The sequence below is a fragment of the Streptomyces sp. Inha503 genome (genome assembly GCF_047215865.1).
Classification (GTDB): Bacteria; Actinomycetota; Actinomycetes; order Streptomycetales; family Streptomycetaceae; genus Streptomyces; species Streptomyces lycopersici.
In genome coordinates, this window is sequence record NZ_CP178360.1 from 8,781,081 (window position 1) to 8,896,423 (window position 115,343).

At 72.5% G+C, this 115,343-nt stretch carries 86 protein-coding genes and 1 pseudogene (2 of these 87 cut by a window edge); 37 read left to right on the forward strand and 50 right to left on the reverse strand.

Translation table 11 applies throughout. The annotated features are described in order from the left end of the window. The 3 genes from ACJX2R_RS37295 to ACJX2R_RS37305 all read right to left on the reverse strand — a co-directional run. Positions 1 to 63: the start of an HRDC domain-containing protein gene (locus tag ACJX2R_RS37295; RefSeq protein WP_413103664.1), read on the reverse strand. Its footprint begins 1,215 nt before the window's first position; 63 of the gene's 1,278 nt are visible here — the first part of the coding sequence; its start codon is at positions 61 to 63; its stop codon lies beyond the left edge, outside the window. A gap of 114 nt (positions 64 to 177) precedes the next feature. Beyond that, positions 178 to 837, reverse strand: coding sequence for a response regulator transcription factor (locus ACJX2R_RS37300; RefSeq protein ID WP_014175686.1), 660 nt, complete (start codon positions 835 to 837; stop codon positions 178 to 180). A gap of 193 nt (positions 838 to 1,030) precedes the next feature. Next, entirely contained in the window at positions 1,031 to 1,762 is a 732-nt protein-coding gene (locus ACJX2R_RS37305; protein ID WP_262699349.1) for a DUF3000 domain-containing protein, read from the reverse strand. Between the two features lie 91 nt (positions 1,763 to 1,853). Here ACJX2R_RS37305 and hemE point away from each other — a divergent pair, with 91 nt between their 5' ends. Both hemE and ACJX2R_RS37315 read left to right on the forward strand, forming a co-directional pair. Continuing rightward, positions 1,854 to 2,960 carry a uroporphyrinogen decarboxylase gene (hemE, locus tag ACJX2R_RS37310; RefSeq protein WP_413103665.1) on the forward strand — a complete coding sequence of 369 codons (1,107 nt, stop codon included), beginning with the start codon at positions 1,854 to 1,856 and terminating at the stop codon, positions 2,958 to 2,960. Positions 2,961 to 3,003: 43 nt separating this feature from the next. Further along, positions 3,004 to 4,545 (forward strand): hypothetical protein, encoded by a 1,542-nt coding sequence (locus ACJX2R_RS37315; RefSeq protein WP_413103666.1) that lies wholly within the window; start codon positions 3,004 to 3,006, stop codon positions 4,543 to 4,545. 277 nt (positions 4,546 to 4,822) lie between these two features. Here the strand turns inward: ACJX2R_RS37315 and ACJX2R_RS37320 are convergent, their stop codons facing one another. From ACJX2R_RS37320 to ACJX2R_RS37335, 4 genes are all read right to left on the reverse strand, one after another. Further along, positions 4,823 to 6,214: an FAD-dependent oxidoreductase gene (locus tag ACJX2R_RS37320; RefSeq protein ID WP_413103667.1), complete on the reverse strand. Its 1,392-nt coding sequence runs from the start codon at positions 6,212 to 6,214 to the stop codon at positions 4,823 to 4,825. Positions 6,215 to 6,257: 43 nt separating this feature from the next. After that, positions 6,258 to 7,709 carry an MFS transporter gene (locus ACJX2R_RS37325; RefSeq protein ID WP_413103668.1) on the reverse strand — a complete coding sequence of 484 codons (1,452 nt, stop codon included), beginning with the start codon at positions 7,707 to 7,709 and terminating at the stop codon, positions 6,258 to 6,260. Positions 7,710 to 7,816: 107 nt separating this feature from the next. Continuing rightward, positions 7,817 to 8,656, reverse strand: a complete 840-nt coding sequence (locus ACJX2R_RS37330; RefSeq protein WP_413103669.1) for an IclR family transcriptional regulator — start codon at positions 8,654 to 8,656, stop codon at positions 7,817 to 7,819. Further along, a complete protein-coding gene (locus ACJX2R_RS37335; protein WP_413103670.1) occupies positions 8,653 to 9,834 on the reverse strand; it encodes a 4-hydroxybenzoate 3-monooxygenase in 1,182 nt (393 codons plus the stop codon). Before ACJX2R_RS37335 ends, ACJX2R_RS37330 begins: the two co-directional genes overlap by 4 nt. Before the next feature lie 127 nt (positions 9,835 to 9,961). Between ACJX2R_RS37335 and ACJX2R_RS37340 the strand changes: the two genes are divergently transcribed. From ACJX2R_RS37340 to hemQ, 3 genes are read left to right on the forward strand one after another with little or no spacing between them, the layout of a single operon-like run. Continuing rightward, positions 9,962 to 12,079, forward strand: coding sequence for an IclR family transcriptional regulator C-terminal domain-containing protein (locus ACJX2R_RS37340; protein WP_413106030.1), 2,118 nt, complete (start codon positions 9,962 to 9,964; stop codon positions 12,077 to 12,079). Then, positions 12,076 to 13,587, forward strand: coding sequence for a protoporphyrinogen oxidase (gene hemG, locus ACJX2R_RS37345; protein ID WP_413103671.1), 1,512 nt, complete (start codon positions 12,076 to 12,078; stop codon positions 13,585 to 13,587). Before ACJX2R_RS37340 ends, hemG begins: the two co-directional genes overlap by 4 nt. A gap of 4 nt (positions 13,588 to 13,591) precedes the next feature. Further along, entirely contained in the window at positions 13,592 to 14,308 is a 717-nt protein-coding gene (hemQ, locus tag ACJX2R_RS37350) for a hydrogen peroxide-dependent heme synthase (protein WP_198281541.1), read from the forward strand. Positions 14,309 to 14,668: 360 nt separating this feature from the next. On the opposite strand, the gene ACJX2R_RS37355 is transcribed toward hemQ, so the two are convergent. From ACJX2R_RS37355 to ACJX2R_RS37370, 4 genes are all read right to left on the reverse strand, one after another. Then, a complete protein-coding gene (locus ACJX2R_RS37355) occupies positions 14,669 to 16,510 on the reverse strand; it encodes an alpha/beta hydrolase (RefSeq protein ID WP_413103672.1) in 1,842 nt (613 codons plus the stop codon). 94 nt (positions 16,511 to 16,604) lie between these two features. After that, complete coding sequence (locus tag ACJX2R_RS37360; protein WP_413103673.1) at positions 16,605 to 17,411, reverse strand: TIGR04222 domain-containing membrane protein; 807 nt, start codon at positions 17,409 to 17,411, stop codon at positions 16,605 to 16,607. 622 nt (positions 17,412 to 18,033) lie between these two features. Beyond that, positions 18,034 to 19,029 (reverse strand): TIGR04222 domain-containing membrane protein, encoded by a 996-nt coding sequence (locus ACJX2R_RS37365; RefSeq protein ID WP_413103674.1) that lies wholly within the window; start codon positions 19,027 to 19,029, stop codon positions 18,034 to 18,036. A gap of 5 nt (positions 19,030 to 19,034) precedes the next feature. Further along, positions 19,035 to 20,384, reverse strand: a complete 1,350-nt coding sequence (locus ACJX2R_RS37370) for a DUF692 domain-containing protein (RefSeq protein ID WP_413103675.1) — start codon at positions 20,382 to 20,384, stop codon at positions 19,035 to 19,037. Positions 20,385 to 20,819: 435 nt separating this feature from the next. Between ACJX2R_RS37370 and ACJX2R_RS37375 the strand changes: the two genes are divergently transcribed. Then, complete coding sequence (locus tag ACJX2R_RS37375) at positions 20,820 to 22,799, forward strand: transglycosylase domain-containing protein (RefSeq protein WP_413106031.1); 1,980 nt, start codon at positions 20,820 to 20,822, stop codon at positions 22,797 to 22,799. Between the two features lie 36 nt (positions 22,800 to 22,835). On the opposite strand, the gene ACJX2R_RS37380 is transcribed toward ACJX2R_RS37375, so the two are convergent. Beyond that, a complete protein-coding gene (locus tag ACJX2R_RS37380) occupies positions 22,836 to 24,125 on the reverse strand; it encodes a hypothetical protein (RefSeq protein ID WP_413106032.1) in 1,290 nt (429 codons plus the stop codon). A gap of 110 nt (positions 24,126 to 24,235) precedes the next feature. Next, on the reverse strand, positions 24,236 to 25,714 hold the full coding sequence (locus ACJX2R_RS37385; protein ID WP_413103676.1) for a hypothetical protein: 1,479 nt from the start codon (positions 25,712 to 25,714) through the stop codon (positions 24,236 to 24,238). A gap of 153 nt (positions 25,715 to 25,867) precedes the next feature. Here ACJX2R_RS37385 and ACJX2R_RS37390 point away from each other — a divergent pair, with 153 nt between their 5' ends. Next, entirely contained in the window at positions 25,868 to 27,151 is a 1,284-nt protein-coding gene (locus ACJX2R_RS37390; RefSeq protein WP_413103677.1) for a molybdopterin-dependent oxidoreductase, read from the forward strand. Positions 27,152 to 27,177: 26 nt separating this feature from the next. After that, a complete protein-coding gene (locus ACJX2R_RS37395; RefSeq protein WP_413103678.1) occupies positions 27,178 to 27,678 on the forward strand; it encodes a hypothetical protein in 501 nt (166 codons plus the stop codon). 103 nt (positions 27,679 to 27,781) lie between these two features. On the opposite strand, the gene ACJX2R_RS37400 is transcribed toward ACJX2R_RS37395, so the two are convergent. From ACJX2R_RS37400 to ACJX2R_RS37410, 3 genes are all read right to left on the reverse strand, one after another. Further along, positions 27,782 to 28,498, reverse strand: a complete 717-nt coding sequence (locus ACJX2R_RS37400) for a methyltransferase domain-containing protein (RefSeq protein ID WP_413103679.1) — start codon at positions 28,496 to 28,498, stop codon at positions 27,782 to 27,784. 53 nt (positions 28,499 to 28,551) lie between these two features. Beyond that, the gene (locus ACJX2R_RS37405; RefSeq protein ID WP_262699618.1) at positions 28,552 to 29,178 is read right to left on the reverse strand and encodes a DUF2064 domain-containing protein; all 627 of its coding nucleotides are present in this window, start codon (positions 29,176 to 29,178) and stop codon (positions 28,552 to 28,554) included. A 164-nt stretch (positions 29,179 to 29,342) separates the two neighbouring features. Continuing rightward, entirely contained in the window at positions 29,343 to 30,053 is a 711-nt protein-coding gene (locus tag ACJX2R_RS37410; protein WP_413103680.1) for a glycosyltransferase family 2 protein, read from the reverse strand. A 127-nt stretch (positions 30,054 to 30,180) separates the two neighbouring features. Here ACJX2R_RS37410 and ACJX2R_RS37415 point away from each other — a divergent pair, with 127 nt between their 5' ends. Continuing rightward, positions 30,181 to 30,981: a response regulator transcription factor gene (locus tag ACJX2R_RS37415; RefSeq protein ID WP_413103681.1), complete on the forward strand. Its 801-nt coding sequence runs from the start codon at positions 30,181 to 30,183 to the stop codon at positions 30,979 to 30,981. After that, positions 30,974 to 32,089 carry a sensor histidine kinase gene (locus ACJX2R_RS37420; RefSeq protein WP_413103682.1) on the forward strand — a complete coding sequence of 372 codons (1,116 nt, stop codon included), beginning with the start codon at positions 30,974 to 30,976 and terminating at the stop codon, positions 32,087 to 32,089. Before ACJX2R_RS37415 ends, ACJX2R_RS37420 begins: the two co-directional genes overlap by 8 nt. A gap of 28 nt (positions 32,090 to 32,117) precedes the next feature. Here ACJX2R_RS37420 and ACJX2R_RS37425 read toward each other — a convergent pair whose 3' ends face one another. Further along, positions 32,118 to 33,200 (reverse strand): NAD-dependent epimerase/dehydratase family protein, encoded by a 1,083-nt coding sequence (locus tag ACJX2R_RS37425; RefSeq protein WP_413103683.1) that lies wholly within the window; start codon positions 33,198 to 33,200, stop codon positions 32,118 to 32,120. Positions 33,201 to 33,486: 286 nt separating this feature from the next. Here ACJX2R_RS37425 and ACJX2R_RS37430 point away from each other — a divergent pair, with 286 nt between their 5' ends. Then, a complete protein-coding gene (locus ACJX2R_RS37430) occupies positions 33,487 to 34,398 on the forward strand; it encodes a class I SAM-dependent methyltransferase (protein ID WP_413103684.1) in 912 nt (303 codons plus the stop codon). A gap of 150 nt (positions 34,399 to 34,548) precedes the next feature. Here the strand turns inward: ACJX2R_RS37430 and ACJX2R_RS37435 are convergent, their stop codons facing one another. Beyond that, a complete protein-coding gene (locus ACJX2R_RS37435; protein WP_413103685.1) occupies positions 34,549 to 35,415 on the reverse strand; it encodes a peptidyl-tRNA hydrolase in 867 nt (288 codons plus the stop codon). 147 nt (positions 35,416 to 35,562) lie between these two features. Here ACJX2R_RS37435 and ACJX2R_RS37440 point away from each other — a divergent pair, with 147 nt between their 5' ends. From ACJX2R_RS37440 to ACJX2R_RS37450, 3 genes are read left to right on the forward strand one after another with little or no spacing between them, the layout of a single operon-like run. Continuing rightward, on the forward strand, positions 35,563 to 36,513 hold the full coding sequence (locus ACJX2R_RS37440; protein WP_413103686.1) for an ATP-binding cassette domain-containing protein: 951 nt from the start codon (positions 35,563 to 35,565) through the stop codon (positions 36,511 to 36,513). Continuing rightward, on the forward strand, positions 36,510 to 37,178 hold the full coding sequence (locus tag ACJX2R_RS37445; protein ID WP_413103687.1) for an ABC transporter: 669 nt from the start codon (positions 36,510 to 36,512) through the stop codon (positions 37,176 to 37,178). The genes ACJX2R_RS37440 and ACJX2R_RS37445 overlap by 4 nt, the downstream gene beginning before the upstream one ends. Positions 37,179 to 37,188: 10 nt before the next feature. Further along, positions 37,189 to 37,341 carry a hypothetical protein gene (locus ACJX2R_RS37450; protein WP_262699375.1) on the forward strand — a complete coding sequence of 51 codons (153 nt, stop codon included), beginning with the start codon at positions 37,189 to 37,191 and terminating at the stop codon, positions 37,339 to 37,341. A 55-nt stretch (positions 37,342 to 37,396) separates the two neighbouring features. On the opposite strand, the gene ACJX2R_RS37455 is transcribed toward ACJX2R_RS37450, so the two are convergent. Next, positions 37,397 to 38,800 carry a PhoX family protein gene (locus ACJX2R_RS37455; protein WP_413103688.1) on the reverse strand — a complete coding sequence of 468 codons (1,404 nt, stop codon included), beginning with the start codon at positions 38,798 to 38,800 and terminating at the stop codon, positions 37,397 to 37,399. Positions 38,801 to 39,069: 269 nt separating this feature from the next. Further along, positions 39,070 to 40,185 carry a cell division protein ZapE gene (gene zapE / locus ACJX2R_RS37460; RefSeq protein WP_413103689.1) on the reverse strand — a complete coding sequence of 372 codons (1,116 nt, stop codon included), beginning with the start codon at positions 40,183 to 40,185 and terminating at the stop codon, positions 39,070 to 39,072. 67 nt (positions 40,186 to 40,252) lie between these two features. Here zapE and ACJX2R_RS37465 point away from each other — a divergent pair, with 67 nt between their 5' ends. The 4 genes from ACJX2R_RS37465 to msrB all read left to right on the forward strand — a co-directional run bounded on the left by ACJX2R_RS37465 (position 40,253) and on the right by msrB (position 43,580). After that, positions 40,253 to 41,086, forward strand: coding sequence for a pyrimidine reductase family protein (locus ACJX2R_RS37465; RefSeq protein WP_413103690.1), 834 nt, complete (start codon positions 40,253 to 40,255; stop codon positions 41,084 to 41,086). A gap of 75 nt (positions 41,087 to 41,161) precedes the next feature. Continuing rightward, positions 41,162 to 41,638, forward strand: a complete 477-nt coding sequence (locus tag ACJX2R_RS37470; RefSeq protein WP_262699378.1) for an indole-3-glycerol phosphate synthase — start codon at positions 41,162 to 41,164, stop codon at positions 41,636 to 41,638. A 99-nt stretch (positions 41,639 to 41,737) separates the two neighbouring features. Beyond that, positions 41,738 to 43,159, forward strand: coding sequence for a UDP-N-acetylmuramate--L-alanine ligase (gene murC / locus ACJX2R_RS37475; protein ID WP_413103691.1), 1,422 nt, complete (start codon positions 41,738 to 41,740; stop codon positions 43,157 to 43,159). A gap of 13 nt (positions 43,160 to 43,172) precedes the next feature. Continuing rightward, entirely contained in the window at positions 43,173 to 43,580 is a 408-nt protein-coding gene (msrB, locus tag ACJX2R_RS37480) for a peptide-methionine (R)-S-oxide reductase MsrB (protein ID WP_262699380.1), read from the forward strand. 85 nt (positions 43,581 to 43,665) lie between these two features. On the opposite strand, the gene treZ is transcribed toward msrB, so the two are convergent. From treZ to treY, 4 genes are all read right to left on the reverse strand, one after another. Next, the gene (treZ, locus tag ACJX2R_RS37485) at positions 43,666 to 45,423 is read right to left on the reverse strand and encodes a malto-oligosyltrehalose trehalohydrolase (protein WP_413103692.1); all 1,758 of its coding nucleotides are present in this window, start codon (positions 45,421 to 45,423) and stop codon (positions 43,666 to 43,668) included. Between the two features lie 83 nt (positions 45,424 to 45,506). Continuing rightward, on the reverse strand, positions 45,507 to 46,415 hold the full coding sequence (locus ACJX2R_RS37490) for a GNAT family N-acetyltransferase (protein ID WP_413103693.1): 909 nt from the start codon (positions 46,413 to 46,415) through the stop codon (positions 45,507 to 45,509). A gap of 337 nt (positions 46,416 to 46,752) precedes the next feature. Next, positions 46,753 to 47,868: a lytic polysaccharide monooxygenase gene (locus ACJX2R_RS37495; protein WP_413103694.1), complete on the reverse strand. Its 1,116-nt coding sequence runs from the start codon at positions 47,866 to 47,868 to the stop codon at positions 46,753 to 46,755. 257 nt (positions 47,869 to 48,125) lie between these two features. Then, on the reverse strand, positions 48,126 to 50,792 hold the full coding sequence (treY, locus tag ACJX2R_RS37500) for a malto-oligosyltrehalose synthase (RefSeq protein WP_413103695.1): 2,667 nt from the start codon (positions 50,790 to 50,792) through the stop codon (positions 48,126 to 48,128). Positions 50,793 to 50,993: 201 nt separating this feature from the next. Between treY and ACJX2R_RS37505 the strand changes: the two genes are divergently transcribed. The 3 genes from ACJX2R_RS37505 to ACJX2R_RS37515 all read left to right on the forward strand — a co-directional run bounded on the left by ACJX2R_RS37505 (position 50,994) and on the right by ACJX2R_RS37515 (position 53,283). Further along, a complete protein-coding gene (locus ACJX2R_RS37505; RefSeq protein ID WP_262699385.1) occupies positions 50,994 to 51,335 on the forward strand; it encodes a PadR family transcriptional regulator in 342 nt (113 codons plus the stop codon). After that, entirely contained in the window at positions 51,332 to 52,291 is a 960-nt protein-coding gene (locus tag ACJX2R_RS37510) for a hypothetical protein (protein ID WP_413103696.1), read from the forward strand. The genes ACJX2R_RS37505 and ACJX2R_RS37510 overlap by 4 nt, the downstream gene beginning before the upstream one ends. A gap of 149 nt (positions 52,292 to 52,440) precedes the next feature. Further along, positions 52,441 to 53,283, forward strand: a complete 843-nt coding sequence (locus tag ACJX2R_RS37515) for a phosphatase PAP2 family protein (protein ID WP_413103697.1) — start codon at positions 52,441 to 52,443, stop codon at positions 53,281 to 53,283. 14 nt (positions 53,284 to 53,297) lie between these two features. Here ACJX2R_RS37515 and glgX read toward each other — a convergent pair whose 3' ends face one another. Beyond that, entirely contained in the window at positions 53,298 to 55,442 is a 2,145-nt protein-coding gene (glgX, locus tag ACJX2R_RS37520) for a glycogen debranching protein GlgX (RefSeq protein WP_413103698.1), read from the reverse strand. 220 nt (positions 55,443 to 55,662) lie between these two features. Between glgX and ACJX2R_RS37525 the strand changes: the two genes are divergently transcribed. The 3 genes from ACJX2R_RS37525 to ACJX2R_RS37535 all read left to right on the forward strand — a co-directional run bounded on the left by ACJX2R_RS37525 (position 55,663) and on the right by ACJX2R_RS37535 (position 59,205). Beyond that, complete coding sequence (locus tag ACJX2R_RS37525) at positions 55,663 to 56,481, forward strand: Tat pathway signal sequence domain protein (protein ID WP_413103699.1); 819 nt, start codon at positions 55,663 to 55,665, stop codon at positions 56,479 to 56,481. A 55-nt stretch (positions 56,482 to 56,536) separates the two neighbouring features. Beyond that, positions 56,537 to 57,868: a copper amine oxidase gene (locus tag ACJX2R_RS37530; protein ID WP_262699390.1), complete on the forward strand. Its 1,332-nt coding sequence runs from the start codon at positions 56,537 to 56,539 to the stop codon at positions 57,866 to 57,868. An 89-nt stretch (positions 57,869 to 57,957) separates the two neighbouring features. Next, positions 57,958 to 59,205, forward strand: coding sequence for an SAV2148 family HEPN domain-containing protein (locus ACJX2R_RS37535; protein WP_413103700.1), 1,248 nt, complete (start codon positions 57,958 to 57,960; stop codon positions 59,203 to 59,205). Between the two features lie 7 nt (positions 59,206 to 59,212). Here the strand turns inward: ACJX2R_RS37535 and ACJX2R_RS37540 are convergent, their stop codons facing one another. Next, positions 59,213 to 60,031, reverse strand: a complete 819-nt coding sequence (locus ACJX2R_RS37540; protein WP_413103701.1) for an ABC transporter ATP-binding protein — start codon at positions 60,029 to 60,031, stop codon at positions 59,213 to 59,215. After that, positions 60,028 to 60,843 carry a FadR/GntR family transcriptional regulator gene (locus tag ACJX2R_RS37545; protein ID WP_413103702.1) on the reverse strand — a complete coding sequence of 272 codons (816 nt, stop codon included), beginning with the start codon at positions 60,841 to 60,843 and terminating at the stop codon, positions 60,028 to 60,030. The genes ACJX2R_RS37540 and ACJX2R_RS37545 overlap by 4 nt, the downstream gene beginning before the upstream one ends. 132 nt (positions 60,844 to 60,975) lie before the next feature. Between ACJX2R_RS37545 and ACJX2R_RS37550 the strand changes: the two genes are divergently transcribed. Together ACJX2R_RS37550 and ACJX2R_RS37555 are read left to right on the forward strand one after the other, a co-directional pair. Beyond that, a complete protein-coding gene (locus tag ACJX2R_RS37550) occupies positions 60,976 to 61,698 on the forward strand; it encodes an exonuclease domain-containing protein (RefSeq protein WP_262699394.1) in 723 nt (240 codons plus the stop codon). Positions 61,699 to 61,830: 132 nt separating this feature from the next. After that, the gene (locus ACJX2R_RS37555) at positions 61,831 to 62,424 is read left to right on the forward strand and encodes a TIGR03086 family metal-binding protein (protein WP_262699395.1); all 594 of its coding nucleotides are present in this window, start codon (positions 61,831 to 61,833) and stop codon (positions 62,422 to 62,424) included. A gap of 427 nt (positions 62,425 to 62,851) precedes the next feature. Here the strand turns inward: ACJX2R_RS37555 and ACJX2R_RS37560 are convergent, their stop codons facing one another. Then, complete coding sequence (locus ACJX2R_RS37560; RefSeq protein WP_413106033.1) at positions 62,852 to 63,766, reverse strand: phosphotransferase enzyme family protein; 915 nt, start codon at positions 63,764 to 63,766, stop codon at positions 62,852 to 62,854. Positions 63,767 to 64,051: 285 nt separating this feature from the next. Between ACJX2R_RS37560 and ACJX2R_RS37565 the strand changes: the two genes are divergently transcribed. From ACJX2R_RS37565 to ACJX2R_RS37580, 4 genes are all read left to right on the forward strand, one after another. Further along, positions 64,052 to 65,008, forward strand: coding sequence for a carbohydrate ABC transporter permease (locus tag ACJX2R_RS37565; protein WP_413103703.1), 957 nt, complete (start codon positions 64,052 to 64,054; stop codon positions 65,006 to 65,008). Continuing rightward, a complete protein-coding gene (locus ACJX2R_RS37570; RefSeq protein WP_413103704.1) occupies positions 65,005 to 65,934 on the forward strand; it encodes a carbohydrate ABC transporter permease in 930 nt (309 codons plus the stop codon). The genes ACJX2R_RS37565 and ACJX2R_RS37570 overlap by 4 nt, the downstream gene beginning before the upstream one ends. Next, positions 65,934 to 67,220, forward strand: coding sequence for an ABC transporter substrate-binding protein (locus ACJX2R_RS37575; protein WP_413103705.1), 1,287 nt, complete (start codon positions 65,934 to 65,936; stop codon positions 67,218 to 67,220). The genes ACJX2R_RS37570 and ACJX2R_RS37575 overlap by 1 nt, the downstream gene beginning before the upstream one ends. A 172-nt stretch (positions 67,221 to 67,392) precedes the next feature. Continuing rightward, a complete protein-coding gene (locus ACJX2R_RS37580) occupies positions 67,393 to 68,475 on the forward strand; it encodes a CDP-alcohol phosphatidyltransferase family protein (protein ID WP_413103706.1) in 1,083 nt (360 codons plus the stop codon). Here the strand turns inward: ACJX2R_RS37580 and erm are convergent. The 3 genes from erm to ACJX2R_RS37595 form a co-directional block, all read right to left on the reverse strand. Continuing rightward, positions 68,376 to 69,320, reverse strand: coding sequence for an ErmE/ErmH/ErmO/ErmR family 23S rRNA (adenine(2058)-N(6))-methyltransferase (gene erm, locus ACJX2R_RS37585; RefSeq protein WP_413103707.1), 945 nt, complete (start codon positions 69,318 to 69,320; stop codon positions 68,376 to 68,378). The two genes, ACJX2R_RS37580 and erm, sit on opposite strands and share 100 nt — an antisense overlap. Positions 69,321 to 69,528: 208 nt before the next feature. Beyond that, positions 69,529 to 69,687, reverse strand: coding sequence for a hypothetical protein (locus tag ACJX2R_RS37590; protein WP_413103708.1), 159 nt, complete (start codon positions 69,685 to 69,687; stop codon positions 69,529 to 69,531). 186 nt (positions 69,688 to 69,873) lie between these two features. Then, positions 69,874 to 72,198 (reverse strand): MMPL family transporter, encoded by a 2,325-nt coding sequence (locus ACJX2R_RS37595; RefSeq protein ID WP_413103709.1) that lies wholly within the window; start codon positions 72,196 to 72,198, stop codon positions 69,874 to 69,876. 383 nt (positions 72,199 to 72,581) lie between these two features. On the opposite strand from ACJX2R_RS37595, the gene ACJX2R_RS37600 reads away from it, so the two are divergent. Next, positions 72,582 to 73,802 (forward strand): S8 family peptidase, encoded by a 1,221-nt coding sequence (locus ACJX2R_RS37600; protein ID WP_413103710.1) that lies wholly within the window; start codon positions 72,582 to 72,584, stop codon positions 73,800 to 73,802. Between the two features lie 103 nt (positions 73,803 to 73,905). Then, positions 73,906 to 74,229, forward strand: coding sequence for a cupin domain-containing protein (locus ACJX2R_RS37605; protein WP_020867797.1), 324 nt, complete (start codon positions 73,906 to 73,908; stop codon positions 74,227 to 74,229). A gap of 9 nt (positions 74,230 to 74,238) precedes the next feature. Here the strand turns inward: ACJX2R_RS37605 and ACJX2R_RS37610 are convergent, their stop codons facing one another. Genes ACJX2R_RS37610 through ACJX2R_RS37620 form a run of 3 tightly spaced genes read right to left on the reverse strand, consistent with a single transcriptional unit; the run spans position 74,239 to position 75,067 of the window. Beyond that, on the reverse strand, positions 74,239 to 74,664 hold the full coding sequence (locus ACJX2R_RS37610; RefSeq protein ID WP_413106034.1) for a Uma2 family endonuclease: 426 nt from the start codon (positions 74,662 to 74,664) through the stop codon (positions 74,239 to 74,241). Continuing rightward, positions 74,594 to 74,776 (reverse strand): phosphodiester glycosidase family protein, encoded by a 183-nt coding sequence (locus ACJX2R_RS37615; RefSeq protein ID WP_413103711.1) that lies wholly within the window; start codon positions 74,774 to 74,776, stop codon positions 74,594 to 74,596. The genes ACJX2R_RS37610 and ACJX2R_RS37615 overlap by 71 nt, the downstream gene beginning before the upstream one ends. A 33-nt stretch (positions 74,777 to 74,809) precedes the next feature. After that, positions 74,810 to 75,067, reverse strand: a complete 258-nt coding sequence (locus ACJX2R_RS37620; protein ID WP_413103712.1) for a DUF397 domain-containing protein — start codon at positions 75,065 to 75,067, stop codon at positions 74,810 to 74,812. Here ACJX2R_RS37620 and ACJX2R_RS37625 point away from each other — a divergent pair. Then, complete coding sequence (locus tag ACJX2R_RS37625) at positions 75,026 to 75,118, forward strand: zinc-binding dehydrogenase (RefSeq protein ID WP_413106035.1); 93 nt, start codon at positions 75,026 to 75,028, stop codon at positions 75,116 to 75,118. The two genes, ACJX2R_RS37620 and ACJX2R_RS37625, sit on opposite strands and share 42 nt — an antisense overlap. A 103-nt stretch (positions 75,119 to 75,221) precedes the next feature. Here ACJX2R_RS37625 and ACJX2R_RS37630 read toward each other — a convergent pair whose 3' ends face one another. Then, entirely contained in the window at positions 75,222 to 76,127 is a 906-nt protein-coding gene (locus tag ACJX2R_RS37630) for a LysR family transcriptional regulator (protein WP_413103713.1), read from the reverse strand. Between the two features lie 89 nt (positions 76,128 to 76,216). On the opposite strand from ACJX2R_RS37630, the gene ACJX2R_RS37635 reads away from it, so the two are divergent. Beyond that, positions 76,217 to 76,951 carry an SDR family oxidoreductase gene (locus tag ACJX2R_RS37635; RefSeq protein ID WP_413103714.1) on the forward strand — a complete coding sequence of 245 codons (735 nt, stop codon included), beginning with the start codon at positions 76,217 to 76,219 and terminating at the stop codon, positions 76,949 to 76,951. Positions 76,952 to 76,970: 19 nt separating this feature from the next. Here ACJX2R_RS37635 and ACJX2R_RS37640 read toward each other — a convergent pair whose 3' ends face one another. The 12 genes from ACJX2R_RS37640 to ACJX2R_RS37695 form a co-directional block, all read right to left on the reverse strand. Next, positions 76,971 to 77,723: a sirohydrochlorin chelatase gene (locus tag ACJX2R_RS37640; protein WP_413103715.1), complete on the reverse strand. Its 753-nt coding sequence runs from the start codon at positions 77,721 to 77,723 to the stop codon at positions 76,971 to 76,973. Between the two features lie 44 nt (positions 77,724 to 77,767). Then, a complete protein-coding gene (locus tag ACJX2R_RS37645) occupies positions 77,768 to 78,742 on the reverse strand; it encodes an ABC transporter permease (protein ID WP_413103716.1) in 975 nt (324 codons plus the stop codon). Beyond that, positions 78,729 to 79,553 carry an ABC transporter ATP-binding protein gene (locus tag ACJX2R_RS37650; protein ID WP_262699410.1) on the reverse strand — a complete coding sequence of 275 codons (825 nt, stop codon included), beginning with the start codon at positions 79,551 to 79,553 and terminating at the stop codon, positions 78,729 to 78,731. The genes ACJX2R_RS37645 and ACJX2R_RS37650 overlap by 14 nt, the downstream gene beginning before the upstream one ends. Before the next feature lie 68 nt (positions 79,554 to 79,621). Beyond that, positions 79,622 to 80,779, reverse strand: coding sequence for an aliphatic sulfonate ABC transporter substrate-binding protein (locus ACJX2R_RS37655; protein ID WP_413103717.1), 1,158 nt, complete (start codon positions 80,777 to 80,779; stop codon positions 79,622 to 79,624). Positions 80,780 to 80,983: 204 nt separating this feature from the next. Further along, complete coding sequence (locus tag ACJX2R_RS37660) at positions 80,984 to 82,351, reverse strand: sulfate adenylyltransferase subunit 1 (protein WP_262699412.1); 1,368 nt, start codon at positions 82,349 to 82,351, stop codon at positions 80,984 to 80,986. A gap of 2 nt (positions 82,352 to 82,353) precedes the next feature. Continuing rightward, positions 82,354 to 83,292, reverse strand: coding sequence for a sulfate adenylyltransferase subunit CysD (gene cysD, locus ACJX2R_RS37665; RefSeq protein ID WP_262699413.1), 939 nt, complete (start codon positions 83,290 to 83,292; stop codon positions 82,354 to 82,356). A 127-nt stretch (positions 83,293 to 83,419) separates the two neighbouring features. Then, positions 83,420 to 84,010, reverse strand: a complete 591-nt coding sequence (cysC, locus tag ACJX2R_RS37670) for an adenylyl-sulfate kinase (protein ID WP_182471527.1) — start codon at positions 84,008 to 84,010, stop codon at positions 83,420 to 83,422. Continuing rightward, positions 83,992 to 84,693 carry a phosphoadenylyl-sulfate reductase gene (locus tag ACJX2R_RS37675; protein ID WP_413103718.1) on the reverse strand — a complete coding sequence of 234 codons (702 nt, stop codon included), beginning with the start codon at positions 84,691 to 84,693 and terminating at the stop codon, positions 83,992 to 83,994. Before ACJX2R_RS37675 ends, cysC begins: the two co-directional genes overlap by 19 nt. Continuing rightward, positions 84,690 to 84,875 (reverse strand): hypothetical protein, encoded by a 186-nt coding sequence (locus ACJX2R_RS37680; protein WP_210949678.1) that lies wholly within the window; start codon positions 84,873 to 84,875, stop codon positions 84,690 to 84,692. Before ACJX2R_RS37680 ends, ACJX2R_RS37675 begins: the two co-directional genes overlap by 4 nt. Continuing rightward, positions 84,872 to 86,566, reverse strand: coding sequence for a nitrite/sulfite reductase (locus ACJX2R_RS37685; protein WP_413103719.1), 1,695 nt, complete (start codon positions 86,564 to 86,566; stop codon positions 84,872 to 84,874). Before ACJX2R_RS37685 ends, ACJX2R_RS37680 begins: the two co-directional genes overlap by 4 nt. Positions 86,567 to 86,787: 221 nt before the next feature. Next, positions 86,788 to 86,871: a putative leader peptide gene (locus tag ACJX2R_RS37690; protein WP_309471194.1), complete on the reverse strand. Its 84-nt coding sequence runs from the start codon at positions 86,869 to 86,871 to the stop codon at positions 86,788 to 86,790. A 92-nt stretch (positions 86,872 to 86,963) separates the two neighbouring features. Further along, positions 86,964 to 87,497 (reverse strand): GNAT family N-acetyltransferase, encoded by a 534-nt coding sequence (locus ACJX2R_RS37695; RefSeq protein WP_413103720.1) that lies wholly within the window; start codon positions 87,495 to 87,497, stop codon positions 86,964 to 86,966. Positions 87,498 to 88,180: 683 nt separating this feature from the next. Between ACJX2R_RS37695 and ACJX2R_RS37700 the strand changes: the two genes are divergently transcribed. Then, positions 88,181 to 89,470 (forward strand): YhjD/YihY/BrkB family envelope integrity protein, encoded by a 1,290-nt coding sequence (locus ACJX2R_RS37700; RefSeq protein WP_413103721.1) that lies wholly within the window; start codon positions 88,181 to 88,183, stop codon positions 89,468 to 89,470. A 125-nt stretch (positions 89,471 to 89,595) separates the two neighbouring features. Here ACJX2R_RS37700 and ACJX2R_RS37705 read toward each other — a convergent pair. Beyond that, positions 89,596 to 100,887, reverse strand: a pseudogene (locus ACJX2R_RS37705) (SDR family NAD(P)-dependent oxidoreductase); the annotation flags it as partial. Positions 100,888 to 100,979: 92 nt separating this feature from the next. Continuing rightward, positions 100,980 to 112,145: a type I polyketide synthase gene (locus ACJX2R_RS37710; RefSeq protein WP_413103722.1), complete on the reverse strand. Its 11,166-nt coding sequence runs from the start codon at positions 112,143 to 112,145 to the stop codon at positions 100,980 to 100,982. A 402-nt stretch (positions 112,146 to 112,547) separates the two neighbouring features. Here ACJX2R_RS37710 and rsgA point away from each other — a divergent pair, with 402 nt between their 5' ends. Next, entirely contained in the window at positions 112,548 to 113,657 is a 1,110-nt protein-coding gene (gene rsgA, locus ACJX2R_RS37715; protein WP_413103723.1) for a ribosome small subunit-dependent GTPase A, read from the forward strand. A gap of 47 nt (positions 113,658 to 113,704) precedes the next feature. On the opposite strand, the gene ACJX2R_RS37720 is transcribed toward rsgA, so the two are convergent. Beyond that, on the reverse strand, positions 113,705 to 114,103 hold the full coding sequence (locus ACJX2R_RS37720) for a PPOX class F420-dependent oxidoreductase (RefSeq protein WP_262699423.1): 399 nt from the start codon (positions 114,101 to 114,103) through the stop codon (positions 113,705 to 113,707). A gap of 223 nt (positions 114,104 to 114,326) precedes the next feature. On the opposite strand from ACJX2R_RS37720, the gene ACJX2R_RS37725 reads away from it, so the two are divergent. Then, positions 114,327 to 115,343, forward strand: partial view of a dihydrolipoyl dehydrogenase family protein gene (locus tag ACJX2R_RS37725; RefSeq protein WP_413103724.1) — the 5' portion only. 435 nt of this gene lie beyond the right edge of the window; 1,017 of the gene's 1,452 nt are visible here — the first part of the coding sequence; its start codon is at positions 114,327 to 114,329; its stop codon lies off the right edge, out of view.

The following is a 115,343-nucleotide window of genomic DNA, read 5'->3' on the forward strand; positions in this document are numbered from 1 at the left end:
CGGAGGAGCGCCCCCGGTGGTTCGCAGTGTCGTCTCTGCTGCGGTCTCTTGGGCGTCGGTCACCTGTCAAGGGTAGCTGTGTGCGGGGAGTACGCAGGGCGCCCGTCGACGGAACGTTCCGTCGACGGGCGCGGGGGGTGGTGGGCGGCGGCGTGGCGGCCGGGCGGGCGGTACGGGTCAGTGGATGATTCCGGTCCGCAGTGCGACCGCGACCATTCCCGCCCGGTCTCCGGTGCCCAGCTTGCGGGCGATCCGGGCGAGGTGACTCTTGACGGTGAGCGCGGACAGGCCCATCGAGACGCCGATGGCCTTGTTGGACTGGCCCTCCGCAACCAGCCTCAGCACCTCGACCTCGCGGCCCGACAGCTCCCGGTAGCCGCCCGGGTGGCCGGGGGCGCCCGGCGGGCGGCGGTGCATCCGGGCGGCGGCGCCGAGCGGGGCGGCGCCGGGGCGGCCCGGGATGCCGAGGTTGGTGCGGGTGCCGGTGACGACATAGCCCTTGACGCCGCCGGCCAGTGCGTTCCGTACGGCGCCGATGTCATCGGCGGCGGACAGGGCCAGCCCGTTGGGCCAGCCCGCGGCGCGGGTCTCGGACAGCAGCGTGAGGCCGGAGCCGTCGGGGAGGTGGACATCGGCCACGCAGATGTCGCGTGGATTCCCGATGCGGGGACGGGCCTCCGCGATGGACGACGCCTCGATGACGTCGCGCACCCCGAGGGCCCAGAGGTGGCGGGTGACGGTGGAGCGAACGCGGGGGTCGGCAACGACCACCATGGCCGTCGGCTTGTTCGGGCGGTAGGCGACCAGGCTGGACGGTTGCTCGAGGAGAACAGACACCAGGTCCTCCTGGGGAAGTGGTGGGACGGGTCACCACGTCCTTCGGCACCGATACGGCCGGGCTTTAGAGAATGATCACGATTTGGTGAGTAACAATTCGGGCAATTAGGACGACTGATCGATCGCGATCGATCTTTTTCAGGACATCCGAACGCGCGGCGTCTTTTTCCGGGCAACCCGAACGTCCCGAAGCTCAGCGCGCCTGAGGGCCCCTCCGCTGCGGCAGCGAGACGACCCCCGCCTCCGCGGTGCCGGTCGGAGGCAGGCCCGCGATCTGGCACAGGAGGTCGCACCACGCAGCCAGGTGTCCCGCGGTGTCCGGCACGCCCAGCCGTTCGGCGCCGCCCTCTCCCGCCGGCTCCGGGCGGCGTGGGCCGGGGCGGGCCGGTTCAGGGGGCGGGTGGTCGGACGGGGTCCAGGAGGCGCGGATCTCGATCCGGGTGGACGGCTCCCGCTCGCCCATCGCGCCGAAGTAGTGCGAGCTCGCCCGGGTGACCGTGCCGCTGGGCTCCCCGTACGGCAGCCCGCGTGCCTCCAGCGCGCCGGTGAGCCAGGACCAGCACACCTCGGGCAGCAGCGGATCCGCCGCGATCTCCGGCTCCAGGTCCGCGTGGACCAGCGTGACCAGGCGGAAGGTGCCGCGCCAGGCCTCGTGCCCGGCCGGGTCGTGCAGCAGGATCAGCCGCCCCTCGGCCAACTCCTCGTCATCGCCCGCCGCGCCGGTGACCACCGCCTCCAGCGCGTACGAGTAGGGTGCGAGCCGACGCGGGGGTGGGGTCGGATCGAGCTCCACCTCGGGCCGCACCCGCACACCGCGCAGCGCGGTGACGGCATGCCGGAAGGCGGGAGGGGTGTCCTCACCGCCCGCGTCCGTGCCGTCAGGGCCGTCAGCACCGTTCGAGAGGTGTCCTTGAACCGCTGCCATGCCCGGAAGACTAGGCGCATCGAGGGCCCTAACCGGGGAGGAACACCCGGGTTGGCGGGTCACTCGTTCGGCCCGTGCGAAAATCTGGGGCATGAGCACCAACGAGCGGCCCCCGGGCCAGCAGCAGACCGGCCGTGCCGCGGCCAGTGCCGCAGCCGATTCGGCCTTTCTGCGGGCCTGCCGCCGGGAGCCGGTGCCCCATACACCCGTGTGGTTCATGCGGCAGGCGGGGCGCTCGCTTCCGGAGTACCGCAAGCTGCGCGAGGGCATCGCGATGCTCGACTCCTGTATGCGGCCCGACCTGGCCGCCGAGATCACGCTCCAGCCGGTGCGCCGCCACCGGGTGGACGCGGCCGTCTACTTCAGCGACATCGTCGTACCGCTCAAGGCCATCGGCATCGACCTCGACATCAAGCCCGGTGTCGGGCCGGTCGTCGAGCGGCCGATCCGCACCCGCGCCGATCTGGAGCGGCTGCGTCCGCTCGATCCGGACGATGTGAAGTACGTCACCGAGGCCATCGGGACGCTCGTCGGCGAGCTCGGCGCGACCCCGCTCGTCGGCTTCGCGGGCGCCCCCTTCACGCTCGCCAGCTATCTGATCGAGGGCGGCCCCTCGCGCAACCACGAGCACACCAAGGCGCTCATGTACGGCGACCCGGCGCTCTGGGCCGCGCTGCTGGACCGGCTCGCCGACATCACCACCGCCTTCCTCAAGGTCCAGATCGAGGCGGGCGCGTCGGCCGTCCAGCTCTTCGACTCCTGGGCGGGCGCCCTGGCCCCCGCCGACTACCGCCGCAGCGTGCTGCCCGCGTCCTCGAAGGTCTTCGCCGCCGTCGCCGGATATGGCGTGCCGCGCATCCACTACGGCGTGGGCACCGGTGAGTTGCTCGGGCTGCTCGGCGAGGCGGGCGCGGACGTCGTAGGCGTCGACTGGCGGGTGCCGCTGGACGAGGCCGCCCGGCGGGTCGGCCCCGGCAAGGCGCTCCAGGGCAATCTCGACCCCGCGGTGCTCTTCGCCCCGCGTACGGCCGTCGAGGCCAAGGCGGACGAGGTGCTGGAGGCGGCCCGGGGGCTGGAGGGACATATCTTCAACCTCGGCCACGGCGTGCTGCCCAGCACCGATCCGGACGCGCTCACCCGGCTCGTCGAGTATGTGCACGCCCAGAGCGCATCACGCGCACCTTCTGTGAAGGTCTGAACCAAGCGGGAACCCGCGTGCCTCCCGTGGCGTCGTGAGGGGCATGACCGACATGCCCGCCACCGCGCTGTCAGCCCCGCAGGAGTCGCCGGAGCCGGAGTGTGTCCACTTCGTCGACGACTGGGACGGCATCCTCCACGAGACCGACGGCGGGGACGCGGACCGGGTCGTCCTGGACTGTGCCAGGCGGCTGGCGGCCGACCCCGCGGGCGCGGAGGCGTACGCCTGGACGCTCGGGCTGGTCATGATGGCCGCGCACATCGGCCGGTTCTCCCGTAAGGACGTCGCGGCGGTGGCCCTGGAGGCGCTCCACGCCACGGACCGGCGGCTGCGCGAGGCCCCCTGCGCCCACCGGACGCATCCGTACGAGAGCGATCTGGACGACCGGATCGACCACTTCGTGGACGATCTGCCGCTGCTCACCAACGGGTTGGCCGAGGACCAGGACCCCGACTGGGAGGACGACGCCACCAAGGAGCAGTGGCTGTGCCCGCGCGACATCGCCGGGTACGCGCGGGTCGCCATCGACATCATCGCCCCCGGCAGCGTTGGCGGCATCCCGCCCCGGCTCCCGGTCCGCGACGCGCGCCGCGCCGAGGATCTGCGCTCGATCGTCTGGGACTACCCGAGCGCGGCGGTGGACCCCGCCCAGGAACTGTCCGCCTACGCCAGGAACCTGGTCGCCAACCCCCTGGGCTACCACCGCGCCGGGCTCGTGGTCGTCCTGCACGCCGCCTGCTGGTACGCGGCCAGCGGCCGGATCCGCGACCGGCGGGTCCTGGACACCATGGTGGACGCCCTGGAGGCGGTGCTGCCCGGCCTCGGCGGCTCCTCCTGCGCGCACGGTGAGGGCGAGCACCCCGAGGTCGGCCGGGACACCGCGGAGCAGGCCACCGTGGGCATCCATCTGCTCAGCCCCGGCGGCCGGGGCGTCTACCGCCACTGGCACCGCGAGGAGCTGGAGACGGCGCCGCTGGAGGCATGGCTGTGCCCCGCGTTCCTCGCCGCGATCGCCCGCGAGGCGCTGGACCATCTGCGCACCGGCCGTGAGCGGCTCTTCGGCCTCCGGGACACCGCCCATCTGGACGAGGCGCTGCTGCGCCCCGACGGACGGCTCGACATCGAACGGCTCACCCACGCCGTGCGGTTCCGCTGCCGGGACGGGCAGGCCGCGGAGGACGCCGGGCTGTGGGCCGCGCGGCGGTTCGCGTCCGGCCCGGCGGATCCGCGTGAGCGGCTGGTGCTGCTGCTGGTGGCCTGCTGGTCGGTGACCTCGGGCGGGGAGGCCCCGCCGGAGGCCGTCCACCGGGATCTGCGGGCGATCCTCGGCGCGGTGCGGGCCGACCTGGCGGTCGGGGCCTGCCCGCATGGGGACGCGCACCCCTGGGAGGTGCTGGCCGAGCTGGCGGGCCGCCGTCACTTCGGCTTCCACGAGGACCCTTACGGTGCCCATCTCAACCATCTGTACGCGCCGGGGGAGTACGGCGCGCCCGAGCCGTCCTTTGGCGCCGAGGTGTGGGGCTGTCCCCGGCATGTGGGCGAGCGGGTCGGGCAGGCGCTGCGGGTCATTGACGGCGCGCGCTGATCGGTTCCGCGGCTTGCCGCCTGCGGCGGGCTTTCCCCTACCCGCCCCTTCCCGAACCATGGGGCTCCGCCCCCCTGGACCCCGGACGCCCTTCGGGCGTGTCCTCAAGCGCCGGACGGGCTGATTTCAGCCCCTCCGGCGTTTGAGGAGCGGGGTCCGGGGCGGAGCCCCGGTTGTGGGAAGGGGCGGGTAGGGGAAGCCTCGATATGCGGCTCCGCCGCGTGGCCGCCGCAGGCGTCACGATCCGCCGGACACCCCGGAAGAGCGCACGGCGGGCTCAGCGGCGTTCCGCTGCCCTTACCGTCGCCGCCGCCTTGCGTGCCGCTACCAGTACCGGGTCCCACACCGGTGAGAACGGCGGGGCGTAGCCCAGGTCCAGTGCCGTCATCTGCTCCACCGTCATTCCGGCGGTCAGCGCCACCGCCGCGACGTCCACCCGCTTGCCCGCGCCCTCGCGGCCGACGATCTGCGTGCCGAGCAGCCGTCCCGTGCGTCGCTCGGCGAGCATCTTCACCGTCATCGGCCGGGTCTCCGGGTAGTACCCGGCGCGGCTGGTCGCCTCGATCGTGACCGACTCGAACTGGAGCCCCACGGCGGCCGCTTCGGCCTCCAGCAGCCCGGTGCGGGCGATCTCCAGATCGCAGACCTTGCTGACGGCCGTGCCGACGACGCCGGGGAAGGTCGCGTAGTCGCCGCCCACATTGGAGCCGATGACCTGCCCGTGCTTGTTGGCGTGGGTGCCCAGCGGAATGTGCCGGGTGCGGCCGGAGATCAGGTCGAGCACTTCGACGCAGTCGCCGCCCGCCCAGATGTTGTCGTAACCGCGCACCCGCATGGCCTGATCGGTCAGCAGCCCGCCGTACTCGCCCACCGGAAGCCCCGCCTCCTGGGCGAGTCCGGTCTCCGGGGCCACCCCGAGGCCCAGGACCACCAGATCGGCGGGGTATTCGCTCATCTTGGTGGCCACCGCCCGCACCCGGCCGTCCTCGCCCGTGACCACCTCGGCGACCTCCGCGCCGGTCACGGTGTCGATGCCGAGCCCGGACATCGCGTCGCGCACCAGCCGCCCCATGTCGGGGTCGAGCGTGGACATCGGCTGCTCACCGCGTTCCAGGACGGTCACCTGGGAGCCGCGCTGCATGAGCGCCTCGGCCATCTCCACCCCGATGTACCCGGCGCCGATCACCACCGCCCGCTCGACCGGGGTGGCCTCCAGGGACTCCAGCAGCGCCCGCCCGTCGTCCAGGGTCTGCACCCCGTGGACACCGGGGGCGTCGATCCCGGGCATCCCGGGGCGGCGCGGCCGGGCGCCGGTCGCGATGACCAGGTCGTCGAAGCCGTACCACTGCTCGCCCTCGCCGCGCGGATCGAGGTCCCGCGCCAGGACCCGCTGTCCGGCGAGGTCGATCTCGACGACCTCGGTGTGGGTCCGTACGTCGATCCCGCGGCCCCGGTGGGTCTCGGGCGTCCGGGCGACCAGCTCGTCGGGGCCGTTCACCAGCCCGCCGACCCAGTACGGGATGCCGCAGGCCGAGTACGAGGTGAACTGGCCGCGCTCGAAGGCGAGGATCTCCAGCTCGCCCCGGCTCCTGAGTCTGCGCGCCCGCGACGCGGCGGACATGCCCGCCGCGTCGCCTCCGATGACCACCATGCGTCGTGCCGCCGTCATGTATGCCCCTCCGCCACTGGATGTCCGGCTATGGGGCACCAAGTTAAGCGTGCGCGGTCCGCTCCCGGATCAGCACGTAGAGCACGGCGCTGACGAGCATCAGCGCGCCGTCGATGTAGACCGCGTTCGTCCAGCTGCCGTAGTGGTCGAAGAGGGTGCCGCTGAGCGCCGGGCTGACCACCGCGCCGATCTCCCCGACCAGGTTGAACAGCCCGAAGGCCGCGCCGCGTTCGGCCGCGTCCACCACGTCGTTCAGCAGCGCGTGCGCCATCGGCTGGAGCGCGTTGAAGAACAGGCTGGAGACGAAGAGCAGGATGGACATCACCCAGAGGGAGGGCTTCTCGTGGGTTTGCAGATACGCGGCGAACACCAGCACCAGCACCCCCTGGACCACGGTGAACGCGATCAGCAGCGGCCGCCGTCCCCACCCCCGGGCCTTCGCCCGGTCCGAGAGCATGCCCCCGGCCGGGAAGCCGAGGATGCCCGCGCCCGCGTTGAAGGTGGCCACCAGCGCGGCGTTCTGGAACGAGCTGTGGGCGGCGTCCGCGACGATCGACACCGACCAGAAGCTGAAGAACCACAGATTCCACATGACCGCGATGAAGGCGAAGCTGAGCAGCAGCACATTGCGGTTCCGCGAGACCGCGCCCAGCCGGCCGCTCCGCCGGGCGAAGATCGCCCCGATGAGCACGAACGCCAGTACGCACTCGAGGATGGCCACGCCCCAGCTCGGCATCCCCGCCCCGTCGGCGATCAGATAGACCGCCATGACCGCGGCGCACAGCACCGCCGAGATCCCCAGCAGCCGCAGCGTGGAGCCGGTGGCCTTGAGCGGGCCGCCGATGCGGCGCATATAGACCGCCGTGGCCCAGCCGAACGCGAGCGTCGCGGCGCCCAGCACCAGGAACGGCATCCGCCAGGCGTCCTCCTCGCCGAACACCTCCCCGCCCCAGTCGATCAGGTACGGCGCGCTGATGGTCGCGATCGTCAGCCCGATGGACAGCCCGGTGATGGCGACGCCCATGCCGAGACCGGCCTTCGCGGGCGGGGTGCGCTGGGCGATCAGCGAGCGGTCGTTGGAGTAGAAGACGCCCTCGCCGAGCCCGGTCAGCACCCGCAGCACCACGAAGGCGATCAGGCCGCTCATCAGGCCGCTGGCCAGCGTCGCGACCCCCGCCCACAGCAGCGAGACCGCGAGCATGGTGCGGTGCCCGAAGCGGTCGCCGAGATAGCCGCCGGGGAACTGGGTGAGCATGTAGCCCGCGAAGAAGAGGCTGCCGATCAGACCGCCGAGCGCATGCGGATGGCTGGCGGAGCCCAGCATGCCGTGGTCGTGTTCGATCAGCCAGGTGACGACGGGGCCGGTGATGGTGCGGTCGGCGTAACTGAAGAGCCAGCCGCCCAGCAGCATGGCCCACAGGGTGTGATACGGCTGCCAGCCGCCGCGGGGCGCCTCCCGGCCCTGCGCGGTGGGCTCTGCGGTCACTTCGGGCATGTCTCCATGTCCCCTCTCGGGCCTGGGCGTGTCGGCTCGGCGGCTCGGTTGGTGCCACACAGAATGTGGCCGGATACCGGGCGCGGCAAGGCGCGTTCGCGGGTCTTTCACCGACCGGAAGCCTCCGCGACGGGGTCTTGCCCCAGGGCGGCGGCGAGGGTACGGGAGATGCCGTGCGCGGCGACCCGTACGGCCGGGATCAGCCCCGGGGCCCGCCCCTCCGCGGCCGGGACCACCACCGAAAGCGAGGCCACCACCTCCCCGCCCGGCCCGCGCACCGGGGCGGCGATGGACAGCCCGTCCATGGTGATCTGCCGGTCGCTGACCGCGATCCCGGTGCGCCGCACCTCGGCCAGGGCGGCCCGCAGCCGGTGCGGGTCCTGGATCGTCATCTCGGTGTAGCGGCGCAGCGGGCGGGCGCATACCCGCTCGTACAGCCGTGGCGGCCCGTACGCGAGCAGCACGAGACCGACGCCGGTGGCGTGCAGCGGCCAGCGGCTGCCGACCCGGGTGCGCACCTGGACCGCCGAGTGACCCGAGATCAGCTCGACGTAGACCACCTCCAGGCCGTCCCGCACGGCGAGCTGGACGTTCTCGTGGGTGGCCTCGTACAGGTCCTCCATGAACGGCAGGGCCGCCTCGCGCACCCCGACCCCGCGCGGGGAGAGCGTCGCCACCTCCCACAGCCGCAGCCCGATGTGGTACGCGCCGGTGGCGTCGCGCTCCAGGGCGCCCCAGCGGGTGAGCGAGGCGACCAGCCGGTGCGCGGTGGCCAGCGGCAGCCCGGCGCGCCGGGCGAGGGCGGTGAGGGACAGCGAGCGGTGCGAGGCGTCGAACGCGTCGAGGACCGCCAGCATCCGGCCCGCGACCGAGCGGCCGCCGTCCCGGCCGTCGGGGGCGCGGGTGCCCGGTGGGCTGATGGGGGTGAGGGGGCCGGAGGCGGTCATGACAGCGGGAGGCCGACGTAGTTCTCGGCGAGCTCGGCGGAGGCGGTGGGGGAGGAGGCGATCCGCTCCAGCCGCGCGATCCGCTCCCGGTCCTCGAACGGGGTCTCGTCCGGGCGGCGGTGGAGCGTGTCCGTCATGAAGTACGAGAACCGCTCGGCCTGCCACACCCGGCGCAGACAGGTCCGCGAGTAGCCGTCCAGCAGCTCGGACGAGCCGGTCTCCTGGTGGTGGATCAGCGCCCGGGCCATCGTGATCACATCGGTGACCGCCAGATTGAGCCCCTTGGCGCCGGTGGGCGGCACAATGTGCGCCGCGTCGCCCGCCAGGAAGAGCCGGCCGTGGCGCATCGGCTCCTGGACGAAGCTGCGCATCGGGGTGACGGAGGTGGCGGTGATCGGGCCGCGCTCCAGTGTCCAGTCCCCGTCGAGCGCGAAGCGGGCCGACAGCTCGTCCCAGATCCGCTCATGGGACCAGTCGCCGGGGTCGGTGCGGTTGGGCACTTGGAGGTAGAGCCGGGACACATGGGGCGAGCGCATGCTGTGCAGGGCGAAGCCGCGCCGATGGCGGGCGTAGATCAGCTCCTCGCAGGACGGCGCCACATCGGCCAGCACTCCGAGCCAGGAGTAGGGGTAGGCGTGCTCGAAGGCGCGCACCCGGTCGGCCGGGATCGCGCGCCGGGCGATGCCGTGGAAGCCGTCGCAGCCCGCCACGTAGTCGCAGCTCAGGGCCTGTTCGCGGCCCTCGTGGCGGAAGCGGATGACGGGCGCTGCGGAGTCCGGCTTCTCGATGGCCAGCGCCTCGGCCCCGAACAGCAGCGGGGGACCGCCCGGCTCATCCAGCTGGAGCGCGATCAGATCCTTGACGATCTCGGTCTGGGCGTAGACCATCACCGACTTGCCGCCGGTGGCGGAGGGGAAGTCCACGCGGTGGCCGCGGCCCTCGAAGCGCAGCTCGATGCCCTGGTGCGGCAGACCCTCGCGGTCCAGCCGCCCGCCGGCGCCGCACTCCCGCAGCACATCCACGGTGCCCTGCTCCAGGATCCCGGCCCGCTGGCGCCGCTCGACATACGCCCGGTCCCGGCTCTCCAGCACCACGCAGTCGATCCCGGCGCGGTGCAGCAGCCGGGCGAGCAGCAGCCCGGCGGGCCCGCCGCCGATGATGCCGACGGTCGTGCGCATCACATCGTCCCCTTGCTGTGGTGGTCCCTGTGGCCGTGGTGGTCCATGTCGCCGTGGTGATCCATGCGGTCCGCTGCGCCTTCGCCACTTGTTCGCTGAGTGAAACTTCGTTCATAATCGGCTGGTGATGAGTTTCAGCCCGGTGCCACCACCTGTCAATGGCCCCGTCGGGCCTCTCGAGCGCGGCCTCGCCGTGCTGCGCGAGCTGACTCGGCTGGCCGCACACGAGGGACGGACCACCGTCCGGCCCGGTGATCTCGTGCGCGGCACGGGGCTCGCCCGGTCCGTGGTCGACCGCGTCGTGGGCACGCTCGAACAGCTCGGTTACGTCACCCTCGACGGCCGCGACATCGGCCTGGCGGTCCGGCTGATGGAGCTGGGCAACGCGTATCTGGCCGCGAGCGGACTGCCCGCCGCGCTCGGCCCGTTCGCCGAGCGGCTCGCGGACGGGCTCGACGAGTCGGTCTCGGTCGCCGTCCCCGACGGCGGCGGGGTGCGCTTCGTCGTCCAGGTCACCCGCCGCCGCACCATGTCCCTCGCCTTCCGGATCGGCGATCTGCTCCCCGCCGAGCGCTGCTCTCCCGGCGCGCTCTTCGCCGCCGAGTGGTCCGGGGCCGACTGGGCCGCCTGGCGCGCCCGCCGCGTCGAGGACCCCCTGGACACCGCGTTCCCGGCCGTCCCGCCCCGCCATCGCCCCGCCTGTGACGAGGACTTCGAGGCCCGCGTCAAGGAGGCCGCCCGGGACGGCTGGGCCCTCGACGACCAGCTGATCGAACCGGGCCTGGTGGCGGTTTCGGTTCCGGTGCGGGACGCCTCGGGCCGTATCGTCTGCGCGGTCAACGTGGTCAGCCACACCAGCCGCCATGACGTGGACTCGCTGCGGGCGGCGGTGCTGGGGCCGCTGGGTGCGGAAGTTCCCGCGATGGAGGCGGCTTTGGCGGCTCCGCGGCGACGCCTCGCCGCTTCGGCCGCTTCGGTCCCTCGGGCAGTAGGAGCGCTCGGCCCGTCCGGATCGTCTCCGAGCGCGCCGCGCGGGGGAGACGGCGGGAGTGGTGGCGCGGACGCGGCGGACACCACACCGCCTGGCCCGGCCGCCGGGGGCGCCGAGGGAGGGCCGCCCGTGGCGGGTGCCCACACGGAGCCGGCCCCGGGCGCTCCGTCACCGGGCCCGTCGGCCCGGGCCCCGGGCGGCGGCCCCGCCGCCGAGCGGGCCCGGGGCGGCGCGGGCGCGGCACCGATGGCCGTGGGCGAGGACCCCGCGCGGATGGCCAAGCGGGAGCTGGGAGCGGGCTTCCTCCAGTCCCTAGCGCGCGGACTGGCCGTGCTGCGGGCCCTCGGCGGGGCGGCCCCGGGCGGGCCGCAGGGCACGGGCGGCGCGCAGGCCCCGGGCGGTGCGCAGGGCACGGGCCAGGGCGAGGCCCGCGCGGTGGAGGACGCGGCGCGTGGTGCGTCCGGCGCCACCGGGGGCATGACGTACGGCCTCGTCGGCGCGGGGCCTGGCGGCGGCCGGGGCGGGGGGATGACGCTCAGCGCCGTCGCGGAGGCCACCGGGCTGGCGCGGGCCACCGCCCGGCGCTCGCTGCTCACCCTGGTCGAGCTGGGGTACGCGGAGGCCGACGGCCGGACCTTCCGGCCGCTGCCGCGCGTGCTGGAGCTCGGCTACGCCCCCCTGGCGGAGCTCGGCTTCGCCGACATCGCCCAGCCGCACATGCGCGAACTGGTCCGCACCGTCCATGAGTCGGCGTCCCTGGCCGTCCTCGACGGCGGCGACATCCGCTACATCGCGCGCGTCCCCACCGTCCGCATCATGAGCGTCAACATCACCATCGGCACCCGCTTCCCCGCCTACGCGACCTCCATGGGCCGGGTGCTGCTCGCGGGCCTGGACGCCGACGCCCGCGCCGCCCACCTCGCCGGGGTGCGGCCGGAGCCGCTGACCCGGCACACCGTGACCGACGTGGCCGAGCTGGCGCGCGTCGTGGAACGCGCGGCGGCGGACGGGCACGCACTGGTCGACCAGGAGCTGGAGGAGGGGCTGCGGTCGCTCGCCGTGCCCGTGAGGGACGCGCGCGGCCGTGTGGTGGCCGCGCTCAACGTGGCGACCCACGCCGGTCGCGGCACCGCCGAGAGCGCCCGCGCCGAACTCCTCCCGGCGCTGCGCGCCACCGCGGCCCGTATCGAGGCCGACCTGGCCACGGCCTCGGCGCAACACGCCCTGGGGGCTGGTGAGAGAGTGGGGGCATGAGAGCGGCGAACGCCCCGGGGGCGGGGCACACCGGCCATGTCGTGGTCATCGGCGGCGGAATCGCGGGCCTCGCGGCGGCTCACCGGCTGCTGGAGGGCGGGGCGCGGGTGACGGTCCTGGAGGCGTCGGGGCGGCTCGGCGGCAAGCTGCGCTCGGGCGAGATCGAGGGCGTACCGGTCGACCTGGGCGCCGAGTCGATGCTCGCCCGCCGCCCGGAGGCGGTCGAGCTGGCGCGCGCCGTGGGCCTCGGCGACCGGCTACAGCCGCCCGCGACCGCGACCGCCTCCCTCTGGACGCGCGGCGGGCTGCGCCCGATGCCCAAAGGCCATGTGATGGGCGTCCCCGGCGATCTGGAACCGCTGGCCGCGTCCGGCGTGATCTCGGAGGAGGGGCTGGCCCGGATCGCCCGCGACCGCGAGCTGCCGCCCACGCCGGTCGGCGAGGACGTGGCGCTCGGCGGGTATCTGGCGGAGCGGCTCGGCCGCGAGGTCGTGGACCGGCTGGTGGAACCGCTGTTGGGCGGGGTGTACGCGGGCGATGTGTACCGCACCTCGATGCGCGCGTCGGTCCCCACCCTCTTCGAGGTGGCACAGTCCGGCCGCCCGCTGACCGAAGGCGTCCGGGAACTGGCCGAGCGCGCCGCGCGACGGCAGGACGGCCCCGTGTTCATGGGCATCGACGGCGGGATCGGGCGGCTGCCGCTCGCGGTTGCCGACGCCGTACGGGCCGCGGGCGGCGAGATCCGCACCGGGGCGCCGGTACGGGAGCTGCGGCGCACGGCCGACGGCTGGGTCGTCACGGTGGGCGGTACGGGCGGTGTGGGTGGCACGAACGGCACCGGCGGCCCGGCGGCGGTGGCGGCCCAGACCACCGTGCTGGCGGCGGACGCCATTGTGCTGGCGGTGCCCGCGCCCGCCGCCGCCCGGCTGCTGGCCACCGGGGCCCCGGCCGCCTCCGCCGAGCTGGCCGCCGTGGACTACGCCTCGATGGCGCTGGTCACCATGGCCTTCCGGCGTACCGATGTGGCCTCGCTCGCCGAGGGCTCCGGCTTCCTGGTGCCGCCGGTCGACGGCCGGACGATCAAGGCGGCCACGTTCTCCAGCCGCAAGTGGGGCTGGCTGCGCGACGCCGGTCCCGATCTCTTCGTGCTGCGTACCTCGATCGGGCGGTTTGACGACGAGGCGGATCTGAAGCGGGACGACGCCGATCTGGTAAGGGTCTCGCTCGCCGATCTGGGCGAGGCCGTCGGCCTGGCGGCGAAGCCCGTCGCGAGCCGAGTGGACCGCTGGGACGGCGGACTGCCCCAGTACCCGGTGGGCCATCTCGACCGGGTCGCCCGCATCCGCGCCGAGGTCGCCAAGGTGCCGGGGCTGGCGGTGTGCGGCGCCCTCTACGACGGGGTGGGCATCCCCGCGTGCGTCGGCAGCGCCCGTAAGGCGGCCGATGAGCTGCTGGGCGCCCTGACGGGCCCCCTGGGGCCGGGCGCCGGAGCCGGAGAGCGAGAATAGGGCCATGACTGCTGCACCTGAGAAGACTCCCAACGCCGGTAAGAAGGCCAAGGACCTCAACGAGGTCATCCGCTACACCCTGTGGTCGGTGTTCCGGCTGCGCGATGTGCTGCCGGAGGACCGCACCGGCTACGCCGACGAGGTCGAGGAGCTCTTCTCCCAGCTCGCCGCCAAGGACGTCACCGTGCGCGGCACCTACGACGTGTCCGGGCTGCGCGCCGACGCGGACGTCATGATCTGGTGGCACTCGGAGACCTCCGACGCCCTCCAGGAGGCGTACAACCTCTTCCGCCGCACCCGGCTGGGACGGCACCTGGAGCCGGTGTGGTCCAACATGGCGCTGCACCGCCCGGCCGAGTTCAACAAGTCCCACATCCCGGCGTTCCTCGCGGACGAGAACGCGCGCGAGTACGTGAGCGTGTACCCGTTCGTCCGCTCCTACGACTGGTACCTACTGCCGGACGAGGACCGCCGCCGGATGCTCGCGGACCACGGCAAGATGGCGCGCGGCTACCCCGATGTACGCGCGAACACGGTGGCGTCCTTCTCGCTCGGCGACTACGAGTGGATCCTCGCCTTCGAGGCGGACGAACTGCACCGGATCGTCGACCTGATGCGCCATCTGCGGGGCTCCGAGGCGCGGCGGCACGTGCGCGAGGAGGTGCCGTTCTACACCGGGCGGCGCAAGGCGGTCTCCGAGCTCGTCGCCGGCCTGGCCTGACGCCCGTACGGGGTGTCCGGTGGGCCACGCGGCGGAGCCGCATATCGATGCTTTGCCCTCCCCTCCCCGCCCCTTCCCGCTACCAGGGGCTCCGCCCCCTGGTAGCCCAGGGGGCGAGGAACCGGCGGTCGCCGCGATCAGCTCACCGGCCGGGTCGCCGACCGCGCCGCCTGGTCGGCGCGGACACCAGGCCATGGCTGCCGCTGGGTGACCCCCAGCAACTCCGCCACGGCGGCCGCGCCGCGAGCCGGTGGCCGTGCGCCGTTCGCGGCGGGCGGTACGCGGCCGGGGTCTGGGGCGGAGCCCCAGTTCGGGAAGGGGCGGGTAGGGGAAAGTATCGACACCGGCCCCGGCGCCCTCTCACGGCGTGCCCGGGATCGCCGCCGGCTGCTTGCCCGACTCGGGCAGCGGGGCCGGTTCCGGCAGCGGCGCGGGCTCCGGGCGCGGGGCGCAGAAGGCGGACCGGCCCGGGGTCCTCCCGGTCAGCAGATAGGTGTCCACATGGCGGTTGACGCAGTCGTTCGGACCGCCCCACAGACCATGCGTCCCCGCCTTCCGCTCGGTCACCAGCGAGGCCCCGGGCAGCCGATGCCACAGCTCCTTCGCCCCCGCGTACGGCGTGGCCGCGTCCCGCTCCGCCGAGAGCAGCAGCACCGGCGGCAGCGCGACGCGCCCGGTCCGGGGGCCCACGGCCTCCAGGTTCCCCACGTCGAGGGGGCGGCCGGGCTTCAGCGGCCAGAAGGCGCACGGCAGGTTCATCGCCACGTTGTCCCAGGTCTCGAAGGGCGCGCGGCGGGCGAGGGCGGTGTTGTCACGGTCCCAGGTGGCCCAGGCGCGCGGCCAGGGCGCGTCGTTGCACTCCACGGCGGTGTAGACGGCGTTGCCGTTCTCGTCGTCGGCCGCCTCCGCCGGATCGGGTGCGGCGAGTTCGATCAGCGGCTCGGGGTCGCCGCGCAGATACGCGGCCAGCGCCCGGGCGGCCGGGTCCCAGTAGGCGTCGTTGTAGCCGGTCCTCAGGAACGCGCTCTGGAGTTGGGCGGTGCCGACGACCCCGCCCGCCGGTTTCCGAGCCAGCCGCCGCCGCGCCACGTCGTACGAGGCGAGCACCCGGTCCGCGGTGGCGCCCAGGTGGTAGACGGCGTGGTGCCGGGCGACCCAGCGGCGCCAGTCCCGCCAGCGCCGCTCGAAGGCCAGCGACTGGTCGAGGTTGTCGCGGTACCAGATCCGCCCGGGGGCCGGGTTGACCACGCTGTCGAAGACCATACGGCGCACCCGCCCCGGGAAGAGCGTGGCGTAGACGGCCCCGTAGTACGTGCCGTATGAGGCGCCGACGAAGGTGAGCCGCCGCTGGCCCAGCGCGGCACGCAGCACCTCCAGGTCGCGGGCGTTGTTCAGCGTGGTGTAGTGCGCGAGTGCGCGGCCCGAGCGGCGCACACAGCCCCGGACGTAGGTGCGCGCCCGCGCCACCAAGCGCCGTTTGAAGGCGGCGGTGGGGTGCGGCGGGGAGCTGGTCGGCGCCTTGGCGTAGGCCGACGGCCGCTGGCAGGACAGCGGGGCGGAGCGGCCCACACCCCGTGGTGCGTAGCCGACGAAGTCGTAGGCGGCGGCCACCCGGCGGAAGGCGTCCTCGGCCGCGTACTCGGGGAACGCCATGCCGGAGGCACCGGGTCCGCCGGGGTTGTAGATCAGCGCGCCCTGCCGCCGGGCTTTGGGGCCGGTGGCCCGGATCCGGCTGACGGTGAGGGAGATGCGCTTGCCGCGGGGATGGGCGTAGTCGAGCGGTACGGAGACCTTTCCGCAGGTGATGGGGGCGGCCAGCGCCTCGGCGCGGGGGCAGCGGCGGAAGGCGATACCGCGCCGCGCCGCGTGCCGGGCGGCGAAGGCCACACCGCGGGTCGTGGCCGCGTCGCCGGGCGGGGCGGCGGCCGGGGCGGCCGAGACGGGTGGGGCGGACCAGGTGGTCCAGGTGGGCGCGGCGGTGGCGACCGGGGCGGCGGAGGCGGCGGAGGCCGAACGGGTCGCGGAGGGTGCGCCCGCCGCACCGGCCGCCGGCGCCGTGGCGGACCTGGTGGACGCGGTGGGCGTTGCCGGATTCGTGGGCGCGGCGAGCGGGCGGCCGGTGGCGGGCGCCGCGAGCAGCGCGCTCATGGTCAGCGACAGGGACAGCGGCCCGAGGATGCCGTACAGCGCTGCTGCTCTCACTGGCCGTCCCTTCGTGCATCGCGCGATGAACGCGATGAAAGGGATATTTGGCGCGCCGGATGACCATGTAAAGCACCGGGCCGCGGTGTCGGGGTCAATGACCCCAATGCGTCTTCAGGGCCGCGCGCAGCGCCGGGTCGTGGAGGGCGGCGGTGCCGTGCACGGCGAGCGCGGTGAGCAGGTCGCCGTCGTGGCCACCGCCGTCCGCGTCGCCGCCGGAGCGCTGGGCGAGGGACCGCCGCGGGGGCACGTCGATCCGGCCCAGCAGCCGCTGACCGACGGGGGAGGCCCACCGCGAGTACGGATGCGCCTCGACCCGGGCGATCAGCAGACAGCTCGCCGTCAGCAGCAGCGGCAGCAGGAACCACGCGGCCACCGGACCGCGCCCGGCCGCGGGCGGCACCAGCAGCAGCGCGGCGGCCGCCGTCACCATCACCAGTACGCAGGCCGCCCGCACATGCCGCACCGCGACCGCCACATTCGTACGGGCCGAGGCGGGCACCGCGAGCCCAGCGGCCACCAGCCGGTCACCCAGCGCCCGTACCGGAGCGGCCGTGGCGAGCGCGACCCGCACCGGCCGCACCGGGGCCTGCCCCTCCGGCCCTATCGCGCTGATCACGGCCCGCTCCAGCTCGTTCCGTCCGTCCGGATCCACCACGGTGACCCAGCCGGTGTACGCGAGCAGCAGCCGCCGCTCCCGGTACATCGTGACGAGCGCCAGATCCCCCACCCGCCGCGGCCCACCGGACAGGAACGCCGCCTCGTACAGGCTCAGTCCCTTCCCGTCCGCCCCCGGCTCGGGCTCCATCGGCTGAGCGGCGGCCACCGCCGCCAGGCACAGCCGCGTGCAGCTGACGACCGCCGCGCCCCACGCGACGAGCAGGAAGAGGACCCACAACATGGCCGAGTTCTACTCGACCCGGCCGCCACCGCGCCACAGTTTTCACGATATGAACGACTCGCACGAATGCGGATCGCTCCGCGCGGACCCGCGACGGGGTGTCCGACGGTACGCGTACGCCTGCGACGGGCTGTTCCCCTCCCCGCCCCTTCCCCCAACTGGGACTCCACCCCAGCCCCCGCCCGGACGCCCGGGATGCGTACGTCCGCCCGCCGCGGGCGTTCGCCTTGGGCGTCTGCCGCGTCGGCGCGCCGACCGCGATCAGTCCGGCGGTGCGGGCGTTCGCGGCGGCGCTGGTCGGCTCGTCGAGCGCCCGTGCGACCGTCTGCCCCGGCCGTCCGCCGCGGGCGTCTGTCTCGGGCGTCTGCCCGGGGCCGTTCGCCTCGGCCGTCTGTTTCGGCCGTCTGCCCCGGCCGTCTGCCGCGGGCGTCTGTCCCGGCCCCTCGGGCGTCTGCCTCGGCCGTCCGGCGCGGGCGTCTGCCCCGGGCGTCCGCCCGTTTCGGCGCGCCGACCGCGATCGGGGTGCCGGTGCGGGTGTTCGCGGTGGTGACGGTCGGCTCGTTGAGTGCCGGGGTCGGGGGGCGGAAGCCCTTGTCGTGCGACGGAGCCGCACAGCGGTGGTTCAGCCGCCGCCCCCGCAGCCGCCGCCTCCTCCACCACCACAGCCGCCGCCCCCGCCGCAGCCCGAACCGCCGCCGCCTCCGCCGCAGGACGAGCCGCCGCACGAGGAGCCTCCGCAGCCGGAACCGCCTCCGCCGCCGCCACCTCCGCACCATGATCCGCCGCCGGAGTCCGAGGGGCCCGACGAACCCGAGTCGGTCGACGAACCCGAAGTGGCGGGCACCCTTTGCGCGTCCAGCAGCTGGGCCCGCAGCAGCGGGTCGTCCGTCAGGGCGGCCGCACCGGTCAGCGCGACGACCACCGCCAGGGGGACCGTCGCCGGATGGCCGACGGAGCGGGCGCGCCGTACGCCGACCCCCGACTCCCTGCGGTACGTCACCAGCGCCCGCCGCCCGGCGGCGGTCAGCCTGCGCTTGCCCTGACCGGCGCAGATTCCGCCGATGAGGAAGCCGATGAACAGCGCGGGGGCGATCAACAAGATCAGTGGAGGCCCGCTGTCGGCGACGGAGCCGATGCTGATCAGGGCGGCCAGGAACACCCCCGTCGCGCACAGCCCGCTCTGCGTCCGTGCCATGCCCCGCCAGAACCGGAGGGCATCCGGCCGCACCATCAGCCCACGCCCCGCCAGCTGATCGCCGATCGTCTGTACCACCGGACTGCGCATCAGCTCCCGGCGCAGCCACTTCAGGCCGCCGTGCGGGGAGACGGCACACAGCCGCAGCAGCTCCTCCTCGACCGGGCCGCGCGCGACCGGCTGCCGTACCGAGACCACGCCGGGGTCGCCGATCGCCAGCCGCCCGTCCGCGTACATCGCGCTGATCACGGTGTCCGCCACCCGCCCCGGCCCGCCCGCCAGGAACGCGGCCTCCAGCAGGTGGTGCGCCCGGGCGTTCACCGGTCCCGAGACCTCCCTGCGCCGGGCCTGGACCGTTCCCGAGATGAGCACCACCGACGACACGGCGACCGCCAGGTAGACCAGGGTCACGATCGCTCCCATGCCGCTCACCGCCCCCCGCTCAGCGCGAGCCGGACCCGGCGGGCCAGCCGCGCCGCCGGGTGGGACGGCAGGGGCGCGGGCCCGGACCGCTCCTGCCACCACAGCGTCAGCCGACGCCTTGCGGCCGCGTCCTCAGGCCGGCCGTCCGCCAGCAGATGCTCGGCGAACGACATCGCGTCACGGCGGTAGCCGCCGGTCATCGGGCGGCCGTCGGCGTACCGCGCGAACGCCGGGCGGTAGCCGGTGCCCAGGATCTCGGGCAGCTCGGGGGCCACTTTGGCGATCACGGACGCCCGCTTGGCGGTCAGCGCCGCGCTCTGCACCCGCAGCCGCCGCCGGTCGAAGCCCTCCGGCGGCGGGGTGCCGCCGACCAGGGCGGACAGCAGCGCGGCCTGGGCGAGCGCCAGCCGCTCCCGGACGGCGTCCGGTACGGGCGCGTCGGGTGCGTCGGGTGTGGCGGACGCCCTCGTCAAAGCCTCGGCGGCCCCGCCCCCGCCCCCGCCCCCGCCCCCGGCTCCGGTTCCGCCCCCGGCCCCCGCCGCCGTCACCGCGCGGATCGCGTCCAGTTCGCCCGCGAGCTCCTCGGCCGCCGGGAAGTCCTCGTCCCGCTCCAGCAGCACCCCGGGCGGTGTCGTACGGGCGCACAACTCGGCGAGCACGTCGAGCACCGGCTGGGTCACCGGATGGGCGTGGCTGTCGTGCCACACCCCGTCCCGCTCCACCCCGCCCGCCACATGGACGTAGGCGATCGCCGACGTGGGCAGCTCGTCCAGCGCCTTGGCCGGGTCCTCGCCCCGGTTGACGTGGTTGGTGTGCAGATTGGCCACGTCGATGAGCAGCCGCACGCCCGTGCGCTCCACGAGCTCGGCCAGGAACTGGCCCTCGGTCATCTCCTCGCCGGGCCAGGAGATCAGTGCCGCGATGTTCTCCACCGCGAGCGGCACCGGCAGCGCGTCCTGCGCGATGCGCACGTTCTCGCACAGCACGTCCAGCGCGTCACGGGTTCGCGGCACCGGCAGCAGATGCCCGGCCTCGATGGCCGGTGACGCGGTCAGCGGCCCCCCGGCCCTGACGAACGCGATGTGCTCGGTGACCAGCGGCGAGCCCAGCGCCTCGGCCCGTTCGGCCAGCGCCCGGAGGCGGCCGGGGTCGGGCCGCTCGGCTCCCCCGAGGCCGAGCGACACCCCGTGCGGGACCACCGTGGTCCCGCGCTCGCGCAGCCGCCGGAGCGCGTCCGGCACATGGTCGGGGCAGATGTTCTCCGCCACCACCTCCACCCAGTCGATGCCGGGCAGCCGCGCGATGTCATCGGCGATCTCCGGTCGCCAGCCGATTCCGGTACCGAGGCGCACCATGGCTCCCCCTCCTCGTTCCGTACCGCGTCCCCCGCGGTGTGTTCTCGCGTGCCGGGGTCATGACCCCATACAGGGAGGACGAATCCCCCGGCCGCATGGTTCAGAGGTTCATTTGAGCTTCGGGGTGTCACGGAGGGGGCGCCCCCGGGGCATGTGCCGGACCCTCGGCCAGTGGCCGATCCGGGCGGTGCGAAAGGTCACCGGGTGGGTGGAGTCCCTGAATATGGTCACTGTTACAAAAATTTAGGGCCCTGTGGCGACAGATGTTCAGAAGGGAAAATAGGATCGGTCTGGTCTGGGGGGATGGAAGGTCACACCTTTGTGCCGCGCCCGCGCGCGGAGCGAGCGTGGGGGAAACACGTGCTGGGCAGCAGCGACAACGCCATGGGGAAGCACCGCAAGCACCGCCGTAAGCCGCCCTCGAGCAGCCGGGGGATGCGGCTGCGCCGCTGGGCGGCCGCGCGGATCCGGCTGGACTACCCCCGGGCGGGGCGGCGCGGTGTGACGCGATGGCTGCCGTCGTGGCGTCAGATAGCCCTGCTCTTCCTGTTCTGCCTCGGCAGTCTGACGGGTCTGCTGAGCTTTCTGTACCTTCAGACCGACATCCCGAAGAACCTCAACGACTTCGCCACCCAGCAGGACAACGTCTACTACTGGGCCGACGGCACCGAGATGGCCCGCACCGGCCCGGTCAACCGGCAGGAAGTGCCGCTGGACAAGGTGCCGGAAGACGTCCAGTGGGCGGTGCTCGCCGCCGAGAACGCCAGTTTCTACACCGACAGCGGAGTGTCCCCGAGCGGGCTGATGCGCGCGGTGACGCGAATGGTGACGGGCGGTGAGACGCAGGGCGGCTCCACCATCACCCAGCAGTATGTGAAGAACGCCTATCTGAATCAGCGCCAGACCTTCTCCCGCAAGCTCACCGAGATGTTCATGGCCATCAAGCTGGACGACCGGATGAGCAAGCGGGAGATCCTCGAGCGCTATCTGAACACCAGCTGGTTCGGACGCGGCAGTTACGGCATTCAGCGGGCGGCGTACGCGTACTACGGCAAGGACGTCTCGGAACTCAACGCGAGTGAGGGCGCGTTGCTCGCCTCGCTGCTCAAGGGCGCCGGGACCTTCGATCCGACGCTCAGCGCCAAGAACCACAAGCGGGCCGTCGACCGCTGGAAGTGGGTGCTGGACCGGATGGTGGACATCGGAAAGCTGTCCAAGTCCGAGCGGGCGCGCTATACGACGTTCCCCGAGCCCAAGGCACAGCCCAGGCCGGTGGGGCTCACCGGGCAGGTCGGCTATCTGGTGGAGACGGCCAAGGCGTATGTCAGCTCCCACACCGACATATCCGACGCCGATTTCGACCTGGGCGGCTATCAGATCCACACCACCTTCGAGAAGCCGAAGGTCCAGGCGCTCGAAAAGGCGGTCGAGGAGACCCGGGGCAATCTCGACCCCGGGGAGCGCCCCGAGGACCGCCATGTGCGAATAGGCGCCGCGTCGGTGGCCCCGGGAGGCGCCATACGCGCCCTGTACGGCGGCCCCGGCTATCTGGAGCAGGGATTCAACGACGCGAACGCCTCCACCGTCCCGGCCGGCACCTCCTTCACCCCCTTCGTCTACGCCGCGGCGCTGCGCGACGGCGTCCTGCTGGAACGCAACGGGGCGCGGACGCCCGTGACGCCCTCGACGCTCTACGACGGTGACAACAAGATCGCGGTGCATACGCCCGAGGGCCCGTACTGGGACCGCAGCGGCAAGATCGTGCGGGCCACCAATGACGACGACGCCTCCTATGGGCAGGTCTCGCTGCGCCAGGCGATCGTGCGGTCCATCAATACCCCGATGATCCAGCTGGGCATGGACGTCGGCCTGGACCGGGTCCGGCAGGCGTCCATCGACGCGGGGCTGCTGCCCAGCAGCTTCGGCGCGCGGGTGCCCGCGTTCTCGCTCGGCACCGCGACGCCCAGCTCGATCCGTATGGCCAGCGCCTACGGGACGTTCGCCGCCGAAGGCACGCACTACGCGCCGTACTCGGTGAGCGGGCTCACCCACGGCGGGCAGAAGCTCGAGCTGCGCGAGGACCGCGCCAAGCGGGCCTTCAGCGCGGCGGTCGCGGCGCAGGTGGACGACGCGCTGCGCGGCGCGGTCCAGAGCCCGGACGGTTCGGCGCGCGAGGCCGCCGTGGGCGGTGGCGAGGTGGCCGGTAAGGGTGGCACGGCGCAGGACGGCACCTCCGCCTGGTTCGTCGGGTACACCAAGAAGCTCTCGACGGCGGTCTCGCTGTCCCGGGTGGATCCGAAGTCGCAGGAGCTGATGCCGCTCAAGGGAATGGGCGGGGGAGGCGCCGACACTTCGGGCGACACCTATCCCATGGACATCTGGAAGAGCTATATGACGGACCGGGCGGCGGAATGAGCCGCACTGGCGGAAGGGGCCCCGCAACGGGACGGCTTACTTGGACTTGGTGTACGTGGACCAGTCCGGCGATTCCGCCGGGTCCAGCATCCGCAGCTTCGCCAGGACCTCCGGGTCCTGGGCATCCAGCCAGTCGGCGAGCTGCTTGAACGACACGCACCGCACTCCGTCGCGGCGGCAGACGCTCCTCATCACGTCCTCGATGGCCTGCATATAGATGCCGCCGTTCCAGGTCTCGAAGTGATTGCCGATGAAAAGCGGCGCCCGGCTTCCGTTGTAGACCCGCTCGAATCCGTTCAGATATCCCTGGCGGGTCAGCCGCTCCCACTCCGCGTATTTCGCCGGATCGCCCTCGGTGCTGTCACCGGACTGGTTGAAGAGGAAGTTGAAGTCCATCGAGAGGACCTGCTTCTCGCTCTCGGGATACGGCACCAGCTGAAGCGGGAAGTTCCATATGCCGTCGATCTTGGACGGCCAGAGCTGGAAGTCGCCCGGGGAGCTCGCGTCATAGCGCCAGCCGAGGGACTTGATCGCCGGAATCAGCGTCTTCTGGCCCTCCAGGCACGGCGCCCGCCCGCCCACCAGCTCCACGTCATAGTCGAACGGCAGCGGTTTGATGTCGGTGAAGCCGGTGTTCGTCTTCCACTGCTTCACAAACGAATATGCCTGCTCCGTTTCGCTCTTCCACTCCTCGGTGGACCAGTCCTCCCCGCCCTTGGCGCCGCAGAAATGGCCGTTGAAGTGGGAGCCGATCTCATTGCCGTCCAGCCAGGCCCCGCGCAGCTGCTCCAGGGTCTCCCTGATGTGCTCGTCGGTGGGGAAGGATATGGCGGCCGAGCCCGGCTTGTGCTGGGGCGGCCGGTAGAGGTCGCTCTTCGACTTGGGCAGCAGATACATGCCGCTCAGGAAGAACGTCATGGTGGCGTTGGTCTCCTTGGCCACCTCGCGGAAGCGGGAGAAGAGATGGTCGTCGTTCTCCAGCGCGCCGTCCCAGGAGAAGACCACGAACTGCGGCGGCTTCTCACCCGGTTTGAGCTTCTTGGGCTTGAGCTGGTGCGGCTGCGGTCCGGTGTAGGAGGTCGAGCCGTCCCCGAGCACCTTGTCCTTACCGTCCCAATGGGCGTACTTGTCTTCCTTCTTGGGCTCCTTGGGGACCCGGTCCGACTTGGGGGACGCCGCGGCGGCGGGGAGGTCCCCGTCCTGCGCGCCCCCCGCGTCCCCCGGCGAGGTGAGCGCTATCAGCAGCGCCACCACGACGGCCACGGCCGTCAGCGCGCCTATGGGCGCGGCCACGCCATAGGCGTTCTTCGCGCTTAAAGCCTTCAACGCTTTCACGATCTCCAGCGCCTTCACGGGTCCCGCCCCCTGGCAACAGTACAGATGTACGTCCCCCTCAGTATCACAGAAGTATCACGTGCCCTTCACATCAGTCATCCTCACCAACCGGTCAAAAGAAGGTGGTTGACGAGCAGTGAGAGGCAGGCCTGGACCAGGAGCCATCGGCGGCGATCACGAGCGGGCAGCAGCGCGGTGGTGGGCAGCAGCCAGACGAGGAAGGGAAGCCAGATCCGCTCCGTCTCGGCCTTGCTCATCCCGGATAGATCGGCCACGACGAGCGCGAGCAGCGCGGCGAAGGTCAGCACGACGAGCCCGTCCGGCACGCCACGACCGCCAGGATCGCCAAGACCCCCTTGACCGCCAGGACCCCCTTGGATGCCCGAACCGCCCTGACCGCCCGGTCTGCCCGGTCTGCCCGTGCGCAGCAGCCGGGCGGCGTCGGGCACCGCCGACAGCATCCGCCGCGCGCCCGCGACACAGGCGGGACCGGCGACCACCGACGCGACGGCCAGATTGGCCCAGACCCAGTACGCGTACGGGCGATCGGAGGCCACCCCCTGGTAGTAGCGCTCGACCAGCAGGGAGTACCCCTCCCACCACCGGAACCCGGCCAGTGTGAACGCCCCGGCCACCACCGCCACCCCGGTCAGGGCGAAGGGCAGCGGCCGCGCGGTGCGGGCCAGCAGCAGTACGGCGGCGGCGGGCAGCGCGAGCAGCGTCAGCCCGTACGAGAGATAGGCCGTCAGCCCCAGCAGCAGCCCCGAGCCCAGCGCGACCGCCCCGGGCGCCCGGACCGTACGCGTCGCCGCGAGCGCCAGCAGCGCGAGCCCCCAGGCCGCGACGGCCGCGAAGTAGCCGTCGGCCGAGGCGCCCACCCATACCGCCCCGGGCGCCAGGACCAGGAACGGGGCGGCCGTGCGCGCCGCTCGCTCCTGTCCCAGGGCGCGCAGCGTGACCAGGACCGCGACCGCCGCCGAGCCGCCCACGGTGACGCAGAAGGCCCCCGCCCAGCCACCGCCGCCCAGGCCCAGCCGGTCCAGGCCCACGAAGGTGAGCACGGCGCCCGGCGGGTGGCCCGCGATATGGGCGGGCCAGTGGTCGGGCTGAGTGAGCAGGATGTGCCCGGTGAAGCCGCGCAGGGCCGCGCCGACGTCCTGGAACCGGTCGATGCCGCGCAGATACTCGTGACGCGCCGTCAGCCGCTCCGCCACCCCGCGCCGCCATCCGTCGACCAGCGCCAGCGACCAGATCCAGGCCATGGCCGCCACCCAGACGGCCCCCAGCAGCCCCCGCCACGGCAGCCGCGCCGCGAGCCGGTGGCCGTGGAGGACGACCGCCGCGGCGACGGCCAGGGCGAGGGGCGTACCGGGGCCCACATGGGGCAGCCAGTCGGCGTAGAGCGGCGCCCAGTCGACGTACAGGGAGTGATCGGTCCGCTGGATCAGGGTGCCGACGACGGCGGCGACGGCGAAGAGCAGGGCGGCGGCAGCGGCGGCGAGCACATCACGGCGACGGCCGGTCCGCGTGTCGTCCCGGGTGGGCTGGATGTCGACGTCGTTGCGGAGAGGGAGCTTCACGACGTCACGCTACGTCGCCGAGCCCGCCGCCGGGCCGCCGCGCCGCGCGCTGTCACCGGACCGTCAGATCTTCCCGGCCAGGGCCCGTGACGTCACCGTTTCGTCATGGGCTCAAGGCCACTGGAGGCGGTGTGGCGGTCCTACGGTCATGCCATGAGCCACCCTCCCCGTACCGACCGTGATCGCCGCACCCTGTGGCGCAGCCCGCTGCGCGGCCCCTGGCTGACGTCCGTCTTCGGCCTGGTCCTGCTCGTCGGCATCCCCGTGCTCTTCGTGACCGGACTGCTGTCGTACGCCGCCTACAACCCCGATCTGTCCCCGGTCAACGACAAGACACCGGACAAGGGGCTGCTGGGCTTCTATCTCTTCTCCTGGCCGACCGACCCCTCCTGGCTCTACCGCGTCACCCAGGGGGTGCACGTCACGCTCGGGGTCGTGCTCGTCCCCGTGCTGCTGGCCAAGCTGTGGTCGGTCATCCCCAAGCTGTTCGCGTGGCCGCCGGTGCGGTCACTGGGGCACGCGCTGGAGCGGCTGTCACTGCTCCTGCTGGTCGGTGGTGGGGTTTTCGAGTTCGCGACCGGCGTGCTCAACGTGCAGCTGGACTACGTCTTCCCCGGCTCCTTCTACCCGCTGCACTTCTACGGGGCGTGGATCTTCATGGCTGCCCTCGTGGTCCATGTGGCGCTGCGGATCCCGCTCATGGTGCGGACGCTGCGGAGCCGCGGACTGCGGGCCGAGCTGCGCACCCGCACCTCCGACACCCGGCCGGAGCCGCCCGACGAGACCGGTCTGGTCAGCCCGCGGCCCGCCGCGCCGACCATGTCGCGGCGGGGCGCGCTCGCCATGGTCGGCACCGGCTCCTTCGCGCTGCTGGTGGTGACGGCCGGTCAGAGCGTCGGCGGCCCGCTGCGCGGCAGCGCGCTGCTCGCCCCGCACGGGCGCGAGCCGGGCCGGGGGCCGAACGGCTTCCAGATCAACAAGACCACCGTGGCCGTCGGCATCCGCGCCCGCGACATCGGGCCCGGCTGGCGGCTGGTGGTGCGGGGCGCGGTGGGCCACGAGACCGTCCTCACCCGGGAGCGGCTGCTGCGGCTTGAGCACCACGGCGCGGCGCTGCCCATCGCCTGTGTGGAGGGGTGGTCCACGGCCGACCAGCGGTGGGAGGGGGTACGGCTGGCCGACCTGGCCGCGCTGGTGGGGCATGCCGACCGGCCGCCGAGGGTCCTGGTGGAGTCGGTGCAGCGGCACGGCTCGTTCCGCAGCGTCGTGCTGAGCGAGCACCAGGTCCGCGACCCGCGCTCGCTGTTGGCCCTGAAGGTCAACGGCGCGGATCTGTCGCCGGACCACGGCTATCCGGCGCGGGTGATCGTGCCCGGGGCCCCTGGGGTGTACAACACCAAGTGGGTCGGGCGGCTGACGTTCGGGGGGACGGCGTGAGGTTTCCCGGACTTCGGGGGGACGGCGTGAGGTTTCTCCGGCGGAGCCGGGCTGGGCTGCGGCGGCTGGACGGGGAGTCGCCGCTGAGGCTGGTGCTGCTGCTGTGCTCCTTCGCACTGACCGGATACGCCGGGGTCAGGCTGCTGAACGGCGACTGGTTCGGGATCGCGCTGTGGTTCATCGGCGCCGCCGTCCTCCATGACCTGGTGCTGCTGCCGCTGTACGCGCTCGCCGACCGGGCCGTGGCGGCCGTCCTCCCGGCCCCGGCCCGGGGGATCGACCATGTGTGGATCAACCATGTGCGGGTGCCCGCCTTCCTCTCCGGACTGCTCATGCTGGTGTGGTTCCCGCTGATCCTCGGCCGGCAGGAGCTCCGCTACGAGCATGCGACCGGGCTGAGCGCCGACGTCTTCTGGCCGCGCTGGCTGCTGATCACCGCCGTACTCTTCGGCGCCTCGGCCCTGTGGCTGGTGGTCCGGGTGGCGATCCGGGGGTGGCGGCGCCGCCCGGGGGCTCGGGGCGCCTGATCGGGCGCCCGACCGGTCCGCCAGGCGAGGATCGGGCGCCCCGACCGGTCCACCGGGCGCCCCGGCCGGGCCGCGGCAGGCCGCGCGGCCACATGGGCACGGGTCAGCGCTCCGTGCCGGACCGGGGCAGCGGCGGCGTGTGGCGCAGCGATACGAAGCCTCGGTCCCGCGCGGTCCACTGCTCGACCGGGCACCAGCCCACCGCGTGTGCGTGGTGCAGCAGCGCCCGGGTGCCGACGCGGGCCCAGGGGAAGGCCGTTCCCACATCCCCCCGGCCGTCGTCCACGCGCACCCGCACTCGCTCGTCCACATCCGCCGTGGCGGCCTCCACGATCAGCAGCCCGTCGGGGGCCATGAGTTGGGCGACGCGCGCCAGCAGGGCGCGCGGGTCGCCGCCGATGCCGATGTTGCCGTCGATCAGCAGCGCCGTGCCCCAGCGCCCCTCGCCGGGCAGTGGTTCGAAGACCGAGCGGCACAGCGCGGGCCCGCCCGCGCGAGACGTACGGGCGACCGCAGCCTGGCTGACGTCGATGCCCAGGCAGGGGCGGCCGTGCAGGGCCAGCGCGGCCACCAGCCGGCCGGGTCCGCAGCCGATGTCGAGTATCGGGTCCTGGCAGCGCCGCAGTACGGTCCGGTCGGCCGCGTCGGCGTCCGCACACCAGCGTTCGACGTCCAGGGGCAGCATCCAGCCGTCGGCCCGGCGCAGGAACAGCGGCCCCCGGCCCGCGTGGAGCGCTCGGACATAGGGATCGGCGTGCCAGGGCGTGGCCGCGCGGCGAGCGGGCGTCCGCTCGCGCACCGCTCCGTCGCGCACGGACACGTCATGTACGGATCCTTCAAGCGCCGCTCCGTCGCGCACCGTCTCGGCCGTGCTCATCGGGCGGTGGTCCGGGACGACAGACGGGCGAGGGCTCGGGCGAACCGCCCGCCCGGGGCGTCGGACGCCACCAATACGGCGTCCTCGGCCGTGTCCACGTCGCGCAGCATCGGCAGGTCGCGCACCCGCAGCCCGGCGTCCGTCAGCCGACGCCGCTGGACGGCACCGGTGGTGGCGGTGGACATCGGCACGCCCCGCAGCAGTTCGGGGTCCGGTTCGGCCAGGCCCAGGGCCCAGAAGCCACCGTCGGCGGCCGGGCCGAACCAGGCGTCGCAGTCGTGCCGGCTCCCCGGGCTGAGCGCGGGGGCGAGGAGAGCGGGGGTGACCTGCGGGGTGTCCATGCCGATCAGCAGGGTGGCGCCCCGGCAGGCGGCGAAGGCCGCGGCGAGCCGTTCGTCCAGACCGCCGTCGCACTGCTCCACCACCTCGAATCCCGGCGGCAGCCACGGCCCGGGCCGGCCATCGAGCACCAGCACCCGGCGCCGGGCGGGCATGGCGAGCGCGGCGTGCAGCGTGTCGGCGAGGGACGCCTCGGCGAGCAAGGCGGCCTCGGCGCGGGTGTACGGAGGAGTGAGCCTGGTCTTCACCCGCCCGGGCACCGGCTCCTTGGCGATGATGAGCAGCGTCGCCCCGTCCCCGTGGGCCGCCCGGGAGCCGGTGCCCGGTCGGACGTCCGCACCGGCGGCCGGCCGCCGGTCGGCGCTGTCTGGGCCGGAGTCGGGGCGGTCGGGGCGGTCCGGAGCCGAGGGGGTCTCCGCCGCGTGGGCACCCTCGTGTGGCGCGGGGCTCACCGCGCGGCCCTCGTGGGGGTGGCCAGGTCGTGGGCCTCCGGTGGCCGGCGCAGCACGGCGCGCATATCGCGCACCGTGTGCCAGGTGCCCCGCCAGGTGCCGGTGACCTTCGACTTCCCGGTGCGCGGCCGGTACGGCACCTCGCGCTCCTCGATCCGCCATCCGGCGTCGGCGGCCCGTACGACCATCTGGAGCGGGTAGCCGCTGCGGCGGTCGGTGAGACCGAGGGCGAGCAGCGGTTCGCGCCGGGCGGCCCGCAGCGGCCCCAGGTCGCCCAGCGTGAGGCCGGTGCGCCGGCGCAGCATGCGGGTCAGCGCGAGGTTGCCGAGCCGGGCGTGCGGCGGCCAGGCCCCCCGCTCCTGGGGGCGTCGCCGGCCCAGCACGAGGTCGGCGCCGCCCGCCGCCACGGTCCGCACGAAGGCGGTCAGCAGCCCGGGGTCGAGCGAGGCGTCGCAGTCGCAGAAGCACACGATGTCGGCCTCGGCGGCGAGGAGCCCGGTGTGGCAGGCGGCGCCGAAGCCACGGCGGGGTTCGTGGACGACGGTGGCGCCGTGGGCACGGGCGATGGTGGCCGAGCCGTCCGTGGAGCCGTTGTCGACGACGATGGCGCGCCAGCCGTCGGGGATGCGGGCCAGCACCCAGGGCAGGGCGGCGGCCTCGTCCAGACACGGCAGGACGACGTCCGCACAGGGGGTGGTCGAGTTCATCACCCACACCACACTACGAAGGAGAAAGCGACATTTCGGGCTTCAGGTTCTTACGAAACACGGACGTCGGCCGGTCAGCGGGCTCCCCGGCGCCCCTGGCGCGGCACGGGGTGTCACGCTGTGGGGCATGCAGCAGAACCCCTCTCCCACCCGCGTGCTCGTCGTCGACGACGACCCGACCGTGGCCGAGGTCGTCGCCGGGTACCTCGGCCGGGCCGGCTTCGCCGTGGACCGGGCCGCCGACGGCCCCGGGGCGCTCGCCCGCGCCGCCGCCCGCCGGCCGGACCTGGTCGTCCTCGACCTGATGCTGCCCGGTATGGACGGGCTCGAGGTGTGCCGGGCGCTGCGGGACAAGGGCCCGGTGCCGGTCATCATGCTCACCGCGCGCGGCGACGAGGAGGACCGGATCCTCGGCCTGGAGATCGGCGCGGACGACTACGTCACCAAGCCGTTCAGCCCCCGGGAGCTGGTGCTGCGCGTGGAGTCGGTGCTGCGCCGCGGCCGGACCGGTCCGCGGGCCCCCGGCTCGTCCGGCCCCGTCCCGGGCCCCGGCCCGAGCCCCGACCCCGGCGAGGTGACGCACCGGGCCGGGATCACCCTCGACCCCCTCGCCCGGCGCGCCACCCGGGACGGCCGGGAACTCGCCCTGACGGTGCGCGAGTTCGACCTGCTGGCCTTTCTGCTGCGCCACCCCGGAGTGGCCTTCACCCGCGAGGAGCTGATGCGCGAGGTGTGGGGCTGGGACTTCGGCGATCTGTCCACCGTCACCGTCCATGTGCGGCGGCTGCGCGGAAAGGTCGAGGACGATCCCGCCGCGCCCCGGCTCATCCAGACCGTATGGGGCATCGGCTACCGCTTCGACGTCCCGCCCGAGGGGCGCGCGGGCCAGGAGCAGGCCGAGGGACGGGGGCCGGGCTCCGATGCGTGATGTGCTCCTCATGGCGGTGTTCGCCTTCCTCGGCGCGGCGGCGGCCGGACTGCTGGGCGCGCTGGCGCTGCGGCTGGTGCGCGGCCGTTCGGTCGCGGTGTCCCTCGCCGTCGTCGCCGCCGTCGCGGTCACCGCGATGCTCACCGGGACGCTGGCGGTCGCCTGGGCGATGTTCCTGTCCCCGCACGACCTGACGGTGGTCACGACCGTCTGTGCGATGGCCGCCGTGGTGTCCCTGGCCACCGCGCTGCTGCTGGGCCGCTGGGTGGTGGCGCGCAGCAAAGCGCTGGCCCTCGCCGCCCGCTCCTTCGGGGACGGCGGGAGCTTCGCCGCCCCCGACGGCCAGGCCACCGCCGAACTCGCCGCGCTCGGCCGTGAACTGGCCGCCACCAGCGCCAAGCTGGCCGCCTCCCGCGAGCGTGAGCGCGCCCTGGAGTCCTCCCGCCGGGAGCTGGTCGCCTGGATCTCCCACGATCTGCGCACCCCGCTGGCGGGGCTGCGCGCGATGTCCGAGGCGCTGGAGGACGGGGTGGCTCCGGACCCGGACCGCTACCTACGCCGGATACGTACCGAGGTGGAGCGGCTGAACACGATGGTCGGCGACCTCTTCGAGCTCTCCCGCATCCACGCCGGGGCACTCTCCCTCGCCCCCACCCGGATCTCCGTCTACGACCTGGTCGGCGACGCCCTCGCCGGGGTCGATCCGCTCGCCCGTGAGCTGGGCGTCCAGCTGATCGGCGACCGCGTGGACCCCATCCCGGTGGAGGTCGACGGCAAGGAGATGACCCGTGTGCTCGGGAACCTCCTCGTCAACGCGGTCCGCCGCACCCCCGCGGACGGCACGGTCGCGGTGTCCGCCCAGCGCGAGGCGGACACGGTCGTGCTGTCGGTCACCGACGGCTGCGGCGGAATCCCGGAGGAGGACCTGCCGCGCGTCTTCGACACCGGCTGGCGCGGCAGCGACGCCCGCACACCCCCGGCGGGCGCCGGTCTGGGCCTGGCCATCGTCCGCGGCATCGTCGAGGCCCACGACGGTCAGGCCGCGGTCCGCAACGTCGACGGCGGCTGCCGCTTCGAGGTCCGCCTCCCCGCCGCCGTCACGTCCTGAGCGACCCCGCTCCCCTCGCGCCCCTCCCTCACACCCCCGCTCGTTGCGGGGCGTGGGCGAATTCGGCCATGCCCTCGTGGAACGAGACCGCCGGGCGCCAGCCCAGCTGGTCGCGGATCCGGCGGGACGACGCGGTGATGTGCCGGACGTCGCCCAGCCGGTAGCCGCCCGTCACCACGGGCGCCGGGCCGCCGAACGCCGTGGCCAGGGCCGTGGCCATCTCGCCCACCGTGTGGGGGTCGTCGCTGCCGGTGTTGTACGCGGTCAGCGCGGCCGGGGCCACCACCTCCGGCGCCGCCTCCAGGGCGGCGACGTTGGCGGCGGCCACATCACGGACATGGATGAAGTCCCGGCGCTGGCCCCCGTCCTCGAAGACCGTGGGCGCCTCGCCGCGCGCCAGGGCCGAGCGGAAGAAGGAGGCGACGCCCGCATAGGGGGTGTCGCGCGGCATCCCGGGACCGTACACATTGTGGTACCGCAGCGACACCGCGCGGCCGCCCACCGACCGGGCCCAGGCCGCCGCCAGGTGTTCCTGGGCCAGCTTCGTCGTCGCGTACACATTGCGGGGATCGGCCGGCGCGTCCTCCCCCACCAGGCCGGGCCGCAGCGGGGTGCCGCACTCGGGGCAGCGGGGGTCGAAGCGGCCCGCGGCGAGATCCGCCTCGGCGCGCGGGCCGGGACGGACCCGGCCGTGGCGGGGGCAGTCGTAGCGCCCCTCGCCGTAGACGACCATCGACCCGGCCAGGACCAGTTCGCGCACCCCGTGCTCGGCCATCGCCGCCAGCAGTACCGCCGTGCCCAGGTCATTGCAGCCCACATAGGCCGGGGCGTCCGCGAAGTCCTTGCCGAGGCCGACCATCGCCGCCTGGTGGCATACGGCGTCCACTCCGCGCAGCGCCGCGAGGACCGCCTCCCGGTCCCGCACATCGGCGTGGATCCACTCCCCGTCCACGGACGGCGGAGCCGGATGGGTGGCCGTCGGACGGGTGGCCGTCGGATGAGCGGCGGGCAGCAGGGCGTCGAGGACGACCGGCTCATGGCCGTGCTCGACGAGGGCGGTGACGATGTGCGAGCCGATGAAGCCCGCACCTCCGGTGACCAGTACGCGCATGGGGGCGACGCTAGGCCCGAGCGGGCGCCTGGGCCCGTCCCCGCGCCGTTCCGTCACCGCTCCGTAAGACCTTCCGGAGGAGGCGTGGTCACAGGATGGTCACAAGGGGGACCGCCCCGCGTTGCCTTTCACTGCGACCGTGGCGCCCACTCGCGTCCCCCGGGACTCCGTCCCCGAGGCCTGTCCTCCTGGGGCTCCCGGACACGTGCAAACGGACACGTTCAACTGGACACGTTCAACCGGACACGTCTCTCAAGACCGCCGCCATCGACGAACAGAGAGCCACATGACGGTCACCACCGCCCCCGCGGCCCAGCGTCCCCGCTGCCTCAATGACGTCAAGGGATGGTTCCCCAGCCTTGACCAAGTGCTGTTCGACCGCTTTCTGAGCCGCCAGGAGCGCCTCGGCCAGCGCGGGGACCTGATGGAGATGGGTGCGTACATGGGCAAGAGCGCCATCTTCACCGCCGGCTATCTGCGGGCGAACGAGCGGTTCACGATCTGTGACCTCTTCGACGCCGAGGCGCCGGACGAGAAGAACGCGGCGGAGGCGCGCAAGTCGTACTCCACCCTGACCCGCACCGCCTTCGAGCAGAACTACCTGGCCTTCTGGGACGAGCTGCCGAACGTCATCCAGGGCCCCACCTCGGTCGTGCCCGACCACGTCGGCGCGAACACCTGCCGCTTCGTCCACGTGGACGCCTCGCATCTGTACGAGCACGTGGCGGGCGACATCGACACCGCGCACGACACGCTGGTGCCCGACGGTCTCGTCGTCCTCGACGACTTCCGCTCCGAGCACACCCCGGGCGTGGCCGCCGCGACCTGGGAGGCGGTGTTCACCCGCGGCCTGCGGCCCATCTGCCTGTCCACCCAGAAGCTGTACGGCACCTGGGGCGACCCGGAGCCGATCCAGGACGAGATGCTCGCGGACGAGGAGTGGCGCAAGGGGATGCACACCAGCGTGCAGGAGATCGCGGGCCGCAGGGTGCTGCGGTTCTCGGGGAAGCCCGCGAACCCGACCCCGCCCACCTCCCGTTTCGCCCATGAGCCGCGCGACCCGGCTCCCGAGCCGCGCTCCGCGTCCACCGCACCGGCGTCCGGTCCCGCGGCGCGCCGCCCCACCGCGGTCCGGCGGTTCGCCGCCGATGTGCTCCCGCCGGTCGTCACCCGGGCGATCCGCCGCCGCAGGGGATAGCGCAACGGACAGCTCCCCGGGCGCGGAGGGGAGCCCGGGGGCCGTCCGTCCCCGGGCTCCCGGAGTCCGTCCCCCGGTTCCCATCGTCCGTCCCCCGGGCTCCCAGAGTCTGTCTCCGGGCTCCCAAGACCCCCGGCGCCGCGGACGGCCTCAACTCCGCCGCAGTGCCGGGTGGTCCGCCACGACCGTGCAGGACCCCGGCGCGATCTCGGTGAACCCCGCGTCACGCACCACCGGCAGGCCGCTCGCGGTGAGCTCGTCCCACCGTTCGGGCGAGGCCGTACGCACCGCGAGCGGGAACCCGGCCTCGCGCCAGGCCGCCCGCGCCGCGTCGTCCAGCTCCCACCAGGCCAGCTGGGCGCCGTGCCCGGCTTGGGCCATCGCCTTGCCCGCCGACATCTCCACATGGGGGCTCAGCCACAGCACCGGCCCGGTGGGGTCGGGGGCGGGCGGCGGCTCGGGGTCGTCCAGGTCGGTGCCGGAGACCTGGAGCTTGGCCAGTTCCTTGGGCCAGCCGTCCAGCGGTATCGGTGGGAACACCCGCACCTCGGCGGCCGCCGCCGGGGCCCCGTCCCCGTCTCCGTCCCCGTGCCCGGCCCCGTCCTCGTGCCCGTTCACGTCCTCGTCCGGGTGCGGGTGGCCGGGTGCCCGGCCCGCGACCGTGATGCCCGGCAGCCCGGCCGCGCGCCGCCACTCCGCGCCGCGCGCCCGCCGTACGACCTTGCGGATCCGGGCGTCCTGCCAGTCCCGTACGGCCTGGGCCCACTCGCCGTCGGCGGCCGTCGCCCGCTCGTCCGACAGCAGCACCAGCACCGCGCGCGCCGCCGTCTCCAGGGCGTCCGTACGCGCCGGGGGCGCGGCCTTCTCGATCCGGACCACCAGGGGCAGGACGAACTGCGGCGCGGCGTCCCGGTCGGTCTCGGCGTGCCGGAAGGGGCTGCTGCGGGCGGTGGATCCGGTGCCCTGGTGAGCGGTTGTCTGGGTGCCGGTCTCGGTGTCGGCGTCGGTGCTGGTCACGCGCCAAGTGTGCCAGGACCGCCGCAAGGCCCTGTCCGGGATCTTCGCGCCTTTGACCGGAGGGGCGGTGCCGGACCTCCCCTCTCCCATGGCCTCCCCTCTCCGATGGCCTCCCCTCGCCGAGGGGCGCGCCTATGCTCAACCGGCATGAGACTGCGAGGAGTCGGCCGCCGCTACGGCCTGGGCGGACCCTGGGTGCTGCGGGGTGTCGACCTCGAGGTGCCGCCGGGTTCGCTGACCCGTGTCCAGGGGCACAACGGCAGCGGCAAGTCCACGCTGCTGCGGCTGCTCGCCGGGATCGACGCCCCCAGCGCGGGGCGGATCACCGGTCGCCCGCCCACCGCCTACGTCCCCGAGCGGTTCCCGGCCGAGCTGCCCTTCTCCGCCCTCGGCTACCTCACCCACCTGGGCCGGATCCACGGGCTGTCCCGCGCCGCCGCAGCGCGCGGGGCGGGGGAGTGGCTGGAGCGGTTCGGCGCGGACGGCTACGCGGCCACCCCGCTCGCCGAACTGTCCAAGGGCACCAGCCAGAAGATCGCCGTGGCACAGGCGCTGCTGGCCGCCCCCGGTCTGCTGGTCCTGGACGAGGCGTGGACCGGCCTCGACCAGGCCGCACGCGGAGTGCTGGACACGGCGGTCGCCGAGCGCGTCGCCGACGGCGGCGCGGTCGTCTTCGTCGACCACGACCCACGCCGTCTGGCCGGGGCCCCGGACCGCGTCCTGCGCGTCGCCGAGACCCGGCTGGAGCCGGTGGACGGCACGGTCCGGCCGTCGGCGGCGCGGGAGCAGGACGGGCCCGGCGTCGGGCCGCGGGTGCGGGTGGACGCCGAGGGACGGCCGAGGGCCGGGCTGCCCGGTGAGCTGGCGGGCGCGGTGGTGCGTGAGTACGGCCCCGCGCCCGGGAGCGGGGCCGACGGTCCGGCGGGGCGGGCCGTACGGCTGACGGTCGAGGTCGGCGCCGCCGACTCCGACGGTTTGCTCCGCACCCTCCTGACCGCCGACCCGCCCTGGCACATCCGGGCGGTGACGGCCATCAACGACACCCACGACACCCACGACACCCAGGAGCCCGCCCAAGGGGCGAAGGAGAAGGCATGACCGCGCTGCTGCGCTATCAGGCGGCCCTGCTGGCCCGCTCGCATCGCTGGCTGCCGCCGCTGCTGCTCTACGGCGCGTTCCTGGGGATCGGGGTGCAGACCGGACAGCCGATCCTCGACTCGCTCGGCTACGCCGCCGCCGCGCTGCTGCCCGTCGCCGCCTGGCTGGTGCGGGTGTGCGTCACCCAGGAGCCCGCGGCGGCCCGCGACTGCGCCTCGGCGGCGGTGGGGCCGGGCCGGGTGCACCTCGCCTCGGTGCTGACCGCGCTGGGCGCGGCGCTGGTGCTCGGCGCGGCCGGAACGCTGTTCGTCGCGGCGGTCAGCGATCCGTACACCGCGGATCACCTGCATGAGATCCCCGTGCCCGAGGCGACCGTCTCCGGGCTGCTCACCGCGGTCGCCTGCGCGCTGCTCGGCACGGCCGTCGGCGCGCTGTGCAACCGGCCGCTGCTGCGCCATCCCGGCTGGGCGATCCCGGCCACGCTGCTCGCCGCCCTGTTGGTGTCCGTGGCCGGTGCCTCACCCGCGAACGCGGCCGTGTCGGGGCTGGTCGACGGCTCGCACAGCGGCACCGTGCCGATGCCCCTGCTGCCCCTGGCCCTGACCGGCGCGGCCGCCGCCGGGGCGACCGCGCTGGCCTGCGCGCTGAGCTCGCGCCGGTCGTAGGGTTCGGGTCATGGACGACCGTACGGACCTTCCCGAGGGCCCGCCGTACGCCGACTGCGTACGGTGCGGCGAGCCCACCGAATACCCCGCCGCGCGCCCCGGGGTGACGCTGTGCCCCGTCTGCGAATGGCAGGAGGCCCAGCGCACGGCGTGTTCGGGCTAGCCGCGCCGTCCGGGCACCGGCGCCGAGCGGATCGGCGGAAGTCGGCGTGGAGCGGTCAACGGCGCCAGGGCCCCGTCACGGCGAACGTCGTACCCGGGGTGTAGCAGTTCACGTACATCGTGCGGCGGTCCGGCGCGAAGGTGACGCCCGCGAACTCACCCCACTCCGGCTCCTCCGGTGAGCCAATGTTCTGCCGCCCCCGCGCCATCGCGTAGACCTCGCCCCGCCGGGTCACCCCGAAGACATGCTGTGCGCCGTTGCCGTCCTCGCAGACCATCAGGCCGCCGCTGGGCGCGAGCGTGATGTTGTCGGGGGATTCGCCGGGGAGTTGTACATCCGTCTCGGGACCGAAGACGATCACCAGCGTGAGGCGCCTCCGGTCGGGGTCGTAGCGCCAGATCTGGCCGAAGTGGTCGGCCGCCGAGCCGTCCGCGCTCTTGGCGAAGCTGGAGACGAAGTAGACCGACGTACCGCCCCAGTAGCACCCCTCCAGCTTCTGGGCGTGGGTGATGCCTCCGGGGCCGAAGTCCTGGAAGCGGATGGGGGTTTGGCGGGCGAGCGGGTCGGGGACGTCCACCCACTCGATGCGGTCGAAGGTGGTGCCCGGCTCCTGGATGGTGGACAGATCGGGCACCCCCGGCACCCGCAGCGCCTGGAGCTGCCCACCCGCGCGCAGCGAGCCGATGCCGCCGAGCGGCTTCTTCGGCCGGAAGCGGTAGAAGAGCCCGAAGGGTCTCTCGAAGGCGTCCTCGGTCTCGTAGACGACGCCGCTGCGCGGATCGACCGCGATGGCCTCGTGCTGGAAGCGGCCCATGGCGGTGAGGGGCACGGCGCCGGTGCGGCGCGGATCGTAGGGGTCGACCTCGAAGATGAAGCCGTGGTCCTTGGTGTAGCCGTTCGTACCGGCCCGGTCCTCGGTCTCCTCGCAGGTCAGCCAGGTGTGCCAGGGGGTGGGGCCGCCCGCGCAGTTGACCGCGGTGCCCGCGATGGCCACCCGTTCGGACAGTACGTGGTTGCCGGAGTCGAGCTCCAGGGCGGTACAGCCGCCCAGGCCCATCGGGTCGTAGGTGAGGCCGTCCACGGCGGGGACGCGGATCGCGGCGTCGTTACGGTTCTCATGGTTGCGGACCAGATGCGTACGGCCGCGGTTGCCGCCGGCGCGGCCCGGGAAGGCGGCCATGCCGTCGCAGTGGCTGGGGACCTTGCCCTCGCCGGAGCGGAGTTCATCGCCCTCGCGCGAGAGCACCCGGTAGCGGAATCCCTCCGGGAGGTCGAGCAGTCCATCGGGGTCGGGGACCAGGGGGCCGTAGCCACCCCGGCCGAGTGGCGGGGAATCCGGTTCGGCGGCCGCGGCCGTTCCGGCGAAGAGCTCGGAGACGCTGCCGGTGAAGGCGATCGAGGCGATGGTGGCCCCCAGCGCGCCGGTGCGGCCGAGAAGCTGACGTCGTGTCGCTGACATGCGGTAACTCCCTGCTGGCGGACAGAGAAGATGACCGGATGTGTGTATCACGCGCACGGGCGCGCGGGAACCATTCGATCAGCGATGCGCAAGAACCGTCTGTTCTACGCGGCGCGGTCGGCGAGTGAGCCGAAGGGGCGCGTCGGTGTCGAAAGGGAGAGCGCGCGCAGGGCCCGAGGAACGAGGGCCCGAGCACGGTCGACCGTCGACACCGACTGAGGCGCCCCGGCGGGGGCACCTCCCAGCGGTAGCTGGGGGAGAACCGAGCCCTAAAAAGAAGGGGCCAGCCCCTTCGCGTCGCGGGCCAGCGCGGTGAGCCGGGATATCGCCCGGAAGTACTTCTTCCGGTAGCCGCCGCTCAGCATCTCCTCGCTGAAGAGCCGGTCGAACGGCATCCCGGAGGCCAGTACCGGCACCTCGCGGTCGTAGAGCCGGTCGGCCAGCACCACCAGCCGCAGCGCGGTGGACTGGTCGGGCACCGGCGTGACCCCGGTCAGGCAGACGGCCTGGACGCCGTCGCACATCGCGCCGTAGCGGCTCGGGTGCACCTGGGACAGGTGGTCCAGCAGGGCGGGGAAGTCGTCCAGAGAGGCGCCGGGGACGCGGTGCGCGGCCCGGGTGACCGTCTCGTCGGAGTGCGGGGCCGGGGCCGCGGGGAGGCCGCGGTGGCGGTAGTCCTCGCCGTCGATGCGCAGCGTACGGAAGCGGGCGGAAAGACCCTGTATCTCGCGCAGGAAGTCGGCCGCGGCGAACCGGCCCTCGCCCAGCTTGCCGGGCAGCGTGTTGGACGTCGCGGCGAGCGCCACGCCCGCCTCGACCAGCTTGCCGAGCAGCGTGGAGACCAGGACGGTGTCGCCCGGGTCGTCCAGCTCGAACTCGTCGATGCACAGCAGCCGGTGCCCGCTCAGGGTCTTCACGGTCTGCTGGAAGCCGAGCGCGCCGACCAGGTTCGTCAGCTCCACGAAGGTGCCGAACGCCTTCAGCTCGGGGGCGGCCGGGGTGGCGTGCCACAGGGAGGCCAGCAGATGGGTCTTGCCGACGCCGTAGCCGCCGTCGAGGTACATCCCGCGCGGGCCGCCGCTCGCGGCGGGCTTGGCCTCCCGGCGGAACCAGTGCCTGCGGCGCCCGCCCTTCGCGTCCGCGCCGTCGCCGAGCCGTGCGGCGAAGGCCCTCAGGGCCTCGACCGCCTCGGCCTGGCTGGGCTGACCGGGGTCGGTGAGGTAGTTGTCGAAGCTCACGGTGGCGAAGCGCGGCGGCGGCACCATCTCGGCGACCAGACGCTCCGCCGGAACCTGCGGCGCACGGGCGGTGAGGGCTGCGGGGGCTTCGGTGGCTTCGGCGGCTATGCGGCCTGCCGAGCCCGATGCGGTGGTTGGTGCGGACACGGATGTCCAGGGTAGTCGCTCTTCACCCGACCACTGTCCGAGAGGGAGGCATGTCACACTGCGGCCTATGCGACGCCTGTTCCCCGTGCCTGTCCCCGCGCCTGCCGAATCACTTGTCGGAACGCCCACCGGAACACCTGCCGGAACGCCCGCCGAGGACCGTGAATGGGCCCTGGACGAACTGGCCGACGCCTATGCGTACCCGGAGCCGCCGCACGGCCCCTCCGGCGCCTGGCTGCGGGCCAACATGGTGTCCTCGCTGGACGGGGCGGCCCATCACGACGGCCGGTCGAAGGCCCTGTCCTCCGACGCGGACATGCGGATCTTCGGGGTGCTGCGCGGGCTCGCCGACGCCGTCGTCGTGGGCGCGGAGACCGTGCGCCGCGAGGGCTACCGCCCGGCGCGCGCCCGGGAGGCGTTCGCCGAGCGGCGCGCGGCGCTCGGCCAGTCGCCCGCGCCCGCGATCGCCGTCGTGAGCGCGAGCCTGGAGCTGGACTTCGCGCAGCCGCTGTTCACCGAGCCGCTGGTCCCGACGATCGTGATCACGGGCGCGACGGCCGCGAAGGAGCGGATCGAAGCGGCCCGTACGGCGGGGGCCGAGGTGGTCTTCGCCGGGGCGGGGCCGTCCGGGCGGGTGGACGCGGCGGCGATCGTGGCCGCGCTCGCGGAGCTCGGCCACACCCGGCTGCTCACCGAGGGCGGCCCCACGCTGCTGGCGGAGTTCGCGGCGGCCGGGGTGCTGGACGAGCTGTGTCTGGCGGTGGCCCCCCTGGTCACCGCGGGGGACGCGAAGCGGATCATGAACGGCCCCGTACTGGGGGAACCGGAACGCTTCACTCTCGCTTCCGTTCTGGAGGAAGCCGGGTTTCTTTTCACCCGCTACCGTCGGATTTACCAATAACTCATAAAAAGGTCCGTAAACCCGCGAATGGGATCGCGAAGGAGAAGGGCATCCGCCGTGTTCACGAGCGTATTGATGATTGAGAAGCCCCTGACCCCCGCCGACGTGGAATTCGTCACCACCCTGCACGGCGATGATCCGGTCTCCTTCGTCGTCCTGATGCAGCCCCGGGGCAGCAAGGACCGGCTGCTGCGCGCGATCGACGACATCGCCCTCGGCGAGCTGGAGCAGGCCGCCCAGGAGGGGGACGAGCCGGAGGGCAAGGAGGCGCTGGAGCCCGCCGAGCGGGCGCTGACCCACTCGGTGGCGGCGCTCGAGGCGGCCGGGAGCCGGGCCCGGGGCCATGTCGTCCAGCGCCGTCCGCTGGAGGTGCTGCGCGGGGTGGTGGAGGAGACCGGGGCCGATGAGGTGATCGTGCTCACCGCCCCGCACTTCGTGGAGGAGTTCTTCCACCGGGACTGGGCCTCGCGGGCGCGCCACAAGGTGGGGGTCCCGGTGCTGAAGCTCTTCGCGCACGCGGTGGACGAGGACCAGCCCTCGACCGGCGGCTGAGCCGCGGCCCCGGCCCCGTCGGCCATCGGCGGGGGTGGGCCGCCGGGGGTGCGAGAATCGGGCCGACAGCACACACCGCGAACCAGGGGAGACCCGTACATGGCACCGGCCGGCACCGCCTCCGACACGCTGGATCGACCGCACTTCATCGGCATCGGCGGCGCCGGGATGTCGGGCGTGGCGAAGGTCCTCACCATGCGCGGGGCGCGGGTCTCGGGCAGCGACACCAAGGACTCGCCGATCGTCGGGGCGCTGCGTGAGCTCGGCGCGACGGTGCACATCGGCCACTCCGCCGAGAACCTCGCCGCCGACGCCACCAGCGTCGTCGTCTCCAGCGCCATCCGCGACGACAACCTCGAACTGGTCACGGCGCGGGAGCGCGGCATCCCGGTGGTGCACCGCTCCGACGCGCTCGCCGCGCTGATGGACGGCTCCCGGCCGATCGCCGTCGCGGGCACCCACGGCAAGACGACCACGACCTCGATGCTGGCCGTCTCGCTGCGCACCCTCGGCCTGGACCCGTCGTACGTCATCGGCGGCGATCTGGACGCCCCCGGCTCCAGCGCCCTCCACGGCGAGGGCGAGATCTTCGTCGCCGAGGCCGACGAGAGCGACCGCAGCTTCCACAAGTACGCGCCCGAGGTGGCGATCATCCTCAATGTGGAGCTCGACCACCATGCCAACTACGCCTCGATGGACGAGATCTACGAGTCGTATGAGACCTTCGTCGGCCGGGTCCGGCCCGGCGGCACGCTGGTGATCTCCGCCGACCACCCCGGCGCCCGTGAGCTGACCGCCCGGGTCGGCGGGCGGGACGGCCTGCGGGTGCTCACCTACGGCGAGGACGCGGGCGCGGACGTGAGAGTCCTGGCCATCGAGGCGCACGGGCTGACCAGCGAGGTCACCGTCCGGCTCGCGGAGTCCCTGGGCGGTGCGGAGCTCACCTTCACCGTCTCCGTCCCCGGCCGCCACTACGCGCTCAACGCGGTGGCCGCCCTCACCGCGGGCGCCGCCCTCGACGTCCCGGCCGCCGAGCTGGCCCCCGCCCTCGCCTCGTACACCGGCGTCAGGCGGCGGCTCCAGCTCAAGGGCGTCGCGGCCGGGGTGCAGGTGATCGACTCCTACGCCCACCACCCCACCGAGATCGCCGCGGACCTCGAGGCGATCCGCGGCGGCGCCGGGGACGGCCGGGTGCTGGTGGTCTTCCAGCCACATCTGTTCAGCCGCACCCAGGAGCTGGGCACCGAGATGGGCCAGGCGCTCGCGCTCGCCGACGCCTCCGTGGTCCTGGACATCTACCCCGCCCGGGAGGACCCGGTCCCCGGCGTCACCAGCGCCCTGATCATCGACGCCGCGGCCCGCCACGGGGCGGATGTGACCGCCGAGCACGACCGGAACGCGGTGCCCGAGGTGATCGCCGGAATGGCGAAGCCCGGTGACCTTGTTCTCACCATGGGCGCCGGCGATGTGACGGACCTCGGTCCGGAGATCCTCGCCCGTCTGCATAGCCCGGAGAACTGAGGAGGTCCGTCCCATGGCGTACGAGATCGACAAGCCGGAGGAGCAGTGGCGCGCGGAGCTGACACCGCAGGAGTACCACGTACTGCGGGAGGCCGGTACCGAACGCGCCTTCACCGGTGAGTACACCGACAGCAAGGCGGTCGGCGTCTATTCCTGCCGGGCGTGCGGGGCGGAGCTGTTCCGCTCGGAGACGAAGTTCGAGAGCCACTGCGGCTGGCCGTCGTTCTACGACCCGGCGGACAGCTCGGCCGTCGAACTGATCGAGGACCGCTCGCACGGCATGGTCCGCACCGAGGTGCGGTGCACCCGCTGTGGTTCGCATCTGGGCCATGTCTTCTCGGGCGAGGGCTACCCCACCCCGACCGATCAGCGGTACTGCATCAACTCCATCTCGCTGCGGCTGACCCCCGAGGAGAGCTGAGCCCCGAGGAGAGCTGAGCCCCGAGGAGAGCTGAGCCCGACGAGAGCTGAGCCCGCGAAGAGCTGACCCCGAGCCCTCGGGCTCCTCAGCGTGGGCCGCAGCGCAGCACGGCGGCGGTCTCGGGCGGCAGTCTCAGCATGCCGTCCGGGCCCGGCAGCTCGATCCGCCGCCAGGCCGCCACCACCTCGGTGACCTCGCCGGTCCGGGGCCCGAGCCAGGTCTTGACCGGCCGGTCGCCCGGGTTGAGCAGAACCCGCAGCGGGCCGCGCTGAAAGCTGAAGCAGCCGTCCGAACCGGAGGACAGGCCCGTGTACGACCAGGTGGGGTCGGTCAGGGCCGGTTCGGCGCGGCGCAGCGCGATCAACCGGTGGTACCAGTCGAGCAGCGCCCGGTGCGGCTCCCGCTCCGGCTCCCGCCAGTCGAGGCAGGACCGCAGCCGGGTGGCCGGGTCCTGGGGGTCGGGCACGTCCCCCGCCGCCCAGCCGTGGGCGGCGAATTCCCGGCGGCGGCCGGACCGGACCGCCTCGGCCAGCTCCGGATCCTGGTGGTCGGTGAAGTACTGCCAGGGCGTGCGGGCGCCCCACTCCTCGCCCATGAAGAGCATGGGCGTGAAGGGCGCGCACAGCACCACGGCCGCCGCGCAGGCCAGCAGCCCGGGGGAGAGCCGGGCGGAGAGCCGGTCGCCGACCGCGCGATTGCCCACCTGGTCATGGGTCTGGGCGTAGCCCAGCAGCCGGTGCGCGGGGGTGGTGTGGGTGTTCAGCGGACTGCCGTGGCGGCGGCCCCGGAACGCCGAATGGGTGCCGTCGTGGAAGAAGCCGCCCATCAGCGTCTTGACCAGCGCTCCGGGCCCCTCGGCGGCGAAGTCGGCGTAGTAGCCCTGGCGCTCACCGGTGAGGAACGTGTGCAGGGCGTGATGGAAGTCGTCGTTCCACTGTGCGTGCAGACCGTGGCCGCCCGCCTCGCGCGGGGCGGTGGTGCGCGGATCGTTGAGATCGGACTCGCCGATGAGGAACAGCGGGCGGCCGGTGCGGGCGGCCAGCGCGTCCACGGCGGCCGACAGCTCGGCCAGGAAGTGCCGGGCCCGGGTGTCGCGCAGCGCGTGCACCGCGTCCAGCCGCAGCCCGTCGAGCCGGAAGTCGCGCAGCCAGGCGAGCGCGCTGCCAAGGAAGTACGCGCGCACCTCGTCGGAGCCGGGCGCGTCGAGGTTGACCGCCGCGCCCCAGGGGGTGTGGTGGGTGTCGGTGAAGTACGGGCCGAAGGCCGGGAGGTGGTTCCCGGAGGGGCCCAGATGGTTGTGGACCACATCGAGGATCACGCCGAGGCCGTGCCCGTGCGCGGCGTCCACGAAGCGCGCCAGCCCCTCAGGACCGCCGTACGGCTCGTGCACCGCCCAGGGCGCCACCCCGTCGTAACCCCAGCCGTGGGTCCCGGGGAACGGGCAGACGGGCATCAGCTGCACATGGGTGATGCCCAACTCGGCCAGGTGCGGCAGCTGTTCGGCCGCCGCGTCGAAGGTGCCCTCATGGGTGAAGGTGCCGATGTGCAGCTCGTAGAGGACCGCGCCCGGCAGTGGTCGCCCGAACCACTCCCGCTCCCAGCGGAAGCGGGAGTGGTCGACCACCGCGCTCAGCCCCTCCGGGCCGTCCGGCTGGCGGCGGGAGCGCGGATCGGGGAGCGGCGGGCCGTCGTCGAGCGCGAAACCGTACCGTGTGCCGGGCCCGGCCTCGGCCTCGGCCCGCCACCACCCGGCGCGGCCCGGGTCGGGCTCCATGGGGCGGTCCCGCCCGTCCACATGGAGCCCGACCCGCTCGGCGTGCGGCGCCCACACCTCGAACAGCACTGGCGTCTCCTCACCTCGACCTGGCTACGGTCCTCGACCATGCTGCGGGACGCGGCGCCGGCGGCGCAGCAGGGCGGCATCGGTCAGACGAGGTCGATGCGCTCCTGGGTGATGGGATACCCCGCCCTGGCGAAGTGCGCGGCCATGGGGAGGTTGGGCTTGTCCGTCGCCGCCGCGATCTTCGTGGCCCCCCGTTCCACCAGATCGTGGGTGCACTCCACCAGCAGGTCGTACGCGTAGCCGTGGCCGCGCTGCTCGGCGACGACCCCTATGAAGCTCACGCACGGGCCGCTGGGGTTGTGCGCGGGCACCTGGATGCCGACCAGCTCGCCCTCGGGCGTCCAGGCCAGCCGCCGCCACTCGCGCGGCGACGGGCACCAGGAGAAGAAGTCCATCAGCTCCCGCACCGCGGCGTCGACCCCTCCTCGTTCGATGGCGCGCCGGTCGTGGGCGTCGAGCGAGCCCGGCATGATGCGGCGCAGCACGTCCTCGATCGCCGCGTCGTCGGGCTCCGGCCGGAACTCGAGACGCCCCGGGCGTGCGGGCAGTCCGCACTCCGGCGTCCACTCATAGCGGTAGCGCTCGACCAGGGGCTCGAGCCCGCCCGCCACGGCGGCGTCGACACGGGCCTGGGCGGCGGCCCGCACCTCGGGCTGATCGCGCCAGCCAGCCGGGGCCAGCAGGCTGTACTCGGTGCGCAGCGGTGCGGTGCGCAGCAGTTCGGCGGCGGCGTCGGCCTCGCCCTCGGCGAAGTCGAACCAGTCCAGGGCGATGGGCGCGGGGTCCTCCGGCCCGGCCCACCACGCGGCGCGGGCCACGACCCGCCCCTCGCGCAGCGCCACCCAGGTCCAGTCGGGGCGGTACTCGCCGCCCTGGCCGACGGTGGCGTAGGTATGGCCGAGGGTGGCCCGGCCGACGAGCGAGGGGACGTGCAGGTCATGGAACAGATGGGCGTCGCCCTCGGTGAGGGGACGGATGACCAGATCGGTCATGGAATTCCTTCCAGGAGAGTGATGCGCTCCCGGTCGGATGCCATGTCGGCAGCTGCCTGATCGAACGATGTGTGATCAGACGCGGGTACGCCCGGGGGACAGGGGGCGGGAGCGCGAAAACGTCGTGATGTCCATTGCTCTCGCCTCCTTCCTCGACCAAGGGCGTGCCCGCACTCTATGGGCCCCGATCTCTCCGTGTCCACGCAATATTTGCCGGGCGGGGCCGGTCTGCCGCCCGCGAGGGGGAAGGAGCGGCAGACCGGCGCGCAGGATGAGGTGCACCTGACAGATCAATGAGCGGGTCGGAGCACCTGCGTGGACCGGTGTGAGACGCAGACTAGTGCACCATGCAGATCGGCGCGGCCGTTGTGTCGGGAGAGCCGCCGCCGGCCGCATAGCCGAAGGTCGTCGAGGCCCCGGCGGCCAGTGAACCGTTCCAGTCGGCGTTGGTCACCGATGCCGAGGAACCGGTGGTGGTCAGCTTGCCGTTCCAGACGCTGTCGATCCGCTGCCCGGACGGCACCGTCCAGTCGACCATCCATGAGGAGATGGGCGTGGCACCGGAGTTGGAGACCGTCACCTCGGCCTGATAGCCGCCGTTCCAGGTGCTGGTCACCTTCTGGGTGGCGGCGCAGGAGGCCGTCGGCGGGTTGCCCGGCGGGTCCGTGGGGTCGCTGCCACCGCCGCCGCTGCTGGCGCCCGGGACCGTCACCTCGCCGTTGCCGCCGTCGAAGACCACGTCGGAGCAGCTGTAGAAGGTCTCCTGGCTGTCCGAGCGCGTCCACACGGTGTAGATGATGTGGCGTCCGCTCTTGCCGGAGGGCAGATTGGCCGTCCAGGTGTACTTGCCGTCCACCGTGCCGACCTGACCGGACAGCGGCGGGTTCGTCACCGTGTTGAACGGCTGGTCCTCCAGGTCGTTCCAGGTGAGCGGCTTGGTCGGGTCGATGGGGCTCTTGGTGACATAGCTGCGGAACGACCCCGGGTGCGCCGCCCAGGCGTTGTACGAGAACTGCATCGACTTGCCGGACGTCAGATGGGTCACCGGCCAGTCCTTGCTGCCCAGGTCGAAACCGGAGAAGTCATAGACGGTGGCCGCGCCGCTGCACAGCTTGCCGTCCGGGATGAACCCCTTGGTGCGGCCCGCGCCGTCCGAGCGGAGTACCGCGAACCAGTTGTAGAACGGCGTCGCACCGCTCTTGTCGTACGCGACCTTGCACGCCGGGTTGGTCGGCTTGACCTCACCGGTCGAGGACAGGCTGTACTTCCAGCAGAGATAGGTGCGGCTGCCCGGCGCCATCGGTGCGCCATGTGCGGAGGCGCTGCCGCCGGAGAAGAAGACGAGGCCCAGGGCGGGCAGGACCGAGAGCAGGACCAGCAGTACGGACCTGCGCGCGCGGGAGCCGCCCGGAGGGCGTGCGGATGAGGCGAGTGCCAGTGATCGTCGAGGCATTGCGCGTGCTTTCCCTTCGACGTGAACGGGTCAGGAACCGTCGGCGTGGGAGCGCTCCCAATTCTTGGTGAACGTAGCGCGCCCCCGGGCGGCTGTAAATGCTTCAGGACATGAAGGCCGCAGGCTTTCTGGTGGGCCGTCGGGCGGAATGCCGGACGGCCCGTACGGGTGGCCCCGGATGGGGCGTATGGGTCGTTATGGTGGGCCCGGACGGGCTGTTCCGGTGGGCCCGGTCGGACCGTTCCGGTGTGGGCCCGTCAGTTCCGGACCAGCAGCGCCACCGGAAGCCGGGACAGCAGCTCTGCCAGCGCCGCCGAACCCTCGGCGGTCCGTCCGGTCAGCAGGTCCCGCCACCGGCCCGGCGGCAGCGGCAGTCGGGCGGAGCCCCAGCCGCCCGCCTCCGCCAGCCGCCGCGACAGCCGGGTGACCACGGTGACGGCGCCGCCGGGTGTGCTGTCCGTGCTGTCCGCGCCATCCCTGCCCTCCGTGCCCTCCCTGCCGTCTGTCCGTAAGAAGGCCACGCAGTGCTCGGCGGACGGACCGGAGGCGAGCAGCGGCGTGTACGTACTCCCCGGGCCGAACCACCCTGGACGCTCCCGGCGCAGCTTCAGTGCCGCCCGGGTGAGCAGCGGCTTTTCGGCCGACGGGCCGTCCGCCGGCTCGCCGCCCAGCTCGGGCGGGCGGCGGTTGTCCGGGTCGACGAGCGCCATATAGACGTGTTCGGTGCCCATATAGAGGTCGGGAACGCCCGGCATGGTGAGCTGGAGCAGGGCGGCGCCGAGCGCGTTGGCCCGCGCCGGTCCGTCGAGTTCGGCGCCGATCGCGGCCCACACCGACGGGTCGGCCGCACACGGCCCGGCCTCCAGGAAGGCGGTCACCTCCGCCTCGTACGCCGCGTTCCGCTCCGTCCACGTCGTCCGCAGCCCCGCCTCGCGTACCGCCTTGAGCACGGCCGGGACCAGCCGTTCGGCGTCCCCGTGGCCCAGCGCGAGCGCGGTCTGCCAGGCCGTCCAGGACAGATGGGGATCGGGGGCGGGCGCGGTGGCCGCGCGGGTCAGTTCCTCGACCGTCCGCCCCCACCAGGCCGGGCATTCGGTGAGCGCCGCCAGCCGGGCCCGGGCGTCGGCACTGCGCTTGGTGTCGTGCGTGGAGAGCACCGTGCCGGTGGCCGGCCAGTCCCTCAATCGCCGGGCCGCGAAGGCGTGGAACTCCTCGGGGACCACGGCCGGCCGTCCCGGATCGCCGCCCACCTCGGCGGCCGACAGCAGCGGGGCGTAGCGGTAGAAGGCCGTGTCCTCGACGGACTTGGCACGCAGTGCGGCCGCCGTCTGGGCGAAGCGGGCGCAGAAGTCACGGTGGTCCGGGCCGTCCCCGAGCCCGCCCAGCGCGGCGTCCCGCACCACCCGCACCACCTGGGCCTCCTGCGCCACCGTGAACGCCTCCCGGGCGTCCGCCGCCGCCGAGCGCACCATCACCGCGTCGGCGTCCGTCGCGGGCGGGCCGCCCACGGAGGCGTACGGACGGTAGACCGGCAGCCGCACCAGCAGCTCCTGGATCGCCGTGCGCAGCGCCCAGGGCGCGTGATCGCGCAGCCGGGGATCGGCCGCGCAGATGCGAGAGGCGGTTCGGGTCAGCCGCTCCACCTCGGCGGCCAGCTCATGCGTGACCACCTCATGGGCGGCGCGGCGGACCGTGGCGGCCCAATCGCCGCCCAGGTCGGCCGGGGGAGCGGCGAAGGCGCGGTAGAGGGCGGTCAGCTTCTCCAGACCGTCCGGGTCGAGGAAGAGCCCGTCGATGTGGTGCAGCGCGTCATAGCCGGTGGTCCCGGCGACCGGCCAGGTGGCGGGCAGCCGCTCGTCCCGGGCGAGGATCTTCTCGACCACGGTCCAGCGGCCGCCGCCTTCCGGCACGGCCCGCCGTCCGCCATCGCCTCCTGGCGTGATGCGCCGCCCGCCGCCTTCTGACGCTGTCCGTCGCCCGCCGCCTTCTGGCGTGATGCGCCGTCCGCCGCCGCCTTCTGGCGTGATGCGCCGTCCGCCATCGCCTTCTGGCGTGACCCCCCGGCCGTCCTCGCCCTCTGACGCGGCCCGCTGCCGGCCCCCGCCCCCGCCCCCGCGCTCCCCGTCTCCCGTCGCCGCCCGCACCGCACGGTCCAGCCGTCGCAGATATCCCTCCGGATCGGCGAGCCCGTCCGGGTGGTCGATCCGCAGGCCGTCCACGACCCCGTCCCGCACCAGCCCCAGCAGCGTGGCATGGGTCGCGTCGAACACCTCCGGGTCCTCCACCCGCACCGCGATCAGCTCGGAGATGGTGAAGAACCGCCGGTAGTTGAGCTCGGTGCGGGCCAGCCGCCACCAGCCGAGCCGGTACCACTGGGCGTCCAGCAGCTCGGCGAGCGGCAGTCCCTCGGTGCCGGGCCGCAGCGGGAAGGCGTGGTCGTAGTAGCGCAGCGTCCCGTCCTCGATCCGCAGCCGGTCCCACTCCTCGCCGAGCGGACCGCCGAGCACCGGCAGCAGCACCTTGCCGCCGTGGGCCCGCCAGTCGATGTCGAACCACCGCGCGTACGGCGACTCCGGCCCCTCCCGCAGCACCTCCCACAGCGGGGCGTTGAGCCGCTCGGGGGCGGGGGCGGCCATATGGTTCGGCACGATGTCGACGATCAGCCCGAGGCCGTGCGCCCGCGCCGTACGGGCGAGTGCGCGCAGCCCCTCCTCGCCGCCCAGTTCGGCCCGGACGGCGGAGTGGTCCACCACGTCATAGCCGTGGCTGGAGCCGGGCACCGCCTCCAGCACGGGGGACAGATGCAGATGGGAGACGCCGAGCGAGGCCAGATACGGCACCGCTCGCTCCGCCGCCGCGAACGGGAAGGCGGGCTGGAGCTGGAGGCGATAGGTGGCGGTGGGTGTGCCGGGGTCAGCCGTCATATGAACGTACGTACCCACCAGGCGCGCCCCACCACAAAAAGGACATCTACCTGAGGGGTTCGATGACCCTTCGGGGTGAAGGCGCCAACAGGACGATGGGGTCGTTGGAGGAGCGGGAAGCGGCCGCCCGAGTGCGGGCGACGCCCGAGCCGCCCGGCACCGCTTGCGGATATATATCGAGCCTCGATATATTCTCGATGCATGACGCGAAAGAATCCGTCTCTGACAGAGCCGCAGTTCTTCATCCTCGCCGCGCTCATGGACGGGCCGTTGCACGGCTACGGCATCATCAAGGCCGCCGAGACGGCCACTGACGGGCGGCTCAGGATCGCCGTCGGCACGCTCTACGGCGCGCTGGAGCGGATGGAACGGGCCGGGCTGGTGGCCACCGACCACGAGGAGATGGTGGACGGGCGGGCGCGGCGGTACTACCGGCTGACCGAGGACGGCACCGAGTTGCTCGGCCGCGAGGCGCTGCGGATGCAGCAGGCGGCGGCCTTCGTCATCGGACGCTCACGGAATCGTGGGGTGGCGGAGGCATGAACCGTCTCCTGCTCGCGGCCTACCCCGCGTCCTACCGTTCCCGGCAGGGAGACGAGTTGCTGGCCTGTCTGGCCGAGGCGTATCCCGGCCGCGCCTGGCCTCCGCTGCGGGAGATCGTGCCGTTGGTGCGCGGCGGGTTGGGGGCCCGCGCCCGTGCCGTCGTGGACGACACGGCACGGCCGTGGTGGCTGGACGGCGTTCATCTGGCGGCCCTCGCCCTCGCCGTGTTGGCACTCGTGCCGTACCTCCAGGACGTCTGGCACTGGACCCTGCACATCGATCCCGGCCAGCAGGCCATCTCGTTCCACTTCTCCGGCTGGTACCCGTGGGCGGAAGGGCCCGGCACGAAGACGCGACTGCTGCCCTACGGGCTGCTGCCGCTGGTCTGCCTGGTCGCCCTGGGGCGCGGCAAGGCGTGGATCGCGCTGCCGGCCGCGGCGGCGATGGTCTACGCCGGCGCCACTTTCCGCAGCTCCACCCTCTTCGGCCACGAAGGCAAGTACGGGCTGGGCTACTACGGGCTGGGCTCCCCGATCACGGCCCATGACCTGGCGCTGTCGGTGACGCTGTGCATCGCGTGCGCCGTGCTGGCGGTCTGTCGTACTGGTCGGCTGCGGCGCCACTCGTTCCGCTGGCTGGTGCCCGTGGTGCTCGCCATGTTCGTGGCCGGGAGCCTCCAGCTCACCGCTGTCAGTCCGGCCTTCCAGCGCGGCCTGTTCACCCTCGAAGTCGTCGCGTTGATCGCCGCGTGGGCGGCGACGGCCGCCACCGGAGACCGCCGGTGGCTGATTCCCGTCGCGGCCGTCGCGTTCATCCGTACGCAGGCGATCGTCGCCCGGCCGGACGGGTTCATGAATTCCCTGCCGACGCTGGTGGTCCTCGTCCTCCTGATCGCACCTCTTCCGGCCCTGGCGATCGCCGCTCAGCGCAGGCAGGACCATTCGCTCGCCGGATAGCGGACCAGCACCGCGCACGAGGCACACGAAGAAGGAAAGCGATGACTCAACACGACAGCTCGACCCTGCCCGCACACCGCCCGGACACCTCCGGCCAGACCCCGGAAGTCTGCGCCGTATCCGGCCCTTCGAGTACAAAACGGCCGTGGATGCCGCCTCTGCTGTACGCCCTTGGACTCCTGGTGATGTACCTGTTCGCCGTCTGCACCCCGGTCGGGCAGCGGGCCGAGAACGGGATCTTCAACAGTTCGGATGCCGGCTCGCTGGACGCGTGGTTCTACCCCTTGTCGGGATCGGAGTTGGACTCGACGCCTATGCCGCCGATGGGAGAGAGCGCCGAGCCCACTCTGATGGTGGGTCTGGCCGTCCTCGTGGTCCTCGCCCTGGTGGGACGGTACTGGTGGCGGGGGTGCGCGGCGCTCGCGATCGTCGTTCTCACCGCCGGGGGCGGCGAGGTGCTCCACAAGGTCCTGCCCCGCCCCGACCTGGTGAACGCCCCCGAGAATCTCGTCTTCCAGGGCTTCCCCAGCGGGCACGCGACCGTCCCCGCCGCGCTGACCCTCGCCGCCGTCCTCGTCGTCGCTCCCCGCATCCGCCCCTACGTCGCCGCGATCGGTGTGCTGTGGCTCGCCTGCGTCGCCTCCGCCTCCGCCACCATGGGCGGCCACCGGCCCAGCGACGTGCTCGGGGCCACCCTGATCGCCTGCACCTGCTCCGCCCTCGCGACCTGGCTGGTGCCGCTGCTGCCGCGCGCCGCCGCACCAGACGTCATGCCGATCCCCCGTGCGCTGCCCGCCGTCGTCCTCGCTCTGTCGGCGGCCCTCGCCCTCGTCTGCGGCGCGCGGGACGACTCCCTCACACGGTCACTGACCTCCGGGGCGACGGGGTTCGTGTGCGTGGCCCTGGTCTGGTACGCCGCAGTGATACTGCCCTCGCGGCTCGCGCAGACCGCAGGCCGCGCCCCTCGGTCCAGGCGGGCCCCGGACCTATAAGCAGACACCAGCCCCTAGGCAGGCCGTTGCAGCACCATCAGGCTGCGGGCCACCAGGGTCAGCCGGTCGCCCGCCGCCACCTTCGGACCGCTGCCCGGTTCCACGCCCTCCGGCACCGCCGTGTCCACGATGAGCTGCCACTGCTTGCCGTGGTCGATGGGTACGACGAAGTCCAGTGGCTCGTGGTGGGCGTTGAACAGCAGCAGGAACGAGTCGTCGGTGATGCGTTCACCGCGCGCTCCCGGTTCGGAGATCGCGCTGCCGTTGAGGAAGACCGCGAGGGACTTGGCGTGTGCGGCCTGCCAGTCGCGTGGGGTCATCTCCTCTCCCTCATGGGTGAACCAGGCGATGTCCGACAGCTCGTCATGGGTGCCCTCCACCGGCCGGCCGTGGAAGAAGCGGCGGCGCCGGAAGACGGGGTGGTCGCGGCGCAGCCACACCAGCGCACGGGTGAAGCGCAGCAGCTCCAGGGCCGAGCGGTCCTCCCGCTCGCCGTCCTGCCCCTTGGCGTGATGCGGCCAGCGCACCCAGGACACCTCGTTGTCCTGGCAGTACGCGTTGTTGTTGCCGCCCTGGGTGCGGCCGAACTCATCGCCGTGGCTGAGCATCGGCACGCCCTGGGAGAGCATCAGGGTGGCGATGAAGTTGCGCATCTGGCGCTCGCGCAGCGTCCGCACCGCCGGATCGTCGGTCTCGCCCTCGACGCCGCAGTTCCAGGACCGGTTGTAGCTCTCGCCGTCCTGGTTGGACTCGCCGTTGGCCTCGTTGTGCTTCTCGTCGTAGCTCACCAGGTCGCGCAGGGTGAAGCCGTCATGGCAGGTGACGAAGTTGACCGAGGCCAGCGGGCGTCGCCCGTCGCCCTGGTAGAGGTCGGAGGAGCCGGTCAGCCGGGAGGCGAACTCGGCCAGCGTCCTCGGCTCACCGCGCCACAGATCCCGCACGGTGTCCCGGAACTTGCCGTTCCATTCGGTCCACAGGGGCGGGAAGTTGCCGACCTGGTAGCCGCCCTCGCCGACGTCCCAGGGCTCGGCGATCAGCTTCACCTGGCTCACCACCGGATCCTGCTGGACCAGGTCGAAGAACGAGGACAGCCGGTCCACCTCGTGGAACTGCCGGGCCAGCGTCGCCGCCAGATCGAAGCGGAAGCCGTCCACATGCATCTCGGTCACCCAGTAGCGCAGCGAGTCCATGATCAGCTGGAGCACGTGCGGGGACCGCATCAGCAGGGAGTTCCCGGTGCCGGTGGTGTCCATGTAGTACCGGCGGTCCTCGGTCAGCCGGTAGTACGAGGCGTTGTCCAGGCCCCGGAAGGAGAGCGTGGGGCCCAGGTGGTTGCCCTCGGCCGTGTGGTTGTAGACCACGTCCAGGATGACCTCGATGCCCGCCTGGTGCAGCGCCCGGACGGCCGATTTGAACTCCAGCACCTGCTGGCCCCGGTCGCCCCAGGAGGCGTAGGCGTTGTGCGGCGCGAAGAAGCCGATGGTGTTGTAGCCCCAGTAGTTGGCCAGCCCCGCGTCGGCCAGCCGGTGGTCGTGGACGAACTGGTGTACGGGCATCAGTTCCAGCGTGGTGACGCCCAGCTCGGTCAGGTGTTCGATGATCGCCGGATGGGCGAGCGCCGCGTAGGTCCCGCGCAGCTCCTCGGGCAGCCGGGGATGGCGCATGGTCAGCCCCTTGACATGCGCCTCGTAGATGACCATGCGGTGGTAGTCGGTGCGCGGCGGGCGGTCGTCGCCCCAGTCGAAGTACGGATTGACCACCACCGACGCCATGGTGTGCGGGGCGGAGTCGAGGTCATTGCGCTTGTCGGGCCGCCCGAAGTGGTAGCCGTAGACCTCCTCGCCCCAGTCGATCCGCCCACTGATCGCCTTGGCGTACGGATCCAGCAGCAGCTTGGCGGAATTGCAGCGGTGTCCGAGCTCCGGTTCGTACGGGCCGTGGGCCCGGAAGCCGTAGCGCTGCCCCGGCATGATCCCCGGCAGATAGGCGTGGCGGACGAACGCGTCGGACTCCCGCAGCTCGACCGCCGTCTCCGAGCCGTCGTCGTGCAGGAGGCACAGCTCGATGCGGACAGCGGCCTCGGAGAACACCGCGAAGTTGGTTCCGGCGCCGTCGTAGGTGGCGCCAAGGGGATAAGCCTGTCCCGGCCAGACCTGCATACGTCGACTCTTCCACTTCTTCTCCGGGGGCCGCGAGCACCCGGGCACCGGACGGAACATGACCGACCATGCATCCTTTCCCAACTGGCCGGAGCCATCCGCTCTTTCGACAGAACTTCCTCAAAAGTGAGGCAACCTACGGCCATATCGGTTCGTCCTACCGGGTGACCTGACGCATACGCGTATACCGCTATGCGGTCTGATAAGACGACAGGGGGGAATGGGGGAGGATGTGCGCAAGGTGATGCACCGCCACCTGGGCAAGGTGGTGGCCGGCGCGGCCGTGGCGATCACCGCCACGGCCGTCATGGTCGGGGTGACGCTCCCGGGGAGCGCGTCCGGCGAGGAGGGCTCGGGTGGGGGACCCCAGAGCTCCTCGGCGGAGCAGGGCCAGGCGGCCCGGCAGCAGCCGGGCGTGGTGGAGGAGGCGCCCGAGCAGGGCAGGACCGGCAGCGGCCGCGATCCGCTGACCGACGACGAGATGAAGCGCGCCCAGACCCTCGCGGCCGGGCGCGACTTCCGTATGAGCAGCGAGGACGTCAAGGGCGCCAAGGGCCCCGAGCGGCTCTCCACCGACCTCGCGGAGCTGAGCCCCGACGAGGTGGGGGCCGCCGACCCGCCGCGCCGCGCCGAGGTGACGTACTACGACTACAAGGACGACACCTACGTCACCAAGACGGTCGACCTCGGCAGCGGCAAGGTCACCGGCACCGACACCCAGCGCGGGGTGCAGCCGCCGCCCAACCGCGACGAGGTGATGGAGGCCGCGCGGCTGCTGATGGGCGACAAGCTGGGCGAGGGTCTGAAGAAGGACTTCAAGGACGCCACCGGCAAGGCGCTGACCCGCCCGGACCAGCTGACCGTCACCGGCTTCGTCTACCGCGCGGGCGAGGGCAGCAACCCCGGTCCGACCGCGGTCCAGGACTGCGGCAAGCACCGCTGCGTACGGCTGTTCACCCGGGTGGTGAACGGGCCCTGGATCGACGCCCGGCAGATGGTGATCGACCTGAGCGCCCACAAGGTCACCAAGCTCGGCTAGGGCCCGGCCCCGGCGTCTCGCACACCTCTCAACGTTTCATTACAGGAGTCCCCTTATGCCTGACAGCAGGCTCCGCCGCGCCCGTGCCCGGGTCGCGGCGGCCATCGGCGCCTCGGCGCTGCTCGGCACCGTGGCGATCGCCGCCGGGCCGGTCGGCACCGCCCAGGCGGCCCCGCGGACCGCTGCCGCGGCGGATTGCAGCGCCCCGTACAGAATCGAGCAGAAGCTCGACGGCGGCACCGTCTGGCGGATGTGCTGGCACTACGAGAGCAAGGCCGGTCTCGTGCTCGACGACGTCTCGTACCAGCCCAAGGGCGAAAGCGCCCCGATCAAGGTGCTGACCTCGGCGAAGCTGGGCCAGATCCATGTGCCCTACGACGACGGCAGCAATGAGTACGACGACCTCACCGGACAGGACTTCGCCCAGGGGCTCCAGCAGCTGGATCCGGCCGAGTGCCCCGGCGGCACCATCAAGACCGTGCGGGTGCCCGACGCATGGGACCCCGATCACCCGAATGTGAAGGGCCTGTGCGCCACCACCCGGGCCCGCGGCCACGCCTACCGCATGGGCGAGGGCGGCTTCGGAGCGGGCAGTGAGAACAAGGTCTACCAGCTCCAGGGCAAGGACCTGCTGCTCTACACCGTCAACCAGGTCGGCTGGTACGAGTACATCACCGAGTGGCGGTTCGCCGGTGACGGCACCATGACCATGCAGGTCGGCGCCACCGGCACGCTCTCCCCGATGGACTACGACGCGGGCGACGGCCGCGGCTGGCCCATCGGCAAGGGCGCCAAGGACTACGCCACCAGCCACGCCCACAACGTCTTCTGGCGGCTGAACTTCGGGCTGGACGGCTCGCCCAAGAGCAAGGTCGAGCAGTACGACTCCAAGACCACCGCGGCCGCCGGGCGGATCCCGAAGACCAAGACCACCCGCACCAAGGTCACCAAGGAGCTGGCCGGTGACGCGGCGGCGGCGCGCTGGTGGCGCGTGGTCAGCACGGCGGGCAAGAACAAGGACGGCCATCCGCGCAGCTACGAGATCGTTCCCGGCCACACCACCAAGTACCAGGGACGTAGTTTCACCAAACACGACGTCTACTTCACCGAGTACAACAAGTGTGAACAATTCGCCAGTAACAATCTGCGCAATTGCGGCACCGGTGCCGGTAAGAGCGTCGACAAGTGGGTCAACGGGCAGACCCTCAAGCACCCCATCGTGTGGGTCAACATCGGGTTCCATCACATCGCCCGGGATGAGGACCAGGAGCCGATGCCGGTGCACTGGCAGGGCTTCCAGCTCTCCCCGCGCGACGTCACCGCTATGAATCCCCTCACGCCGCCTGCACTGTCCGGACACAACGGCCATACAGAAGGGGAACGTTGACCTGATAGGCAGGACCTGAGTGTCGCACCGCCCCCGCCAGCGCAGTAGTCTGCGGTGATCGTTGGACGGGGGCGGAAGGCGGTGCACAGGTGAGCTCGGGCGGGCTGGAGCTGCCCCCCGGTGACGGAGGTCCCGGGGGTGACGGCTCCACCGACGCACCTCCCGGCGCGGTGTCCCTGGTGCGGCCGATGGAGATCGGAGCGGAACTGGACTGGGGCGCCGAAGCCTGGAGCGAGGTACGCACACGCGCACGCCGGGCCGGGCGGGCCTATATCTGGCTCAACCTCGTGGAACAGCGGCTGCGCGCCGTCGTCAGCGCCGTGCTGCGGCCCATCTACGAGCCGGTCCACGGCGAGGACTGGGTCATCGCCGCGGCCGGCCCCGCCGGGCAGGAGTGGGTGCAGCGGGCGGTCGCCGTACGGGAGGTCAGCCGGCGCAAGGGCTATCTGCTCGACCCGGCCGACGACAATGTCGTCAGCTTCCTGACCCTGCCGCAGCTGCGGGAGCTCCTCGTCCAGCACTGGCCGTGCTTCGAGCCGTACCTCGACGACCGCCGCGAGGTGGAGCTGGCCCTGGACGAGCTGGAGGTCTCCCGCAATGTGGTCTCCCGCAACCGCGCCCTGTCCGAGACGGTCCTCGCCCAGGCCGAGCGGGCCTCCGCCCGGCTGCTGGAGATCCTCGGCAGCGGCACCGGCTCCCCCTCCGCCGACCGGCTGCCCATCGACGCCGTCGAGGACCTCGTCGGCGACCGCTACGCCGATGTGGTCGGCGTCCACTCCGACCGGGTGCGGCTCCAGCGCCAGCTGCCCGCCGAGGATCTCTTCGGCAACGCCCGCCGCCTCGACGCCGTCGGCATCGGGCTCAACCTCCTGGTCCAGAACTACTCGGGCCGCCGGCTGGTCCGGCTGGCCGAATCCGGCTGCCGGGCCCGGCTGCTCTTCCTCAACCCGGCGAGCAGCGCGGTGCGGCGGCGGGAGCGCGAACTCGGCCTGAAGAAGGGCGAGATGAGCCGCTCGGTGGAGATGAACATCCTCCATATGCGGCGGGTGCGCGCCCGGCTGCGGGACCCGGACGCGTTCGAGATCCATGTCTTCGACGAGACGCCCCGCTTCACCGCCTACCTGGTCAACGGCGACGGCGCGGACGGCCTGGCCGTCGTCCAGTCGTACCTGCGCAAGGCCCGGGGCATGGAGGCCCCGGTCCTGGTGCTGCGCGGCGGCGGACGGGGCCGCGAGGTCGTCCGCGAGGGCGCGGCCGAGGAGGGCGAGGGCGGGCTCTTCGGCACCTACCGCGAGGAGTTCGAGAGCGTCTGGGCGGACTCCCGGCCGGTGTCCTGAACTGACGTTATGAGCCGGTGCCCTGGTACGGCGGCCGGAGGGCGCGGGCGGCCCAGCGGCCGTCGGTGCGGCTGATGTGCACCGGGTGGTCGAAGCACTTGGTGATGTGGTCCGTGGTCACCACCGCGTCCACCGCGCCCGACGCCAGGCACTCCCCGGTGCGCAGCAGCATGGCGTGGGTGGTGCTGGCGGGCAGCTCTTCCAGGTGGTGGGTGACCAGGACGGTGGCCAGTTCGGGGTGGTCCCGGCGCAGGGTGTCCAGGCTCTCCAGCAGCTGCTCACGGGCGGCCAGATCCAGACCGGTGGCCGGTTCGTCGAGCAGCAGCAGCCGGGGGAGGGGCATCAGCGCCCGGGCGATCAGCACCCGGCCGCGCTGACCCTGCGAAAGGGTCGGCCAGCGCGCGTCCAGCTTCCCGCCCATGCCCAGGGTGGTCAGCAGCCGGTCGGCCCGGTCGCGCTGGTCGGGACTGGGGCGGTGGCGGGGGACCGGCTCCACGGTGTTGGTCAGCCCGGTGAGCACCACGTCCCGCACCCGCAGCGGGGAGCGCAGCGGATGCCGGGGATCCACATGGCCCACGAACGACCGCAGCTCCCGCAGATCCACTCGCCCCAGCGTGCGGCCGAGGACGTCCACCGTGCCGCGGGTGGGGTGCACCAGCGCGCCCGCCAGGCTGAGCAGGGTGGACTTGCCCGCGCCGTTGGAGCCGAGCAGCGCCCAGTGCTCGCCCTGGTGGACGGTGAGCGAGATCGAGCGCAGCAGCGGGGTGCCGTCGCGCACCACGTCCACCTCGCGCAGGCTGAGTACGGGGACGGCCGGGGCGGTCACGGGGCCGCCACCTCCTTTTCGCTGTTGTCGCTTTCGAGTTCGCTTGTGTGGCTGTGGCTGTGGCTGTGGATCTCGCTGTGGCCGCGGCCGTCGCCGTCGCCGTCGAAGAGGTCCATGACGGCCTCGAGGTGGGAGACCGTGGCCGAGATCGCGGTGTCGGCGTCCCCGCGCGCCAGCCCGTCCAGCAGTTCGGCGTGGGCGCACGACACATCGGGGAGGGCGGGCTCGTGGCTGACCATCTCCACCAGCGCCTCGCGCAGCACCGGCAGGACGGAGGTGAACAGGCCGAGCAGCACGGCGTTCCCGGACAGCTCCACCACGGTCTGGTGGAAGGCCAGATCGGCGTCCACGAAGGCGGCCGGATCGCCTCCGGCCCGCTCCTCGCGCAGCGCGAGGTGGTCCCGCAGCCGCCCGATGTCCTCGGGGCGGATGCGCCCGGCGGCCAGCCGGGCGGCCTCGACCTCGAGGGCGCGGCGCACCTCGTACACCTCCCGCAGCCGGGCCCGGCGCAGCAGCCGCCGCATATCTCCCTCCCCGGCGGGGGCCGGGGGCCGCGCGGCGTAGGTGCCCGAGCCGTGGCGGACCTCGACCAGTCCGTCATGGGCCAGCAGGCGTACGGCCTCCCGCACCGAGGAGCGGCCGACGCCCAGTTCGGCGGCGAGCGCGACCTCGTTGGGCAGTCGCTCACCGGGCCGCCAGCGGCCCTCGGTGAGCATCGCGCGCAGGGCGCTCTCGACCCGTGGCACCACGGGTCCGTGCCGCAAGCGTGCCGTCTCCGCCGCCACCGCCGCCGCCTCTCCCTGAACGATCACCCGAGGACGGCGGGGACTCTAACACAGAGTCCTCAGACGTCTGAGGACTCGGTTCGGCGCACCGGCCGTTGTCAGTGGTGCATGGGAAGGTGGTGCACACATGGGGGAAGTACGACAAAGGGAGGGGCGGCCATGGGCTGGCACCGGGGGCTGCTGATCGGATTCGACCTGGAGACGACGGGCACCGATCCGCGCACGGCACGGATCGTGACGGCGGCCGTGGTCGAGGTGAGGGGCGGGGAGCCGGTCGGGCGCCGCGAGTGGCTGGCCGACCCCCAAGTGCCCATCCCCGAGGACGCCGTGGCGGTGCACGGGATCACCGGTGAGCGGGCGGCGGCGGAGGGCAGGCCCGCGCGCGAGGTGGTCGAGGAGGTCGCCGAGGTGCTGGTGGCTCACTGGCGGGCCGGCGCCCCGGTGGTGGCGTACAACGCGGCGTTCGATCTCAGCCTGCTCGCCGCCGAGTTGGGGCGGCACGGGCTGCGCCCGCTGAGCGAGCGGCTGGAGGGCGCCGAGACCGGCCCCGTCGTGGATCCGTACACGATAGACCGCGCCGTCGACCGCTATCGCAAGGGCAAGCGCACGCTGGAGGCGGTCTGCGGGGAGTACGGGGTGGTGCACGACCGCGCCCATGACGCCGGGGCGGACGCGCTGGCGGCGGTGCTGGTCGCCTGCGCGCTCGCCGAGCGGTACGGCGAGGTCGCCGGGCTCGAGCTGTGGGACCTCCACCGCAAGCAGGTGGGGTGGTACGCGCACTGGGCGGCCGACTTCCAGTCCTGGCTGCGCCGCAAGGGCACTCCGGACGCGGTCGTGGACGGCGGCTGGCCGCTGCGGGAGGCGGGGGCCGTGGTGGGGTAGGCCGGGCGGATGTCGGAGCGCGCCGCATCGCCGCACCGATGAGTTTCCGGCGGCGGGCCGGTCCGTACGTATGGGGGACGGACCACGGACCACGGACCACGCAGCACGGACTCGAGCGAGGAGAAGACGACCGTGACCGACGAACAGACAACCATGATCGATTTCGGACCCACGGCGCAGCGGGTGACGGCGCTGCTCAGCGGGATCTCGGACGAGCAGCTCAGCGCGCCCACACCGTGTGGCGCCTACTCCGTCGCAGATCTGCTCGACCACTTCATGGGGCTCGCCCTCGCCATGCGCCAGGCCGCCGAGAAGACCACGTCCGCGGCGGGCCCCGCCCCCGGGCAGGGGTCGGCCGACCGGCTGGACCCCGACTGGCGGCAGGAGCTGCCGCGCCGCCTGGACGCGCTGGCCGTGGCCTGGCGCGAGCCGTCCGCCTGGCTGGGCACCACGGAGGCCGGGGGCGTCACCATGCCTGCCCAGATGATGGGCATCGTGGCGCTGGACGAGCTGGTGATCCACGGCTGGGATCTCGCCCGCGCCACTGGGCAGCCCTACGACTGCGATCCGCGCAGCGTCGAGACCATCATCGAATGGCTGGCGGCGGTCCCGGACGAGGAGCGCCCGAAGGAGCTGTTCGGCCCCATGGTGCCCGTCCCGGCCGATGCGTCGCCGCTGGACCGCGCGATTGCCTTGAGCGGCCGCGACCCGGGATGGCACGCCTGAGCGAACGCCACACGGCGCGCCGATCGGCCCGGTGCGCCTGCGGCGGGCTATCCCCTCCCCGCCCCTTCCCGCAACCGGGGCTCCGCCCCAAGCCCCGCAACGGGGGCTTGGCCCCAGACCCTGGAACTGGGGCTCTGTCCCAGGCCCTGGACCGGGCTCTGTCCCCGGGCCTGAACCGGGGCTTCGCCTCGGGCCCCGTAACCGGGGCTCCGTCCCAGGCCTGCAACCGGGCTCCGCCCCTTCCCGGCAGCAACGATGCGTGGCTCCGCCGTCTGGGCAGGGCTCCGCTCCTCGGCGCCGGGGTCCAGGGGTGGAGCCCCTGCCACGCGGCGGAGCCGCATATCGATGCTGCGGGAAGGGGCGGGGAGGGGAAAGCCCCGATATGCGGCTCCGGTGCGTGGTGGGCCCCTGCGGCGGAGCCGTTCGTTCAGAACGTGTGCCAGCGCACCGCCGTGTCGCCCTCCCGCAGGGACGCGATGCGGCGGGCGAACTCGGCGCGGGCCGCCGGGTTGCCCGGGGCGTGCTGGGAGACCCAGGCGCAGCTGGCGGTCTCCCGCGCGCCCCGCAGCACCGCACAGCCGGACCACTCGCGGACGTCCCAGCCGTACTCCGCCACGAACGCGTCGTACTCCGCCGCGTCGAGCCCATAGCGGTCCCGGGACAGGGCCATCACCACCAGATCGTGCTCGCGCAGATCGTGCGAGAAGGTCTCCAGGTCCACCAGCACCGGGCCTTCCGGGCCGATATGCACATTGCGCGGCAGCGCGTCGCCGTGGATCGGCCCGGGGGTGAGGCGCGGGGGCAGCTCCTCGACGGCGGCCGCGAAGTCGTCCCGGCGGGCGCGCAGATACGCCGCGTCCGCCGCCTCGATCGCGTCCCCGGCCAGCCGCAGCCAGCGCTCGACCCCGCCCAGCAGATCGCGGCGCGGCAGCGGAAGCGGCGCCGGGTCGCCGGGCGGGTCGGGCAGGGCGTGCACCATCCGCAGCAGCTCCGCGAGATCGCGCGCCCCGGCGGGGCGTACCGGGTCGGGAAGCCGCTGCCAGTACGTGACGAGATGGTTGGCGAACGGAAGCGGCTGCTCGGGGCCGAAGCGCCGGTCGGGGCGGACCGCGGGCAGCCCCTCCCGGGCGAGCCAGTCGGCGATCCTCAGCTCCCGGGCGGCCCGGTCCCACACCTCCAGGTCGCGGCTGATCCGGACCACCAGGGAGAGGCTGTCGACGGCGAAGACGGCGTTCTCACCGAGGGCCAGCAGCCGGGCCTCCGCCGTACCGGCCCGGTAGGGCGGCAGCGCGGCCGAGAGCACCGCCCGCGCCCGCTCCTCGGTGAACGCGACCTCCGCCACCGCATGCCCTTTCTCCTCGCCGAGTTCTCGCGGCCAGTTCTCGCCGCCAGTTCTCGTTGCCAACTTCTCTTCGCCGAGTTCTCGTCGTCGACTTTTCCCTGCCGACGGCCAAGTCTCGCATCGAGCCGTGCGCCCCCGCCGTACCGATGCCGTACCGACGCCGTATCGACCACCGCATCGACCGCCGCAGGTAGAACCGCTTGACTGCACCGCCCGCCCTCCGCACGATGACGTGGGCTCTCCCTCCCGGACCGCCCTCTCACCGCGTCCGAAGGGGGCCCCGCCGTGATACCCGTGACCGCCGACCCGGCGCGCTCGGACCCGGGCTCCGCCAAGGGCCGCGGCGCCGACGCCAAGGGCCAGGGAAGCGGTGTGACTCGCCGTCAGGGATCCGGCCACGGGGCGTGGTTCCTGGTCCTGCCCGCGCTGATCCCGATCCTCCTCCTCAGCGTCGGCCCGCTCCTCTACGGCATCGCGCTCGCCTTCACCGACTCCCAGGCGGGCCGCACCGACCCCACCCAGTGGATCGGGCTGCTCAACTTCCAGGACCTGCTGCGCGACACCCTCTTCTGGGAGTCGTTCCGGATCGGCATGGTGTGGGCGGTGGCCGTCTCCGTGCCGCAGTTCCTGCTCGCGCTCGGCCTCGCGCTGCTGCTCCACCAGGATTTGCGGTTCCGCTGGCTGTCGCGGGCGCTCGCGATCGTTCCCTGGGCGATGCCGGAGGTCGTGGTCGGCATCATGTGGCGGCTGGTCTACCACCCCGACGCGGGGGTGCTCAACGAGACGCTGGGCACCCACCGCGACTGGCTCGGCAGCTTGTCCACCGCCCTGCCCGCCGTCGTCGTGGTCGGCATCTGGGCGCGGCTTCCGCAGGTCACGGTCACCCTGCTGGCCGGGCTCTCGAATGTGCCGCGCGAACTGCACGAGGCCGCGGCCATGGACGGCGCCGGCGCCTGGCGCCGCTTCCGCACCGTCACCTGGCCTGCCATCAGGCCCATCGCCCTCGCCATCAGCGCGCTCAGCTTCATCTGGAACGTCAACTCCTTCGCGCTGGTCTACGTCCTGACGGGCGGCGGGCCCGGCGGCCGCACCCGGCTGCCGATGCTCTTCGCCTATGAAGAGGCCTTCCGCTACGGCCAGTTCGGCTACGCGGCGGCGATGGGCTGTGTGCTGGTGGCGGTGGTCTCCATCCTGCTGGCCGTCCATCTCGTGGCCCGGCTGAAGGGAGACGACGAGGCATGAGCCCCCGCCCCAACGAAAGACGCCCGCGCCCCAGCATCACCCGTAGCCCCAGCCCCAGCCCCCGCCTCAACGAAAGACGTCCCCGCCCCACCGCCAGGCGCCGCGCGGCGCGCACCGGCCAGTACCTCGCCCTCCTCGGCTATCTGGTCTTCCTCGCCTTCCCCCTCCTGTGGCTGGTCTCCACCGCGTTCAAGCCGCCGCGCGAGCTGGCGAGCCTCCACCCTGGCTGGATCCCCGACCACCCCACCCTCGACAACTTCCGCCAGGCCTTCGAGGAGCAGCCGCTGCTGCGGTCCGCGGGCAACAGCCTGATCGCCTCCCTCGCCGCCGCGGTCATCACCGTCGTCATCGCCACCCCGATGGCCTATGTGATGGCCCGCCACCACCGCTCCGTGCTGTCCCGGGCGGCCACCGGCTGGATCGTGGTCAGCCAGGCGTTCCCCTTCGTCCTGGTGATCATTCCGCTGTTCCTCGTGCTCAAGGAGGTCCGCCTGATCGACTCCCTCTCCGGGTTGATCATGGTGTACGTGGTGTGGTCCCTGCCGTTCGCCCTGTGGATGCTGGCCGGGTACGCACGGGCCGTACCGCGCGAGCTGGAGGAGGCCGCGGCCGTGGACGGCGCGGGCAGACTGCGGGTGCTGATCTCCGTCACCATGCCGCTGCTGACCCCCGGCATCGTGGCCACCGCCCTCTTCGCGTTCATCACCGCCTGGAACGAGTTCTTCTTCGCGCTCGTCCTGCTCAAATCCCCGCGGAAACAGACGATGCCGATCATCCTCACCCACTTCATCGGAACCGAGGGCGTCGCCGACCTCGGCCCGCTCGCCGCCGCCTCACTGCTGGCGACGCTGCCCTCGCTCGTGCTGTTCGCGCTCATCCAGCGCCGGATCACCAGCGGCACCCTGGCCGGGGCGGTGAAGCGCTGATGCGCCGCCGAACGCTGCTGGCCGCGTCCGCCACCGGGGCGCTGCTGTCCGGCTGCGCGCCCGAGCGGCGGCGGGCGACCGGCGGCCGGATCACCCTGCGCTTCCAGTCCCTGGCCTGGCAGCAGGAATCCGTGGCGGCCAACAAGCAGTTGGTGGGGGAGTGGAACGCGGCCCATCCCGACATCCGGGTCGAGTATGTCCAGGGCAGCTGGGACGGCGTCCACGACCAGCTGCTCACCTCCTTCGAGGGCGGTGAGGCGCCCGACATCATCCACGACGCCACCGACGACCTCGCCGACTTCGCCTACGGTGGCTATCTCGCCGATCTCACCGACCTCCTGCCCCGGCGGCTCAAGGACGAGATCCCGCCCCGGACCTGGCAGACCGCCACCTTCGACGGTGGCGTCCACGGGGTGCCGTTCCTCCAGGAGCCGCGCGTGCTCATCGCCAACCGCGCGCTGCTGGAGCGGGCCCGGGTGCGGATCCCCACCGCCGAACGGCCCTGGAGCTGGGCCGAGTTCGAGGACGCGGCCGAGGAGCTGACCCGGGACGGGGCGTACGGCGTGGCCTGGCCGCTCAAGGAGCCGGTCTCCGCGACCCTCAACCTCTCGCTCTCCACCGGCGGCAAGGTCTTCCACCGGGGTACGGACGGCAAGGTCACCGTCCGGTTCGACGCCGCCGACCAGCGGGTGCCCCGTGTCATACACGACCAGTTGGGCGGCGACCGCACCGCCGCGCGGACCACCCTCGGCATGGGCGGCTCCGACACCCTCCCCGGCTTCTTCGGCGGGAAGTACGCGATGGTGCCGCTCGGCTTCTCCTACCGCCAGCAGATCGCGCAGCAGGCGCCCAAGGGGTTCGCCTGGACCGTACTGCCGTCCCCGGCCGGGCCCGACGGCGACCAGCGGCAGGGGGTCAGCCCGCAGACGCTGTCCATCGCCGCCGACAGCCCGTACCAGCGGGAGGCCGCCCGCTTCATCGACTTCTTCCTGCGCCCGCCGCATATGGTGCGGCTCGCCCGGGGCGACTGGATGCTCCCCACGGGCCGGACCGCGCTGCGGGACCCCGCCCTGCGCACCCGCCGCCACGGCTGGGCCACCGGCACCGCCCTGGCCGGACAGCTGCGCCCGGCGCCCGCGCAGACGGTGCGCGGCTACCCGGAGTGGAAGGACAAAGTGGCCACCCCGGCGCTACAGGAGTACTACAGCGGGGCAATCGGAATGGAGGAGCTGCGCGAGCGGCTCGTCGACGACGGAAACCTGGTGCTCGCCCGCTACCAGCGGTAGGACCCGGCGGCAGGACCCGCAGCGCCGCCGAAGCACCTGGTCCTGCCATGGACCCGGTCCTCCAAGCAGACCATTACCCCCTGACAAAGGTTGCCCTTGCCCGATCTTGTCCTTTCCCTTAACGCCTTCTTACCTTCAGGTGAACTCTTGCCTGTCGCCAGAAAGATTGACCATGCCCCGAGACATACCGCCGCTCGCCGAGGTCCGCCGGATCACCGAGAAGAAGCGAGACGCGTGGTGGACCGTCATGCTCGTGGACCCGGTGGCCACACCGCTGGTCCGCTGGATCGCCAAGTACACCCGGGCCACCCCCAACCAGCTCACCTGGGGTGCGTTCCTGGTGGGCCTCGGCTCCGCCGCGTGCTTCGCTCAGGGCGACTGGAGATGGCTGCTGCTCGGGGCCGTGCTCTACCACGTGAGCTTCATCTTCGACTGCATGGACGGCAAGCTGGCCCGGCTGACCGGCACCGGCTCGGTCTTCGGGGCCTGGCTGGACTTCGTCTTCGACCGGATCCGGGTGCTGGTCTGCTCGATCGCCCTGATGGGCGGGCAGTACGCGCGCACGGATGACGTCCTGTATCTGTGGCTGGCGCTCGCCGTCGCCTCCCTGGACTCGCTGCGCTACATCGACTCGCTGGAGATCTTCAAGATCCGGCACGGGATGCGCAAGCAGATCAAGGCCCGGATGCGGGCGGCCCGCAAGGCCGAGAACCAGGCCGAGCTGGCCTTCATGGAGGATCTGCTGCGGGAGAACCCCGAGGCCGACCTGGAGACGGACCGCGACACGGTGGCTCCCTTGGAGCCCGTTACTCCTCTGGAGCCAGTCGCTCCTCTGGAGCCCGTTGCTCCGCTGGAGCCGGTGGTGGCTCTGGAGGCCACGGCGACCCTGGAATCCACGACCGCCCCGGGCTCGACCCCGGCCCCCGCCGCGCGCCGTCGCCCCGCCGTCGTCGATCTGCACCAGGAGTTCCGGCGCCGCTTCCCGTGGTGGGTCCGGTGCCGGAACTTCCTACAGCGCCACCGCATCCGCGCTCATCTCATCAGCGGTATCGAGTTCCAGATGGGCGTGTTCATCATCGGCCCGGCCGTCGACGCGGTGGTGGCGACGACCGTCGTATCGGGTGCGCTGCTGCTCGTCTTCGAGCTGGCCATCATCTACAAGTTGCTCTTGTCCACCCGGGACTTCACCCGCACCATCAACTCCTTCGAGACGGCCGAAGAACGCGTCCCGGCCGCCACCTCGGTCAGCTCCTGAGCGAGGACCAGCCACTGCTCCGGCGTCACATACGCCACCACGACGTCCCGCCCCAGCCCGGCCGCCCGGAACGCCCGGTCGAGCGCGCGGGCGGGGCAGACCCGGCGCAGTGACGCGTGGAGCGAGCCGCCGACCCCGGTGAAGCCCAGCTCGACCAGGTCCGCGTAGGCGGACCGGGCCGCCGGGTCGGTGAGCAGCGGACGCGGCCGGCGGGTCAGCCGCAGGATCCCGCCGTCCACCGCGGGCACCGGCCGGAAGGCGGCCCGCGCCACCCGCCCGCACAGCCGCCACTCGACCTCCGGCCACGACCGTACGGTCAGCAGGGACCAGCGGCCGTAGTCCCCGGTGCGCTTACGGGCGTACTCCGCCTGGGTGAGCAGCGTGGCCGAGGTCAGCCTGGGCACCGCCCGCAGCGCCCACGCGACGATCTCGGCGGTACGGGCGTAGGGCACGTTGCCGACCAGGGCGAACGGCTCGCGTGGCGGCGCCGCCTCGAGGAAGTCCTGGTGTACGACCCGGACCCGGGGACAGTGGGTGAGCCGCTCCCGCAGTCCCGGGATCAGATGCCGGTCGATCTCATAGCTGATCAGCTCACGGCAGCGCGGGGCCAGCGCCTCGGTGAGCGCCCCCTTGCCCGCGCCGACCTCCACCAGGAGATCGCCGGGCCCGGGGCGGGCGGCGCGTACGACGCGGGCGACGGCGCCCGGGTCGATGAGGAAGTTCTGCCCGTACGCACGCCTCGCGCGGTCGCGTTCGGTACGGCGCGGTTCCGTGCGGGGCGCTTCGGTGTTACGGCGCGGTTCGCCACCGCGTGGGGCGTGGGGATGGTGTCGATTGCGGGCCACGGCCACGGTCCTTTCGGAGCCGGGCGGGCGGCAGCAGCGCGGAACGGGCCCTGCCGCCCGTCCCGGAACGAGTGATTCCTGGACTGGCGGGGGCCCTGGCCGAGGGCGCGTGGAGGTGAGGTCGGCTCACAGCGACAGTGAGAGACCGAGGGGAAGTCCGGCGGGTCAGCCGCTCAGATGGCGGGGAACCACCACGACAGCGAACCGTTCACAGACTCGGAGAGACACCGGGCGCGTCCGGGCCGGCCAGGGCACCGGGGCCGCGCCGCGGGCGGCGGGCAGGCATGGGAAAGGCGCACGCACACGCCACCCCGGCACAGCCGCGGGTGATGCGGGTGAACACGCCGATGCCGGGACTTCCGCCCATCGGTGTACTCCTCCCGTGCGCGCGTACGCGAAAGGACGCGTATGCGGATCTCCGCCGTATCCCCGAACCGTAGGGACCGCTCACGGCATCCCGCAACGCCTTTTCCACCGCACACACCGAACCGGTCACACGGCCCGAAGGCCGTATGACCGGTTGAGGGTTGTCAGGATGCGCGGGACGTGGCCATCAGACCCTCGCGTGCCGGGGCCGTTCGTCCGCCTCCGGCATCGGGGACGCGCCCACCAGGGTGCTGGGCCGCCGGGCCGGGGCGGGCTCGTCGTGGGCGAGGTCCGGGAGCCACCTCAGCCACTTCGGCAGGTACCAGTTGCGCTCGCCCAGCAGCGACATCACGGCCGGGAGCAGCACCCCGCGGATGACGGTGGCGTCGATGAGGACCGCGGCCGCGAGACCCACGCCCATCTGCTTCATGGACTGCATCGACAGCGTGCCGAAGATGGAGAAGACCGCGACCATGATGACGGCGGCGCTGGTGACCACGCCCGCCGTCGTCACCACGCCGTGCACCACCGCGTCCTTGGTGGTGCGGCCCGCCAGGCGCGCCTCGCGGATCCGGGAGACCACGAAGACGTGGTAGTCCATGCTCAGCCCGAACAGGATCACGAAGAGGAACAGCGGCAGCCAGGACACGATCGCGCCCACGCCCTCCGCGCCGACCAGCCCCGCGCCCCAGCCGTGTTGGAAGACCGCGGTGAGGATGCCGTACGCGGCGCCCACCGACAGCAGGTTGAGCACGATGGAGGTCACGGCGATGGTGAGCGACCGGAAGGACATCAGCATCAGCAGGAAGGCGAAGACCACCACGAAGGCGAAGACCGGGGCGACGGCCGAGCCGAGCTTGTCGTTGAAGTCCTTGGAGGAGGCGGTCGAGCCGCCGATGGGGGCGTCCACCCCGTCCACCGCGCCGAGGGTCGCCGGGCGCACCTCGTTCCGCAGTACGTCCAGGCTCTTCTCGGCCTTGCCCTCGTCCGAGCCGCCGATCAGCGGGACCTCCACCACGGCCAGGTTCTGCTCGTGGTGGACGGTCACCTCGACCGGGCCCTTGGAGGCGCCCTTCGCCACGGCCTCGGTACGGAAGCGGGCGAGGGCGTCGCGCACCGGCGCCGCGTCGATGTCGTCCGCCTTCACCGCGACCCTGGCCGGGTCGGAGCCACCCGGGAACGCCTCGTCGATGTGGTTGTACGCGTTCACGACCGGCAGCCGGTCGCCGAACTCCTGGTCCATGGTGAGGTTCGCGGTGTTCATCCCCACGGCGGGGACGGCCAGCGCGATCAGCGCGCCACCGGCGAGGGCCAGCGACAGCTTGGGGCGGCGCAGCACCGGCCCCAGGACGGCGCGCCAGACGCGGCTCTCGGTGCCGCCGCGCCGCTTGGCGCGGCCCAGGAACGGCAACCGGCCCTTCTCCACCCGCTCACCGAGCAGCGAGAGCAGCGCAGGCAGCACGGTCACCGAGCCGACCATCGCGACCGCCACCACCATCAGCGTGGCGAGTCCCATCGCCTTGAACTCCGCGATACCGGTGAAGAGCATGCCCGCCATCGCCACGATCACCGTGACGCCGGAGACCAGGATGGCGCGGCCGGAGGTGGCCGCCGCCACCCGCAGCGCGGTCTGCGCGTCCCGTCCCGCGGCGCGCTCCTCGCGCTCCCGGCGCAGGTAGAACAGGCAGTAGTCGACGCCGACGGCCAGGCCCACCAGCAGCATCACGGAGTTGGCGGTGTCGCTCATGTGCACCCAGTGGCTGACCATCGCCACCAGACCGGTGGTGGCCAGGAACGCGGTCATCGCGAGCACCACCGGCAGCAGCGCGGCCACCAGCGCACCGAAGACGATCAGCAGGATGCCGAGCGCCACCGGCAGCGCGGAGTACTCGGCCTGGGTGAAGTCGTCGCCGAACGCGTCGTCGAACGCCTTCTGGCCGCTGGCGTCGCCGAACTCCTCGATCCGCAGGTCCTGATGGGCGTTCTGCGCCTTGTCCACCGCGTCCAGGACCGGCTGGATGTGGTCGGCCGCCTTCTCCGCCTCGCCGCGCATCTCGAACTGCACCAGCGCGGAGCGCCGGTCGGCGGAGATGGTCTTCGTCTCGTACGGGGAGCGGACGGCGGTCACCTGGCCGGTGTCGCGTACGCCGGCCATCACCGCGTCGACCGCCTTGCGGAAGGCCGGGTCGTCCGCGGTGAGCCCGCCGCCCTTCGCCTGACCGTCCTTAGCTTGACCGTCCTCCGTCTGACCGCCCTTCGCCTGGATCAGCACGGTTTCCCCGGCCGCGTCGTCAATGCCCGCCTCGTCGAGAATCTTCGAGACGCGCCCGGACTCGCCGGGAACCTGCTCGCTGTCCGTCACATCGACCCGGCCCGTCATCGAGCCGACGGCCAGGGCGAGGATGACCAGCAGCACCCAGCCCCCGACCGCCGCCCACCGGTGGCGGGCGCTCCAACTGCCCGCGCGTGCCGCTATCCCGCGCGGCCTCTCCAAGCGGCCTGTGTCCGCCACGACATCCCCTTATGCCCTGGTGGCGGACCGTCCCCGCCACTCGTTGACGACGCTAGGCCGTGGCGTCGGGCCGACCCATCCTGCTGACCGGTGAACCGTCCGGTGGTTCCCTCCAACCGCAGAAGGGGGGACAGCCCTACCCTCCCTGATGCGAGCCCCTTACACACAAAGGCCGTTGACGCCATGGTCGGTGCGGGGTCGATGTGAAGAACGTTGCCTATGTCACACATCGGTGGGGATCTTGAATTGACCCGTACTCATCAGTCAGGGTTTTGTCAGAACCGGAGTGACCCCAACACACTCCGGATCTGCCGCACTTGAGGGATCGGACGCGATCCGGGGTGCGGATTCCCCCCACAACCGCACGAGGAGGAACCCTCGTCATGGCAGTTCACAAGCAGCGCAACGCGCGTCGACTCGGTCTGGCCATAGCCGCCGCGACCGCCGTCACCGCCGGTGTCTTCGTGGCCGTTCCGGCCGGCGCCACCACCGCCCAGCCCGCCGAGGGCACCGTCTACGGCACCCAGGCGAAGAACGCCGTCGACGGCAGCTACATCGTCATGCTCAAGGGCGGCAAGAGCGTCAAGGCCGCCTCGGAGGGCAAGGACCTCGCCGAGCAGTACGGTGGCAAGCTGCGCCGCAGCTACGACTCCGCCATCAACGGCTTCTCGGCCAACGGGCTCTCCGACACCGAGGCCAAGCGGCTGGCCGCCGACCCGTCGGTCGCCAAGGTGGTCCAGAACCACCGCTACACCATCAAGGGCACCCAGGAGAACCCGCCGTCGTGGGGCCTGGACCGGATCGACCAGGAAGACACCCAGGGCGACAAGAAGTACACCTACCCCGACAGCGCGGGTGAGGGTGTCACCGCGTACGTCATCGACACCGGTGTCCGCACCAGCCACAAGGACTTCGAGGACCGCGCCACGTCCGGCTTCGACGCGGTCGACAACGACGACAGCGCGGACGACGGCAACGGCCACGGCACCCACGTGGCCGGCACCATCGCCGGTGCCGAGCACGGCGTCGCCAAGAAGGCCAAGATCGTCGCGGTGCGCGTGCTGGACGACCAGGGCTCCGGCACCACCGAGCAGGTCGTCGCGGGTATCGACTGGGTCACCGAGAACCACGAGGGCCCGTCCGTCGCCAACATGAGCCTGGGCGGCACCCCCGACGAGGCCCTCGACGCGGCCGTGCAGAAGGCCATCGACTCCGGTGTCACCTTCGGTGTGGCGGCGGGCAACGAGTCCGCCGACGCCAGCCAGAGCTCTCCCGCCCGGGTGAAGGACGCGATCACGGTCGCCTCCAGCACCGACCAGGACGAGCAGTCCGACTTCTCCAACTACGGTGACGTGGTGGACATCTACGCCCCCGGCTCGGACATCACCTCCGACTGGAACACCGGCGACGACGCCACCAACACCATCTCCGGCACGTCGATGGCCACCCCGCACGTGGTGGGCGCCGCCGCCGTCTACCTCAGCGGCCACAAGGACGCCAAGCCGGCCGACGTGGCGAAGGGGCTGACGGACGGCGCCACCGCCGACAAGATCTCCAACCCGGGCGAGGGTACGCCGAACAAGCTGCTGAAGGTCGTCGAGTAAGTCTCGTACGGCTGAGGTGATCAGCCCCAGGGGCGTAGCCGGGTGGCGACACCAACCGGCTGCGCCCTTGGGCGCTCACACCCCCCATGCCACGCTGAACGGCATGAACCTCACGGACGGATATGTGGCCGCGGCCGTCGAGAACGCCCCGGTGAAGGAGCTCTTCCCGGGCATCCGCCTGCGCCCCCTGTGGACCGGTGACAACGGCGCGAAGGCGCACGTCCTGGAGATGGACCCCGGCACCTCATGGGAGGGCGTGGACGTCCATGAACCGGGCCCCGAGGAGGTCTTCGTGGTCTCCGGCACCTTCAACGACGGCGCCCACGACTACCCCGCAGGCACCTTCATCCACGCCCCCGCGGGCTCCTCCCACATCCCCCAGACCACCACGGGCTGCACGCTCTTCGTCTTCTATCCGGAAGGCTAGGGCCCGGCGTCAGCCCTTCAGTTCGCGCCCCAACGCGGCGACGTCCAGGTCGACGGTGAACTCTCCGGCCACCTGGACAGACTCCTTGCCCGTGACGGTGGCGATCTCGCGGTAGCTGCCGCCCTCCAACTCGTGTACCACCACGCACACGTCCGGTTCCAGTTCAATCCGCCAATAAGCAGGAACCTTCGCCTGGGCGTAGAGCGCCGGTTTGAGGATGCGGTCGGGAGCCTGGCTGATCGGAGAGAGGATTTCTCCCAGTAGCAACATCGCCTCAAGCGGTGCGGCTGGCGTGCCACGCGAGACGGCCGCGCGGTCGACAACGGCGATGTCGGGGACACTCAGCGATGACGAGCGCGTCCCGCTACGGCAGTACCTGGACCGTGTCGCCCACCGGGCGTTCGCCCGTCGCGTCGGAGGTGACGTTGGCGAGATGGCCGTTCACGGCCATGGCGGTGGAGCCGCCGCCGTCCAGGTTGAGGGTCTGGACGACGCCCAGGGAGCGCATGAAGCGGGCTGCCTCCTCCAGGGTGAAGCCCTCGCTCACGCCGGGCTGCCGAGGGCCGCACTGCCCTCGTGCCTACCGCCCGAGGTGGTCCAGCGCCCCCGCCTTGACGGCGCGTATGAAGGTTCTGAGTCCGCCCGGTGTGGTGGTGAGGATGTCGGCGGGGACGTCGCTTTCCCGAAGCTTGATCTTGCCGTCGACGGGGAGGAGTTCGACGCAATGGTTGTCGTCCCCGTTTTCCGGCTCCGCCGAAGCCGTCGGCGACGATCGCGATGAACGACATTCGTCCGGATCGGCGGTCGGTACCCGCTGGCGGAGGCGGCGAGGGCCCACGCGGACATCGAGTCACGCACGACCACCGGGAAACTGCTGCTGTTCCCGTGACCGGTGGCCGCACGGTGTCCGAACACCATTAGCGGCCCACTCGGCGACCGACCTGACCGCGGCATTCGGAATCGGAAGGGGCGCCGTCCCCTGGACGCACTGCTCAACGACCCCGGGGAGCGGGTGGATCGGATGACCAGGCGTTCAGGAAATCGTTGATCAGGGGGTTGGCCTCGGCCGAGCGGGTTGCCAGGACGACGCGGACCGGGTCGATGCCCTCGATGGGTACGGTGGTGAGGCCGGGGCGTAGTTGGGGCCGCCGGTCGCCGGCGGCCAGGATCAATACCGTCCGCTCCTCGGCCACAAGGTCGAGCTTGTCCTCGAACGATTCGTAGTCGATCGGCGCGCTGCGAGCCGGAACGCCGTCCGGGCGCGGTTCCAGGCGGGCGAAATCGCTCCATTGCGGGACCGCGCTCGGGCATTGCGGTAAAACTTCTTCGCTGAGGTCGTCGACGGTCACCGATTCCTTTCCGGCCAGGCGGTGGTCCGTGGAGACGACCAGAACCCGTGGCTCGGTCCACAGATCGGTGAGGCGCAACCGGTCGGTGGGGAAGGGCAGCGGGGCGCGTGCGACCAGTGCGTCCACGCGGCGGTCGGTGAGGGCGTGGGCGTCGTTCCACTCCAGGTGGCGGGTGCGGATGCGGGCCGTGGGGTGTCGATGCCGCAGCCGGCGTACGGCGTGAGTGATGACCAGGTCCTCGACGTACCCGATGGTGAACTCGCGCGGGGTGGCGCCTTCGCGGGCGGTGAGCTCGGCTTGATGGGCCGCTTGGAGCAGCGCCTGAGCCTGCGGCAGGAAGGCGCGACCGGCTTCCGTGAGCCGGCTGCCCTGTGGGGTGCGGTCGAAGAGGCGCACGCCCAGATGTTCCTCGAGGCGCTGGATCTGGCGGCTCAGGGACGGCTGCGCGACGTGCAGCACCGCGGCGGCGCGGCTGAAGTTGGCGTGTTCTGCGACGACCGTGAAGTAGCCGACAAGCCGCAGGTCGAGATCCGATCCGGGAACGCGCACGCTTCGAGCGTACCAACATGCAATATGCGCATGACGGGTTGCAGATCAGGTCTTGGACGCCGTCGCCGGTCCGGGATTTGAATCGGGGCATGGAAAAGTACAACGGAAAGCGCGCCCTCATCACCGGTGGCAGTAGCGGAATCGGCCTGTCGATCGCACGTCTGCTGGTGGCCGACGGCGCTCAGGTGATGGTCACGGGACGCAAGGAAGCGGCGCTCGAAGCGGCGAGTAAAGAGGGGCTGGTCGCGGTTCGCAGCGACGCCACCTCAAAAGCCGACATTGATTCCTTGGCCGGGAAGGTCGAGGAGGCGTTCGGTCAATTGGACGCGGTGTTCCTGAATGCGGGCATCACCGACTCGGTGTCGTTCGAGGCGACGACCGAGCAGGCGTATGATGCCGTCTTCGCGGCCAACACCAAGGGCCCCTACTTCACCTTGCAGCGGTTGCTTCCACTGCTTGCCGAGGGCAGCGGCGTGGTGCTGACCACGTCGATCTCGAACGTGCTGGGGCAGTCGGACCATGGTGTCTACGCGGCGAGCAAGGCGGCTCTCCGGTCGATGGCGCGAACCTGGGCTCGCGAACTGCTGGCGCGTGGCGTACGCGTCAACGCGGTGAGCCCGGGGCCTATCGACACGGGAATTCTGCACAAGAGCCTGCCCGCCGAGGTGGCGGATGAAATGGCCGCGGGTTTCGCCGCCCAGATTCCGATGGGGCGTATAGGGAATCCGGAGGAGGTCGCGCGTGCTGCCATTTTCTTCGCCTTCGACGCGACCTACACCACCGGCGCCGAACTCGTGGTGGACGGTGGCGGCACCCAATTGTGACGCCGCCTGTTTGAACTGGTTAGGCCGTCAGCAGGGCCGGGGGTGCCGTGCGCGCCTCGTCGTAGCGGGTCAGGAGGAGGCGGCCCAGTTCCGGGGCGGGGCCCAGGACGGGGGCCAGGAGGTCGGCCCCCGCGGCCTCGGCGCCGTGGGCGATGCGGTCGGGGAGGCGGCCGGGGGCGATGACGTAGGGGGCCACGGCCACCCGGGGGACGCCGTCCGCGCGCAGGGCGCGGACGGCGTCCTCGGTGCGGGGAAGAGAGGCGGAGGCGAACGCGGGTCGCACGGCGCACCATCCGGTGTGCCGCCACTCCCGCGCGATTTCAGCGATCACCGCGATCGCCTCCGGGTCGGTGGACCCCGCCGAGGCCAGGACGACCCCGGTCGAGGAGCGGTCGGCGGGGCGCAGCCCCGCCTCGTACAGGCGGCGTTCCAGGGCGTCCACGAGCAGCGGGGACGGGCCCAGGACGTCGGCCTGGCGGACGGAGAGGCGGGGGTGGCGGGCCGTGGCCTCGCGCAGCACCGCCGGGATGTCGGTCTTCGCGTGGAAGGCGCGGGTCAGCAGCAGCGGGAGGGCGATCACCTCGGTGGCGTCCTCCGCGGCGAGCCGGGCCAGCACCTGCGGTACGCGCGGCGCGTTGAACTCCAGGAACGCCGCCTCCACCCGCAGCCCCGGCCGCAGCGACCGCACCCGCGCGCGCAGCGCGTCGACGGTCGCCGCATGGCGGGGGTCGCGACTGCCGTGGGCGATGATCAGCAGGGTCGGGGCAGACATGGTGATGGCTCTCCGTGGCCTTCCGTTCGGTGGGTTCGGTTCGGTCAGCGCGTGCTCGCCAGCAGGCCGCGGCTGCGCAGCACCCGGCGCTCGATCGGGGCGAAGATCAGCAGCTCGATGGCGATGCCGACGACGAGGATCAGGAGGATGCCGAGGAGCACCCCCGCCATATCGGAGTTGTTGCGCTGGTTCTCCAGGTACTGGCCAAGCCCCAGGCCCAGGTCCGGGGACTTGGCGATGATCTCGGCGGCCATCAGCGAGCGCCAGGCGAAGGCCCAGCCCTGCTTGAGCCCGGCGACATAGCCGGGCAGCGCGGCGGGCAGCAGGATGTGCCGGGCGCTGACCAGGCCGCGGGCGCCGAGGGTGCGTCCGGCGCGGAGGAACAGCGGGGGCACCTGGTCGATGCCGGCCACCAGCCCGTTGGCGATGGAGGGGACCGCGCCCAGCAGGATGACGGTGTACATCATCTGGTCGTTCAGCCCCAGCCAGATCACCGCGGGCGGCACCCAGGCGACCGACGGCAGCGACTGGAGCCCGGACAGGATCGGGCCGAGACCGGCGCGGATGAACTTCACCCGGGCGACGACCAGACCCAGCGGGGTCGCGATCGCCAGCGCGATGAGGAAGCCGAAGAGACCCCGCGAGACGCTGGTCCAGATGATGTCGAGCAACTCGCCCTGGAGCCACAGCTGGCGCAGCGAGTCCCAGACCAGCCCCGGGTCGGGGAGCTTGTAGTCGGGGGTGACCTTCGCTACGACCAGCACCTTCCACAGGGCCAGCACGAAGGCGACGGCCACGATGGGCGGCAGCACCTTCTGGACCAGCACCTCGGCCGGTGAGACCCGCTTGGTCTGCACCGCGTCCAGCGCGTCCAGACCGGCCTCCAGGCCCGCCAGGTCCTGCCCGGGACCGGCCTTCGCCGTGGACTTCTCCACCGACTTCTCGATGGACCGCTTCCCGCCGTTTCCGCCGTCGGCTTCCTCGACCGCGGTGCCGCGGGTGGTCTTACTGCTGGCCATGGCGGCGGATCTCCCCACGCAGTTCTTCGGTGATCTCAACGGACAGGTCGGCGACGGCCGAGTCCTCGATGCGGCGCGGCTGCGGAATGTCCACGGTCCACTCGCGGACGACCCGCCCCGGCCGGGAGGACAGCAGCACCACGCGCTCGGCCAGCCGGACGGCCTCGCGCACGTTGTGGGTCACGAAGAGCACCGAGACTCCGGTCTCGCTCCAGATCCGGGTCAGCTCCTCGTGCAGCACATCGCGGGTGATGGCGTCGAGCGCGGCGAACGGCTCGTCCATCAGCAGCACGCTGGAGTCCTGCGCCAGCGCGCGGGCCAGCGCCACGCGCTGCCGCATCCCTCCGGAGAGCTCGTGCACCCGCTTGCCGTAGGCGCCGCTGAGCCGCACCAGCTCCAGCAGCCGCTCGGCCCGCGGCCTGCGGTCGGCGCGCGGCACCCCGCGCAGCCGCAGCGCCAGCTCGATGTTCTTCCCCGCGGTCAGCCAGGGGAACAGGGCGTGCTCCTGGAACATCAGGGCCGGCCGGCCGCCGGGGACCTCGATGGCCCCCGAGGTCGGCTTGTCCAGGTCGGCGATCAGATTGAGCAGCGTGGACTTACCGCAGCCGGAGGCCCCCAGGATGCAGACGAACTCCCCGGGGCGCACCTGGAGGTTGATGTCCTCGAGCACGGGCTGGGCCGCCCCGGGACGGCCGAAGGCCTTGTGGACATGGTCGATCGAGACGGATCCGGTGGCGTCGGCGGGGCCGGGGGAGCCCGCCGTCGCGGTGCTCGCCCGGTCGTCCTTCTCGGTGGTCAGTGCCGGGGACATCCGGTCACCTCCTGATGAATGCGTACATGCGTGTACATGAGTACGGTGCGTACGGGACGGACGGGCGGCTACTGGCTGCCGAGGCCCGCGGCGGAGACCGCCGGCTTGCCCTCGGCCTTCAGGACCTTGTTCAGCGGGCCCAGGTCGTAGATCCCCTTGAGATCGGGCTTCTCCAGAAGCCCCGCCTGGACCGCGTGGTCGGCCTCGGTGTTCAGCGTCGGGGCCAGGGGGTCGTCGGTGACCTGGATGGACTTCCACGCCGGGTCGATCACCTCGGCGGGCAGCGGCTTGCCGGTCTCCTCCTTGAGCGCCGCGTTGGCCGCGTCCTTCGCCTGCTCGGGGTTGGCCTTGATGTAGGCGTTGGTCTTCACCGAGCCGCGCAGCACGGCCTCGACGACCTTCGGGTGCTCCTTGAGGAACGACTGCTTCACGATCAGGTTGGTGATCACGAACTTCTTGTCCGGCCACAGCGAGGACTCGTCCAGCAGCACCTTGCCGCCGTCGGCGACCAGCTTGGACGCGGTCGGCTCGGGCACCCACGCGCCGTCGATGGCACCGGACTTGTACGCGTCCGGCGTCACCTTGTTGTCGCTGCGGACCACCGACACATCGCCCTTGCCGCTCTGGGCGTCGACCTTCCAGCCCTTGCTCTTGACCCAGTTGAGGAACGCCACGTCCTGGGTGTTGCCCAGCTGCGGGGTGGCGATCTTCTTGCCCTTGACATCGTTGAGCGTCTTGATCTTCTTCGGGTTGACCACGAGCTTGACACCGCCCGAGACCGAACCGGAGATGATCTTGAGGTTGGAGCCGTGGGACTTCACATAGCCGTTGATGGACGGCGACGGGCCGATCCAGCCCATGTCGATGGAGCCCGCGTTGAGCGCCTCGATCTCCGACGGCCCGGCGTTGAAGACGTACGGCGCGACCTTCGTGCCCTTGAGCTCCTGCTGGATCGGGCCGCCCTTGCGCAGCCCCACCAGGGCGGTGGCATGGGTGAGGTTGGCGAAGTAGCCGACCTTCACCTTGTCCAGCCCGTCGACCTTCTCACCGCCGGCCGCCGGGACCGCCGAGGATCCCGTGTCGTCGCTCTTCTTCTCCGAGCCGTAGCCGCAGGCGCCCAGCGCGCCCATCAGCAGGGGGAGGACGGCCGCCGCCGCCAGGATCCGGGTGCGGCGGTGGGGGCGCTCGGCTGGTCGCGGAGCTATGCGGCGGACGGCAGACGACACGGGGGTGTTCCTCTCGACGGGCCGGGGCGGCGTCAGAGGACGCCCGGCAGTTCAGACGGCTTTCGGCGGCGGTGCTGGTGGACGGGTGCGGACTGCGGCGTCAGCGCACACATCGTCCGACCCCGCCCTGCCCGCTGCCGAGCGCCCCGCTGCCCACGCGGCCGCCCTCCTTGGCGAATGTCGAGAACACCTCACCGGCCATCGTCAGAAGTCCCATCCCTCGTCGTCCCGCGCGGCCTCGGCGCCCTTGGCCGGTGCCGCGAAGGAGTCGCCCGCCATTCCGGCGGTGAGCGTGGTGCCGTCGGCCGGGTCGATCAGCAGGAAGGAGCCGGTGCGGCGCGAGGCGTCGTACGCGTCAAGCGCCAGCGGCTCGGAGGTACGCAGCACGACTCGGCCGATGTCATTGGCGGCCAGCTCACCCGGCGCCGGGTGGTGCGACAGATCGGCCAGCGTCAGCCGCGACGGAATGTCCTTGATGATCGCCTTCACCGTGCGGGTGGTGTGCTTGAGCAGCACCCGGTCGCCCACGCGCAGCGGACGGTCGTGCAGATGGCAGACGGTGGCCTCGACGTCCCTGGTGGTCTCGGGCGCGTGGTCGCTCGGCGCGAGCAGGTCCCCGCGCGAGATGTCCAGGTCGTCGGCGAGGGTGAGGGTCACCGACTGCGGGGCCCACGCCACGTCCACCATCGCGCCCAGCGCGTCGATCCCGGTGATGGTGGACGTCCGGCCGGACGGCAGCACGGTGACGGCGTCGCCGACCCGCAGCACACCGGAGGCGATCTGGCCCGCGTAGCCGCGGTAGTCGGGGTGCTCGGCGGTCTGCGGACGGATCACGTACTGCACCGGGAAACGCGCCGGGTCCTGGGACGGGTCGGTGCCCACCGGCACGCTCTCCAGGTGCTCCAGCACGGTCGGGCCGCCGTACCAGTCCATGTTCGCCGACGCGGTCACCACGTTGTCCCCGGCCAGCGCCGAGATCGGAATGGCCGTGATCTCCGGGACGCCCAGCGAGGCCGCGTAGGTGGTGAACTCCTCGGCGATGGCCGCGAAGACCGGCTCCGCGTAGTCCACCAGGTCCATCTTGTTGACGGCGAGGACCACATGCGGGACCCGCAGCAGGGCGGCGACCGCGGCATGCCGCCGGGTCTGCTCCACCACGCCGTTGCGCGCGTCCACCAGGACGACCGCGAGCTCGGCGGTGGAGGCGCCGGTGACCATGTTGCGGGTGTACTGCACATGGCCGGGGGTGTCGGCGAGGATGAACCGCCGCTTCGGCGTGGCGAAGTAGCGGTAGGCGACATCGATGGTGATGCCCTGCTCCCGCTCCGCCCGCAGCCCGTCCGTCAGCAGCGCCAGGTCCGGCGCCTCCTGGCCACGGCTGCGCGAGGCGTGTTCCACGGCCTCCAGCTGATCGGCCAGCACCGACTTGGAGTCGTGCAGCAGCCGCCCGACCAGCGTGGACTTACCGTCGTCCACCGAGCCCGCGGTGGCGAACCGCAGCTGCGAGGTGGCCGCGGACCGCTCCACGGCGGCCGCCGCGGCCTGCTCCTCGGACGTCAGATCGCTCGTCATGGTTAGAAGTACCCCTCGCGCTTGCGGTCCTCCATCGCGGCCTCCGACAGCTTGTCGTCGGCGCGGGTCGCACCCCGCTCGGTCAGCCGGGAGGCCGCTATCTCATCGATGACCTGCTCGATGGCCACCGCGCTCGACTCGACGGCGCCGGTGCAGGACATGTCGCCCACGGTGCGGTAGCGCACCATGCGCCGCTCCACGGTCTCGCCGTCCTTCGGACCGCCCCATTCGCCGGGCGCCAGCCACATGCCGGCGCGCCGGAAGACCTCGCGCTCATGCGCGTAGTAGATCTGCGGCAGGTCGATCTTCTCCCGGGCGATGTACTGCCACACGTCCAGCTCGGTCCAGTTGGACAGCGGGAAGACCCGGACGTGCTCACCGGGGGAGTGGCGGCCGTTGTAGAGCTGCCACAGCTCGGGGCGCTGCCGCCGCGGGTCCCAGCCGCCGAACTCGTCCCGCAGGGAGAACACCCGCTCCTTGGCGCGGGCCTTCTCCTCGTCCCGGCGGCCACCGCCGAAGACCGCGTCGAAGCGGTTCTTCTCGATGGCGTCCAGCAGCGGCACGGTCTGGAGCGGATTGCGGGTGCCGTCCGGGCGCTCGCGCAGCCGGCCGTCGTCGATGAACTCCTGGACCGAGGCCACGTGCAGCCGCAGCCCGTGCCGGGCGACGGTGGCGTCCCGATAGGCGATGACCTCGGGGAAGTTGTGCCCGGTGTCCACATGCAGCAGCGAGAACGGGACCGTCGCCGGGGCGAACGCCTTGAGCGCGAGGTGCAGCATGACGATGGAGTCCTTGCCGCCGGAGAACAGGATCACCGGCCGCTCGAACTCGCCCGCCACCTCGCGGAAGATGTGCACCGCCTCGGACTCCAACGCGTCCAGGTGCGAGAGCGCGTACAGGCCCGCGCCCTCGCCCGCGTTGATCGCCGTCACGGTCGTCATGCCGCGCCCCTTTCGTTCGCTCGGCTGCGGTAGTAGCTTCCCGTCATATCGGCCGATTCGCTGTGGGTACGGCGCCCGGGTGCGGGGAGCGCCATGGCCCGTGACTCGGTGGCCGCGCGTGTGTGGCTCACAGCAGTCCCCTTTCACTCAACAGCAACCGCACCTCGGCCGCCGACTCCTGCACGCTGTTCCTGTGGGTTTCGATGCGCAGATCCGGGTCGGCAGGGGCCTCGTAGGGGTCGTCCACACCGGTCAGACCCGACAGCTCGCCCGCCGCCTGCTTCGCGTACAGCCCCTTGACGTCCCGCTCGGAGCACACCTCCACGGGCGTGGCCACGTGGATCTCCAGATACGGGGTGCCCTCGCGCTGGTGGCGCTTGCGCACCGCCTCCCGGCTGTCCTCGTACGGCGCGATGACCGGCACCAGCACCGTGACCCCGTGGGAGGCCAGCAGCTCGGCCACGAAGCCGATCCGCTGGACGTTGGTGTGCCGGTCCTCGCGGGAGAACCCAAGACCCGAGGAGAGGAACTCGCGGATCTCGTCCCCGTCGAGCACCTCCACCCGGCGGCCCTCGCCGCGCAGCCGCTCGGCCAGCGCATAGGCGATCGTGGTCTTTCCCGCGCTCGGCAGACCGGTCAGCCACACCGTGGCACCGGTGGTCGTGGGGGCGCTCATCTCGTTCTCCTGGTCGACAGCCATCAGCCGTGCAGCCCGCATTCGGTCTTGTTGCTCCCCGCCCAGCGGCCGGACCGGTTGTCCTCGCCCTCCAGAACCCGACGGGTGCAGGGCGCGCAGCCTATCGACGGATAGCCGTCCATCAGCAGGGGGTTGGTCAGCACACCGTGCTCGGCGACATAGGCCTCGACGTCCGCTTGCGTCCAGCGGGCGATCGGCGAGATCTTCACCTTACGGCGCCGGGCGTCCCAGCCAACGACCGGGGTATTGGCGCGAGTTGGCGATTCGTCCCGGCGCAGCCCCGTGGCCCAGGCGTCGTACTCTCGCAGCCCCTCCTCGAGCGGCTTGACCTTCCGCAGCGCGCAGCACAGGTCGGGGTCGCGGTCGTGCAGCCGGGGGCCGTACTCGGCGTCCTGCTCGGCCACCGTCTGGCGCGGGGTCAGGGTGATGACGTTGACGTCCATCACGGCCGCCACCGCGTCACGGGTGCCGATGGTCTCGGGGAAGTGGTAGCCGGTGTCGAGGAAGACCACGTCGACGCCGGGGAAGGCGCGGGAGGCGAGGTGTGCCACCACCGCGTCCTCCATCGAGGAGGTGACGCAGAAACGCGATCCGAAGGTGTCCGCCGCCCAGCGCAGGATGTCCAGCGCCGGGGCGTCCTCGAGCTCGTGGCCCGCCTTCTCGGCGAGCCCTTCGAGATCGGTGTCCTCAAGCCGTGTCGTCATATCGCCGTGCCCCCTTCATCGATCGGGTCGCGCCGCAGGCCCTTGGCCAGCAGCCCGAGGAACGACAGGCGGAACGCGCGGTTGCAGGACGCGCATTCCCACGCGCCATGGCCCTCCTCCGAGGGACGCAGATCCTCGTCCCCGCAGTAAGGGCAGTAGAACGGCGCGGCACGTTCACTCATTTCAGGGCGTCCTCACTGGCTCGCCCCGCCCAGGTGGCGAAGCGCTCGCCGTCCTCGCGCTCCTCCTGGAAGCGGCGCAGCAGCCGCTCCACGTAGTCGGGGAGCTCGGCGGCGGTGACCTTCAGCCCGCGCACCTTGCGGCCGAAGCCCGGCTCCAGGCCCAGGGCGCCGCCCAGGTGCACCTGATAGCCCTCGACCTGCTGGCCGTTGTCGTCCATGACCAGCTGGCCCTTGAGACCGATGTCCGCCACCTGGATACGGGCGCAGGCGTTCGGGCAGCCGTTGAGGTTGATGGTGATCGGCTCGTTGAACTCGGGCAGCCGGCGCTCCAGCTCATCGATGAGCCAGGAGCCGCGCGCCTTGGTCTCGACGATCGCCAGTTTGCAGAACTCGATACCGGTGCAGGCCATCGTGCCGCGCCGGAACGGGGACGGCTTGACCTGGAGGTCCAGCGCCTCCAGCCCCGCGACCAGCGACTCCACCTGGTCCTCGGTCACATCGAGCACGATCATCTTCTGCTCGACGGTGGTGGTCAGCCGCCCGGAGCCATGTGCCTCGGCCAGGTCGGCGATCTTGGTGAGGGTGGCGCCGTCCACCCGTCCGACGCGCGGTGCGAACCCCACGTAGTAGCGGCCGTCCTGCTGGCGGTGGACGCCGATGTGGTCACGCCACTGCTGGACGGGCTGCTCGGGCGCCGGGCCGTCGGACAGCGGGCGCTTCAGGTACTCGTCCTCCAGCACCTGGCGGAACTTTTCCGGGCCCCAGTCGGCGACCAGGAACTTCAGCCGGGCGCGGTTGCGCAGCCGCCGGTAGCCGTAGTCGCGGAAGATCGAGGTGACCCCGGCCCAGACCTCCGGGACGTCCTCCAGCGGGACCCAGGCGCCGAGCCGGACGCCGATCTTGGGGTTGGTGGACAGCCCGCCGCCGACCCACAGGTCGAAGCCGGGGCCGTGCTCGGGGTGGCGGACGCCGACGAACGCGACGTCGTTGATCTCGTGCACCACGTCGAGCACCGGGGAGCCGGAGACCGCGGTCTTGAACTTCCGCGGCAGGTTGGAGAACTCCTTGCTGCCGATGTAGCGCCGGTGGATCTCCTCGATGGCGGAGGTGCCGTCGATGATCTCGTCCTCGGCGATCCCCGCCACCGGCGAGCCGATGATCACACGCGGGGTGTCACCGCACGCCTCGGTGGTGGACAGCCCGACGGCCTCCAGCCGCTTCCAGATCTCGGGCACGTCCTCGATCCGGATCCAGTGGTACTGGATGTTCTGCCGGTCGGTGATGTCCGCGGTGCCGCGCGCGAACTCCTCCGAGATCTCGCCGACGACCCGCAGCTGCTCGGTGGTCAGCCGGCCGCCGTCGATCCGCACCCGCATCATGAAGTGCTCGTCGTCCAGCTCCTCCGGCTCCAGGATCGCGGTCTTGCCGCCGTCGATCCCGGGCTTGCGCTGGGTGTACAGACCCCACCAGCGCATCCGGCCGCGCAGATCGGCACCGTCGATGGAGTCAAAGCCGCGGTGGGCGTAGATCGTCTCAATGCGTGTCCGCACATTGAGACCGTCATCGTCCTTCTTGGTCTGCTCGTTGCCGTTGAGAGGGGTGAAGTGCCCCGCGGCCCACTGGCCTTCGCCGCGGTGGCGTCCGGCCTTGCGGCGGGGCGTGGCGCTTGCGCGTTCCGGGGTGGCAGCCATGGCGGTGTATGTCCTTCGATGCGGCTCTGGTGCGGCGGGTAGTACGTGGGCGCGCACCGTCTGACCTGCGCATGCGCAGGCGGGCAGGGGTGTACGGCGGTGACCGGTGCGAATGCGGCGGGGAGTGTCGAGGCGTGCGCGCCCGCCCACGTCGTCGGGGGCGAGCGGAAGATGCGGTGGTGCTGCCCGGGGCCTTGATGACGGCCCTGTCGAGGTGCGGGTCAGCCCGCCGGACAGATCGCGCTGGACATGCGGCCGAGGTCGACGTGGCGTCGACTCACCAAGGCGATTCCAGCTCGAGACATGATGGAAGCGTCGCATGGTGGTCTCTGACGAGTCCACCTTTATCCATTATGCGGACGATTCTGTCTCGGAATGCAAGACGCTGTGGTGTTGGTCACTCCTCGTCCGACGTCTTGACGCCGAACACCCGGAAACCCCGGCGGCGGTAGTTGTCCAGCGCGTACGGCCCGTCCTTGCTGCATGTGTGCAGCCACACCCGCTTGGTCGGTATCCGGTCCGGCCGGCGGTCGGCCATGTCCCAGGCGCGGGAGGTCCCCCAGGTCAGCAGATGCCCGCCGATGCGGCGCCCCCGGAAGGTGGGCACCAGCCCGAAGTACGCGATCTCCACCACGCCCTCGTCCTGGCCCTCCAGCTCGATGTACCCGGCCGGGGTCCCGCGCTCGTACGCCACCCAGGTCTCCACACCGGGCCGGTGCAGATACTCCTCCCACGCCTCCCGCGACCACACCAGCCGGTCGGTCCACGCCACGTCCGAGCCCACCGCCGTGTAGAGGAAGTGGCTGAACTCGGGGCTCGGCACCTCGGCCCGGACGATCCGCACCCCCGCCGCCGCGGGCGGCTCCTGCGCCGGGCTGAGGTCGGAGGGGGCGGTCTGCTCCAGGTGCCAGGTGGTCACGGTGGTGGTCATGTGGACAGATAACCATGGGCACCGTTGACTCGCCTTGACGGGTGCGCTGCACCGCTACTGCTCGGGGGCGAGCGTGCCCGGCGACTACAACGTGCTCGCGCGGTTCGGCAAGGTGTGCGGCGCCGGACAGCGGGAGGGGGTTGGGGTACCCCTCCCGAAAACGTTTGACAAGTTAGTTGCTTCAGATCAAGCGTTTTTCCGAGGGGTACCCGGAGGGGCCGTCAGTCCGGCACCGGCCCTAGCTTCCAGGCGCGGATGCCGCCACCGGCGCCGGCGCCCACCGGCCCGGCACCCGGCGATGGCGCCGCGCCCTGGGATCGTGCTGCCGCCGTCCTCGACGGTCCACGGATCCGCAGACGAAGGAGACGAAGACGACCATGGCTGTGACCAAGCTCAGCCACTCCGACGCGGCGAACCGGCTGCGCGGCGCCGGGATCTCCTGGACCTCCAGCGGGGGCTGCTGACCCGCGGCCCGCACGTTCCCACCGACCGTCCGGACGGCTGCAACGCGGCGCAACCTTTGCGCATGGCTGTACCCGGCACGGACAGTGGGCCCGGCTGGCGGAGGGTGGTGCCGAGTCGGCGCGGCATCCCCTCCGCCAATGCCTGCGCGGCGACCATTTGCGCGGATTCGGCCTGGTCACCGGATGAGCGGCGGTGAAAACCCCCGATACGGTGAGAAGGTGCAGCCAGCAGAAGAAACATCGAAGCCGTCCGGCCGGCTCCGCAAGGCCCGCGCCCTGTACCGCAATGTGTCCAAGCGCAGGACGGCCTGGCTGCTGCTCAAGGACACGATCAATTCCTGTATGGAGTACCGGGTCACCGGGCTCGCCGCCGAAGCGGCCTTCTTCACCCTGCTGTCGCTCCCGCCCCTGCTGCTCGCCCTGATCGGACTGCTCGGCTACTTCGACGCCTGGACCAGCACCGACACGGTGGCCACCATCCGGCAGAACATCCTCGACGCCTCCGCGACCGTGCTGTCCGACCGGGGCGTCAAGGAGATCGCCCGGCCGCTGCTGGACGATGTGATCAAGGGCGGGCGTCCCGATGTGATCTCGCTGGGCTTCGCCATCGCCCTGTGGTCCGGCTCCCGAGCGGTGAACGTGTTCGTGGACACCATCACGATCATGTACGGGCTGGAGGGGAAGCGCGGGATCGTCAGGACCCGCCTGCTGTCCTTCCTGCTCTATCTGGTGGCGCTCGTGGTCGGGGCGGTGGCGCTGCCGCTGATGGTGATCGGGCCGGAGGCGGTGGTGGACCTGCTGCCGCCCAGCGGGGACCTCGTACCGGTCCTGTACTGGCCGGTGGTGATCGTGCTGTCCATCGCCTTCCTCACCACGCTCTACCACGTGTCCGTACCGGTCCGCTCGCCCTGGCCGGAGGACATTCCGGGGGCGTTGGTGGCCCTCGCGATATGGGTGCTGGGCAGTTTCCTGCTACGGATCTACCTGGTGCATACGGTCGAGGGCCCGACGATCTACGGCTCGCTGGCCGCACCGGTCGCGGTGCTGCTGTGGATCGGGGTGTCCGCCTTCGCGGTGCTGGTCGGGGCGGCGGTCAACGCCGCGATCGACCGGGTCTGGCCCTCGGTGGCCACGGCCGCCGGGCGTGCCGAGCGCGCCGCCCTCGCCCGGGAGGAGGCGGCCCGGCTGCGCGGGAAGGAGCAGCGCACGGCGGACGACGGCGCGGCGGAGATCACCCCGCCGTCGGAGTTCCCCGAGCGCTGGGCCCAGTTCCTGCCGCACGGCGACATACGCTCCCGGCTGCACACGAAGCGCGAGGCGGGCGAGAAACCGGGGGAGAAGCCAGGCGAGAAACCGGGCGAGAAACCGGGCGAGAAGCCGGGCGGGAAGGCCGCCGGGGAGGCCGGGGAGCCCCGGACGCCCAGGCAGGGGCCGAGGCATCCGGATGTACGGTCCGCGGCGGACGGCGCGGACGACACCGCGGCGGACGACGACCACCCGGTGCGCTGACCGCGCCGCGCCCTACCCCGCCTTACCCCACAGGGGTGAACCGCACCGGCAGCCGCGGGAGGCCGCGGGCACGAGGTTCGGATTCGGGCGGGTCACAGACCGCGTTCGGTGAGCCAGTTCTCGATGGCCTCCGTGGTCTCGGGGAGGTGGTGCTCCATGATCGTGAAGTGGTCTCCCGGGGTGGCCCGGGCGGTGTGCGGGAAGGGCCAGACCGCGCGCCACGCGTCGCCCTCGAACCCCTCGTCCTGGTGGGGCATGGGCTCGGCCGCGCTCAGGAAGAACGTCGGGCTCTGGGCGGGCCGCAGGGCGCACTCCTCCATCAGCAGCGCGTTGTAGCGCCCGCTCGCCGAGAGCTTCGCGCCGGTCAGCGCGAAGTCGCCGAGCAGTTGCTCCCGGGAGTCCAGGCCCTCGTTCAGCGCGATGTGGGTCTTCTCGGAGAACTGGTGGGTGGCCTCGAAGGTGTCGAGCAGCACGACCGCGCCGGGTGGCAGCCCCGCCCCCTCGGCCCGCTCCGCCAGGGCGTAGGCCAGCAGCCCGCCCATGGAGTGGCCGACCAGGACGTAGCGCTCGGTGCCGATTGCCGCGCGCAGCTGGTGGAGGTGCAGCTCGATCAGGGCGTCGAAGCTGTCGGCCACCAACTCGCCTTCGAGATAGCCGGGGTTGACCAGCGAGAGCACATCCCGCCTGCCCTCGAACATTTGTGCCATCATCCCGTACTGGATCGGCCCGGCGGTGGCGGTGATGGCGGGCAGACACACCAGCGTGGCCCGGGTGCCGTCGCCACTCGCCATCTTCACCGGCGGGAGGACGTGGTCGGCGGCGTCCTCGGCGGTGAAGGACGGCCGGAGCCGGCCCGCGGCCTGGATGAGCGCCATGCCCACCGACTGGGCGCGGCCGCTGGCGTACGCCTGGTGGTAGAGGGTGGTGAGGCTGTCGTAGGGGTCCGACTCCGGGGCCGCGGTGGCCTTCGCCAGCTCCATCTCGATGGCGGACGGCGGCGGCGCGGAGCCGTCGGGCGCGGTCTCGGACGCGGTCTGCTCCGGTGGCGTGGTGTCATCGGCCACGGGCGCGCTCGGCCGGATGGCGGCCCGGCTGTCCACCAGCGTGGCCAGGTGCCCGGCGAGCCGGTCCACGCTCGAGTGCTCGAACGTCGCCGTGGCCGACAGCCGGAGCCCCAGCAGTGTGGCGAGCCGGTCGCGCAGATCGATCCCGCGCACCGAGTCCATGCCGAGCGCCAGGAACTCGGTGTCCGGGCCGATCTCGGCGTCCGCCTCGTGGTGGAGCACCGCGCGCAGCTGTTCCCGGACGAGGTCCGCCAGCAGCCGCTCCCGGTCCTCGGGCGCCGCGTCCAGGACGCGCTGGGCGGCGGCGGTGTCCTGCGGCCGGGGGCGCGGCCGTTCGCGCCGTACGGGGCGGGCCGCACGCTCCTCCGCGGCCGCCCGCAACCGGTCCGCGGACACCGGCCGCAGCGTCAACTCGTCGATCTGCGCGAGCGGTTGACCGTCGTCGCCCGTGAGATGGACGCCGATGGCATCCGGGCCGACGGCGGACAGCCGTACCCGTACGGTGGCGGGCGGGACGGTGTCCGGGGCGGAGTGCGGCCGGACACCGGTCCAGGAGAACGGCATCCGGATCGGCGTGCCCGCCGACTCCGCCCGGTCGAAGAACCCGCCGAGGCCGATCGCGTGCAGGGCGGTGTCGAGCAGCGCGGGGTGCAGCGCGAAGCCGTCCACCGGTCCGCCACCCTCCCCCTCGCTCAGGGCCACCTCCGCGTAGACGTCCCCGTCGTGCCGCCAGGCCGCCCGCAGTCCGCGGAAGGCCGGGCCGTAGTCGAAACCGTCGGACGCCAGCCGGTCGTAGAAACCCGTCAGGTCGACGGCACGGGCACCGGGCGGCGGCCAGGTGGCGGCCATCTCGGCGAACGCGGCCGTGCCACCGCCCTCCTGACCGTCGGGGTCTGCCGGGTCCGGTGCCACGACGGCCCGCACATGGCACGTCCAGCCCGCCGCCGTGTCCCCGGCCGCCGACTCGCGGCGGGAGTGCACGGTGAGCTCCCGGTGGCCCTCCTCATCGGCCTCGCCCACCTGGACCTGGAGGTCGGCCGCCTCGGTGGCGGGCAGGAACAGCGGCTCCTGGAGGGTGAGTTCGGGCAGGTGCGGGCAGCCGACCGTACGCCCCGCGTACAGCGCCCAGTCGAGGAACACACTGCCGGGCAGCACCACACCGCCCAGCACCGCGTGGTCGGCGAGCCAGCGGTGAGTGGTCTGCGACAGCCGCGCGGTGAACAGCACGGTGTCGCTCCCGGCCGGGGTCACCGCTCCCGCCAGCAGCGGATGGCCCACCGCCGTGAGCCCGGCGCCGCCCGCGTCCCCGGTGTGCTCGGGCGCGTCCAGCCAGTACCGCCGCGCGCGGAACGCGTACGTCGGCAGATCGACGGGCCGCCCGCCGTCGAACGCGGTCGCCCACGCCACCGCGCCACCGGCCACGAACAGCTCCGCGAGCGCCGTGAGCAGCCGCTCCCGGCCGCCCTCGTCCCGGCGCAGCGTGCCCACCACCACGGCCGCCGAGGTGCCCTGCGGCGTCCGCCCGGTCCGCTCCTCGGTCCGCTCCTCGACCGTCCGCTCGGTCCGCTCCTCGACCGTCTGCTCGATCCCGGGGATCAGCACCGGGTGCGGGCTCACCTCGATGAACACCGTGTGCCCGGCGTCGGCCAGGGTGCGGGTCGCGTGCTCGAACCGTACGGTCTCGCGGAGGTTCCGGTACCAGTACTCCGCGTCGGCGCTCGCGCCGTCGAGGAGGGCGCCGGTCACCGTCGAGTACATCGGCACCTCGCCGGGGCGGGGCGCGATGGGCGCGGCCAGTTCCAGCAGCCGCTCACGGATCCGTTCGACCTGTGGGGTGTGCGAGGCGTAGTCCACCGGGACGCGGCGCGCCCGCACCCCGTCCCGTTCACACGCCGCCATCAGCTCGTCCAGCGCCGCCGCGTCCCCGGCGACCACGGTCGAGCCGGGCCCGTTCACGGTGGCCACGCAGATCCGCTCGCCCCAGGGCGCCACCAGCTTCCCGGCCTCGTCCACCGGCACGGGCAGCGAGACCATGCCGCCCCGGCCGGCCAGTTCGCTTCCGATCAGCCGGCTGCGCAGCGCGACGACACGTGCGGCGTCGTCCAGCGAGAGCACCCCCGCGACACACGCCGCCGCCAACTCGCCCTGGGAGTGCCCCACCACCGCGGCGGGCTCGACCCCATGGGACCGCCACACCCGCGCCAGGGACACCATGACCGCCCACAGCACCGGCTGCACCACATCGACGCGATCCAGCGACGGCGCGCCGGGGCGTCCGCGCACCACATCGAGCGGCGACCACTCGACATACGGGGCCAGCGCCCGCGCGCAGTCGTCGAACGACTCGGCGAACTCCGTTGAGACGTCCAGGAGTTCGGCCGCCATCCCGGCCCACTGCGAACCCTGTCCGGGGAACACGAACACCGGCCCCGACCGGTCGGCCTCCACGGACCGGTCCGTGGACACACTCCGCACCACGCCGGTGGCCGGTTCGCCACGGCCGAGCGCCGCCAGCCGGTCCAGGAAGTCCTCCCGGGTACGGCCGACCACCACGGCGCGCCGGCCGAAGACGGCCCGGGACAGCAGCGAGCGGGCCACATCGACGGGCGCCAAGCCGGGTTCGGCGGCCAGCCGCTCCCGCAGCCTGCGGGCCTGGTCGCGCAGGCTGTCGGCGCTCTTCGCCGAGAGCACCCACGGCACCGCCACCGGCGTCGGCTCAGTGGGAGTGGTGGCGTCCGGCGCCTCCTCCAGGATCACATGGGCGTTGGTGCCGCTGATCCCGAACGACGACACCGCGCCGCGCCGGGGCGCACCGGCCGAGGGCCAGTCCTGGTTCTCCGTGGCCAGCCGCAGCGCACCGGCCGTCCACTCCACCCGCTCGGTGGGGCGTTCGGCGTGCAGGGTGCGGGGCACGACGCCGTGGCGCAGGGCCAGCACCATCTTGATGACGCCCGCGACCCCGGCCGCGGCCTGGGTGTGGCCGAGGTTGGACTTCACCGAGCCCAACACCACCGGCCGGTCGGCGGGCCGGTCCCGGCCGTACGTGGCGAGCAGGGCCTGTGCCTCGATCGGGTCGCCCAGCGACGTCCCCGTGCCATGCGCCTCGACCACGTCCACATCGGCCGCCGTGAGGCCCGCGTTCGCCAACGCCTGCCGGATGACCCGCTGTTGGGCCGGGCCGCTGGGCGCCGTGAGGCCGTTGGACGCGCCGTCCTGGTTGAGCGCGGAGCCCCGGAGCAGCGCCAGCACCCGGTGGCCGTGGCGGCGGGCGTCGGACAGCCGCTCGACCACCAGCATGCCGACGCCCTCGGCGAAGCCCATCCCGTCGGCCTCGGCGGCGAACGCCTTGGAGCGGCCGTCGGGGGCGAGCCCGCCGACCCTGCTGAATTCGACGATCGGCCGCGGGGTCGACATGACCGTCACCCCACCGGCCACCGCGAGGCCGCATTCGCCCTGCCGTACCGCCTGCGCGGCCAGGTGCAGCGCCACCAGGGACGAGGAGCACGCGGTGTCCACGGTGATGGCCGGGCCCTCCAGCCCGAGGGTGTAGGCCACCCGTCCGGTGGCCACGCTGGCCGCGCTGCCGTTGCCGAGATAGCCCTCGAAGCCGTCGGCCAGCTGCTCGGGGAAGCGCGTGGCGTAGTCGTTGTAGATCAGCCCCGCGAAGATCCCGGTCGGGGTGGCGCGCAGTGCGGTGGGGTCGATGCCCGCGTGTTCGAACGCCTCCCATGTGGTTTCCAGCAGCAGCCGCTGCTGGGGGTCCGTGGCCAGCGCCTCACGGGGCGAGATGCCGAAGAACTCGGCGTCGAAGTCGGCCGCGTCGTACAGGAAGCCACCGGCCGGCGCGTAGCCCCCGTCCCCGGGCGCGCCGGGGCGGCCCAGCTCGGCGTGCCAGCCGCGGTCGTCGGGGAAGGGGCCGATGGCGTCCCGCCCTTCGGCCAGCAGCCGCCACAGCTCCTCGGGCGAGCGCACCCCGCCGGGGAAGCGGCAGCTCATCCCGACGATCGCGATCGGGTCGTCGTCATGGGCGGCCGCCGCCGCGGGGGTGGGGACAACGGTGGGTTCGCCGTCCGGCGCCAGCAGCCGCAGCAGCTCCGCCACCAGCGCGGCCGGGGTCGGATGGTCGAAGACGGCGGTCACCGGAAGCCGCAGCCCGGTGGCCGTGCCGAGCCGGTTGCGCAGTTCCACGGCGGTCAGCGAGTCGAAGCCCAGGTCCCTGAAGGAGCGGTCCCCGGCCACCGCGTCACCGCCCGCATGCCCGAGCACCACGGCGGCCTGGGCCCGTACGAGGTCGTTCAGCGTGCGCTCGCGGTCCGCCGGGGACAGCGCGGCCAGGCGAGCCCGCAGCCCGCCGCCGCCCGAGGCCGTGTTGGCGGCGCCGCGCCGGACCGTCGTCGTACGGACCAGTCCGCGCAGCAGTGGCGCGGGCTCGCCGTGGCGGCGCAGGGCGGCCACGTCCAGCCGGACCGGAACGCTGAGCGCGCGGGGCGCCCGTATGGCCGCGTCGAAGAGCGCCAGCCCCTGGTCGGTGGTGAGCGGCCGTACGCCCTGACGGCGCATCCGGTCGAGGTCGGTGGCGCCCAGGCCACCGGTCATCGTGCCGCGTTCGCCCCACAGGCCCCAGGCGAGGGCGTGCGCGGGCAGGCCCTGGTCGCGGCGGTGCCGGGCGAGGGCGTCCAGAAACGCGTTGGCGGCCGCGTAGTTGCCCTGGCCCGCCGAGCCCAGCACCCCGGCGGCGGAGGAGAAGAGCGCGAACAGCGCCAGATCCCGGTCCCGGGTCAGCTCATGCAGATTCCAGGCCGCGTCCGACTTGGGGCGCAGCACGGTATCCAGCCGCTCGGGGGTCAAGGCGGAGACCACACCGTCGTCCAGCACTCCGGCCGCGTGCACCACACCGCGCAGCCCCGGCAGGCCGTCCAGCAGCGCGCCCAGCGCCGTCCGGTCGGAGACATCACACGCCACCACCCGGGTGGTGGCGCCCAACTCGCCCAATTCGGAGGTGAGTTCGCGTGCTCCGGGGGCGTCCGGGCCTCGGCGGCCGACGAGGACCAGGTCGGTGACGCCATGGCGGGTGACCAGATGCCGGGCCACCGCCGAGCCGATGACCCCCGTGCCACCGGTGATCAGCACGGTGCCGTCGATCGCGTCCTGGGGAGGGGTGAGCACCACCTTTCCGGTGTGACGGGCCTGGCTGACATGGCGGAACGCCTCCCGCGCCCGGCAGGTGTCCCACGCCGTCACCGGCAGTGGCGCCAGCACACCCGCCTCGAACAGCTCGGTGAGATGGGCCAGCATCGCGCCCAGCCGCTCCGCCCCGGCCTCGGCGAGGTCGAACGCCCGATAGCCGACGCCCGGCCATCGCGCGGCCACCTCATCGCCGTCCCGGACGTCCGTCTTGCCCATCTCGATGAACCGGCCACCGCGCGGCAGCAGCGTCAGCGAGGCGTCGATGAACTCCCCGGCCAGGCAGTTCAGTACGACATCGACGCCCCGGCCACCGGTCGCGGTCAGGAAGCGGTCGGCGAACTCCAGGGTGCGCGACGATGCCACCCGATCGGCCGGAACGCCCATGCCCCGCACCACGGACCACTTCGGCTCGCTCGCGGTGGCGTACACCTCGGCCCCGAGATGGCGCGCCAGCCGTACCGCCGCCATCCCCACGCCACCCGCGGCGGCGTGTACCAGAACCGACTCGCCCGCACGCACCCGGGCCAGCTCGACCAGGGCGTAGTAGGCGGTCAGGAACGCGGCGGGCACCGACGCCGCCTGCGGAAACGTCCAGCCGTGAGGCATCCGTACGACCATCCGGGCGTCGGCCACCGCCACCGGGCCCGCATACGCGCCCGACACCAGCCCCATCACCCGGTCGCCCACCGCGAGGCCGTCGACACCGGGGCCGACCTCCAGCACCACACCGGAGCCCTCGGCCGCGAAGACCCCTTCACTGCCGGGCCCAAGGCTGGGTACGACGCCCAACGAGAGAAGGACATCACGGAAGTTGACGCCCGTGGCGCGCACCGCGATCCGCACCTGGCCCGGGGCCAGAGGCGCCTCGGCCCCCGGAGCGGGCACGAGCCGCAGCCCCTCCACGGTGCCCCCGGTGTCCAGGTCCAGGCTCCAGGCCCCTTCGGGGGCCGTCAGCATGTCGGCGTCCGACGGCGAGACCCGGCCCAGCCGGGGTACGGACACCGCTCCGGCGCGCACCACGAGCTCGAGCTCACCCGTGGCGAGGGCGCCGGCCAGCGCCGCGGCGGACTCGGGAGCACCGTCCAGATCCACCTGTGCGAACCGGCCCGGGTGCTCCGAGCACACCGAACGCCACAGCCCCCGCACCCCGGTCAGGGCCAGCTCGGCCCGCTCGCCCGGGAACGCCGCCACCGCGCCCCGGGTCACCAACGCGAGCCGGACACCGTCGAGTTCGGGATGGCTCAGCCATTCGCGTACCGTCGCAAGCACGGCCGCCAACCGGTCCCGGCTGGCGGCGGGCACATCGGCCACCCCGTCCGGGGCTTGCGCCGGGAGAGCGGGGAGCACCACCAGCGGGGGCAGCGGTGTGCCGGTGCGTACGGCGGCGAGGAGCGCGGCCACATCCGCGTGGACGGGGGCGTCGGGGCCGTCGGGCAGGGCAGTGCCGAGCACCGCCATGGGCTCCGTGCCCTCCTCGGACGGCCGGAGGGGCAGCGGCGTCCAGATGACCTCGAAGAGCGCGTCCGGGGCCGCCCCGGTGGCGACCGTCAGCGCGTCGGCCGTCAGGGGCCGTGAGACCACCTCGTCGATGGTGAGGATCGGCAGCCCGGTGAGGTCCGTCATCCGCACCGAGATTCCACCTGGCCCCGTGGGCGCTGTCCGCACCCGGGCGACGGTCGCGCCCGTGGCATGCAGCCGCGCCCCGGAGAACGACAGCGGCATCATCCGCTCCGTCTCGCCCTCCAGGAGCCCCACAAGACGCGTCTGCAACGCCGCGTCCACCAGCGCCGGATGCACACCGAACCGGTCGGCGCCACCGGCGGCCGACTCCGGCAGCCGCACCTCGGCGAACATCTCCTCGCCCCGGCGCCATACGGCACGCACGCCCTGGAACACCGGGCCGTAGCCATAGCCGTGGTCCGCCAGCCGCTCGTAGAACGCGTCGATGTCCACCGGATCCGCGCCGGTGGGCGGCCACTGGACCTCGGCCTCCACCTCGGCGCCCATGAGCACATCACCGGGCGCTGCGGACGCCGTCAGCGTCCCCGTGGCATGACACACCCAGTCCGCCGGATCGTCGTCCTGCTCCGGGCGGTGCGGCCGGGAGTGCAGCCGTACGGCGTACGCGCCCCGCTCGTCCGCCGCGTCGACACCCACCTGGATGTCGAGGGCGGTGTCATCGGACGGCACGGTCAGCGGGGTGTGCAGAACGAGCTCGTCCAGCCGTTCGGCGCCCACGTGCTGCCCGGCCCCCAGCACGAGCTCCAGCAGGGCCGCGCCCGGCACCAGGACCCGGTCCAGCACCATGTGGTCGGCCAGCCATGGCTGCGTACGGGTGGAGATCCGGCCCGTGAACACGAACCCGCCGCCCTCGGCCATGCTCACCCCGGCCGCCACCAGCGGATGCCCCACCACGGACAGCCCCGCGCCCGCGAGGTCCCCGATCCGCTCGGCCGCCGAGAGCCAGTAGTGGCGGCGTTGGAAGGGGTAGGTGGGGAGGTTGGTGGGGGTGGGGTTGTTGGGGGTGAGGATCGTGGGCCAGTTGGGGGTGAGGCCGTGGGTCCAGAGGGTGGCGAGGGAGGTGAGGAGTTGTTGGGTGTCGCCGTGGTCGCGGCGGAGGGTGCCGGTGGCGTGGGCGTTTGTTTCTTGGATGGCGGTGGTGAGGACGGGGTGGGGGCTGGTTTCGAGGTAGAGGGTGTGGCCGTCGGTCAGCGAAGTTCGCAGGGTGTCGTGGAAGCGGACGGGTTCGCGGAGGTTGCGGTACCAGTACTCGGCGTCGAGGGTTTCGCCGTCGATGGGGGTGGCGGTGACGGTGGAGTACATGGGCACATGCCCGGCGTGGGGGGTGATGGGTGCGGCGAGTTGGAGGAGCTGTTCCCGGATGCGTTCGACGTGGGGCGTGTGGGACGCGTAGTCGACTGGGATGGCGCGGGTGCGCAGTCCGGCGTTCTCGGCCGCGGCGGTCACCTCGGCGAGCCCGGTGGGGGTTCCGGCGATGACGGTGGAGGCGGGCCCGTTGACGGTGGCGATCCAGACGTCGTCGCGGCCGGTCAGCAGGTCGTGCGCTTGGTCGGCGGAGGTGGCGAGGGAGATCATGCCGCCGTGTCCGGCCAACTCCTGCGCGATGAGGCGGCTGCGCAGCGCCACGAGCCGTGCGCCGTCCTCCAACGAGAGCACACCGGCTACGCATGCGGCGGCGATCTCACCTTGTGAGTGGCCGATGACGGCGGAGGGTTCGATGCCGAGCGAACGCCACAGCTGGGCCAGGGACACCATGACGGCCCAGAGGGCGGGCTGGACCACATCCACCCGCTCCAGCGCGCTTCCGTCCGAGGTATCGCGTAGGACGTCGAGGAGATTCCACTCGATGTGCGGGGCGAGGGCCTGGGCGCACCGGTCGATGGACTCGGCGAACACCGCAGATGAGTCGAGCAGTTCGGCGGCCATGCCGACCCACTGTGACCCCTGCCCCGGAAAGACGAAGACCGCGCCGGACGGCGGTTCTTCCGGGGCCACTCCGCTGACCACGTGGGTGGCGGGCTCGCCGGTGGCGATGGCGTCCAGCCCGGCGAGGAAGGTGTCCCGGTCGGCGGCGACGACCACCGCGCGGTGTTCGAGCGCGGCCCGGTGTTGTGCGAGCGTCCAGCCGATGTCGGCGAGGTGCCGGTCGCTCGTGGCCGCGAACGTCAGCAACTGCGCCGCCTGGGCGCGTAGCGCGGTCTCGGAGCGTGCCGAGATCACCCATGGCAGCGCGCCCTCCGTGGGCGTGTCCTGGGATGTGGGGTCCGGCGTCGGGGTCGCTTCGAGGATCACATGGGCGTTGGTGCCGCTGACTCCGAACGACGACACCGCCGCGCGGCGCGCCCGTCCCGCCTCGGGCCAGGGCGCGTTCTCCGTCACCAGATCCACCGCGCCGGAGGCCCAGTCCACCTGCGGCGTCGGCTCGTTCACATGCAGGGTGCGCGGTACGACGGCATGGCGCATCGCCATGACCATCTTGATCACACCGGCCACCCCCGCCGCGGCCTGGGTGTGGCCGAGGTTGGACTTCACCGATCCCAGCAGCGCGGGGCGTTCGGCGGGCCGGTCCTGGCCGTACGTGGCGAGCAGCGCCTGTGCCTCGATGGGATCGCCCAGCGCCGTACCGGTCCCGTGCGCCTCGATCACGTCCACCTCGGACGGGGCCACGCCCGCGTCGGCCAGCGCGTCCCGGATCACCCGCCGCTGGGCGGGGCCGTTGGGCGCGGTGAGGCCGTTGGAGGCGCCGTCCTGGTTGACGGCGGTGCCACGGATCACGCCGAGCACCTGGTGGCCGTTGCGGCGGGCGTCGGACAGCCGTTCCACCAGCAGCAGCCCCACGCCCTCGGCCGCGCCCATGCCGTCCGCGGCGGCGGAGAACGCCTTGCACCGGCCGTCCCGGGCCAGCCCCTGCTGCCTGCTGAACTCGGTGAACAGATCCGGTGTGGACATCACGGCGACACCGCCGACGACCGCCATCCCGCACTCACCGTTGCGCAGCGCCCGCACCCCCAGATGCATGGCCACCAGCGACGACGAACACGCGGTGTCCACGGTGAGGGCCGGGCCGGTCAGCCCGAAGGTGTAGGCGATACGCCCGGAGACGACACTGCCCGCGACACCGGTCATGGCATGGCCCTCGACCTCCTCCGGGATCGCGGGCAGCCTGCTGCCGTAGTCATGGAAGCTGGCGCCGATGAACACCCCGGTCCGGCTGGAGCGCAGCGACGACGGTTCGATGCCCGCCCGCTCGAACAGCTCCCAGGACGTCTCCAGCAGCAGCCGCTGCTGGGGATCCATCGCAAGCGCCTCACGCGGGGAGATGCCGAAGAAGGAGGCGTCGAACTCGCCCGCGGTGTGCAGGAATCCACCCTCGGCGGTGTACGAGGTGCCCGGCCGCTCGCCATCCGGGTCGGCCAGCCCCGCCAGATCCCAGCCACGGTCGACCGGGAACCCGGAAATGGCGTCCCCGCCACCTTCGACGAGCTCCCACAGCGCCTCGGGCGAGGCCACCCCGCCGGGGTAGCGGCAGCTCATCCCCACGATCGCCACCGGCTCGGCGGCCGCCGACTCCGCCGCCCGCAGTTGCGCCCGCGTCTCCTTGAGCTCCGCGGTGACCCGGGTCAGATAGTGGCGGAGCTTGTGCACATCGTCCATGTCGGGGCTCCATGCGAAGAGTCGGCGGTGGGAGGGGGTATGGCGGACAGACCGGCTGGTCAGCGGGGTGGGCGGGAGCGGGATCAGGAGATCCCGAACTCCTTCTCGATGTAGTCGAAGAGCTCGTCGTTGGTGGCCGCTTCGAGATCGTCGGACGTCACCGGCTCGTCGGGGGTGTCCGTGGTGCCTACGGCGTCCACGGCGTCTATGGCGTCCATGGCGCGCACGGCGGACCGGAGCAGCCGGCGCAGCCGGTCGGCGATCTCGGAACGGGCGGGGGCGTCGCTCGGCAATGACACCAACAGCCGTTCCAGGCGGTCGAGTTCGACGGTGCCGTCCCCCGTGGCGGATTGACCGGCGCCGTCCGGGCCGTCGCCGATGCCGCTGAAGAGCTGAGCGCTCAGATAGCCGACGAGTTCGGCCACGGTCGGGAAGTCGAAGATCACGGTGGCGGGCAGCCGGAGCCCCGTGACGCTCCCGAGCCGGTTGCGCAGCTCCACCGCCGTGACCGAGTCCAGGCCGAGCTCCAGGAACGGCCGCCTGGTGCCCACGGCCTCGGCCGAGCCATGGCCGAGGACCGCGGCCACCTGACCGCGTACGGCGTCGAGGAGCCGCCGTTCGCGCTCCTCGGGCTTCACGTCGGCGAGCCGGTCGCGCAGGGCCGCCACCGTACCGCCCGTACCACCGCCCGAGGCCCCGTCCCCGGCATCCTCGACCGCGCCGAGCGCCCGCCGGGCCTCGGGGATCTCTTCGAGCAGCTGGCTGGGGCGGGCGGCGGTGTAGGCGTGGGCGAAGCGGCCCCAGTCGATATCGGCGATCACCAGGGCCGTTTCGCCGTCCGCCAGCGCGGCCTCCAGCGCGAGGAGCGCCGACTCCGGCGGCAGCAGCGGTACGCCATGGCGCAGCCGCAGCTCGGTCACCGCGTCCCGTTCGGCCATCCCGCCCTGCGCCCAGGAACCCCAGGCCACGGAGGTGGCCACCAGCCCCCGTGCGCGGCGGTGGCGAGCAAGGGCATCCATATAGGCGTTGGCGGGCGCGTAGTTGCCCTGACCCACCATGCCCACGGTGCCCGCCAGGGAGGAGAACAGCACGAACGCGGACAGCTCCAGGTCCCGGGTCAGCTCGTGCAGCCGCCACGCCGCGTCCGCCTTCACCCGCAGCACGCGGTCCACCTGCTCGGGGGTGAGGGAGGTGATGGCGGCGTCGTCCAGAACGGCCGCCGTGTGGAACACCGAGGTCAGCGGGTACGTGGCCGGAATCGACGCCAGAAGCGCGCGGAGCGCGTCGGCGTCCCCGACATCGCAGGCCGCCACGGTCGCTTTGGCCCCCGAGGCGGTCAGCTCGGCCACCAGCTCGTCCGCTCCCGGCGCGGCGTCCCCGCGACGGCTGATGAGCAGCAGATGCTCGGCGCCACGGGCCGCGAGCCGACGGGCCAGCCGGCTGCCGAGGGCCCCGGTGCCACCGGTGATCAGGACCGTGCCAGGGCCGGGGGACCAGCCGTCATCGAGCACATCGCCGTCATCGAGCACATCGCTAAGGCGTGGCGCCCTGACGACACGACGCCCGAGGATCCCGGTGGCGCGGACCGCGACCTGGTCCTCGTGGCCACCGGCGGCCAGTACCGCACACAGCCGGGCCGTCGCCCGTTCGTCCAGCTCCTGGGGCAGATCGACCAATCCGCCCCAGCGGGTGGCGAGTTCCTGCGCCGCCACCCGGCCCAGACCCCACACCAGCGCCTGCGCCGGGCCGGTCAGCGGATCGTGGGCGCCGACGGACACCGCGCCCTGGGTGACACACCACAGCGGCGCGAACGGCCCCGCCGCCTCCAGCCCCTGGATCAGCCGCAGGGTGCGGTGCAGCCCGGCGGCCTCGTCGCGGGTGAGCAGCGAGAGCACGCCGACGACGGGCGAGGTGGGGTGCGCCGTGGTGTGTGCGGTGGTGTGCGTGGTGGTGTGTGCGGCGAGGGCGACGAGGGTGTCGGCCCAGCGGCGCGGGTCGTCGGGCGCCACGACCACCGTTTCCACCGTGGCCCCGTGCCGGTCGAGGGCCGTGGCGATCGCCTCGTACAGCGCATCGCCCTTCTGGTCGGGTGCCAGGACGACGAGCCAGGTGCCGGACAGCACGGGCGCGGTGGTGTCGGGCAGCGGCTTCCAGCCCTCGCGATACCGCCACGCGTCCATCGTGGACGCCGCGCTCTGCCGCCGATGCCACGCCGACAGCGCGGGCAGCAGGGTCGTCAACTCCGCCTGGGATTGCTCCAACCGCAGGGTCCGGGCCAGCCCTTCCAGATCCTCGCGCTCCACTGCTTCCCAGAAACCGGTGTGCGAATCCGGGCCGGTCGTCGCGTTGGCGCGGTGTCGGCCCGGGGGCGCGGTATCCAGCCAGTAGTGGCGGCGTTGGAAGGGGTAGGTGGGGAGGTTGGTGGGGGTGGGGTTGTTGGGGGTGAGGATCGTGGGCCAGTTGGGGGTGAGGCCGTGGGTCCAGAGGGTGGCGAGGGAGGTGAGGAGTTGTTGGGTGTCGCCGTGGTCGCGGCGGAGGGTGCCGGTGGCGTGGGCGTTTGTTTCTTGGATGGCGGTGGTGAGGACGGGGTGGGGGCTGGTTTCGAGGTAGAGGGTGTGGCCGTCGGTCAGCGAAGTTCGCAGGGTGTCGTGGAAGCGGACGGGTTCGCGGAGGTTGCGGTACCAGTACTCGGCGTCGAGGGTTTCGCCGTCGATGGGGGTGGCGGTGACGGTGGAGTACATGGGCACGTGCCCGGCGTGGGGGGTGATGGGTGCGGCGAGCTGGAGGAGCTGCTCCCGGATGCGTTCGACGTGCGGGGTGTGGGAGGCGTAGTCGACGGCGATCGCACGGGCCCGGATCCCGGTGGCTTCCGCTTGTGCCATGACATCGGTGAGCGCGGCGGGGCTCCCGGCGATGACGGTGGAGGTCGCGCCGTTGACGGTGGCGATCCAGACGTCGTCGTGGCCCGTCAGCAGGTCGTGCGCCTGGTCGGCGGGGGTCGTGAGGGAGACCATGCCGCCGTGTCCGGCCAACTCCTGCGCGATGAGGCGGCTGCGCAGCGCCACGAGCCGTGCGCCGTCCTCCAACGAGAGCACACCGGCTACGCATGCGGCGGCGATCTCACCTTGTGAGTGGCCGATGACGGCGGCGGGCTCGATGCCGAGCGAACGCCACACCTGGGCCAGGGACACCATGACGGCCCAGAGGGCGGGCTGGACGACATCCACCCGCTCCAGCGCCGCGTCATCCCCGGTCGCCCGCAACACATCGAGCAGATCCCAGTCGATATGCGGAGCGAGGGCTTGGGCGCATTGACTGATCGACTCGGCGAACACCGCTGATGAGTCGAGCAGTTCGGCGGCCATGCCGATCCACTGTGAGCCCTGCCCCGGAAAGACGAAGACCGCGCCGGACGGCGGCTCGCCCGAGACCACTCCGCTGACCACATGGGCGGCGGGCTCGCCGGTGGCGATGGCGTCCAGCCCGGCCAGGAAGGTGTCCCGGTCGGCGGCCACGACCACCGCCCGGTGCTCCAGCGCGGCGCGGCCCAGTGCCAGCGTCGAGCCGATATCGGCGAGGTGCCGATCGCTCGCGGCCACGAACGCGCGCAACTGCGCTGCCTGCGCCCGTAGTGCGGCCTCGGAGCGTGCCGAGATCACCCATGGCAGCGCACCCTCCGTGGGCGTGTCCTGGGATGTGGTGTCCGCCGTCGGCGCCGCTTCGAGGATCACATGGGCGTTGGTGCCGCTGACTCCGAACGACGACACCGCCGCGCGGCGCGCTCGTTCCGCCTCGGGCCAGCCCGTGGTCTCCGTCACCAGCCGCACCGCGCCGGAGGCCCAGTCCACCTGCGGCGTCGGCTCGTCCACATGCAGGGTGCGGGGAACCACACCGTGGCGCAGGGCCAGCACCATCTTGATGATGCCCGCTACCCCGGCCGCCGCGCCGGTGTGGCCGACATGGGCCTTCATCGAGCCCAGCAGCGCCGGGTGTTCGGCGGATCGGCCCTGGCCGTACGTGGCGAGCAGTGCCTGCGCCTCGATGGGATCGCCGAGCGCCGTACCCGTCCCGTGTGCCTCGATCACATCGACATCGGACGGCGTGAGACGTGCGTTCGCCAACGCCTGCCGGATGACCGCCTGTTGGGACGGCCCGTTGGGCGCTGTGAGGCCGTTGGAGGCGCCGTCCTGGTTGACCGCCGTGCCACGGATGACGGCGAGAACCTGGTGGCCGTTGCGGCGGGCCTCCGACAGCCGTTCGACCAGCAGCACGCCCACGCCCTCCCCCCATGCGGTGCCGTCCGCCGCCGCGGCGAAGGGCTTGCAGCGGCCGTCGGGGGCGAGCCCGCGCTGATGGCTGAACTCGGTGAACACACCCGGTGTGGAGATCACCGAGACGCCACCCACGAGCGCCATCCCGCAGTCGCCGTTGCGCAGTGCCTGTACGGCGAGATGCAGTGCCACCAGCGAGGACGAACACGCCGTGTCCACCGTGACGGCCGGTCCGGTCAGCCCGAAGCCGTAGGCGATCCGGCCGGATGCCACGCTTCCCGCCGCCCCGGTGAAGAGGTAGCCCGCGGACCCCTCGGTGTCGGCGCCGTCACCGCCGTAGCCGTGCGGTACGAGGCCGATGAACACTCCGGTGCGGCTGCCGCGCAGCGACAGCGGGTCGATGCCCGCGTGTTCCAGGGCCTCCCAGGAGGTCTCCAGCAGCAGCCGCTGCTGGGGGTCCATCGCCATCGCCTCGCGCGGCGAGATGCCGAAGAAGTCGGCATCGAAGTCGGCGGCGTCCGGGAGGAAACCGCCCTGGTGGACATAGCTGCTGCCGGGGCGTTCGGGGCCGGGGTGGTGGAGCGCGTCGAGATCCCAGCCGCGGTCCGCCGGGAACGCGGAGAGCGTGTCCTGGTCGGACAGCAACAGCCGCCACAGATCCTCGGGCGACCGTACGCCCGCGGGAAAACGGCAGCTCGTGGCCACGATCGCGATGGGCTCGTCCAGGGCGGCCGTCCCCGGCGCGACCGGCACGACCGGTGCGACCGATGCAAGCGGCACAACCGACGCAACCGGTGCGACGGCGCTGGGCGCGTACAGGCCCGCTCCGGCGGTGTCCCCGCCCGTGATCCGGTCCAGCAGATGCCGGGCCAGCGTCAGGGGCGTCGGATAGTCGAAGACGACGGACGGCGCGAGCGCCACACCCGTCGCCACGGCCAGCCGGTTCCGTAGCTCCACGGCGGTCAGCGAGTCGAAGCCGAGGTCCCGGAAGACCTTCCGCGTCTCCACCTCGTCCACCGACGACAGCCCGAGCACGGCGGCCGCGTGGCGGCACACCTCGTCCAGCACCACCCGCAGCCGGGGCGAGCCCTCGGCCGCGTCGGCCACCCGGCGCGCGAAGCCCTCAAGCGCCTCGGGCCCTTCGGCCGCCACGGTGGCGGACGGCAGCTCGACCCGTACGGCGGAGCCGGGGCCGACAGGCGCGAGCCAGTAGCGCTCGCGCTGGAAGGCGTAGGTGGGCAGATCGACGGGTGTGTCGCCACCGGATGCGAACACCGCCGCCCAGTCGGGGCTCACGCCATGAGCCCACAGGGCGGCGAGGGCGCTGATGAGCTGCCGGGCGCCACCCTGGTCACGGCGCAGGGTGCCGGTGGCGAGGACACGCTGGTCGGCGGCGTGGGCGGTCTCCTCGACGGCGGTGGTGAGGACGGGGTGGGGGCTGGACTCCAGGTAGAGGGTATGGCCGTCGGTCAGTGAAGTCCGCAGGGTGTCGTGGAAGCGGACGGGTTCGCGGAGGTTGTGGTACCAGTACTCGGCGTCGAGGGTTTCGCCGTCGATGGGGGTGGCGGTGACGGTGGAGTACAGGGGGACGTCACCGGCGTGGGGGGTGATGGGTGCGGCGAGTTGGAGGAGCTGTTCCCGGATGCGTTCGACGTGCGGGGTGTGGGAGGCGTAGTCGACGGCGATCGCACGGGTCCGGACCCCAGTGGCCTCGGCCTTCGCCGTGGTCTCGGCGAGCCCGGCGGGGCTCCCGGCGATGACGGTGGAGGTGGGCCCGTTGACTGCCGCTATCCATATGTCCTCGCGCCCGGTCAGCAGGTCGTGCGCTTGGTCGGCGGACGCGGCGAGGGAGACCATGCCGCCGAGCCCGGCCAGTTCTCGTGCGATGAGGCGGCTGCGCAGCGCCACGAGCCGTGCGCCGTCCTCCAACGAGAGCACACCGGCCACACACGCGGCCGCGATCTCGCCCTGGGAGTGGCCGATGACGGCGGCGGGCTCGACGCCGAGCGAACGCCACACCTGGGCCAGGGACACCATGACGGCCCAGAGGGCGGGCTGGACGACATCCACCCGCTCCAGCGCCGCGTCATCCCCGGTCGCCCGCAACACATCGAGCAGATCCCAGTCGATGTGCGGGGCCAGGGCCTGGGCACAGCGGTCGATGGATTCGGCGAACGCGGGGGAGGCGTCGAGCAGTTCGGCGGCCATGCCCACCCACTGCGAGCCCTGCCCCGGAAAGACGAACACCGGACCGGCGGCCGATCCGGCGGCCACCCCAGCCACCACATGAGCGGAGGGTTCACCGGAGGCGATGGCGTCCAGCCCGGCAAGGAAGTCGTCCCGGTCCCCGGCCACCACGACCGCACGGTGTTCCATGGCGGCCCGCTGTGTCGCCAGCGCCCGCGCGATGTCCAACGGCGTGGCGTCGGAGGAGGAGGTGGTGGCGGCGGCGAACGCACCCAGCCGGGCCGCCTGCGCCCGCAGCGCGGCGGGTGAACGGCCCGACACCACCCACGGCAGCACACCTTCCGCCTCGACGAGCGGATGGGCGGGGCGAGGGGTGCGGGAGGGAGAGGGGACAGGGGCGGGAGCCGGTGGGGCCTGCTCCAGGACCACATGGGCGTTGGTCCCGCTGATGCCGAACGACGAGACTCCGGCTCGCCGCGCCCGTCCGGCCTCCGGCCATGGGCGCTCCTCCGTCACCAGTTCCACACCACCGGACGCCCAGTCCACGTGTGGGGTCGGCTCGTCCACATGCAGCGTGGCGGGGACGACACCGTGGCGCATCGCCATGATCGCCTTGATGACGCCCGCGACTCCGGCCGCCGCCTGGGTGTGGCCGATGTTGGACTTCACCGACCCCAGCAGCGCGGGCCGGTCGGCGGGCCGGTCCCGGCCGTACGTGGCGAGCAGCGCCTGCGCCTCGATCGGGTCACCGAGCGCCGTGCCCGTGCCGTGCGCCTCGATCACATCCACGTCGGACGTCGACAGCCCCGCGTCCGCCAGCGCCTGCCGGACCACCTGCTCCTGGGAGAGTCCGTTGGGCGCGGTGAGGCCGTTGGAGGCGCCGTCCTGGTTGACCGCCGTGCCACGGATCACGCCGAGCACGCGATGGCGGTTGCGGCGGGCGTCGGACAGCCGCTCCACCAGGAGCAGGCCGACGCCCTCCGCCATTCCGGTGCCATCGGCCCCGGCCGCGAACGCCTTGCACCGACCGTCGCGGGCCAGCCCGCCCTGGCGGCCGAACTCGGTGAAGATTCCAGGGGTGTTGAGGACGGTGACCCCACCGGCCAGGGCCAGCGAGGACTCGCCCCGGCGCAACGACTGCACCGCCAGGTGCAGGGCCACCAGCGATGACGAGCAGGCGGTGTCCAGGGTGATGGCGGGCCCGGTGAGCCCGAGCAGATAGGCGATACGGCCGGAGGCCACACTGGCAGTCTTGCCGGTGAGGAGGTAGCCGTCCACCGTCTCCGGCGCCTCGTGCAGCCGTGGCCCGTACTCCTGGTCCATGGTGCCGACGAACACCCCGGTACGGGTGGCGCGCAGCGCGTCGGGCGCGATGCCCGCCCGCTCCAGCAGTTCCCAGGAGGTCTCCAGCAGCAGCCGCTGCTGGGGGTCCATCGCCAGGGCCTCGCGCGGGGAGATGCCGAAGAAGCGGGCGTCGAAGTCCGTGGCCCCGTCGATGAATCCACCGCTCCGGGCGAAACTGCTCCCGGTGCTCCCAGTACTCCCGGTGTGCCCGCTGCCGTGCAGCCGTTCCAGATCCCAGCCGCGGTCGTCCGGGAACGGCGAGATGGCGTCCCGTCCGTCCGCCACCAGCCGCCACAGATCCTCGGGGGAGCGCACCCCACCGGGGAGGCGGCAGCTCATCGCGATGATGGCGATCGGCTCGTCGGCGGGGGCGGCCACCGCCGCGGGTGCGGAGGACGGGCCGCCGGCGGCGAGGTGTTCCGCGAGCCTGGCCGGGGTCGGGTGGCTGAAGAGCGCGGCGGGGGAGAGGCGGGTGCCCAGCGCGGCGTTGACGCGGTTGCACAGATCGCTGAGCGAGATCGAGTCGAAGCCGAGATCCTTGAAAGTCCGTTCGGTGTCGAGCTCGGCCACCGTCGTATGCCCGAGGACGGCGGCGGCCTGGGCCCGCACCTGATGAACCACATCAAGGCCCGTGGCCCCCGCCGCGGCATCCGCAGCGGCCGCCGGGGAGGCCACGGCGTCGAACCAGTGGCGCCGCCGCTGGAAGACACGGCCGGGCAGCTCGGCCCGGCGGGCGCCGGTCCCGGCGAACACCTTTCCCCAGTCGGGGGCAGCCCCGTACACCCACAGCTCGGCCAGCGAGAGCAGCACCCGCCGCGTGCCGCCCTCGCCCCGGCGCAGGGTGCCGACGGCGAGGCCGCCCGTGTCCTGGACGGCGGTGGTGAGCACGGGGTGCGAACTGCTCTCCAGGAAGAGGGTGTTGCCGTCCGCGATCAGGTTCTGGACGGTGTCGTGGAAGCGGACCTGTTCGCGGAGGTTGCGGTACCAGTACTCGGCGTCCAGCGCCTCGCCCGCGATGGGGGCGGTGGTGACGGTCGAGTACATCGGCACGTCCCCGGCGCGCGGGACGACCGCCGCCGCGAGCCGCAGGAACTCCTCGCGGATCGCCTCGACATGCGGGGTGTGCGAAGCATACGCGGCGGCCACCCGGCGGTGCCGCAGCCCGGCGGCCTCCGCCCTGGCCGTGACCTCGGCCAGCCCCTCCGGGCTGCCCCCGACCACCGTCGCGCCGGGCCCGTTGACCGCGGCGATCCATACGTCGTCCCGGCCCGCGAGCAGCTCGGCCGCCCGCTCCTCCGACGCGCCGATGGACGCGAGACCGCCCCGGCCGATCAGGGCCCCGGCGATCCGGCTGCGTACGGCGATCAGCCGGGCACCGTCCTCCAGCGACAGCGCTCCGGCCACGCACGCGGCCGCGATCTCACCCTGCGAGTGGCCCACGACGGCCGATGGGACGACGCCGAGCGAACGCCACACCCGCGTCAGCGAGACCATCACGGCCCAGAGCGCGGGTTGTAGCACCTCCACGCGCTCCAGCGCGGTGCCGTCCTCGGTGTCCTCGGTGGCCTCGGCGTCCCTGGTGTGCCGCAGGACGTCGAGGAGGTCCCAGTCGGTGTGCGGGGCCAGGGCCTGGGCGCAGCGGTCGATGGATTCGGCGAACGCGGGGGAGGTGTCGAGCAGTTCGGCGGCCATGCCCACCCACTGCGAGCCCTGACCCGGGAAGACGAACACCGGACCCGCGGCCGACTCGCCCGCCACCCCATTGACCACATGGGCGGACGGCTCACCGGAGGCGATCGCGTCCAGCCCGGCCAGGAATCCGTCGCGGTCCCCGGCCACCACCACGGCACGGTGCTCCAGGGCCGTCCGGTGCTCGGCGAGCGACCATCCGATGTCGGCGGGGGAGACACCGCCGTCGGCCGAACCACCCGCGGAACCGACCGCCGAACCACCCGCCGAACCGCCCGCCGCGAACGACCGCAACCGGGCCGCCTGCGCCCGCACCCCGTCCGGCGTCCGGCCCGAGATCACCCACGGCAGTACGTCACCACGCCACGCCCCCGCGACGCCTTCGGCCGCACCCTCGGCGAGTGAGACCACCGGAGCCTGCTCCACGACGACATGGGCGTTGGTCCCGCCGACGCCGAAGGAGGACACCCCGGCGATCAGCGGCGCATCCGGGCGCGGCCACGCCGACAGCTCGGTCTGCACCCGCAGATTCCACTCCTCCAGCGGAATCGCGAGGCTGGGGGAGCGGAAGTTGAGACTGGGCGGGAGATGCGCCGCCTTCAGGGCGAGCAGGACCTTGATCAGGCCGGTGATCCCCGCGGCCCCTTCCAGATGGCCCACGTTCGTCTTGGCGGACCCCACCAGCAGCGGCCGGTCCTTCGTCCGCGCCGCACCGATCGCCTCGGCCAGCGCCGCCGCCTCGATGGGGTCGCCGACGGGTGTGCCGGTGCCGTGCAGTTCGACGTACTGCACCTCGTCGGGGCCGACCCCGGCCGCTTCGTACGCCCGGCGCAACACCTCAGCCTGGGCGGTCCGGCTGGGGGTGGTGAGACTGTCCCCGCCGCCGTCGTTGTTGACCGCGCCGCCGCGCAGCACCCCATGGATCCGGTCGCCGTCGGCGAGCGCGCGGGCGAGGGGTTTGAGCAGCACCAGACCGCCGCCCTCGCCGCGGACGAAGCCGTTGGCCCGGGCGTCGAAGGTGTAGCAGGTGCCGTCGGGGGAGAGCCCGCCGAAGCGTGCGGCGCTCAGCGCGCCGTCGTACGCGAGATTGAGGTGGACCCCGCCCGCGAGCGCGGTGTCGCATTCGCCGTTGCGCAGGCTCTGGCAGGCGGTGTGCACCGCGACCAGCGAGGACGACTGGCCCGAGTCCACCACCATGCTGGGGCCGCGGGTGCCCAGCAGATAGGAGAGCCGGTTGGCGATCATGCCGCGCTGGAGGCCGGTCAGGGTGTGGTGGGTGACCGCGGTGTCGCCGCCGTGGCGCCGTAGCAGCGTGGCGTAGTCGTCGTTGATGGCGCCGACGAACACCCCCGTCCGCCCCTGGGCGAGCCGGGCCGGTGTGAGGCCCGCGTCCTCCAGGGTCTCCCAGCCCAGTTCGAGCATCAGCCGCTGCTGGGGGTCCATGGCGGCGGCCTCGCGCGGCGATATGCCGAAGAAGTCGGCGTCGAAGTGGTCCACCGCGTCGAGGAAGGCGCCGAATTCCGTCCCGGCTTCGGCCTCGGCTTCCGCTCCGTGTTCGGCTCGGGCCCCGGGCCCGCCGTCGGAATGACGCGGAGTCCATCGATCTTCCGGTACGGAAGTGACCGCGTCCGCGCCCTCGCTGAGCAGACGCCAGAATTCCTCGGGCGTCCGGGCCCCCGGTAAACGACAAGAGAAACCGATGACCGCTACCGAATCATGGACATCGTGATGCCATGGCGAATCGGCGACTGTGGACAACTAGGTACACTCCCCCGTGACCTGGTGACCTGACCCATTTATCGCGCGTGAAAACAAAGATCAACTGCCGCGAAGGTACCTCAGCGTCCGGCGGGTGCGCAAGCATGTTCGGGAGCCGCTGCTCGGGGTCATGTTCCCCTGGTCACGGGGCGGTTGATGGTGGCCCTTTCGCTTTCAACGAAAGAAAAAATGGATGGCGCCCCGGGCGGGGATGGGCTACGGTTTCTCCGTTCCGTGCGGGCCGTGTTGGTCCGTGTTGTCGCGCTTGAGGAAAGCAGGAGGTGAGGACATTGATGACGGTCTCGGTGGCGAGCGCCGCTCGCGTTCAGGAGTTCCTCATTTCCACCCCTGCGGCCTCCGGCTGACACCTCTTCGGAGGCCGCCCTTCGAAGGGTTTCCTCCGTGTTCAACACTTCTTCCGACTCCACCTCTCCGTACTCCCTCGCCGCCCATGGCTGGGACGACGGCTGGGCGGAGACGTTCGCCCCGTACGCCGCACAGGGCCTGGTGCCCGGCCGGGTGATCCGGGTGGACCGTGGCCAGTGCGATCTGGTCACGCCGAGCGGCCTGGCACGGGCCGACACCGAGCTGGTGACGCCGCGCGATCCGCTGCGGATCGTGTGCACCGGCGACTGGGCCGCCGTGGACGCCGAGGGCGATCCGCGTTACGTGCGTACGCTGCTGCCGCGCCGTACCGCCCTCGTACGGTCCACCTCCTCCAAGCGCTCGGACGGCCAGGTGCTGGCGGCCAACGTCGACCACGCCGTCATCGCCGTCTCCCTCGCCGCCGAGCTCGACCTGGGCCGGGTGGAGCGGTTCACCGCGCTGGCCTGGGAGAGCGGCGCCCAGCCGCTGCTCGTCCTCACCAAGGCCGATCTGGTGCCCGACCCGGACACCCTCGCCCATCTGGTGTCCGACACCGGGACGGCGGCGCCCGGCGTACGGGTGCTCGCGGTCAGCTCCGCGACGGGGGAGGGACTGGAGGAGCTCGGCGCCCTGCTCGCCTCCGGCACCTCCGTGCTGCTCGGCCAGTCCGGCGCGGGCAAGTCCACGCTGGCGAACGCGCTGGTGGGCGAGGCCGTCCAGGACGTACGGGCGATCCGTGACAGCGACGGCAAGGGACGGCACACCACGACCACCCGCGATCTGCTGCCCCTGCCCTCGGGCGGGGCGCTGATCGACACCCCGGGGCTGCGCGGGGTGGGGCTGTGGGACGCCGAGGGCGGTGTCGCGCAGGCGTTCGCCGAGATCGAGGAGCTCGCCGAGCGGTGCCGCTTCCCCGACTGCGCACACCGGGCCGAGCCGGGGTGCGCGGTGCTCGCCGCGATCGACGACGGCTCGCTGCCGGAGCGGCGGCTGGAGAGCTACCGCAAGCTGCTCCGCGAGAACGAGCGGCTCGCGGCCCGTACGGACGCGCGGCTACGGGCCGAACTGCGGCGGGACTGGAAGCAGCGGCAGGCGCTCGGCCGCCACATGATGGAACGCAAGCGGGGGCCGAAGCGGCAGCGGTAGCGGTGCCGGGGCGGCAGCGGCAGCGGTACGCCCGGGACCGGCCCCGGTCAGCTCACGCTCCGGGTCTTGGCCCCGGGCACGTCCTCCAGGCCCCAGCTGTACACCCAGCGCGGATGGATCCGGATGACCTCGTCGCTCAGCTGGGCGCCGAGGTCATGCGGCCCCGTGCGCCGCTCCGCCTCGCCGCGGATCTCCACCCCGCACACCATCCACGGCTGCTCGCTCACCAGGCTGTCGACGACCAGCGCCACCTTCGGATTCGTCCCGGTGTTGCGCCACTTCTTCGTCCTGCCCATGGCGTAGCCGCCGATGTCGACGGTGCCGTCCTCGTTGAGGAAGAACGCCACCGGGTTCGCCTGTGGCTGGCCGTGCGCGTCCACGGTGGCCAGCCGGCCGATCCGCTGCGATCTGAGGTAGCCGGCCTCGGGTTCGGTGAAAACAGTCATGCGATCACTGTCGCGCGGCCGCGCCCCGTACGCAGGGGATGCGGGGCCGGGGCCTTCCGACGCGGGACCGGGACCTTCCGACGCGGGTCCGGGACCTCACGATGCCGGAGCGCTCGGCCGAAACGCCGATTGGGGTGGCTGTGCGCGGTAACTCGACGCCACGATGGCCCTGCGAGGCCCCGGAGGCCCTGCGACGGTGATACGAGCGAGAGAGCGGGTTGCGATGAATCAGGCCACGGACGAGTACGACGTCATCGTGCTGGGCGCGGGCCCGGTCGGTGAGAATCTGGCGGACCGGACCCGCGCCGCCGGGCTCTCCACGGTGATCGTGGAGCGGGAGCTGGTCGGTGGTGAGTGTTCGTACTGGGCCTGCGTCCCCAGTAAGGCGCTGCTGCGCCCGGTGCTCGCGCGGTCCGAGGCACGCCAGGTGCCGGGGCTGCGGGAGGCGGTCGGGGGGTCGCTGGCGGCGGCCGACGTCTTCGCCCACCGCGACAAGCAGGTCGGCAACTGGAAGGACGACGGTGCGCTCACCTGGCTGGACTCGGCCGGGATCGACCTGGTGCGCGGCCATGGGCGGCTGGTCGGGCCGCGGCGGGTCGCGGTGACATCGCCGGACGGGTCCGGCGGCGAGGAGCGGACCCTCACCGCCCGCCACGCGGTGGCCATCTGCACCGGCACCCGGGCCGCGCTGCCCGACATGCCCGGGATCGCCGAGGCCCGGCCCTGGACAAGCCGGGAGGCCACCAGCTCCGGCACGGTGCCGGAGCGGCTGATCATCGTGGGCGGCGGTGTGGTCGCCGCCGAGATGGCCACCGCCTGGTGCGGCCTCGGTTCGCGCGTCACCGTGTTGGTGCGCGGCTCCGGGCTGCTGAACCGGATCGAGCCGTTCGCGGGCGAGCTGGTCGCCGAGACGCTGAGGGAGGCCGGGGCCGAGATCCGCACCGGTACGTCGGTGAAGGGGCTCGCCCGGCCGGGCGGGGCGGAAGGGCCGGTCACGGTGACCCTGGAGAGCGGGGAACAGCTCGAGGCCGACGAGGTGCTCTTCGCCACCGGGCGCGCCCCGCACACCGCGGACGTGGGCCTGGACACGGTGGGGCTCGAACCGGGCGGCTGGCTGACGGTCGACGAGACCTGCCGAGTGACGGACGTCCCCGACGGCTGGCTGTACGCGGCGGGCGACGTCAACCACCGAGCGCTCCTCACTCACCAGGGCAAATACCAGGCGCGCATCGCGGGCGCG

Bases quoted from the DNA above. Each gene is read 5' to 3' on its own strand.
- ACJX2R_RS37580 (WP_413103706.1), top strand. From the start codon at position 67,393: ATGCCCCGAGACATACCGCCGCTCGCCGAGGTCCGCCGGATCACCGAG.
- ACJX2R_RS37330 (WP_413103669.1), bottom strand. From the start codon at position 8,656: ATGACCGCCTCCGGCCCCCTCACCCCCATCAGCCCACCGGGCACCCGC.
- ACJX2R_RS37660 (WP_262699412.1), bottom strand. From the start codon at position 82,351: ATGACGAGCGATCTGACGTCCGAGGAGCAGGCCGCGGCGGCCGCCGTG.
- ACJX2R_RS37365 (WP_413103674.1), bottom strand. From the start codon at position 19,029: ATGGGAGCGATCGTGACCCTGGTCTACCTGGCGGTCGCCGTGTCGTCG.
- ACJX2R_RS37570 (WP_413103704.1), top strand. From the start codon at position 65,005: ATGAGCCCCCGCCCCAACGAAAGACGCCCGCGCCCCAGCATCACCCGT.
- ACJX2R_RS37410 (WP_413103680.1), bottom strand. From the start codon at position 30,053: ATGAACTCGACCACCCCCTGTGCGGACGTCGTCCTGCCGTGTCTGGAC.
- ACJX2R_RS37640 (WP_413103715.1), bottom strand. From the start codon at position 77,723: ATGTCTGCCCCGACCCTGCTGATCATCGCCCACGGCAGTCGCGACCCC.
- ACJX2R_RS37325 (WP_413103668.1), bottom strand. From the start codon at position 7,709: ATGCCCGAAGTGACCGCAGAGCCCACCGCGCAGGGCCGGGAGGCGCCC.
- ACJX2R_RS37430 (WP_413103684.1), top strand. From the start codon at position 33,487: ATGACGGTCACCACCGCCCCCGCGGCCCAGCGTCCCCGCTGCCTCAAT.
- ACJX2R_RS37495 (WP_413103694.1), bottom strand. From the start codon at position 47,868: ATGCCTCGACGATCACTGGCACTCGCCTCATCCGCACGCCCTCCGGGC.
- cysC (WP_182471527.1), bottom strand. From the start codon at position 84,010: ATGCGGGCTGCACGGCTGATGGCTGTCGACCAGGAGAACGAGATGAGC.
- ACJX2R_RS37675 (WP_413103718.1), bottom strand. From the start codon at position 84,693: ATGACGACACGGCTTGAGGACACCGATCTCGAAGGGCTCGCCGAGAAG.
- ACJX2R_RS37690 (WP_309471194.1), bottom strand. From the start codon at position 86,871: ATGTCTCGAGCTGGAATCGCCTTGGTGAGTCGACGCCACGTCGACCTC.
- ACJX2R_RS37320 (WP_413103667.1), bottom strand. From the start codon at position 6,214: ATGACGGCGGCACGACGCATGGTGGTCATCGGAGGCGACGCGGCGGGC.
- ACJX2R_RS37550 (WP_262699394.1), top strand. From the start codon at position 60,976: ATGGGCTGGCACCGGGGGCTGCTGATCGGATTCGACCTGGAGACGACG.
- ACJX2R_RS37720 (WP_262699423.1), bottom strand. From the start codon at position 114,103: ATGACTGTTTTCACCGAACCCGAGGCCGGCTACCTCAGATCGCAGCGG.
- cysD (WP_262699413.1), bottom strand. From the start codon at position 83,292: ATGACGACCGTGACGGCGATCAACGCGGGCGAGGGCGCGGGCCTGTAC.
- hemG (WP_413103671.1), top strand. From the start codon at position 12,076: ATGAGAGCGGCGAACGCCCCGGGGGCGGGGCACACCGGCCATGTCGTG.
- ACJX2R_RS37505 (WP_262699385.1), top strand. From the start codon at position 50,994: ATGACGCGAAAGAATCCGTCTCTGACAGAGCCGCAGTTCTTCATCCTC.
- ACJX2R_RS37510 (WP_413103696.1), top strand. From the start codon at position 51,332: ATGAACCGTCTCCTGCTCGCGGCCTACCCCGCGTCCTACCGTTCCCGG.
- hemQ (WP_198281541.1), top strand. From the start codon at position 13,592: ATGACTGCTGCACCTGAGAAGACTCCCAACGCCGGTAAGAAGGCCAAG.
- ACJX2R_RS37465 (WP_413103690.1), top strand. From the start codon at position 40,253: ATGCGACGCCTGTTCCCCGTGCCTGTCCCCGCGCCTGCCGAATCACTT.
- ACJX2R_RS37645 (WP_413103716.1), bottom strand. From the start codon at position 78,742: ATGGCCAGCAGTAAGACCACCCGCGGCACCGCGGTCGAGGAAGCCGAC.
- ACJX2R_RS37455 (WP_413103688.1), bottom strand. From the start codon at position 38,800: ATGTCAGCGACACGACGTCAGCTTCTCGGCCGCACCGGCGCGCTGGGG.
- ACJX2R_RS37375 (WP_413106031.1), top strand. From the start codon at position 20,820: ATGCGGCTGCGCCGCTGGGCGGCCGCGCGGATCCGGCTGGACTACCCC.
- ACJX2R_RS37315 (WP_413103666.1), top strand. From the start codon at position 3,004: ATGACCGACATGCCCGCCACCGCGCTGTCAGCCCCGCAGGAGTCGCCG.
- ACJX2R_RS37590 (WP_413103708.1), bottom strand. From the start codon at position 69,687: ATGGGCGGAAGTCCCGGCATCGGCGTGTTCACCCGCATCACCCGCGGC.
- ACJX2R_RS37515 (WP_413103697.1), top strand. From the start codon at position 52,441: ATGCCGCCTCTGCTGTACGCCCTTGGACTCCTGGTGATGTACCTGTTC.
- ACJX2R_RS37490 (WP_413103693.1), bottom strand. From the start codon at position 46,415: ATGACCGATCTGGTCATCCGTCCCCTCACCGAGGGCGACGCCCATCTG.
- ACJX2R_RS37635 (WP_413103714.1), top strand. From the start codon at position 76,217: ATGGAAAAGTACAACGGAAAGCGCGCCCTCATCACCGGTGGCAGTAGC.
- ACJX2R_RS37370 (WP_413103675.1), bottom strand. From the start codon at position 20,384: ATGGTGCGCCTCGGTACCGGAATCGGCTGGCGACCGGAGATCGCCGAT.
- ACJX2R_RS37680 (WP_210949678.1), bottom strand. From the start codon at position 84,875: ATGAGTGAACGTGCCGCGCCGTTCTACTGCCCTTACTGCGGGGACGAG.
- ACJX2R_RS37440 (WP_413103686.1), top strand. From the start codon at position 35,563: ATGAGACTGCGAGGAGTCGGCCGCCGCTACGGCCTGGGCGGACCCTGG.
- ACJX2R_RS37420 (WP_413103682.1), top strand. From the start codon at position 30,974: ATGCGTGATGTGCTCCTCATGGCGGTGTTCGCCTTCCTCGGCGCGGCG.
- ACJX2R_RS37450 (WP_262699375.1), top strand. From the start codon at position 37,189: ATGGACGACCGTACGGACCTTCCCGAGGGCCCGCCGTACGCCGACTGC.
- ACJX2R_RS37470 (WP_262699378.1), top strand. From the start codon at position 41,162: ATGATTGAGAAGCCCCTGACCCCCGCCGACGTGGAATTCGTCACCACC.
- ACJX2R_RS37600 (WP_413103710.1), top strand. From the start codon at position 72,582: ATGGCAGTTCACAAGCAGCGCAACGCGCGTCGACTCGGTCTGGCCATA.
- hemE (WP_413103665.1), top strand. From the start codon at position 1,854: ATGAGCACCAACGAGCGGCCCCCGGGCCAGCAGCAGACCGGCCGTGCC.
- ACJX2R_RS37390 (WP_413103677.1), top strand. From the start codon at position 25,868: ATGAGCCACCCTCCCCGTACCGACCGTGATCGCCGCACCCTGTGGCGC.
- ACJX2R_RS37525 (WP_413103699.1), top strand. From the start codon at position 55,663: ATGGGGGAGGATGTGCGCAAGGTGATGCACCGCCACCTGGGCAAGGTG.
- ACJX2R_RS37685 (WP_413103719.1), bottom strand. From the start codon at position 86,566: ATGGCTGCCACCCCGGAACGCGCAAGCGCCACGCCCCGCCGCAAGGCC.
- ACJX2R_RS37425 (WP_413103683.1), bottom strand. From the start codon at position 33,200: ATGCGCGTACTGGTCACCGGAGGTGCGGGCTTCATCGGCTCGCACATC.
- murC (WP_413103691.1), top strand. From the start codon at position 41,738: ATGGCACCGGCCGGCACCGCCTCCGACACGCTGGATCGACCGCACTTC.
- glgX (WP_413103698.1), bottom strand. From the start codon at position 55,442: ATGCAGGTCTGGCCGGGACAGGCTTATCCCCTTGGCGCCACCTACGAC.
- ACJX2R_RS37530 (WP_262699390.1), top strand. From the start codon at position 56,537: ATGCCTGACAGCAGGCTCCGCCGCGCCCGTGCCCGGGTCGCGGCGGCC.
- ACJX2R_RS37340 (WP_413106030.1), top strand. From the start codon at position 9,962: ATGAGTTTCAGCCCGGTGCCACCACCTGTCAATGGCCCCGTCGGGCCT.
- ACJX2R_RS37575 (WP_413103705.1), top strand. From the start codon at position 65,934: ATGCGCCGCCGAACGCTGCTGGCCGCGTCCGCCACCGGGGCGCTGCTG.
- ACJX2R_RS37360 (WP_413103673.1), bottom strand. From the start codon at position 17,411: ATGTTGTGGGTCCTCTTCCTGCTCGTCGCGTGGGGCGCGGCGGTCGTC.
- ACJX2R_RS37650 (WP_262699410.1), bottom strand. From the start codon at position 79,553: ATGTCCCCGGCACTGACCACCGAGAAGGACGACCGGGCGAGCACCGCG.
- ACJX2R_RS37695 (WP_413103720.1), bottom strand. From the start codon at position 87,497: ATGACCACCACCGTGACCACCTGGCACCTGGAGCAGACCGCCCCCTCC.
- ACJX2R_RS37415 (WP_413103681.1), top strand. From the start codon at position 30,181: ATGCAGCAGAACCCCTCTCCCACCCGCGTGCTCGTCGTCGACGACGAC.
- ACJX2R_RS37445 (WP_413103687.1), top strand. From the start codon at position 36,510: ATGACCGCGCTGCTGCGCTATCAGGCGGCCCTGCTGGCCCGCTCGCAT.
- ACJX2R_RS37605 (WP_020867797.1), top strand. From the start codon at position 73,906: ATGAACCTCACGGACGGATATGTGGCCGCGGCCGTCGAGAACGCCCCG.
- treY (WP_413103695.1), bottom strand. From the start codon at position 50,792: ATGACGGCTGACCCCGGCACACCCACCGCCACCTATCGCCTCCAGCTC.
- ACJX2R_RS37335 (WP_413103670.1), bottom strand. From the start codon at position 9,834: ATGCGCACGACCGTCGGCATCATCGGCGGCGGGCCCGCCGGGCTGCTG.
- ACJX2R_RS37305 (WP_262699349.1), bottom strand. From the start codon at position 1,762: ATGGCAGCGGTTCAAGGACACCTCTCGAACGGTGCTGACGGCCCTGAC.
- msrB (WP_262699380.1), top strand. From the start codon at position 43,173: ATGGCGTACGAGATCGACAAGCCGGAGGAGCAGTGGCGCGCGGAGCTG.